Genomic DNA, 115,343 nt, shown 5'->3' on the forward strand with positions numbered 1-115,343 from the left:
ATTGTACTCGTTTGAAGAGCTTCTCCAGTTCATAGGAAGTAAAACGGATAATAATCGGCCGCCCATGAGGACAAGTGAACGGATCTTGTGATGTGCGGAGCTCTTCCAATAGATGAAACATATCGTCATAATTTAGATGATGGTTCGCTTTAATAGATCTCTTGCAAGACATCATGATAGCTGCTTCTTCCCGTAATTTTCGAATGTCCACTTTACTTTCCTGCATCACTTGTTCGACGATTTCCCGTATGATCTCCTCTTCAAAGCCTTTCGGGAACCACTGCGGATGGGAACGTACAATATACGTATGGCCGCCAAACGATTCGAAAAACAATCCGACCGCCTCTAGCTCAGTCTTATGTTGTTCGACAATCAGTGATTCTTGTTGAGTGAAATCAAACGTAAGCGGAATGAGCAGCTCTTGCAGCTCCTTTTCCACTTCTCCGATTTTTTCTCGGTAATACTCATATTTAATCCGTTCCTGAGCAGCATGCTGATCGATGAGAAAAAGACCTTCTTCATTTTCAGCAAGAATATAAGTGCCATGATGCTGACCGATCGGATACATCGCCGGTACCGCATACTCCGGCTCGTTTTCTTTCTCGGTTGATACATACTCAGGCTCTTGGACTATTTCAAAAGATGAATCATTGATTATCTCAGGTTCCATATCCTGTTGCTTCTCCTCAATGATCGGAGGAACGGTTTCTTTCACCTTGTCAAAGAACCATTGCTCCTTTTGTACTTCCGGTTCCTTAACTGGGTTACTTTCAAAGAAAGAGAAGCTTTGCTGTTCACTTTTTTCTTGTATCTTCTTCTGTTTAGGTGCGACAGCTTCTGGAATGAGCCGCTGCTGGCGAAGTGCTTTTGAGACAAGCTGCTCTACAGCATCAAATAATTCCTTTTCTTTGCTGAAACGAACTTCCAGCTTAGCTGGATGCACATTGACGTCCACTAAGACTGGATCCATCTCGATAGTTATGACGGCGAGCGGAAATCTGCCAATAGGCAGGAGTGTATGGTACGCCTGCATGACTGCTTTCGCCAAGACAGGATTTCGAATGTATCTGCCATTGACGATAAACGATACATACTGACGGGACGCACGATTTATTTCTGGTTTGGCCGCAAATACTTCCAGCTTGTAATCCAATGTTTCGTGTGATGCTTTGACCATCTTCTTTGCCACCGAGTTACCGTAAATCTGAGCAGCAATCTGAAGCATATCTCCTCGGCCAGATGACTGGAACATCGGTTTGTCATTATGAGTCAGTTCAAAACGTATTTCCGGGTGAGCAAGTGAAAGCCGGTTAATCACTTCTGATACGTGGCCAAGCTCGGTATGAATTGTTTTCATATACTTCAGCCGGGCCGGCGTATTAAAGAACAAATGCCGTACCGTCATCTCGGTTCCTTTACGAGCATCGCATTTGCCTCTTTCTTTGATTGAACCACCTTCCATCACAAGCTTCACACCAGCATTCTCACCTGTGCTCGTCTTGATTTCCAGCTGGCTTACCGCTGCAATACTGGCTAATGCTTCCCCTCTAAACCCAAGTGTGCGGACATGAAACAAATCATGCTCATTACGGATCTTGCTTGTAGCGTGGCGGAAAAATGCCCGCTCCACATCGTCCGACTCCATACCATCACCATTGTCGACAATTTTGATTTCGGTCAGCCCTGCTTCCTGTACCGCCACCTTAATGACCGTACTACCGGCATCAATACTGTTTTCTACCAGTTCCTTGACGACAGAGGCCGGTCGCTCGACCACTTCACCTGCTGCAATCTTATTCGCTAAATCATCCGGCATCAATTGAATCGCCATATGGGAACCTCCTTACTTTTTCGTTGCCATTTGCTGCAATTTATATAATAGATTCATTGCTTCAAGCGGTGTTTGCTCCATCAGATTAATTGATGCAAGCTCCGCTATCACTTTATCGGCCTTATTGTCTTGCTTCGTTTTTTTCTTTTCCGGTTCAGGCTCTGTGAAGAACGATAGCTGAATGTCATCCTCCACTTGCATTGCCGGTTTGGATACAGATGGCTTTTCTCCCTGCCCCTCCAGCTCGTGGAGAATATGAGAAGCACGCTGAATAAGACTCTCTGGCAACTTAGCCAATTTTGCCACATGAATGCCGTAGCTTTCATCTGCCGCTCCTTCACGGATTTGGTGAAGGAAGACCACATTGCCATCATGTTCTTCTGCTCGGACGTGGATATTCCGGAGTTTGTCCAGGTTCTCGTCAAGACTAGTAAGCTCATGATAATGGGTAGAGAATAAAGTCTTCGCATGGATATTGTTATGAACATATTCAATGATGGCTTGTGCCAGTGCCATTCCATCGTATGTGCTAGTTCCTCTGCCGATCTCATCCAGCAGGATAAGACTTCTGTCAGTGGCATGCTCCAATGCATGTCTCGACTCCAGCATTTCAACCATAAAGGTACTCTGGCCGGAAACAAGATCGTCCGCTGCACCGATGCGGGTGAAAATTTGATCAAACAATGGCAAATCAGCAGCTTCACACGGAACGAAACATCCTATTTGCGCCATGATGCTTGTCAAAGCCACTTGGCGCATATACGTACTTTTACCGCTCATATTCGGACCGGTGATCAGTAAGATATCAGCATCATTGCCCATCTTCACATCATTTGGTACAAACTGCCCTGTTTTCATCACTTTTTCTATGACAGGATGTCGTCCTTCTGTAATTGCGACAGACCTATCTATATTGAATGTCGGACGAGCATACCGCTGCTTTTCACTCACTTCCGCAAAGCTTTGCAGCACATCCAGTTGGCTGATTTGGTCTGCAAGCAACTGAAGAGCGGGGATGTACGTTTTGACATGATCCCGAATTTCCATGAACAAGTTATATTCAAGTTCTACGCTTTTTTCCTGCGCTTCCAAAATAAGTGCTTCTTTTTCCTTCAATTCTGGTGTGATAAAACGCTCTGCATTGCTGAGAGTTTGTTTGCGCTCGTATTTCCCTTCAGGCAGCAGCTGAAGATTCGCCCGTGTCACCTCGATATAGTACCCGAACACTTTATTAAAGCCGACTTTAAGCGATTTGATACCAGTCTCCTCGCGCTCACGCTGTTCCAAAGCCGCGATCCACTGTTTTCCGTTTCTTGAAGCATCTCGATACGTATCAAGCTGTTCATGGAAACCGTCCTTCAAAATGCCACCGTCACGGACACCAATCGGCGCATCTTCATGCAGACTTTTCTCGAGATATTCGCTAAGTTCTGGCAGTGGATTAAGCTCTCTGCCCATCCGCTGTACTTCTTCTTCCTCAAAGCCTGACAAGACCTGCTTCAATTCAGGCAGTTTCTCAAGTGTCCGTTTCAGCTGCAGAAGATCCCTGGCATTGACATTTCCAAAGGCGACTCTTCCGGAAAGACGTTCTATATCATAAACAGATTGTAAATGCTGTCGGATTGTATCACGTTCGAAGAAGTGATCAAGAAAAGCTTGGACTAAATCCTGGCGCTTTGTGATCGCTTCTTTTTGAAGAAGCGGACGCTCCAGCCATTTCTTCAGCATCCGCGCTCCCATTGCCGTTACTGTGTCATCAAGCACCCATAGAAGGCTCCCATGCTTGCCTTTCTTCAGAATCGTCTCTGTCAGCTCTAAATTGCGCTTTGAATACATATCCAGCGTCATGAAATGTTTAAGCTCCATCACTTGAAGCGGCTTTAAATGATCCAAACCTCGCTTTTGAGTTCTTTCTACATAGTTTAACAGCATGCTGAAGCAATCTAGCAATCTTGGATCTGTCACATCACCAGTAAGTTTTTCCAGTGACGCGCTCGTACTGCTGCTATCTTGGTATGATAATGTGACACCAAGGCGAATCTGTAAAGCTTCTTGCAACTGCTGATCCAGCTCTTCACTAATGACGATTTCCCGCACTGGCTGGTTGTATAGCTCGCTTAAAAGACTATCAAATCCACCTTCAAGTAATGCAGCTCGATTTTCACCCGTTGAAAGGTCATGATAAACAAGACTGTATGTACGATCATTGTTTTCATGTACAGCTGCCAGGTAATTATTCTCCTTTTCATCCAGCATACCGTTTTCCATGACGGTCCCCGGTGTGATTAGCTGGACTACTTCCCGTTTTACAACCCCTTTGGCTGTCTTCGGATCCTCTACTTGTTCACAGATAGCTACCTTGTAGCCGCGCGAAACTAGTGTTCTTATATAATTATCAGCCGAATGATACGGAACACCGCACATTGGCACTTTCTCCTCAACACCCGCATTCTTGCTTGTTAAAGTGATTTCCAATTCCTTCGTCGCTTTCAGCGCATCATCAAAGAACATCTCATAGAAATCCCCAAGCCGGAAGAAAAGGAATGCATCCTTATAGTCGGCTTTAATTCTTAAATATTGCTGCATCATCGGTGTGTAACCTGCCATTGTCCTACTCCCCTGTTTCATTGCAATTAGCCCTATTATAACACAGGTATTTTCTATGTTTCTTCTGCAGTGTCATTCTGTATAATACAAAAAACGAGAGCATCAGCTCTCGTTCAGTCTTCATGGTCATCCTTTTTATCCAAAAAGTCAGGATCTACATCTTTAAAATCATCTTCAGTAAGCTCATAATCCCAATCTTCTTCCATTTCTTCCACTACACAGCCATCAGGATCTACTTTCACACAAAGCTTCGTTTCACCGATAACTTCAACAAGGAATTCTTTCTCTACTTCGACGAAAATCTTCTGTCCGTGCTGTACGATCTTGCATTCCAGGCAGTTAGGCTGTTGGATTGCTTTCGCATAAACCTCGAATTCGTCATCAAGGCAGTTCTCGTCTTTGATGCTTAATTTGATTAGTTCCTTATACTCGACTTTCTCCGAAACAACGTGCGTTTTCGTATTGTCATTATACGAATACCAAACGTTGGTTTCATAGGAACCGACTACTTCTACACCTTTATCACCTTTCTTTTTTGCGTGATAGCGGTGGTTGATGATCCAGCAGCCAAGGATGCTGGATGGTTTGTGGTCCGGACGGATATGATCGATATTCTTGCTAAATTTACGTCCACGGCCAATGACCGCTTTCGTGATGATCTCACGGTAACTCTGCTCTAGAAAACCCATCTTGCAAAAACCTCCTCTTTTTACATAGTCATGTTATGCGGTGTGTTCACCTATGGTGTCAGAAAAAATACATTCCCTCACCACAACTGGACGCTCCTTCATTCTATGCATGTGCCTAAGAAGAGGTTATAGAAAACTTGCCGACTGGCGTGCCTCAGAGGAATAATGACAAAAAAAAGAAACGGACCTATTCGTCCGTTTCCTCATCCTGAAAAACCGTCTGCTGGATGTTTTGGGAAATGCTCTGCAGAATATGGTTCGTGATAACCTGAGATTCTTTGAATTCCTGGACCACAGGGATGCTGTCGATCTTTTCTTGCAGTTCATCGATTTCCTTTTCCATTTGCTGCTGAGCTTCGCGTTTGCCATAAGCCTGCAAATTGACAGCCTGCTTTTGCTTCATTTTAATTTGATTGATATATGTTTGCACCTTTTTGTTCTCATTAAGCTTCGCTTCCAGCTGATGAAAATGTTCGATCTCATCCAGATTGCTCATGTCATCAGCCAAAGCTTCCGCTTGCTTGAGAATATCTTCGGTGGAATTATTCATTATAAGTGTACCTCCGCTGTTGTTTCTGCTAATTCACCATCAAGCGACCATGTTTTCGCTTGTTTTATCCGAACCGGGATAATCTTGCCGACCACCGATTTTGGTCCGCGGAAATTGACTAGCTTGTTCTTTTCGGTATAACCGGCCAGCACGTCGGGGTTCCGTTTGCTTTCCCCTTCGACTAGTACATGCACGATCTTGCCTTCATAAGCACGCATAGATGCTGCTGCATGTTCATCTACCACTCTATTCAAACGCTGCAGGCGCTCCCGTTTCACTTCCATAGGGACATTATCCTCCCATTTGGCTGCAGGTGTCCCTTCACGTGGAGAATAGATATACGTATATGCTGCCTCAAACCCGACTTCCTCTACAAGAGTTAATGTCTCCTGAAACTGCTCCTCGGTCTCATTCGGAAAACCGACTATGATATCCGTCGTAAGTGTCACATTTGGTATAGAACGTCTGATTTTCTTTACTAGAGTCAGATATTCTTCCCTCGTATAGCGTCGAGCCATTACCCTGAGTATGTCACTGCTGCCTGATTGTACAGGCAAATGTATATGATCGAGAAGATTTCCGCCTTGGGCAAGTACCTCTATTAGTTTATCATCAAAGTCCCTTGGATGGGAAGTCGTGAAACGCACACGCGGTATTGCTATCTTCCTGATTTCATTCATCAGGTCCCCAAGGCTAAAATCAAGATCTAGCAAATCCTTACCATATGCATTTACATTTTGCCCAAGCAGTGTAATCTCCTGATAGCCTTGAGCCGCCAGTTGACGCACTTCATGGATAATGTCCTCCGGACGCCGGCTCCGTTCCTTACCGCGCGTGTATGGGACGATACAATATGTGCAGAACTTATCACAGCCATACATGATGTTGACCCATGCCTTTATCTTGCCTTTTCGTGCTTTTGGAAGATTTTCTATGACATCGCCTTCCTTGGACCATACCTCCAGAACCATTTCCTTGCTGTATTGCGCTTCTTTCAAGAGCTGTGGAAGTCGGTGGATATTGTGTGTCCCGAAAATCAAATCAATATGATGATGCTTCTTCAATATCCGGTTTACTACTGCTTCTTCCTGTGACATGCAGCCACATACACCGATAATTAAATCCGGCTTCTCCAGCTTCAATGGTTTCAGATGGCCAATCTCTCCGAAAACTTTATTCTCAGCATTTTCTCGAATGGCACAAGTATTGAGAAGAATTACATCTGCCTCGTTTGTCTCTGTTGTCGGAGAATATCCCATCTCCATAAACAATCCAGCCATCACTTCTGTATCATGTTCATTCATTTGGCAGCCGTATGTACGGATAAGGAACTTCTTGCCGCGACCGGCTTCCTGCATTTCTGGCGGAATCGTGAAATCATAATGGAACTGAACATCTTCCCTGCGTCGTTTCTTTGCCTGCTTCAAATTCGGCGGCTGGTACGTCGTCTGAAAATATTTTGCGAAATCAGCTGTGGTTTTCTCATGAAGCGGCTTCTCCACTTCTCTCGTCTGTTCTGCAGCAATCAAACTCACGGATTTACGCTGTTCCTCATTCACTTGTTCCTTCTCCCCCATTCATTGCTCACTATCTTCTACATTATACCAATGCATACTGTAGTGTCCAAGTATTGGAAATAAAAAAGCCCCGCCTTAGGCGGGACTTATCTTGGTTCTATAATCAATTTAATGGCAGTCCGTTCTTCGTTGTCGATCATTATATCCGTAAATGCCGGAATACAAATTAAATCTACACCACTCGGTGCCACAAAGCCACGCGCGATGGCGACAGCTTTCACTGATTGATTGAGTGCTCCTGCTCCGATTGCCTGTATCTCCGCTGAGCCACGTTCCCTTAATACGTTCGCAAGTGCGCCTGCTACTGAGTTTGGATTGGATTTCGCTGAAACTTTTAGTATATCCATCACTGGTACCTCCTTCGTTTACTGGACTACTTTCCTTTTTACTATATTTCTGCAAGATAGTAGATATGCCCATTTCGGGCGATGTCTGAAAAAAGTGGTACAACCTGTCCTGGTTCATATCTGTAAACAAAAGTCCTAGTGAAGGAGCAGCAAGGATCAATCCATATACGGGTGGTCATCATTGATAAGGATGCGTTTGATGGAAGAAGCCTTCCCCGTTTGCGGATCCAGATCGATTACTACTCCATTTAATTGTGCTTTACCCTTTTTTGGTACTTCAAAACGTACTGGGAGACCGGTAAGGAATCTTTTAATGACTGCTTCCCGCTCCATCCCGAGAATCGCTTCATACGGACCGGTCATACCTGCATCCGAAATATATGCTGTACCAGACGCTAATATCCGTTCATCAGCTGTCTGCGTATGTGTGTGGGTGCCAACAACAGCACTGACACGTCCATCGACATACCAGCCAAAAGCCTGCTTCTCGCTAGTCGCCTCTCCGTGAAAATCAATGAAAATCAAATTCGTCCGTTTACGCGCCTCTTCGATGAGACGGTCAGCTTCCCGGAACGGATCGTCTGCAGGCATCATGAATGTACGTGCTAACAGGTTTATGATAGCAACCTCATATTGATTCACTTTCACATAAATGATTCCCTTACCAGGTGTACCTGGAGGAAGATTCGATGGACGGACAAGGTATTTGGCATCATCGATGAATTCAAAGATATCCCGTTTATCCCATGTATGGTTGCCCATCGTAATTGCTTGTGCACCCCATTCGAGGAACTGTTTGTAAATCCGTTCATTAATTCCTTTACCATCAGCGCTATTCTCTCCATTAATGATTGTAAGCTGCGGTTGATAACGCTGCTTCAAACGCGGTAAATATTCCTGTACCATCTGACGTCCGGGCTCGCCGACAACATCTCCGATAAATAATAACTTCATAATCAAATCCCTTTCTCTATCTCAACTTGTAGTAGGTATAGTTTAACATTAAAAAAAGCGGCACAGGGCCGCTTTCTTATTTTGCATATTCAACTGCGCGCGTTTCTCGGATGACCGTGACTTTAATATGTCCCGGATAATCCAACTCGCTTTCAATGCGTTTCCGGATATCTCGTGCGACCTTGATGGATTCCAAGTCGTTGATTTCATCCGGTTTAACCATGATACGGATCTCACGTCCAGCCTGAATTGCGAAGGATTTCTCCACGCCTTGGAAGGATTCTGAAATCTCCTCCAGTTTCTCCAGACGCTTGATGTAGTTTTCCAGTGTCTCACTTCTCGCTCCCGGACGGGCTGCGGAAAGGGCATCTGCTGCAGCGACAAGCACTGCAATAACCGATGTTGCTTCCTCATCCCCGTGGTGGGAAGCGATGCTGTTGATGACGACCGGATGCTCTTTGTATTTCATTGCGAGTTCTTTCCCGATTTCAACGTGGCTGCCTTCGACTTCGTGGTCGATTGCTTTACCGATGTCATGCAGGAGCCCTGCACGTCTTGCCAAGGTAACGTCCTCGCCAAGCTCAGCAGCAAGCAAACCAGCTAGGTAAGCAACTTCTGTCGAGTGCTTCAATACGTTCTGGCCGTAACTTGTGCGATACTTCAATCTTCCCAGTATCTTAACAAGATCCGGATGCAAGCCGTGTACCCCAACTTCGAAAGTCGTCTCCTCACCTATCTCGCGAATATACTCATCCACTTCACGTCTGGATTTCTCCACCATTTCCTCGATACGAGCTGGGTGGATTCGTCCATCTTGTACAAGTTTCTCGAGTGCGATTCGTGCGATCTCACGACGGACAGGATCAAAACCGGACAGGATGACCGCTTCAGGTGTATCATCAATGATCAGATCAATTCCCGTAAGCGTTTCTAACGTACGTATGTTACGGCCTTCCCGTCCGATAATGCGTCCTTTCATCTCGTCATTCGGCAAGTTCACGACTGATACAGTCGTTTCCGCAACGTGATCGGCTGCGCAGCGCTGAAGTGCAAGGGAAAGAATGCTCTTCGCTTTCTTATCGGCCTCATCTTTGGCACGATGTTCCGCATCTTTGATCATGACAGCTGCATCGAAGGCAACTTCCTTCTCGACTTTGTCCAGCACGATTTGACGTGCTTCATCAGACGTATAGCCGGAAATTCGCTCCAATTCGAGCTGCTGTTCTTTCACCAAGACTTCCACTTTGCTTTCTAATTCTTCAATTTGTTGTTGTTTTTCAGCTAATATTTGTTCCTTTTTCTCTAACGTAATTTCACGCTTATCAAGCGTATCGCTTTTACGGTCCAGATTCTCTTCTTTCTGCATCAGACGATTTTCCTGTTTCTGCAGTTCAAGACGACGCTCACGTAATTCCTGCTCCGTCTGCTGACGCAGCTGGAAGTTCTCATCCTTCGCTTCGAGAAGTGCTTCCTTCTTAGACGTTTCCGCATTGCGATGTCCTTCTTCTACTATTTGCTTCGCCAATTCCTCCGCACTGGAGATCTTTTTCTCAGCAATAGATTTGCGAACAAGATAACCAACAACACCACCGACGATCAGAGCAAGCAAAATGGAGATGATTAGGTAAAATAGTTCCATGATTTCACCTCCCCTGCTATAAAATTGTACAAACATGTCTGTCGGCATGCACAATGTTTTTCATAAAAAAACTATGGTAACCTTTGAGAAGTATAATAAAAATAAAATTATACAAATTAATTTTAATCCTGTGTTCGCATGTTGTCAAGAAAACATGGAAAGTACTAGCAGATTAGCCTATATAAAAAGCCTTCGGATGTAACCGAAGGCTTAGTCTTACATATCCAATGATTCCTGTTCTTCTGACTGCGCTTCTTCTGGCAGCTTCTTATCTGCATCGAGGTTATAGTGGTCACGTACAGTTATTTGAATTGTTGTAGCAATTTCCGGATTCTCTTTCAAGAACTGCTTCGCATTTTCACGTCCTTGACCAAGACGCTCCTCATTATAAGAGTACCAAGCACCGCTTTTCTGAACGATATCCAAGTCGCTGGCGATGTCGATGAGTTCCCCTTCTCTGGAGATCCCTTCTCCGTACATAATATCGACTTCCGCTTGTTTGAAAGGCGGAGCTACTTTGTTTTTCACTACTTTGATTCTCGTTTTGTTACCGACCATGTCATTACCTTGTTTAAGTGTCTCTGCACGGCGTACTTCCAAACGTACAGAAGAATAGAACTTAAGTGCGCGTCCACCAGGTGTCGTTTCCGGGTTACCGAACATAACGCCGACTTTCTCACGGATCTGGTTGATGAAGATAGCAGTCGTTTTAGACTTGTTTATTGCTCCAGACAATTTACGAAGTGCCTGAGACATAAGACGAGCCTGCAAACCAACGTGAGCATCTCCCATCTCCCCTTCGATCTCTGCTTTTGGTACAAGGGCAGCTACCGAATCGACAACAACGATGTCAACCGCTCCGCTTCGTACAAGCGCCTCGGCGATTTCCAATGCTTGTTCCCCTGTATCTGGCTGAGAAAGTAAAAGTTCGTCAATATTGACGCCAAGCTTCTGTGCATAAACAGGATCAAGCGCGTGCTCTGCATCAATGAAAGCTGCTTGTCCGCCGTTGCGCTGTGCTTCTGCAATTGCGTGCAAGGCAACAGTTGTCTTACCAGAGGATTCCGGACCATAAATCTCGATAACACGGCCTTTAGGATATCCACCTACACCAAGCGCGATATCAAGGGCAAGAGAGCCGCTGGATACAGTAGAAACCTTCTGTTCTGCTCTTTCACCTAGTTTCATAATGGAACCTTTACCGAATTGTTTCTCTATTTGTCTCAAAGCCATATCAAGGGCTTGTTTACGTTCACTCAAATGTATTTCCTCCTTTGGATTATCTATTTCTATTTTAACTTGTTTTTTGAGATATAACAAGCAAAAAGCGAATAAATGTTCCCTTTTTTTATTTCTCCCGAACACACCAATAAAGACAATTCATCCAGGCAAAAAGAGCATTTATTCGCTTCAAACATTCGTTAAATCATGATTTTAAATAATGGAACAACATATCAAAGCCTTTCTTCACCGCTTGCGCCCGTACACCTTGACGCGAGCTCCGAATGGACAGCTCTGTAGTTCGTGTCTGTTTGCCTTTTTCATGAAGGCTGATAAAGACAGTTCCAGGCTCTTTGCCTTCTGAACTATCCGGGCCGGCAACACCGGTGAAACTGATACCAATATCGGCACCAGTAAGCTGCACCGCATTCTCGGCCATCTCAATGGCACATTGCTCACTGACAGTGCCTTGAATCTGGATCGTTTCTTCCTTCACACCAAGCACGTGCTGTTTCATACTAGGTGCATACGTAACGAAACTTCCAAGAAATACCTCGGAAGCGCCACTCAAGGAAACGAGTGCATCTGCGAACAGTCCGCCTGTCAGGCTTTCTGCACTGGCCAGTGTAAACTGCCGTTGCTTCAGCAGTTCGAACACTTGCTGCTGAACAGATGTTTCATCATAGCCATAAAAGTATTGACCGACGCGCTCCATCACTTCTTTTTCAACAACATCAATCAAACGGTCTGCTTCATCCTTCGTTTCTGCACGGGCAGTAAGCCTTACAGCAACTTCCCCTTCAGAGGCATATGTTGCGATTGTTGGATTTTCCTGTACCTGAATCAAATCCAGCAAGTCCGTTTCCAGCTGTGATTCCCCGATTCCGATGAAATGAAGCAGGCGGGACTGCAAAACAGATTGAAGCTGGTATTTCTCCCGCACGTGAGGCAGAACATGATCAGACATAATCTGCTTCATTTCACGAGGGACACCCGGCATAAACGCCCACACCACACCATCATGCTCTACCAGCATGCCTGGTGCCATACCAACTGTATTCTCCAGCACTTTTGCGCCGTCAAAAACACGTGCTTGCTTATGGTTGTTCGGAGACATTGTGCGGCCTCGTTTAACGAAGAACTCTTTGATCCGATCCATAGAAACCTTGTCTTCATGCATTTCAAGGCCAGATATGAGCTGAAAGGCTTCTCTTGTCAAGTCATCCTCAGTCGGGCCGAGGCCGCCGGTTACAAGTACAAGGTCTGCATCGCGCTGTGCTTTTGCAAAGGACGATTGCACACGAGTAAGATTATCGCCTACTACATGATGATAGAATACGTTAATTCCATGATCAGCAAGCTGTTTGGAAATATATTGTGCGTTCGTATTGTTAATTTGACCGATGAGAATTTCCGTTCCTACAGCTATCACTTCTGCATTGATTTGCTTCATTTTATTTCGACTCCTTCATGACACTCCAGTTTCTTACAAAGTAGTCGACTCCGGAAACGATTGTCAGAATCAGTGCAAGATACAGGCAAATCGTTGCAAACGGGAAACCGAGATACGAAAATGGCCAATTGTGCAGCAGCAATGCGCTGATAGCGACAATCTGAACCGCCGTTTTTTGCTTACCCATTTTACCTGCTGCCATTACCAGACCTGCACCTGCGGCAACAAGACGCAATCCGGTAACAGCAAATTCACGACTGATGATGATGATCGTAATCCAAGCCGGCGCTAAATCTAATTGTACCAGTAAAATAAGCGCAGCTGAAACAAGTAGCTTATCAGCTAGCGGATCAAGGAATTTACCAAGATTCGTTACTAAATTATATTTACGGGCATAGTAACCATCCACCCAGTCGGTACATGATGCAATGATGAATAAAATCGCCCCAGCTAAATGGTTCACGGGGAGTGTTGTGTCACCGATATCGAGAGTTCCCCAATCGAATGGAACTGCCAGCAGGATGATAAAGATCGGGATCAGGAAAATTCGGGATAAAGTAATTTTATTAGGTATATTCATGTCTGCCTCCTATGTATGTACAGATAAACATAAGTTAAACCCTTTCCATAGACGTAAAGGGTTTAACTTGTATCATTATTTCTTAATATTTACTGTAATGGTCTGAACATCATTATCAATCGGGAATGTCAGTTCTTGACCATTGATTTCCAGTTTTGTTGCTCTTGCAAAACCTGTCTTGATGGAGACTGTCTCCAAATCACTTACATCTTGCTCAACAGCTTCACTGCCGTCAGCGATTGTCCCAGTATAGACATTGCCAGCATTATTGCCGTCACCGACTTGCAGCCATGCATCTCCATCTTGTGCAGAAAGTTTCAATGTTACTTCATCACCAGCGTTCTCCAGTGTATATGTTGTAACCGGATTGCTGGCAGTGCCTTCTTCGTCCACAGAAAGTTTAGGTTCTGTTTGCTCCTCTTCCTGCTGTGCTTGCTCTTCTTCAGCTGCTTCATTCGCTTGCTCCTCAGATTCAGCAGACTGATCAGCTGTGTCATTACCGGATTCCTGCTCACTTTCCGGAGAGGTTACTTGATCTTCATTTTGCTGCTGATTGGCGGAATTATTTTCATTGTTATTATTAGTTCCACCTGCGTAAATGAAGACGACTACAATAATGGCAGCCAATACAATTAGTCCAATGATGATGGAAGATAGGTAAGGAATGCCTTTGCGTTCCTTGCGAGGAGGTCTGTCATTTTCCCGAACGCGACTGCGTTCCTGACGGGAAGGTGCCTCACTCTTTTCCTGAACCGGAACAGCTGCCGGTGTTTCCTGCTGCTGTTGTTTCGGTTCAAGTACTTCATCTGGATTTAGTCCTACTGTCTGCGCATATTCTTTGATGAAAGCACGCGTGTAAAATTCACCAGGCATAACACTGTGGTTATTCTCTTCGATTGCTTTCAAATAACGCTTCTGAATTTTGGTGCGCTGTTGTACATCCTCCAACGTCATTCCCTTGGACTCTCTTGCCTCCCGAAGCTTTGCACCAATGTCCATTAATACCACCATCCATCTTTATTATTGCTTAAATCTGTCTGAATTCCGGTTCATAGATAATTTTTTCATCATCATGATTCCGAAGTTCAATAATATAATCGAAATGATCCAATGTAAACTCCGTATCCCGGATAAATATATCTGGATGTTCGATTACCTTTGCTACAGGGAGCCGCATCACTTCACGCACAAGCTCCCAATGACGCTCACTCGCGCGGCTAGTCGACACAATACCGTCGATGATAAAGAGGTTGTCCTCATTGTATTCATCCTGCAGCAGCTGATTCCTGGCAGTTTGCTTCAGAAGGGTGCTGGAGACGAATAGCCAGCGCTTATTTGCACTGACACTGGCAGCGACGATTGATTCTGTTTTCCCGACACGAGGCATCCCACGTATTCCTATTACCTTAGAGCCTTCCTGTTTAAACAATTCTGCCATGAAATCGACCAGAAGTCCGATTTCACTCCGGACAAAACGGAATGTCTTTTTATCATCCACATCCCTATGTATATACCTTCCGTGCCTGACAGCAAGCCGATCTCGAAGTTTCGGCTCCCTGGACTTTGTGATATGCACATGTTCCATCGTCCGCAGAATGGAATGGAGTCGGATGATCTGTAATTCCTTTTCTGCCGAAAGCAGCATACCGCGCCGTTGATTCTCCACTCCATTGATCGTCTTGATGTTGATGGATAACATACCGAGCAAAGAAGAGATGTCCCCTAACAAGCCAGGCCGGTTGTGCTGAATCTCATATTCCAAATACCATTCCAATGTTTCCATAGAAAAGCCCCTTTACAGGAAAATAGCGTCTTATATAACGAAAACCTATTCTTACTATAAAGGAAAACGATAGATTAGAAAAGCCATAACAGGCTTATGAGAAGCTATAAAGAAAACCTGCTTCTTTAAAAGAAGCAGGCTTGAATGAAGTTGGCCGCTTATTTAGCGTGTATGGCCATTGTCTTGGACAAGCTTTACCATAATGTTGGCGATAGCTTGTTTCTCATCCTGAGACGCGACAGTCCAAAGATCACGAAGAATTTTCTCTTCTGTGTTCTTTGCATCGACTTTCGTCGCAAGATAATCACCGATTTCATATGCAATGCCTGAGACGGTTTCATTCTCCATCCCTTTGCCTTGCGCTTGATGTAGGCGATCACCTAGGAAGTCTTTCCAAGAATCGAAATTATCAAGAACTGACATGGTGTATTCCTCCTTCATTAGCTTGCAGTATAGCTTTTGACAGAAGGGGTGTCCTTATTCAAAAAAGAATGACTTAATTTTACCAGCCGCCGTTCACTTGAAGTGCATGTCCGTTCACATAAGCAGATTTGTCGCTTAACAGATAACTGACCGCATCTGCCACTTCGCTTACATGTCCGAATCGATTCATTGGAATATCGTCTGTAAGTTGATTTTTTTCTTCTTGAGTTAAATGGCTGTTCATCCCGGTTTCTATCGCTCCTGGTGTTACTGCATTGACTCGTACACCGCTCGTTCCGATCTCCTTGGCCAAACCATTGATAAATCCGATTTGAGCAGCTTTGACGCTGGAATATGCGACTTCAAAGCTTGCACCTCTTTCTCCCCAAATAGAAGAGACGATGACGATTTCGCCCTTCCTGCGCGCAAGCATTGGCGGCAGAATATGCTGGCATATTCGCCATGGCGCCTTTACATGAACAGCAAGCAGATCATCCATCTCTTTGCTTGTCATATCCTGGAACATGCCATAATGGGCCATACCTCCAGCATAGACAAATTGATCGATCGGGAAAGATAAAAAGCGGAGAAGCTCCGACAAACCCGCTTCGTTCGTCAAATCAGCTTTGATTGTTCCAAGCACACTTTCCGATATATCAAGACAAAGGGATTCTATTGCTTGTTCATTCTGATTGTAATGAAGCAATAGCTGATGCCCTTCACTGGCAAGCTGACGGGCGCAAGCAGAGCCTATAGCTCCGCTTGCGCCCGTAATGAAAATAACTCTGCCCATGTTTATGCCTCCTGCGGCAGGATCTGGCAGACAGCCAAACGATCCTCGTTGAACCATTCTTTTAGAAAGTCATTCGCATCTGCAGCTGTCAGTTTTTCAATTGCTGGTACAATATCGAACAGATCCACTCCAGCAAGATGATACTGTATGAAACGATTGGAGACGAATTCCAAGCTATTCATTGCTCTAAGCATCTGACCGATTGTTTTTTTCTTCATCCGTTCCATTTCCGCCTCGGTAACAGTATGGTCTTTCATTCGCTGCAGCATTCCTTTGACTGTATCCGCAAAGCGATCTGGCTCTTTCGTATTACCGCCGATGATCGAGAAACCGAAGTTTTTCTCCAGACTTGTTTCGAAGCCGAAGCTGTCATCGATAAGATCATTTTTGTATAATTCCTCGTAGTAGACACCGCTCTTAGAGAAATAATAATCCAGTACCATATCTGTAAGCAGTTCTTGTTTCAGATACGCTTCCGGGGATGCATAATCTGTATTCTCTTTAATCCCGACCATGCATTTTGACACACTCACAGGCATACGAACTTGTTTTTTCTTTTCCGCTACAGTTTCAGGCTCTTCTGGGAAAAAGCGCTCGATTTTAGCAGGCGGAGCGAATTTCTTGCTATCCTGATTTGCACGAATAAGTTCAATCATCTTCTCTTCATCAATATTACCTGTTACGAATAAGGTCATGTTCGAAGGATGGTAAAAGGTGTTATAACAAGTGTAAAGATCTTCCTTCGTAATTTCTTGAATGGATTCCACCGTTCCTGCTATATCAATTCTTACAGGGTGTGATTGGAATAGGCTTTGGATAGTTCCAAAGAAGGAGCGCCAATCCGGCTGATCATCATACATACGAATTTCCTGTGCGATAATGCCTTTTTCCTTCTCGACCGATTTATCAGAAAAATACGGATCCTGTACAAAATCAAGTAAGGTAGTAACATTCTCTTCAATATGAGAAGTTGCAGAAAACAGATATGCTGTTTGAGTGAAAGAAGTGAAAGCGTTCGCTGATGCACCTTGTTTGGTGAAATCCTGGAACACATCCCGATCCTCTTTTTCGAAAAGCTTGTGCTCCAGAAAATGCGCAATGCCTTCCGGTACGGTGATTTTCTCTTTGCCATCAAGTGGCACGAAAGTCTGATCGACTGATCCATAATTCGTTGAGAAGATCGCATAGGTTTTCGCCATCTCCGACTTCGGCTGCAGGAAAACCTTTAGACCGTTCGGCAGCGTTTCTGCGTAGACGGATTCCTGTAATTGTTCATAGTGCTTCTTATGCATTCTTCTTGGCCTCCTTATTCGTCAGCAGATACACTGTATCCAATTGAACTTTTTTCGCCACTTGCAGTACATCCTCCGTGGTTACTTGTTGGATGGTATCAAGCATCTGTTCGATAGTTATATTTTTATTTCCCATTACTTGCTGGTATAACGTTTCAATATGACCTGCTGGATTGTCGATTGTCTCTAATATTTGACTGACGATAAGATCCTTCACTTCTTCCACTTCGGATCCTTCAAATTCACCTGCTTGCATGGAAGCAAGCTGGGCGTCGATAATTTCCTTTGCTTTCTGATAATCTTTTGGATCGATACCAGAGAAAACAAATAATAGACCTTTATGGCTCTCAAAACGTGAAGCGGCATAATAAGCAAGGCTGTGTTTTTCTCTGACATTCCGGAAAAGCTTCGAGCTCGGGAAGCCGCCGAATAAGCCATTAAACACTTGTAATGCTGCATAATCTGGATCATCGTAACGGATATTCGTCCGATAACCAAGGTGGAGCTTGGCTTGTTGTACATCCTGCGTCTCAATTACTTCCTGGACATCAGCAGAAGTCGGATGAACAGATGCTGCACGTTCTTCAATTGGAGAAACATCTCTTTCTAGGAATGGCTGAACCGCTTTTTCAGCTAGTTCACTCTCTACATCACCAAGAATATAAATATCCATTTTATCCTGCTTCAGCATTTTCTCATAAAAGCCATACAGCTTAATGCCGTCCATGTCTTTCAGTTCCTCTTCATACCCGTGCACATGAAGACTATACGATTCATCTTTACACATCTCATCGATAAGTCGCATATTTGCATAGCTCATCTTATCATCCTTCAACGCTACCATCTTTTGTTTCAGCGTTTGTGTTTCGCGTGAAACGATTGACTCTGTAAAAGCGCCGTTTTCAACTTTCGGCTCAAATAAGATCTCGCGCAGCAGATTGACTGCTCTTTCAAATAAAGGAGTTCGGTCACTCAGATAATTCTCATTGGCAACATCGAGACGAAGCGTGATGATATGCTTCTCCCCTTTTTTCGTACCTGAAATAGACAAAATAGCACCATACAAGTCATCGAGTTTTAGTCGCAATGCACGCGCATCCGATAAACTGGCTGTACCCTGCTGCAGTACATATGGAAGCAGCGCTCTTGCTGTAATAGTCTCCCGCTCTAGCGGCGCCTGTAATTTTACGGCTATGCTAATTGTCTTATATTTTTTAGTCGGTATAAGATGCAGCGTCGCACCTTTACCTGTGATGATTTTTTCACCTGCGATTTTCATAAGGAACCTCCCTGGCTTCTGTTATGTATAGCTTCTGTAGTTTTGCTTATATATATCCGACAATCCTCGCTATGATTACCATATTAATGAAAAAACGCCTAGAAGTAAAACGAATCGGATTGCATAAAAAGACCCGATGCATAAGAAGCATCGGGTCTTTCGTCTTAGCGACTTCCTTTTACGTACGGAACACCGCTTGCTTTTGGAGCTACCGAACGGCCGATGAATCCTGCCAAAGCAAGAATAGTCAGCACATAAGGTGCAATCAGCAAGTAAACCTGCGGAACATTTTCAAGCAACGGAATCGATGAACCGACCACGCTCAAAGACTGGGCAAAGCCGAAGAACAAAGCTGCTCCCATTGCTCCAAGCGGATTCCACTTACCGAAAATGACAGCTGCAATTGCCATGAATCCTTGACCGGCAATTGTAGATATAGAGAAGTTCTGAGATATTGTCATAGCGAACACTGCACCACCGATTCCAGCAAGTGCTCCAGAAATGATTACGCCGAGATATCTCGTCGTATAAACTTTAATTCCGTTTGTGTCAGCAGCCATTGGATGCTCCCCGACTGCACGGATGCGAAGACCAAATGGAGTCTTATACAGCATATACCATGCAAGGAAGGAGAGGACAATAGCGATATACGACGTTATATACATGTTGTTAAAGAACATATTGCCGATGACCGGAATATCAACCAAGAATGGAACATCCGTTGTATAAATCGGCTGCGATATAAAATCGGTTTGGCCTTTTCCGAAGATTTGCTTGATCATGAACACGCCAAATCCAAGCGCCAGCATGTTGATTGCTACTCCTGTGACCGTCTGGTCTGCACGGAAGGTGATTGTAGCTACAGCATGGATCAAAGAGAACAGTATACCTGCAACCATAGCAACCAATATGGAAATCCATGGTGTGGCAGTTCCTAAAGCATCAGCATATAGCAAATTGAACGTTACCGAGGAAAAAGCCCCGATAACCATGAGACCTTCCAAACCGATATTGATGACACCTGAACGCTCACTATACACACCGCCTAATGCGGTGAAAATAAGAGGAGCGGCAAAGAACAACGTTTGCGGAATAATAGAATAAAGGATATCCAGCATTTTATTTTTTCTCCCCTTTTTTCAATTGCAGCAGCGCCCAGCGGATGATAAAGCCGGAGGCAACAAAAAGAATGATCAATGCAATGACAATTTCGATGATTTCATTCGGTACACCAGCTGTGGACATGTTAAGCGAGCCCACTTTCAGGAATCCGAAAAGACTGGCTGATAACACAACGCCGAACGGGTTGTTCCCGCCTAGAAGCGCTACAGCGATACCATCGAAACCAAGGTTTGAGAATGCTGTATTCGTGAATGCGTTACCGAAGCTTCCAAGACCTTGCATTGCACCAGCAAGACCTGCGAAAAGACCTGAGATCAGCATCGAGATGACAATGTTTCGTTCCACTTTCATCCCTGCATAGTTGGAAGCGTGCTGGTTATAACCTACAGCCTTCAATTCATATCCGAGCTTCGTGCGTTCAAGGATGACCCACATGACAAGTACCATCAATAATGCAACGATGAACCCAAGATGCAAGCGGGATCCTGTTAACCCGATCAAAAAGTCATTTGTCAGTGATGCAGTTTGTTTAACTGGCTCTGTCGTCTCCTGATTATCTGTCAGTACCGAACGGATCAGATAGTTCGTAATATGAAGTGCTATATAGTTCATCATGATACTAACAATAACTTCATGGACACCGAGCTTCGCCTTCAGGATACCAGGTATGAAAGCCCAAAATGCTCCTGCTGCAGCTGCTGCAAGAAGTGCTAGCGGCAAATGAATGAAAGCAGGTGCATCAATAGCAGTACCTACCCAGACAGCTGCGACCCAGCCGACTAGTACCTGGCCTTCTGCACCGATATTGAACAATCCAGTACGGAAAGCAAAAGCAATTGCCAAACCAGTCAGTATATAAGGTGTGATCCGGTTAACTGTTTCGGACATGAAGAACGGACTATCAAATACGCCATTCCACAGTGCCTGATAACCGAGAACCGGATTATAACCGAAAATAAGCATGATGATTGCACCGGCAACCAAACCAAGGATAACCGAGATGATTGGTATGATGAAATTGAACTTTGTGCTGGAAAACATTAGTTTTGCGCCCCTTCTTTCTCAAGCTTCGAACCTGCCATCAGTAATCCAAGCTCCTGTTCATTTGTTTCCTTCGGATTTACTGTTGCAATGATTTTCCCATCAAACATAACAGCAATACGATCACTTACATTTAAAATTTCATCTAGTTCAAACGAAACGAGCAAGACAGCTTTTCCTTGGTCACGCTGTTCTATCAGACGTTTGTGGATGAATTCAATTGCACCCACATCAAGACCACGAGTTGGCTGAGCTGCAATTAATAAATCCGGGTTCCGGTCGATTTCACGGCCAATGATTGCTTTTTGCTGGTTTCCGCCGGATAGTGTACGAGCTTTCGATAAGTGACTAGGAGTACGAACGTCGTATTCCGCTATGAGTGCTTTCGCTTTATCAAAGATTCGTTTGAAGGAAAGAAAGCCTCCAGTCGAATAAGGCTTTTGGTAATATGTTTGCAAGACAATGTTTTCCCCGATAGAGTAATCGAGCACTAGTCCAAGCTTGTGACGATCCTGCGGGATATGACCGACTCCGCTCTCCGTAATGGCGCGAACTGGCATATTCGTAATATCCTGATTTTTCAGTGTAACTTTTCCTGCTGATTTCTTGCGAAGTCCGGTAATTGCTTCAATTAATTCTGTTTGGCCATTTCCGTCAACTCCGGCAATTCCGACAATTTCGCCTGCTCTGATATCCAGATTCAGTTCCTTCACCATGTCTACATGGCGAGAATCCTGTACTGTCAGACCTTGAATGGAAAGAATTGTTTCTTTTGGTTCAGCAGGTATCTTTTCAGTAGAGAAGCGTATCTCACGTCCTACCATAAGAGAAGCCAGTTCGTTCGGGTTCGTTTCGGATACGTCAACTGTTCCGATACCTTGCCCTTTCCTAATTACCGTACAGCGGTCACAAACTTCCATGATTTCTTTCAATTTATGCGTAATCAAAATGATAGATTTGCCTTCTTTGATCAACGTACGCAAAATCACGATAAGTTCTTTGATCTCCTGTGGTGTCAAGACAGCTGTAGGCTCATCAAGGATGACGACATTCGCCCCGCGATACAATGTTTTCAAGATTTCCACGCGCTGCTGCATACCAACGGAAATATCGCTGATTTTCGCTGTGGCGTCAACTTGCAAACCGTAGCGATCTGAAAGTTCCTGCACTTCGCGAACTGCTTTTTTCATATCGATCTTCAGACCTTTTTTCGGTTCACTGCCGAGAACGATATTTTGGGCAACTGTGAAGGTGTCGATAAGCATGAAGTGCTGATGCACCATTCCGATACCTAATCTATTGGCAACATTCGGATCATTGATTTCGACTTTCTTTCCGTCTACGCGGATTTCTCCCTTTTCCGGCTGATAAAGGCCGAACAGGACGTTCATCAGTGTGGATTTTCCTGCGCCATTTTCACCTAGCAGCGCATGGATTTCTCCTTTTTTCACTTGAAGCGTGATGTTGTCATTGGCGACAATTCCGGGAAATTCTTTGCGAATGTTCAGCATTTCGATTACATAATTCTCCATATTTTACACTCCTTCTCGGAATTACGAACTTTCTTTGATTCTGTTCAAAAAAAAATCGTCAAATGAAGCGGGGAATTGTCTAATTAAAAGACGCTTCAGTTGAAGATTTTTTTATAAAGGGCTAGAGTACCTACTCTAGCCCTTCTGGTTTCTTATAGAGAATCTACATATGCTTTCAGTTCGTCATCCGTAGTTGGAGCAGTCACATCACCATCGATGATCTTTTGTTTCCATTCGTCTACAGCTGTTTTGATATCGTCTGTGTATGCTTCTTCATTTGTTTCTGCAATACCGATTCCATCATCTTTCAAACCATAAGATACGATTTCTCCACCAGGGAAGTTGCCATCTTTGGACTTCTGCGCGACATCGGCTACAGCAACGTCAACAGCTTTCAGCATGCTTGTCAATGTTACGTTGTTATCTCCGATTTGGCCTTCATCATACTGGTCACGGTCAACACCGATTACCCAGTAGCTTCCTTCTGGATCATTGTTTTTCAAATCTTTTGCTTGTGCGAATACACCGTTACCTGTACCTCCGGCAGAATGATAGATAACATCTACGCCAGAGTTATACATGTTGGATGCAATCAACTTACCTTTATCAGGAGCACCGAAGGAACCAGCATACTGTACATCCACTTCGATATCTTTATTGACTGATTTCGCACCTGCTACGTATCCTGCTTCAAACTTCTTGATCAATTCACTTTCTTCTCCACCAACGAAGCCGATTTTACCGGATTCAGATTTCGTCGCTGCAGCTACACCTGCTAGGAATGAGCCTTGCTGCTCTTCAAATACGATGCTCGCTACATTATCTTTTTCTACGACGGAGTCAATGATGGCAAAATGCGTTTCTTTGTTCTGATCTGCAACTTTAGTGATATCCTCTGCAAGTTTGAACCCGACTCCGAAAATCAGATCCGTATTGGATTGCACAAGGCGATTCAAGTTTGTTGCATAATCAGATGCACTGTTAGATTGAAGGTAGTCATAGCCTTCTTTCTCTTTTAGGTCGTTGTCTGCACCAAACTGTGTAAGACCTTCCCAAGCAGACTGGTTAAATGATTTATCATCAATACCGCCAGTATCTGTAACCATAGCTGTTTTGAAGCTGTTGCTGTCGCTTCCGCCCTGCTCGGAGCTATCGCCGGACCCACATGCACTAAGCACGACGCCAACGATAAGAAGCAAACCTAAAAGTACTGCATAACGACGCATTTTCAAGATAGAAACCCCCAAATATAGATTGATAACTAAGTTGAAGCCTGATACATAATTAGTAGATTAATAGGACATAATTACTAAATCTGCTTCACTCGAACATAATATAACATGCTTTTTACAGAAAATAAATACTTATTTTACAAAAAACACGAATATTCTCGTTTTTTTTTGAGTGATTCAACTACTTTTTGGTGCTTTTCTTGAAAAATTATGTCCTACAATAGTTTGTCCTCCGCTGACTTAGAAACTAACACTTGTCGCGGTTTGCTCCCCTCATATGGTCCTACTACTCCACGCTCTTCCATAGCATCTATCAGACGTGCTGCTCTCGTATAACCGATGCGAAATCTGCGCTGCAGCATGGAAACACTGGCACTTTGCATATCTGTTACAAGGAATACAGCGTCATGATAAAGTTCATCCTCAACCTCTGACTGTACTTCAGTTTCTTCATCCGGAATCATGTCTGTCTGATATTGTGCTTTCTGCTGTTCGATACAGTGATTAACGACATTCTCCACTTCTTCATCGGAAAGGAACGCACCTTGGATACGAGTTGGCTTGGAAGAACCGACTGGGATGAACAGCATATCTCCTCGACCAAGCAGCTTCTCAGCACCTCCGCCATCCAGAATCGTACGGGAATCTATCTGAGAACTTACGCTAAAGGCGATACGTGACGGAATGTTTGCCTTGATAACACCAGTGATAACGTCAACTGATGGGCGCTGGGTAGCGATAATCAAATGGATCCCTGCTGCACGTGCCATCTGTGCCAATCTGGTAATGGCATCCTCTACTTCACTAGAAGCGACCATCATTAAATCGGCAAGCTCATCAACTAGCACAACAATGAATGGCAGGAAAGGCTGCTCTTCATCATTCAATTCATTCTGCTTTTGAATATAGGCATTATAACCTTCAATGTTTCTAGTACCAGAATCAGAGAACAGATCATATCTGCGCTCCATCTCGGCTACAACTTTCTTCAATGCTCTGGAAGCTTTTTTCGGATCCGTCACGACTGGTGTCAGCAAATGAGGAATACCGTTATAGACATTTAGCTCTACTTTTTTCGGATCAATCATCATCATCTTCACTTCATGTGGCTTAGCACGCATCAGAATGCTTGTTATGATGCCGTTGATACATACACTTTTCCCGCTTCCGGTAGCCCCTGCAACAAGCAAATGTGGCATCTTATTAAGTTCTGCCACAACAGATTCACCTGATATATCACGCCCAAGAGCAAAACTCAGCTTGGAGCCTGTTTTTACCTGACTATTATCCAGCACCTCTCGCAGCGACACGCTCGCCACTTCTTTATTCGGCACTTCAATTCCGACAGCTGATTTGCCTGGTATCGGCGCTTCTATACGGATATCTTTCGCTGCCAAGGCAAGTGCTAAATCATCGTGCAGATTTACAATCTTACTTACCTTCACACCGGTATCGGGATAAACTTCATACTTCGTTACTGCTGGGCCGACATGTACCTTGCTTACCTTTGCCTTTACTCCAAAACTTTGGAACGTCTGCTCGAGTTTACGTGCAACAGCTTGAATCTGGGAGCGTTCTTGTTTCTGGCTGTTCTTCTTCGGCTGTTTCAGCAACGTAATGCTAGGAAGCTGATAGTCCCTGTTTTCCAGTTCTGACGCCGGCAGTGCCTCTTTCTCATCTGAAGAAGGCTCTACAACTGGTTCTTTTGGTTTCTCTTGTTTAGGTTCAATAATTTCTGGTTCAGGATCTGCGTATGCAATATTCGTGAAATCTTGGATAATTGGTTCCTCATGAATAGGCTCCGGTTCTGCCTCTGCTGCTTCTTCCTTCTCAGCTAATACTTGTTGACGTTTCTGCTTCCTCTGTGGTCGTTCCGATTTTTTACGCTCTTTTGTTTCCGAAAGCTTGTCTTTCATTTTATCTGAAGAAGCACTTGCTCCTTTTCTCAGAATGGCGAACAGCTTTTGAACGACGGAACTAAGGGACGTATTGGTCAAAATCAGAATACCAATTACCACTAGAAAGAAAGCGATGATCTTAGCTCCTGTAGCAGACAGCAGATAATAACTTAGTGCGAAAAGGATAGCTCCTACCATCCCACCGCCTAGAGCCGCTGGATCAATCGTATCCTGCACATAAGCTAAATAATAGTTCCAGCTCGTCTTGATGATCGATGGCTGTTCTACCTGACTCAGCTTATCCTCGAACGCTTGAATATGGGTGAACAGTAAAATACCAGCTGTAATTGCATATAATCCGATCAGCTTCTTATGAAGCAGGTTCGGCTTTTTGCATCTTGCCATCAAGTAGATGCCGACCCCACCCATAAAGATAGCAAGCAGGAAATACCAGCTTCCAAAGAAGAAGCGGAATAAATGCTCAAGCGCGTTCGGTATCGCCCCATCACTGATTGCTCCTGCGCCGCTGCCGAATACTGCAAGAAATACTAATAATAGTCCGATTACTTCAAAGCTCATCACTTGCTTGAACTTGGTTTGTCGTTTTTTTGTTTTTCGTTTAGCCATTGTAGGGGATCTCCTTGTTTTGCATTGCTTATGTACTTCTTTAGATGTAAAGAAAACCCCTGCCAACGACAAGGGTTTTCTAATTCATACGTCAATTGCCATCTGAATTCAGTATAACATAGCTAGCAAAAAGACGAACGTACGTATTCATTTATAAGGAGAACAATTTTCCTGGTGCACAGTTTTCATCAAGAAAGTCAGCAGGATCTGTCGACATCAACTGATGTACACGATACATGCCATTACCCACATGTTCGGCTTGAACTGTTTTTCCGTTATATTGCATAATTTGATGAGCTTCAAATTGTGTTGCCTCAACTGGAAAAATATCTTCTGCGGCAAGGGGTGTATACAGAATCATTGTAATTCCCCGTTCAAGGTTGCTTGCCGCTGCTCCATCAATTCATTCAGCTTTTTCATGGCATGCTGTACTCCACCAACTTCATGGATCAGTCCATAGGAAACTGCATCGGTTCCAACTACATTCGTACCGATGTCACGGGTGAGATTTCCTTTCGCAAACATTAGCTCCTTAAATTTATCTTCGGTTATCGAAGAATGAGAGGTGACAAAGCTTATAACTCGATCTTGCATCTTATCCAAGTATTCAAAAGTTTGAGGAACACCGATGACTAAGCCTGTCAGCCTGATTGGATGGATTGTCATCGTTGCTGTTGGCACGATAAAGCTATAATCCGTACTTACGGCTATTGGAGCTCCGATGCTATGTCCTCCTCCAAGTACGATAGATACAGACGGCTTTGAGAGTGATGCAATCATCTCCGAAAGCGCAAGACCCGCTTCGACATCTCCTCCGACCGTATTCATCAGCACAATCAATCCTTCTATTTTTGGATTCTGCTCAATTGCGATCAACTGGGGAATGACATGCTCATATTTTGTTGTCTTATTTTGTGGCGGCAGCTGCATATGTCCTTCTATCTGACCGATGATAGACAGCACATGAACACGGGAATCAGGTGCCTGGGCAACTGATGTCTGTCCGAGTTGCTGGATTTTTTCAATAATGGATTTTCCGCCTGATTCTTCGTTTTCATTCTCTTGATTATCGTTACGTTCCTTAGCCATATTCCTAGCTCCTTTCCATACTTGCTTTTAGTATGGACAGTGAGCCAGGCACCATACATGAACAAAGAAGCAGGAGGAGTCCTCCTGCTTCTTTCGTCATTTATTTCAATAGCTTACTGACATTCTCTTTTTCTTCATCCGTTAGTTCAACTAGCGGAAGACGGACACCGCCTACTGCGATACCTTTTTGATTCAATGCCTCTTTCACTGGTGTCGGGTTCGGCGCCTGGAACAATCCTTGCATTACCGGCAGGATCTGCTGGTGAATACGAGAAGCTTCTCCGATATTTCCAGCTTCATATGCCTGCAGCATAGCTTGAATCTCGTTACCGACAACGTGGGAAGATACAGATACGATTCCATTACCACCGATAGCAGCTACTGGCAGAGTCAAATCATCATCACCGCTGTACAAACTAAAATCATCAGGCGTACCAGCAATGACCTTTGTCATACTGCTCAAGTCGCCAGTGGAATCTTTCACAGAAACGATATTCGAAATCTTCGACAGTTCCATAACAGTTTCCGGTTCAATCTTTACAACAGAGCGACCTGGGATATTATAAAGCATGATTGGCAGCTTCGTGCTATTTGCAACTGCTTCAAAATGTGCATATAATCCGCGCTGGTTTGGTTTATTGTAGTACGGCGCAACAATCAGTGCCGCATCAACACCAATTTCTTCAGCTTCTTTTGTAAGCTCGATACTCGCTTGTGTGTTGTTACTGCCGGTTCCAGCTATAATTGGAATTCGTCCGTCTATCGTTTTCACTACATGTCGGAACAAAGAAAGTTTTTCTTCGTGGGAAAGCGTTGGCGATTCGCCTGTTGTTCCAGCTACGACGACAGCGTTTGTTCCATTCTCGATCAAGTAGTCGAGTAAACGAGTAGTGGCATCAAAATCAATCTGACCTTGATTATCGAATGGGGTTACCATTGCTGTAATAACTTTACCGAATTTCATCGTAAAACTCCTCTGCCTTCAACAATTATCATGACTTATAGACTAAGTTCGAATGTTGCATGCAGCGCATTCACTGCTGCTACAAGATCCTTTTCTTTAATCAATACCCAAATAGTCGTATGGCTATCTGCTGATTGCAGGATATCGATTTCTTTATCGGTCAATGTTTGGACAATTTTCGCCGTCACTCCAGGTATACCTGTCATACCCGCACCGACGAGAGATACTTTCGCACAGTTATTGATTACCTTCGGCTCCAGACCAAGCTCACGAAGGATATCCTGCGCGAGCATCACCTGCTCGGCAGCAATTGTATAGACGACACCATTTGGAGAAATATTGATAAAGTCCACCGAAATATTTGCTTCGGCCATTGCTTTGAAAACACTAGACTGTGTTTTATAAGCATCCGTATCCGTTTCGATCTTGATCTGAGAAATACCAGCAAGATGTGCGATACCAGTAATAAGCCGATCAGGAATATCCTTGCCTGCAAAATTGTCTCTGGATGATGTCACTAGCGTTCCTTCTGATAAAGAACCTGTAGATCTGACACGCATCGGAACCTTTGCCTGCATCGCTATTTCAACTGCACGCGGATGTACCACCTTCGCACCTTGATAAGCCAAGTTGCATATCTCTGTATACGTGACAACATCGAGCATACGTGCTTCTTCTACTACGCGCGGATCAGCAGTCATGATGCCCTCTACATCCGTAAAGATGTCGATGTACTCCGCTTGCAGAGCAGCACCGAGAGCAGCAGCGGATGTATCGCTTCCGCCCCGGCCTATTGTAGTGATCTCTCCATCCTCTGTCATACCTTGGAAGCCAGCTACGACGACGACATCATGCGCCTCTAGCTCCTTCCAAATCCGTTCAACTCGCATTTCTTTGATTTTCGCAGCTGTGAAATCTTCATTAGTAATAAAGCCAGCTTGTGCTCCAGTCAATGCGGCAGACCGGATTCCTTTTGCATTGAGAGCATTTGAAAAGACGACAGAAGAGATGACCTCGCCGCAGGATAGCAGCAAGTCCTTCTCCCTTTTAGATATGTGCGTCTCACCAGGTAAACCAATCAACCCCAGCAAAGAGTCGGTCGCGTATGGATCCGGATGTCTTCCGATTGCCGATACGACGACCACTACTTTATTCCCTGTTTGAAGCGCTGCTTCGATATGCTGGATGGCTTCCGCCTGGTTATCCCTAACAGACGTACCGCCGAATTTCTGGACTAACACTTTCATTTCTACACCTCAGACTGTAAGCAAGTTATATTGGATTAAGCGTTCTGCGATTTGGACGCTATTCCACGCTGCACCTTTCAAAAGGTTATCGGAAACAATCCACAGGTGGAATCCGTTGTCATGATCTGGATCCTTGCGCACTCTTCCTACAAATACTTCTTTTTTGCCAGCTGCAGAAAGCGGTGTTGGGTAAGTCTGCGTACTTGGATCATCCTCAAGCACGATTCCTTCAGCGGCAGCAAGTTTCTCCTGTATTTCTTTTACAGTAAGTCCGCTTTGACCAAGCTCTACATAGACGCTTTCTGCGTGGGAAGTGAAAACTGGAAGACGTACACAAGTTGCCGAAACATGAAGGTCTTCTGCATGCATAATTTTTTTCGTTTCATTTATCATTTTCATTTCTTCATATGTGTAGCCATTCTCCTGGAACACATCAATTTGCGGCAGTGCATTGAATGCTACCGGGAAGTGACGTTTGTCACCTTTGACTGGCAGGACACTTGCATCCATGTCCTCGCCGTTCAAGAATTGCTGTGCCTGATCTTTTAATTCGTCAATTGCAACTGCTCCTGCTCCGGATACAGCTTGGTAAGTAGAGACGATGATGCGAGACAGCCCGTAAGCTTCTTTCAGCGGTTCTAATGCTGCAACCATCTGGATTGTGGAGCAATTCGGGTTTGCAATGATTCCTTTATGGAGCTTCAGATCATCTTCATTAACTTCTGGTACCACTAAAGGTACCTCCGGATCCATTCGGAATGCACTCGTATTATCGACAACTACTGCTCCGCGCTTTGCTGCTTCCGGTGCCAAGGCTTTGGAAACAGAACCGCCTGCAGAGAATAATGCGATATCGACACCTTCAAAGCTTTCCGGTTTGGCTTCCTTCACAGTATAGCTTTTGCCATTGAAATCTATTTGTTGTCCAGCAGATCTGCTGGAAGATAATAAGGATAGCTCGCTGATCGGAAAATTACGTTCTGCGAGAGTTTCCAGCATTTTTTGGCCTACAGCGCCTGTAGCGCCTACTACTGCGATATGATAACCTTGCTGTGTCATGAATGAACCCTCTCCTCTGTCTATCTAAATGGATACGTATACTGGTTGGTACGCTATTTGATTTTAACGCTAGCACTATTCTATCACAATTTTTCTATCATAGGTTATCGTTTGAGGAGTTTAGGAAAAACGTTGGACCAGCACTGGCTGCAGCTGCTTGTATTGCAATGCGGCTTCAATCGTTTCAGGAAGTTTTGTCATATCAGCAACAAGGGAGTTTGGCTTTTTATAAGGATCATCTTGTCCGAATGGGATGAAATACATGTATTTCGCTGCCATCAGCCGCATTAGGTTGACCCCATTCAGTCCTAAGGCATCATTCGTGCTGATTCCTAACACGATAGGTTTCTCATTTCGCAAAGTCGCCTTCGTCGCCATCAGTACCGCGCTATCTGTGAGCGCATTAGCGAGCTTCGACATGCTGTTGCCTGTAAGCGGTGCTATGACCATGCAATCCAAAGGTTCACGAGGGCCTAACGGCTCTGCTTCCGGAATCGTTTTAATTATCTTCGTTTTAGTCAGATCACTGATTTTTTGCAGATGATCCTTAGCATCCCCGAAATACGTGTCAGTGAATTGAACAGTGTTGCTGACAATCGGCACCACTTCTGCTCCAAGTTTCACCAACTGTTCGATTTGCGGAAAAATCTCACTGTACGTACAGTGAGAGCCCGTAATACCGAAACCGATCCTTTTTCCTGCTAAACTCATATGTTACTCCTCCTTCAGCTGTTGGTTAAAATTTGCTTAATGACGACAGACAATATATTTCCAGCAGTTTTCGGGGCGACAATACCAGGCAGGCTTAATGCATGGATCGCTTCAATGCCTCGTTTTTTCGCATAGTCGAAGTCTACTCCGCCCGGCTTGGAAGCAAGATCGATGATCAGCGTCTGGACAGGCAGCTGTTCGATAATTGCTCTCTTCACAACAAGGGCTGGTATTGTATTGATCAGGATATCAGTATCCTTTACCTTTTCCGGAAGACGATCAAGGAAAAAGGCGCGCATTCCCATTTCACTTATCCTGGCAATATCGGCATCATGGATCGATCCGACTTGCACAATAGCACCAAGTGCATTGAATTTGCTTGCCACACTTTTACCGACACGGCCGAATCCAAGTACAACGACATTGGAGCCATGAATGGTGAAATCGGTATGTTTGATTGCAGTCATGATAGCGCCCTCGGCAGTCGGGATCGAATTGTAAATTGCGACATCATCTCTGTCGAACAAGGAAACAAGACGCAAATTCCGTTTCTCGAATAATTCTGTCAGGTAGTCATTTGTAATACCTGTGAAAATGACACAATCCTTAGGAAGTCGATCTATCCAGCTTTCAGTCAGCTGAATATTCTTATCTGAGAATACTGTTTCGATCTGTCCATTTGAGCCAACTCCAGGAATCGGAAGAATAACCGCATCAAGACTCTGTGGATCAATGTCTTCCAATTCCCGCTGGATACCGCCGGTGAAGCTTTGACTGATTTGTTCGAAGCCCACCGCAAATACAGATGCATTCGCACTGCATTGTAAGCTGCGAATCATCTCCAAGTAGCGGGCATCACCGCCAAGAACAGCGATAGTCAATTCAGTGGTCAAACTCTCACCTCGCTTTAAAGCGTATTTTCTTAGATTTTTCATCAATGAGATTAGTTGCTTTCGAGTTATAATATGAGGATTACCGCCAGGAGTGATTGAATTGGGGCATTGGGTAAACACAAAATTGGCTGAGACATAACTAAGTGACTCATGCCTAAATACGATACGAAAAATCACCAGAATGGTATGTTTAATTGCCGCTCCTAAAATACACTGCGCTTTCCGCGAGGAGGCTGAGGCCGTGGAAAGCGAGTATTTTGCCGGAGCGGGATTCTTACTTGCGATTGGAATAAAAAAATCCGCATGATACAAATTCAATGAGAAATTTGCATCATGCGGATTTTTGTTTGGCCAAAAACACTTTTGTCCCAGCCACTTATTTATGTCCGTATTAAAATCATATGTTTTCCGATTGTCTGGATTTCCTCCCAGGCAATTCGATTATCGCTGCCTTCCTTGCGCAACCCGAACCATTTGTAATTCGGAATGAGAAATGCATCGATTTTTCCTGTGACAGGGTTGAACTCTATATCAGTCTGACCAAGCACACCTAAACGTTCGCCATTGTTCACATCAATGATCTCTTTATCACCTATGTCCTTGAAACGCAAAGCAGATCAGCTCCTTTTATTTTGGTGCAACAATCGCTCTTGCTTGTTCCTTACCGAATATCTGCTGGATAACAGCATCAACATCATCCATCGTCACGTTATCGATTTTTTCGATTAACTCATTTAAGGATGGATGCTTGCCGAGCAGCAATTCATTACGGCCATTTCGACTCATTCTGCTGTTCGTACTTTCCAGTCCAAGCATATAATTCCCTTTTAGCTGCTCTTTCGTATTGCGGAACTCTTTGTCAGTGATGCCGTCCGCTTTCAGCTTCTCCAACGTCAGACGAATTGTTTCCTGAAGCTCATCTAACTGTTCTTTGCCAGTTCCGGCATAGATAGTGAGCATACCGCTGTCCAGGTATGTACTATGGTAGGAAAACACAGAATAAGCTAGGCCCTTCTCCTCCCGCACATCCTGGAATAATCTTGAACTCATGCTGCCGCCCAAGACATTGTTCACAACCGTCAGACTGTAGCTTGCCGGATCATCCAGCTCCAGACCTTGATACCCGATTGTTAAATGGGCTTGTTCGGTTTCCTTGGATCGGCTGATCGTATTTGGTGTGAATGGAGGTGCATGAAGCGCTTTATGAGCAGATTCAGCTTGGAAATTACCAAACTGGTCCTCTACAGTCTTGATGAAAGACTCATCTACATTACCAGCAACAGAAATAACCATTTTCTCCGGCACATAATGCGACTCTTTGTAATGTCTTACAGACTCACTTGTAAAACTCATAAGTGTGCTTTCTGTTCCGAGAATAGGCAACCCAAGCGGATGCTTTCCATAAGCTGCTTCTGCCAGCCAGTCATGGATAATATCATCCGGCGTATCTTCTGCCATCTTGATTTCTTCTAGAACGACTTTCTGCTCCTTCTCAATTTCCTCTTGTGAGAATTGAGATTCAAAGAACATGTCAGCTAACACTTCTAGTGCGAATTCCTTATGTGTATCCAGTACTTTAGCGTAATAGCATGTATATTCTTTAGAGGTAAATGCATTGACCATGCCCCCGATAGCATCGAATGCTTCAGCTAATTCCTTGGCGGAACGATTTTTCGTACCTTTGAAGAACATATGCTCTAAAAAGTGCGACAAACCATTATTCTTCTCTTCTTCATTTCTTGAACCAGTCAAAATCCAAATGCCGATCGTTACGGAACGTACCGATGGCATGTTTTCTACTACAACTCGTAGTCCATTTTTGCAAGTGTGCGTTTGCAGCAAATTTAAATCCTCCCAATCAGCAATATAACTCGCTGTACCATTATCTTCCTTCATTCAATATCGTATCCAAAGTCGATACACTGTACCCTTTTTCTTCAATAGCTTTTAGCATATCAGCTAACCCAGCCTCCACAACAGGAGTAGGATGCATCAAAATGAAAGCTCCAGGATGCAGTTTTTCGGTCACGCGTTTCATCATAACAGGAACTGTTGGTTTTTGCCAATCTATGGTATCGACAGACCATAGAATTGTCTCCATTTCCTGGTCATTGGCAGCCAGAATGGTCCCATCATTAAAGCTCCCGCTAGGCGGTGCAAAATAGACTGGTTTATCACCTGTAATCGCATGGATGATTTCATTCGTCTGGCTTATCTGCTCCGCCGAATCGGTCTTGCTCATTCGACTCATATCGGGATGGTTGTATGCGTGGTTACCGATGACATGCCCTTCTTCCTTGATCATTTCGACTAGCTGGTTATGCTCTTTCGCCCATTTACCTTCAATAAAGAAATTGGCCTTGGCATTTGCATCCTTCAATGTCTGCAGGATTGCAGGAATATGATCTTCTCCCCATGAGACATTGATTAATAAGGCAACCTGCTCTTGATCTTCCCTGGCCCGGTATATTGGCGATGCTGGAAGTTCATCCAGTGTTATTTCAGGTTCCACTTCTTTCACTACAAGCAGCTCCCTATCGAATATACCTGCCTTCTTCATCTTTTCCAAAGAAGCGTCGACATCTACCTTGACGCCAGCCTTTCCGGGCACCTTTTTCCATATCTTATCGATTCGCGCATTTTCAGCCGGCTGTTCGACTTCTTTGCGTACCGCTTCTATTTCCTGCCGTAGCTCCTGTTCATCTGCTCGTACTGCTATATCAGAAAAAACTGGATGATGGTTGACAGACGCTGTCTGAAACGGCATATGCCCGCTATCGATAAGCAGAAATAGCAGTGTGATAAATACGACCAGGTGAATGATAATCCGGTGCATTCCCATCCCTCCTCTACTCTAGCTTATGAGGGAATGGGACAAGGAAGAACAAGCATAGCATGTTTAACCGTTTAAAAAAAAGAAACTGGCTAGACCAGTTTCTTCTCTCTTACATATTATTCTGCAGCTTCCTGCTCTTCTTTTTCTTTCTTAGCTTCGACCAATAACTGTTTGTGTGAAAGGTTTACTCGCCCTTGACGGTCGATTTCCTTAACCTTCACTTTCAGTTTATCACCGATCTTAACGACATCCTCCACCTTGCCTACACGTTCTTCAGCAAGCTCGGAGATATGAACCAAGCCGTCTTTTCCTTTGAACAATTCAACGAAGGCACCGAATTTCTCGATTCGCTTCACTGTACCATCGTAAACTTCGCCCACTTCGACTTCGCGTACAATGTCGCTGATAATCTGCTTTGCTAGTTCATTCTTCACAGATTCAGTAGAAGAAATGAATACAGTACCGTCTTGTTCGATATCGATCTTGACGCCAGTTTCTTCGATGATCTTATTGATCTGTTTACCGCTCGGTCCAATTACATCACGGATCTTATCCGGATTAATTGTCATAGTCAGGATCTTAGGAGCATAAGCGGAAAGCTCTTCCTTCGGTTCACTGATTGTTGACATCATATGACCAAGAATCTCCAGGCGGCCTTTACGTGCTTGTGTAAGTGCCTCTTCGAGGATTTCACGGCTTAATCCTTCGATTTTAATATCCATTTGCAGGGCTGTTACACCTTTTTCAGTACCGGCAACTTTAAAGTCCATATCGCCTAATGCATCTTCCATACCTTGGATATCAGTAAGGATTGTATAATCATCACCAGATGCTACAAGACCCATTGCGATTCCTGCAACTGGTGCTTTGATTGGTACGCCCGCAGCCATCATGGCCATTGTGCTTGCGCAAATACTAGCCTGTGAAGTTGAGCCGTTCGATTCTAGGATTTCAGATACAAGTCGAATTGTATAAGGGAAATCCTTCTCATCAGGAATAACTTTTTCCAAAGCACGCTCACCAAGAGCACCATGTCCGATTTCACGACGTCCCGGTCCTCTGATTGGTCCAGTCTCTCCAACACTGAAATGCGGGAAGTTATAGTGATGCATGAAACGTTTTGTTTCTTCTGTATCTAAACCATCAAGAATCTGTACATCACCAAGTGCGCCCAGTGTACAAACACTAAGTGCCTGTGTCTGACCACGTGTGAATAAAGCAGATCCGTGTGTGCGAGGAAGTACACCGATACGGGAAGACAATGGACGGATTTCGTCCACTCCGCGTCCATCAGGACGGATTTTGTCCTTCGTGATAGCACGACGAACTTCTTCCTTCACAAGTTTATCAAGGATGCCCTTCACTTGCTTGATCGTAGCTTCATCGGTTTCTTGTTCTTCATAGAACGTTACTATTTCGTTTTTCACTTCACTGATTGCTGCTTCGCGTGCTTTTTTCTCATGCACCTCGATTGCTGCTTTCAGCTGATCGTAGCAGCGGTTCTTGACATCTTCTGTCAATTCCTTGTCCAAATCGAAGAGTTTAACTTCCATCTTCTCTTTACCGACAGCAGCTGCGATTTCTTCCTGAAAAGCAACAAGTCGCTTGATCTCTTCGTGTCCGAACATGATTGCTTCCAGCATGATGTCCTCCGGCACTTCCTGCGCGCCTGCTTCTACCATGTTGATTGCATCTTTTGTTCCAGCAACAGTCAGGTCGATGTCACTTTTCTCTTGCTGTGCTTTCGTAGGGTTGATGACGAATTCGCCATCGACACGGCCGACTACTACACCAGCGATCGGACCATGGAATGGAATATCGGAAATGCTCAGCGCAATGGAAGAACCGATCATTGCAGCAATTTCAGAAGAATAATCCTGATCCACGCTCATGACCATGCTGATTACTTGTACATCATTACGGAATCCGTCTGGGAATAATGGACGAATCGGACGGTCGATAAGACGGGAAGCAAGTACTGCTTTCTCACTCGGACGTCCTTCGCGTTTAATGAAACCGCCTGGTATTTTACCTACTGCATAAAGTCTTTCTTCGTAGTTTACTGTCAATGGGAAGAACGGTAAGTCCTTCGGTTCCTTCGAACCTGTGACAGTGGATAGTACGGACGTATCGCCGTACTGGATGAGACAAGCGCCGTTCGCTTGCTTGGCAAGTTCTCCAATTTCGACAGTGAAATTCTGTCCGGAAATTTCAGTGGAGAACACTTGTTTTTGATCTGCCATGAATAAAGCCCCTCTCATTTATCTTGCATCATGTCTTGTTTGTATTATGCTCCAGACAAGGCACCGTTTATAACACTATGTAGAATAGGTTTTCTCCTATAGAAAAAGCGGGAAAAATTCCCGCTTCTTAGTCAATCTTATCGGCGTAGGCCAAGTTTTTGGATTAGATCACGGTAACGAGTAACATCTTTATCGCGAAGATAGTTTAGCAAGTTACGGCGGCGACCAACCATTTTCAATAGTCCACGACGTGAATGGTGATCTTTTTTGTGTGTACGAAGGTGTTCGTTAAGTGTAGTGATTTCCTCCGTTAAAACAGCGATCTGCACTTCTGGTGAACCAGTGTCAGTGTCATGTGTTTTGTATTCTGCGATAAGTTGATTCTTACGTTCTTTTGTAATTGCCATTTGTTATTCCTCCTGAAAATTCTATTTGTAAACCCCATTCCCCGAGCAATCGCCGGAGCAGCAAATTGCCAAGCGAAGGTTTTCCATAGTCCAGATTACACCTTTTACAGACAGATTGCAAGTCTCTGGGACATGATTCTATGCAAAATATGTGCTAATTTGCTCTTTATCTCGATCCAGCTGCGCAACAAGCGCATCAATTCCATTAAATTTGACTTCTTCCCGAATGAATTTCCGCCAGGAGACAGTCACATCTTCTCCATAGATTTGCTCATCGAAGTCAAGGATGTGCACTTCCAAATTCGGTACGACAGCATCCTGCTGGAAGGTCGGCTTGAAGCCTAGGTTCGCCATGCCGGCATATGTTTTCCCTTTTACCAGTACCTCTACCGCATAAACACCTACCTTTGGCAGGAAATACTCCTCAGCGATACGGATATTCGCCGTCGGATAGCCGATTGTGCGGCCACGCTGATCACCAGTGATGACTTCTCCAGTCAACGTAAGTGGATGACCAAGCAAATCCACGGCATCTGCGATATCACCGTTTGCTACTAGCTCACGAATTTTTGTCGAACTAATTTTTTCTTCCGCACTTTCCACTTTCGCTACCGCTTCATACGTAAAGGTATGCTGCTCAGCAGCTTTCTGAAGGGTATCCGCATTACCCGCACCTTTTGTTCCGTATGTGAAATCAAATCCCGATACTAAATGACGAACTGCCAATCCATTGATAAAGCGTTCGATAAAGTTCTCCGGACTAAGACCGGCTAATTCTTTCGTGAAACCTATCAAATAAAGATAATCGATGCCCATACTTTCCAGAATTGCTTCCTTTTCATGGAGCGGTGTCAGATAATCCTCTCTAGTGTCCGCTTTTCCCAACACAACGGATGGATGCGGATGAAAGGTAATAACAGCACTTTTCAGCTGATTTTCCTGGGCAGCATTTATTGCATGCTTGATGACCTCTTGATGTCCGCGGTGAATGCCATCGAAAAAGCCAATCGCTGCACTTACAGCCGGCATGTCATCCAGTTTCATTGTTTCTGAATAATTTAATTTAATCGTTTGCATCTGTGCCACCTGCTTTCCCTGATACGAATACTCGTTTTGGCTTCAGTAAATGTGGATAGGCAGGGTGTGTCTCATAAATACCGAGAAGCTGATCAGCTTTTTGCACACGGTAGAGATCTGCTTCCGCCGGCCGCGAGAGTCGCTGGCCGTACCTGACCTTTAGTTCAATTGCTTCATCTGCCTCGATCAGCGGCATAAATTCAATCGCTTTCGTGACCGGCTGCAGCAATTGTTCCATATTTCCTGCTTCCATTGCCTCTTCCATTTTAGCAAAAGTGATCGTATCCTGTGTACGAAATGCTCCAGCCTGAGTCCGTTCCAGACTGCTCATATGAGCCGGGTAGCCAAGAGCCTTGCCTATATCCACACATAAGGTCCGGATATAAGTACCTTTTGAACAGCTGACCGTAAATCGGAACACGCTTCCATCTTCGTTTACAGATGCTTTATCGAGAACAATTTCGTGAATCGTCACATGTCGCACTGGACGCTCCACGTGCTCCCCTTTCCGGGCGTATTCATACAGTTTACGGCCGTTTACCTTAACAGCAGAATACATTGGCGGTATCTGTTCGATTTCTCCGGTGAACGCTTGCAGTACCTTTTCAATAGCTTGCATAGAAATCGGTTCAGTGACCGGCTTTTCTTCGATAACCTCACCACTTTTGTCTTCCGTCTCAGTTGCAGTTCCTAGTGTTATTTCAGCCACATAAGTTTTTGATGTATCTGTCAAATACGGCACGACCTTCGTTGCCTGACCGATACAGAGCGGCAATACACCCTCTACGTCTGGATCCAGCGTACCTGTATGCCCGATTTTTTTCGTTTGTAAAATCTTGCGTGCTTTGAACACACAATCGTGGGAAGTCATCCCCTTCGGTTTCCATAATGCTAGGATCCCATCCAATGCCAGCACCCCTTTTTTTATGTAAAAAAAGAATCCCTTCCTCCCATGAAGGGCGAAGGGATTCTCCGTTGTTCTTATCTATCAGAATCGTTAAGCTCTTTAAGAAGATGCTCGATCCGATTACCTTGTTCAACCGCTTCGTCGAATTCAAATGCAAGCTCCGGCGTTTTACGCAAACGGATGCGTTTGCCGATCTCGGAACGGATGAATCCTTTTGCCTTCGCAAGACCAAGAAGTGTGTTATGCTTCTGCTTCTCTTCGCCAAGAACGGAAATGTAAATTTTCGCCTGCTGCAGGTCTCCAGTCACTTCAACATCCGTCACTGTTACGAAGCCGACTCGCGGATCTTTAATTTTTCTAGAAATAATGTCACCAAGCTCTTTTTTCATTTGCTCTGCAACACGATTTGCACGTAGTTCACTCATATAATCACCTCATCATCATTCGGAGGAGGGATGCTAAAGCCACTGTTTATCAGTAACTGTTCTCTCGATCTCCGGAAAAGAATCAATCAAAGCAAGCGCCTGGTCCATCACACGTTCAGCACGAACACGATCAGGAGAAGTCGTCACCAGCTCAAAGCAAGTGCGCTGCCATAAATCATGGTAGTCAGCTTCGCTGATGCTGATATTGAAAGACCCTCCAATTCGCGTCGTGATCCGCTTGACAACTGAACGCTTATCCTTGAGAGAATGCGCGTCATAGATCATACATTCTACAACGGCAGCCAGAATCATTTTCTTTCGATTTCTTCCATTACATATGCTTCAAAGACGTCGCCCTCTTTAAGATCATGGAAGTTATTCAAAGTGATTCCACACTCATAGTTTGTAGCAACTTCACGTACATCATCCTTAAATCGTTTCAGGGAATCGATTTCGTCCTCCACGATAACCACACCATCACGAATGACACGGATGGAAGCATCACGTGTGATTTTACCTTCCGTCACATAACTTCCGGCAATCGTACCGATACGGGATACTTTGATAATTTGACGAACCTCCGCTTGTCCGATGACTTTCTCTTCGAACTCAGGATCAAGCATCCCTTTCATTGCGGATTCGATTTCTTCGATTACTTTGTAGATGATACGATGCTGACGGATATCGACGTTTTCAGATTCCGCTGCTTTTTTCGCATTAACATCCGGACGAACGTTAAAACCGATGATGATCGCGTTTGAAGCAGATGCCAAGATTACATCAGATTCTGTAATTGCACCTACACCAGTGTGAATGATGCGGACTTTTACGCCTTCAACTTCGATCTTCTCTAAGGACGCTGCCATCGCTTCTACGGAACCATGTACGTCCGCTTTCACGATTAAGTTGATGTCTTTCACTTCACCTTGTTTGATCTGATTAAACAGATCCTCAAGGCTGACACGTGCGCCAGTGGAACGGTTTTGTTCAACTTGCTTCTGCTGTCTTGCTTCACCGACTTGGCGAGCTTGTTTCTCGTCTTCAAACACCATGAATTGTTCACCCGCATTTGGTACGACGTTCAATCCTGTAATCTCAACTGGCGTAGATGGAGGAGCTGTTTTCACACGGCGTCCCATATCATTCACCATTGCACGTACACGGCCAAATGCATTACCGACAACAATACTGTCACCGATATTAAGCGTACCATTCTGAACAAGCAATGTCGCAACAGGACCGCGACCTTTATCCAACTGCGCTTCGATTACAGTACCTTCAGCCAAACGGTTCGGGTTCGCTTTCAGTTCTTCAACCTCAGTTACGAGCAAGATCATTTCAAGCAGATCATCTATACCTTCGCGTTTTTTCGCAGATAGTTGGACGAAAATTGTGTCGCCGCCCCAATCTTCAGGAATTAGACCATGCTCAGTAAGCTCCTGCATTACTCGGTCTGGATTCGCACCTTCCAAGTCGATTTTGTTTACTGCTATGATGATTGGAACCTCAGCAGCTTTCGCATGGTTGATCGCTTCGACTGTTTGAGGCATAACGCCATCATCAGCAGCTACGACAAGGATTGCGATATCTGTAACTTGCGCACCGCGGGAACGCATGCTAGTGAAAGCCGCGTGACCAGGTGTATCAAGGAATGTGATTTTCTTACCGTTTTCTTCGACTTGATACGCGCCAATATGCTGGGTGATTCCGCCAGCTTCGCCTTCCGTCACTTTCGTATCACGAATGGAATCAAGTAGTGTTGTTTTACCATGGTCAACGTGTCCCATGATTGTAACAACAGCAGGACGTTCCTGCATGTCTTCTGTTTTATCTTCGATTTTGTAGTTATCTAGATCCGTTACATCAACATCTACTTCTTCTTCAACTTCGACGTCGTATTCTGCACAAATCATTTCAAGAGCATCTTTATCCAGTTCCTGGTTCTTCGTTGCCATGACACCTTGAAGGAAGAGCTTCTTAATGATTTCAGTGGACTCCCTGTGAAGTTTTGCTGCCAATTCACTGACAGTCAAAGAACCTTTGAAGGTAATTTTATCTGGAGTCGGCATTTCAGGACGCTTCTGCTGCGGTGCTTTATTCCGGTTATTGTTCCGGCCGCCGCGTCTGTTGTTGTTCTGTCCGCCTTTGCCTGGTTTTTTAGCACCATTACGCTGCTGTTGGTTGCGGTTCGGTCCACCGCCGCCACTCTTGCTTTTAGGCTTATTGTTTTGACCGCTATTATTTGCTGAGTTAGTTGTGTTTGCTGAGTTCCCCGTTTTAATCGCTACTTTCTCGCTACCCGCGCTTTTTGCTGTGAAGCTTTTATCCAGTCTGTCCTTTGCCGTTTCATTAATTGTGGACATATGATTGGATACTTCGATATTCATATCTTTTAATTTAGTGATGATTTCCTTACTGGAAACGTTTTTTTCTTTTGCGTATTCATAAACACGAATCTTTGACATACGTTCACCTCCGAGTGGATTCAGTGAGCAAAGATTTCAATTTGTCTGCAAAGCCTTGATCTAAAATGGCAATTGCGACTCTGCCGGATTTACCAATCGCTTGTGATAATTGATCCCGGTCCTCCTCTACCTGCAGGAAGTCGATGTTGTAGAAATCAGTCTTGTTGCGAAGTTTCTTTAAGGTTTGGGGACCGACATCACTGGCAGCTATTACTAGCTTTGCTTTCTGCCGCTGGACATCCCGGACAATGGCATCTTCTCCGAAGGTGCACTGTCCGGCACGTACAGCTAAGCCTAACAAATTCAAATAATTTTTACTCATGATTGCTGACCTTTCGCTAATCGCTCAAGTTCTTCATAAATAGAATCATCGATCTGTGTATTCAAGTGGCGCGCCAGCGTATCTTGTTTCTTCGCTTTTTCTATGATAGCCGTATCCTTGGAGACATACGCACCGCGACCGTTCTTCTTGCCGGTCTCATCCACAAAGACTTCGCCTTCCTTGCTGCGGACAACCCGGATCAATTCCTGTTTTGGCTTCATTTCGTTGGAAACCACACATTTTCGAAGCGGAACTTTCTTTTGTTTCATATACAGCGCCCCTTATCAATATGTGTCTTCGTCGTCAAAATCGTCGAAGTCGTCTGCTTCTGCATCCTGCTTAGTCAATATACCAAGCTCAAGTGCTTCAGTCTCAGATTTAATATCGATTTTCCAGCCTGTTAATTTAGCTGCCAAGCGGGCGTTCTGACCACGTTTCCCGATTGCAAGGCTCAGCTGGTAATCAGGTACGATGACCGTTGTTGCTTTTTCATCCTCATTGACTAGAACAGAGATGACCTTGGAAGGACTAAGCGCATTTGATACGTATTCAACCGGATCTTCCGACCACTCAACGATATCAATTTTTTCACCTTTCAGTTCATTCACGATTGCTTGGACACGCTGACCTCGCTGACCAACGCAGGAACCGACCGGATCGACTTCTGCTTGAGATGCGTATACAGAAATCTTCGAACGATCTCCAGCCTCACGTGCCACAGAACGAATCTCTACAGTACCATCATAAATTTCTGGCACTTCCATTTCAAACAATCGCTTCAAAAGACCTGGGTGAGTCCGAGAAACGAAAATGCTTGGTCCTTTGTTCGTGTTCTCCACTTTCGTTACATATACCTTCAAGCGATCATGTATTTCATATTTCTCAGAAGACATCTGTTCGCTTTCCGGTAATTTCGCTTCGATTTTGCCAAGATCAACGTAGATGAATCTTGGATCATTGCGGGAGACGATACCTGTCATAACATCTTCTTCCCGATCCGCATATTCGCTGAAGATGACACCACGCTCTGCCTCACGTACACGCTGTGTAACGACTTGCTTCGCTGCCTGCGCTGCAATACGGCCAAAGTCCTTCGGTGTCACTTCAATTTCAACAACATCACCGATATCGTACGTACCTGAAACAGCACGAGCTTCATCTAGTGTCATCTGTTGCTGACTGTCCTCGACTTCCTCGACAACATCTTTACGTGCGAAAACTTTCATGGACCCTGTTGTTTCATTCAAATCAACACGCACATTCGTTGCAGACTTGAAGTTCTTTTTATAAGCGGAGATCAAGGCTGCTTCCAGCGCTTCGATCAGGACGTCCTTATTAATCCCTTTCTCTTTCTCCAAATAAGTAATGGCATCAAAAAGCTCGCTGCTCACTCGTATATCCCCCTTTAGTTAAACGTTACAGCCAGACGTGCCTTCGCGATTTTCTCATATGGAAGGGACACTTCCTTTTTCCTCGCTTTGATCATGACTTCCAATGTCAATACATCGTCTTCGAACGCCTTCAATGTACCTTGATACTCTTTCTCGTTATCGATCGGCTCATACAGCTTTATATGTACTGTCTTACCGATGCTTTTTGTAATTGCTTGTTTCGTTTTAAGCGGTCTTTCCGCTCCTGGCGAAGAAACCTCCAGGAAGTATGGAAGATCAACCGGATCATTCTCATCTAGAATTGCACTCAACTTCTCAGAGACGATGGCGCACTCCTCGATATCAATGCCTTCCGTTTTGTCGACATAAACACGTAGGAACCAGTTCTTGCCTTCCTTGACGAATTCTACGTCAACCAACTCAAGCTGCAGCTCTTCCACGATCGGCTGTAGATAGCTTTCCGTAACTTCCGTTATATTGGCTGCCAAAATGCTTCCTCCTTTACTGCACGCTTTCAGGCGAATATTACTTTAAAAATGGGTTGGGGCGTGCCTCTCAATAGAAAACCCTTGCCCGAAATGGAAGCAAGGGAACAATGTTTATCATGTGCTTTTTGCTACAAAAAAACGAAGAGGCGCTCCCCTTACAAACTTGATGCCGAATCCATGGTATGAAAAAGAGTGGGGAATCCCACTCTTGATCTGGTTCGTATCAATACCGCTATTGGATAATATACCACAAGTTTCTTATTTAGGCAAGAATCCTGTTAGAATAGCGAAAGCTGGTTCTGGTCAGCCATTCCTTCCAGACAGCCATGCTGATCCATATACTCCAATACCGTTTTACTGATCCTGCTTCGTTCACGCAAGTCCTCTTTTGAAAGGAACTCGCCATCTTCCCGGACTTTCACGATATTAAGCGCAGCATTGGTACCTAGTCCATCAATTGCATTGAACGGCGGAATCAAGCTGTCTCCATCAACAAGAAAGTCAGTCGCACTGGATTTATACAAATCTACCCGCTGGAAATGGAAGCCTCGCTCACACATTTCAAGGGAAAGCTCCAGTACAGTCACAAGGTTCTTCTCTTTTGGAGAAGCATCATGTCCCTTTTGGTTGATTTCGTTAATACGCTGGCGGATTGCATCCGGCCCTTTGATCATCGTATCAAGCTCGAAATCACTAGCTCGTACACTGAAGTACGCTGCATAGAAGAGAATTGGATGATGCACCTTAAAGTAGGCAATCCGTACAGCCATGAGAACATATGCAGCTGCGTGGGCTTTCGGGAACATGTACTTGATTTTTAGACAGGAATCGATATACCAATCCGGTACATTGTTCTTCTTCATATCTTCTATCCATTCTTCTTGGAGGCCTTTTCCTTTTCGGACAGACTCCATGATCTTGAACGCAAGCGATGAATCAAGACCTCTGTGCATTAAATATACCATGATGTCATCACGACATCCGATTACTTCAGGCAATGTGCAAATACCGCTGTTGATTAATTCCTGAGCATTTCCAAGCCATACATCTGTACCATGGGAAAGACCGGAAATCTGGACAAGCTCGGCAAAAGTCGACGGGTTCGTATCCTCCAGCATCTGGCGGACGAAACGCGTTCCAAACTCTGGTACACCAAGTGTACCTGTTTTACACATTATTTGTTCTGCCGTCACACCTAATGCATCTGGTCCGGAAAAGATCTTCATCACTTCCGGGTCATTCGTCGGTATCGTCTTCGGATCGATACCAGACAAATCCTGAAGCATTCGGATAACGGTCGGATCATCGTGTCCGAGAATATCCAGCTTCAGCAGATTGTCATGAATGGAGTGGAAGTCAAAGTGGGTCGTTTTCCATTCTGAATTGCGGTCATCTGCTGGGAACTGGATAGGTGTGAAGTCATATATATCTTGGTCATCAGGTACAACAATTATACCACCTGGGTGCTGACCGGTCGTTCTCTTAACACCGGTCGTTCCTTGCACAAGACGATCCACTTCCGCATTGCGAATGTGAAGCTGATTATCACTGGCATAGCCTTTTACATAACCGTAGGCTGTTTTTTCTGCTACTGTTCCGATTGTACCCGCACGATATACTTTGTCTTCTCCAAACAGCACTTTTGTGTAGTTATGGGCTTGCGGCTGATAAGCTCCGGAGAAGTTCAAATCGATATCGGGAACTTTATCTCCTTTGAATCCTAGGAAAGTTTCAAACGGGATATCTTGCCCATCCCTCTTCAATGGTTCACCGCATGACGGACAATTTTTCTCAGGCAGGTCGTAGCCACTGGCAACCGATCCATCATTAAAGAACTCGTGATGCTTACAGTCAGGGCAAACATAATGGGGCGGAAGCGGGTTTACCTCAGTAATATCGGTTAGCGTCGCAATCAAGGACGAACCGACCGACCCCCTTGACCCAACCAAATATCCATCTTCCAGAGATTTCTTCACTAGCTTATGCGAAATTAGATAAATAACAGCAAAGCCATGACCGATTATACTTTTCAATTCCTTTTCAATTCGTTTCTCGACTATATCCGGTAATGTATCACCATAAATGCTCCGGGCACGATCATAACTCATCTGGCGCATTTCGTCCTCTGCACCATCAATATTAGGCGTGTACAGATCTTCTTTGACCGGTTTCACATCTTCCATCATGTCAGAAACCTTCTTCGAATTTGTCACAACGATCTCTTTCGCTTTCTCAGGAGGAAGGAAATCAAAGCAAGCAAGCATCTCAGCTGTCGTACGGAAATGGACATCTGGCAAAGTCTGTCTGCTGAGCGGGTTACCGTTCTGAGACTTGATCAAGATATTTCGGTACTGCTTTTCGTGTTCTTCAATATAATGTACATTACCAGTCGCAACTACTGGCTTATCCAAATCTTCGCCAAGTTCGACAAGGTTGCGAAGGATGTCAAACAGATGAGCTTCATTCTGGACAAGCTCTTTCTCGATCAAATGATAATAGTTAGCTGGAGGCTGTACTTCAATCACGTCATAAAATGCTGCGGCTTCTGCTGCATCTTCCTTCGATTTCTGCATCATTGCCTCGAACACTTCCCCTTTGTCACAGCCTGAGCTTATGATCAAACCTTCTCGATGCTGTTCCAGCTTGGAACGAGGAATTCTCGGTACACGATAGAAGTAATCTACATGTGACATGCTGACAAGCTTGTACATATTCTTTAAGCCAGCTTCATTCTGCACATAGATTGTACAGTGGTATGGACGGGAACGTTGATAAGCGTTTCCTTCCCCCATGTAGTTATTTAGCTGGTTATGATTCATGATTTCTTTATTGAAGGCTTCCTTCAATAAACGCCAAAGCAAGTAACTAGTAGCTTCTGTATCGTAGATTGCGCGGTGATGCTGCGTTAATTCGATATCCAGGAATTTACATAGCGTATTCAAACGGTGATTCTTCAGCTGTGGAAACAGGAACCTAGCAAGCTCCAGTGTATCAATTACTGCATTCGGTGCTTTCTCCAAACCAATTCGCTTGAAGCCTTGATTTAAAAAGCCCATGTCGAAGCTTGCGTTATGGGCAACTAAAACATCATCGCCCATCCAGGCTTTAAAATCATTTAAAACATCCTCGATTTCAGGTGCATCTACGAGCATATCGTCGGTGATGCCAGTCAAGTCGATAATCGTTTGACTCAGCTTTTGGTGCGGATTGGCAAACCGTTCGAAGCGGTCGACAATTTCTCCATCATGGAACCTCACTGCAGCCAGTTCGATTATCTTATCATAGGAAGCAGACAGTCCTGTCGTCTCTACGTCAAATACGATATAAGTCGCTTTTTCCAAATTGATATCTTTACTGTTGTATGCAATCGGAACTCCATCGTCAACAAGGTTGGCTTCCAATCCATAGATAACTTTTACATTATTTTTCTTACCAGCAGCAAAGGCTTCCGGATAACTCTGTACGACAGCATGATCTGTAATTGCGATACTTTCATGTCCGAATCTGGCTGCTGTCTCAATTAAACGGCTGGCTGATGTAACAGCATCCATCTGACTCATAAGCGTATGCGCATGCAGTTCTACACGCTTCTCCCCTTCTTCAGCTTCATCCCGGCGAAGGGTGACAGTGATCTGATTGATGTCATTTGCCATCATGGTCAGTTCATTTGTGAAGTTGTCTGTCTGGATGCTTCCACGTGCTTTTATCCACATGCCTTTTTTGAGCTGCTTGAATTTATCGGCATCTTCATTACCTTTAGAGAACATTTTGATTTGGAAACTGTCTGTGTAGTCCGTCACTTTCGCGATGAGCAAGTGGCGACCAGAGCGCAATTCACGAATATCCACATCAAAAACATATCCTTGAACTGCCATACGACGTTCTTCATCCTGAATATCCTGCATGAGTGTAATTTCGTCATTAATAGCATAACCAATCATAACAGGACCTTGAGGAGCCTCATCCTGTTTCTTCGCACGTTCTTCAGAATCCTTGATAGCCTTCTGAACGAGCAAACTATCCTCTAGTGCCTTTTGCTCACGGAATTTAGTCATTTCTTCCATGCTTTGTTCTTGCACGGTAACAGTAAGCATATAAAGACCAGCACCGATTCTCTCGCAATAAGTTTGAAAAGCGGGTTCAAGTCTTTTCTTTAAAGCACTTGCTTCTGCTTCATTTCTGGCAGTTAACATAATCTTATTACCGTTAACTGTTGGTGATTGGGTTTGGACAAGATCCTTATAAGCAGGTGACAGTTTGGGATAAGTTAGGACGAAATCCTTCCAATAATCCTGGATGTGGTCACCTTCCACTGTGTTCGTAACACATCGGATTGACCAATTCACAGCAGCAATATGTGCGAAAGCTTCTGTCAGCTTAGCAGTAAAGATTTTATATATGGTTGGAGGCAGCAGATTGGCCAATTGAAAATGAAAGTGCCAGGACTTTTCTTTCGGGTCAACTTCCAATCTCTCCAGTTGACTCTCTTTGAAATGAGCTTCGATAGTTTCTTCATCTAGCTGGATCTGCTCAAGGAGCATGTCCATTTTCTCATTGCGGCTTAAACTCATTGTGACTTCTCCTCCCCCGCTAGTGGTACTGCGGTCTTGCGAAAGCCCCTGTCAAAGGATTGACAAGGGCTTGTACATTTTTATAAATAAGCAGCTATCTGATCAAGCAAATCATTCTCATGTGAAACTGCTTCTTGTTCTGTATCACGGAACTTCACTTCCACTTCGCCATCAGCGGCAAGTTTACCTACTGTGACGCGAACTGGAATACCAATCAAATCACTATCTGCGAATTTGACACCGGCACGTTCCTTACGATCATCGTACAACACATCGACGCCCGCTTCAAGTAATCTTTCATATAGACGATCAGCCAGTTCGCGCTGTTCGTCTTTTTTCGGGTTAAGGCTGATCAGATGTACTTGGAATGGACTGATGGATTTAGGCCACACAATCGCGCCTTCCTTGCTGTGCTGTTCGACAGCGGCCGCAAGTGTACGCGAAACACCAATTCCATAACATCCCATAATCAGGTTCTGAGCTTTTCCTTGTTCATCAAGGAATTTAGCCTGCATTTTTTCTGCATAGAATTCACCAAGCTTAAATACCTGTCCAACTTCGATACCTTCAGCAAATTGGATTGTACCGTTACCGTCTGGAGATGGATCGCCAGCTTTGATGAATCTTAGGTCAGCATATTGCTTCACTTGGAAGTCGCGTTCTGGGTTCACATTTTTATAATGGAAGCCATCTTCATTCGCTCCGCAAGTTACATTAGCCACATACTTAACAGCATTATCTGCTATAACGTCTATATCTTCATGTACGTTGATTGGACCAAGAGATCCAAAACCAGCACCAAGCAGTTCTTTCACTTCTGCTTCAGCAGCAAGTTCAACTATTTGTGCTTGATAAAGGTTTTTTACCTTAATGTCATTGATTTCATGATCTCCACGTGAGATGACCATAACAAGACGGTCATCTACTTTGAATACGACTGCTTTTAAGCCCTCTTCAAGTGAGTGCCCAAGATAATCAGCTACTTGCTGCATCGTCTTCACGTCAGGAGTCTCGATCTTCTCAAGAGTAAGAGCTTCTCTATCAGACTTTTGACCTTGATCGATTACTTCAGCCATTTCAATATTGGCAGCATAATCTGATACGTCGCTGAATGCAATCGTATCTTCCCCAACAGATGCAAGAGCCATGAATTCGTGGGTATCCTTTCCGCCCATTGCTCCGGAATCGGCTACTACTGCACGGAAATTCAACCCTACTCGTTTAAAGATGCGATGGTAAGCGTCAGAAATAGTCTCATAAGCTTCATCTAAACTCTCGTAATCAGCGTGGAAACTATATGCATCTTTCATGATAAATTCTCGGCCGCGTAATAGTCCAAAACGAGGACGCTGTTCATCACGGTACTTCGTTTGAATTTGGTACACCGTAAGCGGTAATTTCTTATAACTGTTCAATTCATCACGTACTAAACTTGTTGTTACTTCCTCGTGAGTAGGACCAAGTGCGAATTCCCGGTTGTTCCGGTCATGCATACGCATCAGTTCAGGTCCGTATACCTTCCATCGGCCTGTTTCTTTCCATAATTCTGCAGGCTGTAGTGCTGGCATAAGCATCTCGCTCGCACCTGTACGATCCAACTCCTCACGGATGATCGTTTCTACTTTTCGCAGCACTTTCGTACCAAGCGGCAAGTAGCTGTAGATTCCAGATGCTGTCTGGCGGATATATCCGCCTTTGACTAACAGCTGATGGCTGATTGCTTCTGCATCAGCTGGAACTTCTCTTAGTGTTGGTATAAATGTTTTACTTTGTCGCATTCTTCCACCTCTGCATCATAAAAATAGCCGCTGTATATCATTCCAAGTGACCACAATCATCAAAAGCATGAGCAAAGCGAATCCAATGAAATGGACCACTGCTTCTTTTTGTGGTTCAACTGGTCTACCTCTCAATGCTTCCACACCGATAAATAACAATCGTCCACCATCAAGTGCGGGCAGCGGAACGAGGTTAACGATCCCGAGATTGACACTTAGAAGTGCTGTCCATTGGATCAGATTGATAAATCCTGTTTTTACTACTTGATCTGTTGCATCATATATACCTACTGGACCAGAAAGCGCATCGATACTAAGCTGACCAGTAATCAGCTGTCCTAAATTGGTTATGATCATTGTTCCGAATTCCCAAGTTTGCTGGAAAGTGTAAGGAATCGCACCTAAGAAACTTTTCTCCATTGCGAGCGTTACACCGATTTGACCAATTTTCTGATCGCCGTTTTCCACAAGTGCAGGAGTCATCATCAACTGCTGCTCCTGACCGTTTCGAACAATTGTTGCCTCAAGTTCTTTATCGGGGTTCTCACGAACGATAGCCGTGAACTCATCCCAAGTTTGCACAGGCGTTCCATCAATTGCTGTAATTTCATCGCCTGATTGAATTCCAGCTTCTTGTGCAGCAGATCCATCTTGTACAGTTCCTACGGCTGCGTTGTCAGCTGGTACTCCCTGTATAAGAGCAAGGATGAAAAACAGCACAAGCGCAAGCAGGAAATTCATCATCGGACCTGCAAACAATTGCATCGCTCGCTGCCGCTTGTTCTTGGAAGCGAATTGTCGGTTATATGGAGCGATTTGAGTTTCTGTCTCGTCCATCACGTACATAGCTTTCTCATGGACAGGGAAGGAAAGTCGTTCTTCCTCACCTATCTCATAACCATATATCATCAGGCTATGATCCAAATCTGCACTTTCAACTTCAATGACACGTGCATACGGATGCTTGGATTTATTATTGACGATAATCTTCGTTACTTCCTGTTTGTCATTGAATTCGAGACCGATATGATGACCAGGCTTCAATTCCACGATTTCCGGATCTTCACCGGCAACGCGAACATATCCCCCAATTGGGAGTAGTCTGATCGTATAAAGTGTCTCATTTTTCATCCAGGAAAAGATCTTCGGTCCAAAACCGATGGCGAATTCACGCGCTAGCATGCCAGCCCGCTTCGCAAAAATCAAATGTCCGAGTTCGTGCACGAAAACGAGCAGCCCGAACACTAGGATAAACGCAATAATAGTTGTCACAATGGGCACCTGCCTTTATTGGATATAGGACCTCACTTGACTCCGCGTGAGACGATCTGTTTCCATGATTGTTTCCAAAGAAGGGAAAGATTCATAGGCATGTGCATCTAATGCGCGCGCTACATAATCCTCTATTGTCAGGAAAGAGATCTTCCCTGCAAGAAACAACGCTACAGCCTCCTCATTCGCAGCATTCAATACGGTAGTGGCAGTGCCGCCGGCTCTGCCCGCTTCGTATGCCATCCGCAAACAAGGAAATCGTTCCATACTCATTTCCTCAAAGTGGAGTTTGCCTATTTCCACTAAGTTTAACCTTTTTGAAACGGCTAAATCAAGTCTTTCAGGGTAGGTGAGTGCATACTGGATCGGAACCCGCATATCTGGTGTACCAAGCTGGGCAAGGACACTGTAATCCTTATACTCTACCATGCTATGGATGATACTCTCCCTGTGCTGGACAACCTCGATATCATCATAATCAATCCCAAATAACCAATGTGCTTCAATAACTTCCAAGCCCTTGTTCATCATTGTTGCAGAATCGATGGTGATTTTTTTTCCCATACTCCAATTGGGATGGCGAAGGGCATCCTCCAGTGTTACATGTTTAAGCTCATCCCTCGTCTTATCTCGGAAACTTCCGCCAGAAGCGGTAATGATCAGCTTGTTCACGTCCTCAAGCTTTTCCCCGTTCAAACATTGGAATATAGCTGCGTGTTCACTATCTACCGGAAGCAGATTAACACCATGCTTCTTCGCTTCAGCCATGACAAGATGACCGGCTGAAACCAGCGTTTCCTTATTGGCGAATGCTACCTGCTTCTTAGCACGAATTGCTTCCAGCGTCGCTTCCAGTCCGATACTGCCGAGAACAGCATTTACGACAACATCGACCTCACCTGCTGAAGAAATTGCTACCATTCCAGTGGAACCGACCAGGATTTCTGTATGCGGAAGTGCCTGATGAAGTTTCTCTTTTGTCTGTTCATCCTGTACAACTACTACAGCCGGTTCAAACTCCTTGATAAGCGGCAATGCTTTTTCAATGTTTCGTCCGAATGCCATACTGTGAAGTCGAAATGCTTCCGGATGAGTGCGGATGACATCCAATGTCTGCAGACCGATTGAACCGGTTGCACCTAATAATGCGATTGTTTTCATCGGACACGCTCCTCTATATATACTCTATTAAATGAATTGGATTAAATGCAAGATCGGGAAAACAAAAATCATACTGTCGAAACGATCCAAAATTCCGCCATGTCCCGGCAGGATTTTTCCAGAATCTTTTACAAGGTAATGACGTTTAAAAGCAGATTCAACCATATCCCCAAGCTGACCGAAGAGAGCAATCAAGATACATACTCCGGCAACAATTAAAATAGAGCTGCTTACAGGGGAAATAAACTGGAATACAATTCCTGCTATACAACCAAGAACGAGGCCGCCTATGCCTCCTTCGATTGTCTTGTTCGGACTGATTGTTGGCCAAAGCTTACGTTTACCGAATGCTTTTCCAAAGAAATAAGCTCCCGAGTCAGTTGCCCAAATGACAACCAGGACAAAAATGAACTTGGACAATCCTGTTACAATATGATCTCCGATTATCTCATTCGGAGCGTTCCTCGTAATGATGAAATAGAGGAAGCCAAAACCGATGTACACAACTGTGATCAGCAGGAATCCTGCATCTTCGAAAGTGAACCGGTTCTTTGCCAGTACTGTGTAGCTCAAGAGTAGAATAACGGAAAATAAAAGGATATCCGTTTTATTGATATGTAAATCGAACATTGTGTTGATCATGCCCAGGTCCGGGGCCAATAGCCCCCATAGCAACAGGACACTCACGATGGATGGTACTTTATATTTCGCGATTTTGCGCATACGCAGCAGCTCGATGAAGGCAATGGTCGCGATCAAATAAATAAACGCCTCAAACCATGCTCCGCCAAGCAACACAAAAATCATGAAGAATATGCCTGCAATAACCGCTGTGATCAATCGTTGCTTCATTGTTAAATAGTCACCTCAAATACCGCCATAGCGCCGTTTTCTGTTCTGGAAATCACTGACTGCCTGCTCGAAAAGCAGTTCATCGAAATCAGGCCACAATACTTCCGTGAACCAAAGCTCTGAATAAGCACTCTGCCAAAGCAGAAAGTTGCTTAACCGATGCTCGCCGCTTGTACGGATGATTAAATCCGGGTCTGCCAATTTTTCAGTATATAAGTAGCTGGAAATACATGACTCATCGATATCTTCCATTTGCAGTTTCTTATCGGAGATATCCTGCATCATACTTTGCACAGCATGAACGAGCTCGTACCGTCCGCCATAATTCAGTGCGAAGTTGAGAATGAGGCCATCGTTATGTTTCGTCTGCTCCATCGCTTCTTTGATCGCTTCCTTAGTGAAGGAAGGCAACCCTTCAAAATCTCCGATCGTCTGTACCTTAACGTTCTCTTCGATGAGCTCAGGCAAGTAAGTCGTAAGAAACTCCTTTGGCAGCTTCATCAAAAAGTCTACCTCCGCCTGAGGCCGTTTCCAGTTTTCTTTGGAAAAAGCATACAGTGTAAGTACTTTCACATCGATCCGATTTGCAGCTTTTACAATCCGGCGAACAGTTGTCATCCCCTCTTTGTGTCCCGCAATTCGAGGAAGGCCGCGCTTTTTCGCCCAGCGACCATTTCCATCCATGATAATGGCCACGTGTCCTGGAATGTTTTCAAGATTTAGAGTCGATGGCTGTAATTCTATTCTTCTTTTCCTATTGAAAAAAGGAAGTTTAATCATTTTGAATCCTCCATTGGGCTTTTTTCTCTGCTGACTGAAAAGAGCCAGAGGCGCCCTGTGCAGTACTGCTCTTTGCTTCTCTCAAAAAGAGCAAAAACCCCCTTTAGCAAGAGGGTCTTGTACTACTTATTTTACATGGTTAAGGGTCAAACTTCCAATATTTCTTTTTCTTTGTCTTTTGCAAGACCTTCTAGCTGGGTGATGTGCTTGTCAGTTTCCGTTTGCACATCATCCTGGAAGCCTTTTAATTCATCAGTTGTAAGTTCTTTATTCTTCTCAGCTTTCTTCAATTGATCGTTGCTGTCGCGGCGTATATTACGGATTTGCACTTTCGCCTCTTCTAAATATTTAGAAACGACTTTCACTAAATCCTTCCGTCGCTCCTCTGTCAGTGCAGGGATGCTAAGACGAATTAAATTACCGTCACTGGAAGGAGATAGACCAAGGTCAGCCTTTTGGATAGCTTTTTCGATATCAGAGATTGCTGTTTTGTCATAAGGCGTGATTACAAGCATACGCGCTTCTGGAGCTGTAATACTTGCTAATTGGTTTAACGGTGTGGAAGCACCATAATAATCTGCATAAACACTATCCAAAAGTGATGGGTTCGCACGTCCTGCACGTACAGTCGCCAGCTGTCTGGAGAAAGCCTGTACTGCATGTGTCATTTTGCTTTTCGCATCAGAAATGATTGCTGTTGACATTATTTATTCCCCCTAATAATCGTTCCGATACTTTCACCGGAAACTGCTTTTTTGATGTTTCCTTTTTCACTAATAGAGAACACAAGTAGTGGAATATCATTGTCCATACATAAAGTGGAGGCTGTCGCATCCATGACTCCCAGTCCTTCATTCAGGATATCCAAATAAGTTAGAGTGTCATACTTCACAGCATCTGCTACCAATTTAGGATCAGCATTGTACACACCATCGACATTATTCTTTGCCATCAGGATTACTTCAGCTTCGATTTCAGCCGCTCTTAAGGCTGCTGTTGTATCAGTCGAGAAGTACGGGTTTCCTGTACCTGCCGCAAAGATGACGACACGTTTTTTCTCAAGGTGACGAATCGCCTTACGACGGATATACGGCTCAGCTACTTGGCGCATTTCAATGGATGTCTGAACTCTTGTCGGAACATCAAGGTTCTCCAAGCTGTCCTGTAATGCAAGAGAGTTCATCACTGTTGCCAGCATACCCATATAGTCAGCATTTGCACGGTCCATTCCCATCTCGCTGCCGACTTTTCCGCGCCAGATGTTACCGCCGCCTACGACAACTGCAACTTCCACTCCCATTTCAGCTACTTCTTTTACTTGTTCCGCAATCGAACGAATGACGGAAGGTTCAATACCATAGCCGACTTGGCCGCTTAATGCTTCTCCACTTAGTTTTAATACGATTCGTTTATAAGGTGCTGTAGTCATCATTGCCTCCAAAGGTATGTATTTTGTAAAAAAGGGAACACAAAGTGTCCCCTCTTTTGTCGTACTTATTTTTTAACTTGGCTCATTACTTCGTCAACGAAGTTATCTTCACGTTTTTCCATACCTTCGCCCACTTCATAACGAACAAAGTTAACTACAGAAGCACCTTTGTCGGATACGTATTTCTTCACTTTTTGATCTGGATCTTTGATGAAGCTTTGTTCAAGCAAGCAGATCTCTTCGAAGAATTTACCAAGACGGCCTTCTACCATCTTTTCAACGATGTTTTCTGGCTTACCTTCGTTTAGAGCTTGTGTTTTCAATACTTCGCGCTCACGTTCTACTTCGTCAGCAGCAACTGCATCACGGGAAACGTAACGAGGGTTAACCGCAGCGATGTGCATTGCAACATCTTTACCAAGCTCTGCATCAGTTGTACCGTCAAGCAATGCCAATACGCCGATACGTCCGCCGCCATGTGTATAAGCGCCGAATGCTTGGTTGCCTTCTTTGCTTGCAAGTGCGAAGCGGCGAAGAGAAATCTTTTCTCCGATTTTCGCGATAGCAGCATTGATGTATTCCTCAACAGTTTGGTCACCGTTGATTTTTTGTTCCAATGCTTCTTCTACGTTAGCTGGTTTGTTAGTAAGGATATGCTGAGCAAGATCATTCAATAGTGTTTTGAACTGATCGTTCTTTGTAACGAAGTCAGTTTCACAGTTCACTTCAAGCAATACAGCAAGGTCGCCTTCTGTAGCGATGAAAGTTAAACCTTCTGCAGCGATACGATCCGCTTTCTTAGCAGCTTTCGCAATACCGTTCTCGCGAAGGTAATCGATCGCTTTCTCCATGTCACCATCTGTTTGTGTCAAAGCTTTTTTACAATCCATCATACCTGCGCCAGTTTTTTCGCGCAATTCTTTTACCATTTGTGCCGTGATTGCCATCGTAAATGCCTCCTTAGGGTTTGGACAATTTAATTCTTGAAAAAAGGGTGATAAAAGGTCCCCCCTTATCACCCTTCATCCATTACTCGCTTACAGCTTCTGTAGCTTCTTCAGCAGCTGTAGCTTCTTGGTCTTCCAATTCTTCACCTTGCTTGGATTCCAAGATAGCATCAGCCATTTTGGAAGTAAGCAATTTGACAGCGCGGATTGCGTCATCATTTGCAGGGATCACGTAATCGATTTCGTCCGGATCACAGTTAGTATCAACGATACCGATGATTGGAATATTCAATTTATGAGCTTCTGCAATAGCGATTCTTTCTTTGCGTGGGTCGATAACGAATAGAGCGTCAGGGATTCTTTCCATGTCTTTGATACCGCCAAGGAATTTAACAAGACGTTCTTTTTCTTTATTCAAACCTACTACTTCTTTTTTAGGAAGTACTTCGAAAGTACCGTCTTCTTCCATGCGCTCGATGGATTTCAAACGGTTGATACGTTTGCGGATTGTCTGGAAGTTAGTAAGCGTACCACCCAACCAACGTTGGTTAACAAAGTACTGACCAGAACGGATCGCTTCTTCTTTCACAGATTCCTGTGCTTGTTTCTTCGTACCTACGAAAAGAATAGTACCGCCATCAGCAGCAAGTTCTTTCACGTAGTTGTAAGCTTCGTCGACTTTCTTAACTGTTTTCTGAAGGTCGATGATGTAGATGCCGTTACGCTCAGTGAAGATATATTTCTTCATTTTTGGGTTCCAACGGCGAGTCTGGTGACCGAAATGAACACCAGCTTCAAGCAATTGTTTCATTGAAATGACTGACATAGTGTTTCCTCCTAATGGTTTTTTCTCCTCCGACTGCTTCATCTTTTATCGGGAACTGACAAACTGTCAGCACCTCCCGTAAAAATCGGCAGACGTGTGTATTAACACCAAAAATAAATATAGCACAGCTATAACCATCAATCAAGCATCTTAGACATGTTTTTGTACTTTCTCAGCTTTTTCTGTTATTTTCACCATTTTTCTTCATTAAAAGAATCAATTCTACTTCCGTCTTCCCCATTCCGAGCTGCTTCGCTATCTCAACAGAAGCCATTCCTTGATCATGAAGCTGCAGAACTCGACTGAGATTGGACATGGATACTTGATCTTCTTCCTCCACCGGTTGCGGCGGTGTGTAATCAGAAACAGGCTGTGTGTCGTCTTCTGTTGCGGGAGCAGGTTGGCTGTTTTTCTCCTCCACGTTTTTTTGCGAGTAGGCTTTGCCTGGCTGAGGTTCTGCATGTAGAAGTCGATCATTCTCTTCTTTCAATTCAGTGAGTATAGAACTGAGCATCGCTTCGTACGCTTGTTTGTCCTTCTGATGCCGGCTTTCCAGCTGCTGTACGTTTGATTGCAATGCGCGGATAGCGATGAAGGTCAGTACATGAAGGAGCAGACTGGCACAGACTAGTAGTGTGAGCATGGAGAACCTTCTTTCTATATAAAATTGGAAATAGCTTTCAGCTAGTTGCTGAAAGCTTGGCTAGAGATTCCCGTAATTTGAAGATGGCACGTTTGTGAATTTGTGAAATCCGTGATGTTGTCAATTCCAGTATGTGTCCGATTTCGGTAAACGTTAATTCTTCTTTATAGAAAAGACTGATAACAAGCTGTTCATGTTGATTTAGATGCTTGATGCTGTCTGTCAGCTGAAGAACAAGTTCCTTCTGCAGCACTGCATCTTCCGGCTGCGGTGTCTTGAGATCAGGAAGAACATAACTAGTATCCTGTTTGTCTTGCTTTGGGCGGGCAGGCTTGTCATCCATGGAAAGAACATTGGAGAATAGTGCATCTCGTACCGCTTCTTCTACTTCCTCCCGGCTCAAGCCAGTCTGCTTTGCAATCTCTATGCTGGTCGGTTTCCGTTCTAGTGATTGTTCGAGATTGCTCGCAGCTGCTTCTATTTTCTTCACTTTATCACGTACCGTTCGGGGAAGCCAGTCTTCCTTCCGCAGACCGTCCATGATGGCACCTCTGACTCGGAAGGAAGCATAAGTTTCAAATTTAAAATCCCGGCTTGGCTCAAACTTTTGTAAAGCATCATACAATCCTGTGTAACCGAAGCTTCTGACATCATCTCTGCTCACACTGGAGGGAAGGTGCGCAGCGATGCGCTGCGTATGGTAATCTACTACATGCATATACATCCGCATCAATTCATTGGCAGCTTCGCTATCTTTTTTATAAAACCAGCTGTTCCAATACTGCTGTTCTGTTTCTGATCCATAATTGATCATGAAACTCCCTCCTTTGTTTGCTGTTACGTCATAAGAATGAAGCTGCTCCATTATATGATCGCTTCCTCTTTACTTACTGTTTTAATCTTCAAACCACAAGTATCTGTATTGAATTCAATCGTACGTCCATTGCTCCCCCCGACATCCTTGCTCTCGATGGGGATACGATATTCTCGAAGCTTCTGCTCCACTGCTTCAATATTACGCGGTCCAATTCGCATTTTCTCGTCACTGGACATGAAGGAGAACATCTGCGCTCCACCTGCAAGCTTCGCTTTGAAACGACTCCTGCTTGCACCATGACGCAGCAGATTGGCAATCAAGTCATCCATAGCTGTATCTGCATATTTATTTCGGTTCATCTGTGTCTGTTTAGCCAGACTAGAATCGGGCAGCATGACATGTGCCATACCAGCAATTCTCTTTTGCTTATCGTATACGACAACCCCGACACAAGACCCAAGACCGGCTGTCCGAAGATGCTGTGGATAGGCGACGATTTTTGCATCGGCAATCCCGACATGCAAGATTTCAGCTTCAATCATCTTCCTCGACTCCTAAAGCACGAAATAGATGACCGAATGCATCTGGATGAAGCAGCAGCAGAAATTTCCCTTCAACCATATGCTGCTGCTGATTCGGATCGCTCAGTGAGATGACCGTATCGATGACGACGGTAAAATCGCTTTCCTCGGCTATCTCGATTAAACCGTTAGCTAAGATGGCGCCCCCCATATCGACACTGATTTGCGGAACCGATGGCTGCATATTCACTTTGGCGAAGTCGCTTATTGCAGATAAGTAACTTCCTGCCAGGATGTTTCCCATTTCATGCAAAGCAGAAAGATTGATATCATCATTGGACGTGTTGGACCATGAAAAACTCTCATCTCCAGTTATATAATGTACGAATAACTCTGCTTCAGCAGGTTGGAGCAAAAAGAACATATTCCCTGGCGCATCTCCCTGAACCGTAAGATAGATAGCTGCCAGCGGCTGCTCAGCCCCGCCGATAGATTCAATCAATTCATTAAAGTGACAGATTCGAACTGCCGGCACTTTCATATCGATATCTTGGCGGAGCAAAGTGGAAAGCGCCGTAGCTGCATTGCCTGCTCCGATGTTTCCTGCTTCTTTCAATGCATCCAGCTGATCTTCCGTTATATAGCGTAGATCATACATTAGCTTTCGATGGACTTGATTGCTTCGATTTCATGGAATTTCAAGACTTTTCTTAGATCAAGTAAAATCACAAGTCTGTCTTCAAGTTTCACTACTCCATCGATGTAATCGACATTGATTGCCCCAATAACTTGCGGCGCCTCTTCGATCTTATCTACTGGAATATCCAAGACATCATTCGCTGCATCCACAATCAAACCCATTGATGTGTCATCCAAATCCACAATGATGATTCTTGTATTTTCATCGACCGGAGTCTCTTCAAGTCCAAGACGGCTTCGCAAATCAACGATTGGCGTAACAACACCGCGCATATTGATAACACCTTTGATAAAGCTCTCTGTATTTGGAACTCTCGTAATGTGCTCCATCTTCTCGATAGACCCTACTTGTGTTACAGGTACTGCGTATTCTTCGTTTTTTAACTGAAAAACAATTACTTTCACATCTTGTACGATTTCTTCTGCCATGATGAACCCTCCTTATTTAATTAACGCATTGCTGTCGATAATAAGTGCTACTTGGCCATCTCCTAAAATAGTAGCTCCAGAGATAGCGAATATTTCAGTCAAGTAATTTCCAAGTGATTTAAGGACGATTTCTTGCTGTCCAATAAAGCCGTCCACAATTAGTCCAGCTGATTTGTCACCTTTTTTAATAATGACCACAGAGTAATAATCCGTTTCTTCTTTTACTTCAGGTACTTGGAAAACTTCCTTCAAGGAAACAAGCGGAACGACTCTGCCACGGAAATCGATTACGGCTTGATTATGAACATGCATGATATCCGCTTTCGGAATAATTGCTGTCTCAATGATCGAAGATAGCGGAACAGCATATTTCTCATTTTGGATCTCTACAAGTAGGACACTGATGATTGATAATGTCAGCGGCAATTCAATACTGAATATAGATCCCTTTCCTTCTTCGGAATTTATTGTAATTGTTCCACCAAGTGATTCGATTGTATTTCTGACAACATCCAACCCAACTCCACGACCTGAAATATCTGAAATGGTGTCAGCTGTTGAGAATCCGCTTTGCATAATCAAGCTGAATACCTGGTTGTCATTCATTATTGCTGCTTGTTCTTTTGTAATAAGACCATTTTTAATTGCTTTTTCAGTAACTTTCTTCCGGTTGATCCCGGCACCATCGTCGGTAATATCGATAAATACATGATTACCAGAATGGTAGGCTTTCAGTTTGATCGTACCCGTTTCCGGCTTACCTAACTCTCGTCTTACTTCCGGAGTTTCAACACCATGATCCAGACTATTGCGAATCAAATGTACAAGCGGGTCACCAATTTCATCGATGACTGTACGGTCAAGCTCTGTTTCAGCGCCTTCAATTTGCAGATCTATTTTCTTGCCAAGATCTTTTGCAAGCTGTCGCACCATGCGTGGGAAGCGATTGAATACTTGATCAATTGATACCATTCGCATAGTCAGAACAATACTCTGAAGATCTCCGGAAATTCTCGCCATCCGTTCGACTGTCTCATGTAGTTCTGGATGTTTTACATCATCAGCAATCTGCTCAAGTCTGCCGCGATCTATAACTAGCTCCTCAAACAAATTCATCAGAATATCAAGGCGTTCAATATTGACACGAATCGTCTTGTTGCTTTGCTGGGCTTTTTTCTCGATTGTTGTTTCTTCAACCTTTTCTTTATCCACAGAAGCAGTTACTTCTTCTAGCCCTTCATCTTGTACGTGCTTATATGTATCGATGAAGAAGTTTTGGATGGAAACAGCATCAATTTCCGATACTTTCAGGACCTTTTCTTCGATAAGTTCTTTCGGCTCTTGAGTCACAAGTAATACTTCAAATGTCAGATCGAATGCTTCATCCTCAAGCTGGGAAACATCCGGATTACTTTTAACGACCTCACCCAAGGACTCAAGTACTTCGAATACCATGTAAACTCGAGCAGCCTTCAGCATACAATCCTCTCGCAACGTAACTTTGGTGTAGAAGTTTTGGAATCCTTTTTCTTCGCTTTCTCGCAGTACCGCCAGCTCAAATTCATCCAGAATAAGACCTGATGTATCACTGATTGGTTCCTCTGCAACTGCTGCGGCAGACTGAAGCGGCGCTTCACCAGACTCAATTGCAGCAAGCTGACTGACCAATTCACTAACCTCTTTAGTTCCTGCTCCTCCAGATTCTATATCGAGGACCATTTCTTCCAGACTATCCACAGCATCAAAAACAATATCCAGGATGTCTGGGTTAATTTTAATCTGATGGTTACGAATTGCATCAAGTACGTTTTCCATTTGATGTGTCAAATTAGCTAAATCTTGATAACCCATCGTAGCAGACATGCCTTTTAGCGTATGAGCAGAACGGAAAATTTCATTGACTACACCGATATCTTCCGGCTGCTTTTCAAGTACTAGTAAATTCTGGTTCAAAGCTTGAAGATGTTCTTTGCTTTCTTCGATAAATACACCTAAATACTGATCTATTTCCATTTGTTGACCCCCTCTAATAGATTGATTCTCTGCTGGATTGCCGAAGCGATTGTCTGGACCGGACAAACATGGTGCAGCAGTCCGGCTTCTGCAGCAGCCCTAGGCATTCCATAAACAACACATGATTCTGCTGATTCACCGATGCTGTATACAGATGGCAGCTTGGCCTTCATTTTTCTCAGACCCTCGGTTCCATCTGCTCCCATGCCTGTCATGATGACTGTACATACATCCACATTTACCAGACTGCTGATTGATTCGAACATTCTGTCTACAGAAGGCCGATGCCCCTTCACAGGGTCTTCCAATGTCAGTTTGGCGATAAGTCTGCTGTCTGCCTGTACTATCGTCAGATGATATCCTCCTGGCGCGATATAAACCACGCCATTCCTTAAGGTTTCATTTTGTTCTGCTTCCTTGACTTTAATTGCACTTAAACTATCCAGCCTTTCTGCCAGAGACTTCGTGAAACCTACTGGCATATGCTGGACGACAACTACGGGAGCAGCAAGTGCAGAAGGCAGTTTCCCGATAACTTCCTGCAAAGCTCTTGGACCTCCTGTGGAAGTGCCGATAGCTACCAAATTGCGATCAGCAGATTTTTTCGCAGGAGCCTTCGCAAAAACCTTTACCTCTGCTGCTTTTACTTGCTCTCTAGTTGAGAGACGAGAGGATGCTGCTGCCACAACTTTGACGACCAACTCATCCCGCACCTTATCCAAATCCAAGGATATGGAACCAGACGGCTTTGCAATAAAATCAACCGCACCAAGTGACATGGCATGAATGGTCATATCTGCACCTTGCTTCGTTAAGCTGGAGAGCATGACTACTGGGAGCGGATGCTTCTGCATGATTTGCTTCAGCGCATCCAGTCCGTTCATGATCGGCATTTCTACATCCATCGTCACTACATCTGGTTTCAGCTGACTGATTTGCTCCAGACCATCTTTGCCGTTGCGGGCTGTTCCGATAACTTCCAGTCGATCATCACTGTTCAGTAAATCCGAAATAATTTTCCGCATAAAAGCGGAATCATCAACGACTAAAACGCGGATCTTTCCCATTGCGAGTTCCTCCCGTCCAAATATCTCTTAATCTGCCTATAAATGATGTTCTTTCTCTAGCTGTTGTTTCTGCTGCAGGCTTCAGATAGGTGGCTGCGAGCTGCTTTATGCTAGTTCCCGCTTTTGAATCCTTTTGATTTATGAATGGCTCCTGCATTTTCACCGATTTGGGAACCTGCTTGTCCTCAGGCAAGATTCCTAAAAGCATTATCTCAGTATGAAGAAATGTCCGTATTACTTCCTTCATTCGAGCTGCTGTATCCTGTCCCTCACGCTTGTCCATTGCCCGATTTACAAGCAGATACATTGGCAAATCAGCATTCCGCTGCTTGATATGTTTGATCAGGGCATATGCGTCCATCATGCTGGTAGGTTCAGTCGTGGTTACCACAATACTTTCATCTGCTGCTAAGATGAACGATGCACTTTCTTCCGTTAATCCAGCTCCCATATCAAGGAATACAAAGTCATAGACTTGCTGTGCTCTTTCAAACTCTTTTTGGAAATGTGTGAATCCGGGACCGTCCATATGAAAGAGTTCATTCATCGCTGCTCCCGCAGCAATGAAGTCGAGACCATCAGGTCCCGCTTCCACAATCTGTTCAAGTTTTAAACGGTTCTGAATCATTTCCACAAAGGAATGCTTGGCCGAAGTACCTAGCAATATTTCAATGTTTCCCATTCCTAAATCCAAGTCAATAAGCAGGACTGACTTGCCAAGCTTGCTTAAAGCTAACGAAAAGTTCAGAGCGAAATTCGATTTGCCAACTCCGCCTTTCCCACTGGCAACAGCTATGGTGCGTCCAATTGGCATGTGCTGCACACTCGCCCGGAGTTTAGCTGCTTGATCATGCACGCGCAGTCGCCTCCATTACACGTTTTGCCAAGTAAGAAGCAGATGGAGCAATAATATCATCCGGTACATCCTGGCCATGGGTTAGATACGCTACACCGATATGTGCTTGCTGAATCAGATTAAGGATACCTCCATAGCGGCTCGCCTCATCTAATTTCGTGAAAATAAACTGCTTAATCGGCAAATGTGCGAACTGGTCATAAATCTCAGACAGATCACTAGCTCTTGTCGTAATGGACAAAGTTAAATACGTCTCCGCTTCATGTTGCAAGTCAAGCGTGCGTTCTAGCTCTTTTACATAAGTGGAATCTTTGAAGTTTCTTCCGGCTGTATCGATGAATACTAAATCATAATCAGCAAGCTTCTCTCTTGCAGCTTGATAATCTTCAAGCGAATAAGCAACTTCAAGCGGAACTTCCAATATTTTGGCGTATGTGCGCAACTGATCGATTGCCGCAATTCTGTAAGTGTCAGTCGTAATAAAAGCAACTCTTTTTTTATCTACTAACGCACTCTTCGCAGCAAGCTTAGCTATCGTTGTCGTCTTTCCTACCCCAGTTGGACCCACAAGATGTATAAATTTCTTATCAAACTGTGCGGGCTGCTGGACCTTTTCAAAACGTTTCACCAACGTATTAAGCAGCACTTGTTCGACATCTTTACTAGAAGCTTCTTCTAAGAGCCGTTCCATAAGTCCGGAAGCGATCTGGGGATGGACCTCATTGTGCAGAAGTCGATCATATAGACCTTGTACTGGCAATGCATAATGCCGGGTCTGGTTGGAAAGCGCAGAACTTAACTCCTTCTTGAGAGCCGCAATTTCTGCTGAAATATCCGTTTCAGCTTGTTTTGTCTCTTTCTTTTCAAGAGACATTGTGGATGAAATAGCTGGCTTTCGCTCGTTACGATTACTGCTATTAAGATCTTGCTGATCCAATGCCGCAATGACTTCAATACGCTTCTTCTTGAAGAGTCCGAAAAAACCGCCGCTTGTCAGTTCTTTTGTTCGAAGGATGACTGCATCTTGACCTAGTTCACGTCTAATCTGAATCATTGCTTCGGGCATTGTGTCAGCTGTATATTTCTTCATTTTCATGCGACATTCACCATCCCGACACTCCTGATTTCTGTTGTATTATCCAATTCGTTGTAAGATAGAACCACTGCATGCGGTAAACTCCGATCAAGCAGTTGACGAACATACATCCGGATTGTAGGAGAGCATAGAACAATGACTGTTTCTTCTCTCAACGACAGACGTTCTGCTTGTTCCATAACTGACTGTACGATTTTCTGCTGTGATTCCGGATCCAGAGATAAATAATTTCCATGTTCTGTTTGCTGGATATGATCTGCTATGACCTTTTCAACAGCTCCAGAGACAGTTATAACCTGCAGCGGCTGACTATTTTGAACATATTGCTTCGTGATTTGCGGTGCAAGTGCTTGTCGTGCATATTCTGCCAACAGATCTGTATCTGTCGTCATCCTGCCAAAATCAGCCAACGTCTCGAATATAACCGGCAAATTTCTAACTGATACATGCTCACGCAGCAGTTTTGCCAGCACCTTTTGCACATCTCCAACCGACAGCGGTTCCGGTGTCACTTCTTCTGCCAATATTGGGTATGATTCTTTCAGATGATCGATAAGCTGCTTTGTTTCTTGTCTGCCAAGTAATTCATGTGCATGGCGCTTAATTGTTTCCGTGAGGTGGGTCGATACAACAGACGGAGGATCAACGACCGTATAGCCTGATAGCTCGGCATCGTCCTTCGTCTCCTCACTAATCCACTTAGCGGGCAGCCCGAAAGCGGGTTCAAGTGTTTCAATTCCATCCAGTCCATCATCTTCCACACCCGGACTCATCGCTAAGTAGTGGTCCAGCAGCACCTCTCCAGCTGCGACTTCGTTGCCCTTTATCTTCAGACGATATTCATTGGGACCGAGCTGAATATTATCGCGTATCCTTACAACCGGAATCACAATACCAAGTTCGATGGCAAGCTGTTTACGGATCATGACAATCCGATCGAGCAAGTCCCCGCCTTGATTCGTATCAGCAAGCGGTATAAGGGCATAACCGAATTCGAATTCGATAGGATCCATGCTTAACAGATTCACAACATTGTCCGAAGACTTCATAGATGTTTCTTCTTGCACTTCCTCGGTCACTTCTGCGACAGTCTCCTGCTTTTTTTGAACTCTGGACAAGAAATAACCAATTCCAGCAAGTACAGCGGCAATCGTAGTTGTCAGGAAGAAGTTGATTGGTGTCAAACCGAGCATGAAGATTGCCCCTGCAGCTATATATAACAAACTCGGGTATCGGAATAGCTGTTTCGTTACATCACTGCTCAGATTTCCTTCTGAAGCTACTCGTGTCACCACAATACCTGTTGCAGTAGAAATCAAAATAGCCGGAATTTGTGTAACCAGTCCGTCACCGATAGTGAGTCGCATAAATGTATTGATGGCTTCCTGGAAGCTCATGCCCATTTGCATCATCCCGATAATCAATCCAAATACGATATTGATCAATACGATAATGATACCGGCAATGGCATCACCTTTTACGAATTTACTCGCTCCATCCATTGCTCCGTAGAAATCTGCTTCATTTCCCACTTTTTCACGGCGCTCTTTGGCTTCTACATCTGATATCATGCCAGCATTCAAATCGGCATCGATACTCATCTGCTTCCCTGGCATCGCATCAAGTGTGAATCGGGCCGCCACTTCAGATACTCGCTCCGAACCCTTCGTGATAACTAAAAATTGAATAATAACCAAGATGATAAATACGACAAACCCGACAAGCGGATTACCACCGATCACAAAGCTGCCGAAAGTCTCTACTACACCGCCAGCATGACCATCTGAAAGAATTGCTCTTGTCGTCGATATATTCAATGCCAGCCTGAACAGGGTAAGCAAAAGTAAGAGAGTAGGGAAGATTGAGAATTGCAGCGCTTCCTCCGTATTCATCGCCACCAGAATGACGATTAAAGCAAGCGAGATATTCGTCAGGATCAGAATGCTGAGAAGCCAATCCGGCAACGGAATGATCAGCATGACGATCACTAATATTACTGCTATAAGTACTGACATATCCTTAAGTTTCATGTTGTAATTCCTTCCTCTTCTCTTACGTTTTACGCTCCGTGCGGTAAACAAAGGCGAGCACTTCCGCAACCGCTTGGAAGAATTCTTCCTGTATCGGATGGTTCAGCTCCACATTCTTATATAATCCGCGTGCCAGCGGTCTGTTTTCTACCATTGTCACATCGTTCGCTTTAGCTATTTCCTTAATCTTCAGTGCTACGTGATCCATACCTTTCGCTATAACGATGGGTGTATCCGACTTCGTGTCGTCATATTTAATAGCAATTGCGAAGTGTGTTGGGTTCGTAATAACTACATCTGCTTTTGGAACCTCGCTCATCATCCGCATCATGGACATTTGGCGTTGCTTTTCTTTTATTTTGGAACGAATCAAAGGATTACCTTCCATGTTTTTATACTCATCCTTGATGTCTTGCTTGGACATCCGAATGTTCTTTGCAAAATCAAATCGCTGATATGCATAATCCAGAACTGCTATAAACAGCAAGGCAAGCGTTGCTGCAAAACCCATGTATAACGTTATCTTTCCGAAAAACTGCATGGCATTTTCAGGAGACTTCGTGAACATAGTCATAACCGTATCCATGTTCTGCCAAAGAACATAAAATGTTACTGCCCCTACCAGTCCAATCTTGAGCAATGATTTTAATAGTTCGACCAAAGCCCGGACTGAAAATATCCGTTTTGCCCCTTGGATTGGATCGATTTTCTTCAAGTCAAACTTTATTGCTTCCCCGCTGAAAAGCAAACCGAATTGCGCGAAATTAGAGACCAGTCCAGCCAGAATAGCAATTCCCATTACAGGACCGACTATTTTCGCAAGAGATATGCTCATCTCAACAAGCAGTGTCTGCACAGTATTCGCGGTAATATCCTCGGTGAGATAGTTATTGAATACATGCGTGAAAAGCTGTAGGAACTGATCTTTAAAATAACCGCCCATCAACGCCAAGAGTCCTAAAGAGAATAGAAGTAATATAGCAGTATTGACATCCTGACTCTTGGCCACTTGTCCTTTTTTCCTAGTATCCTGCTGTTTCTTCGGAGTTGCTTTCTCTGTCTTTTCACCAGCGAAAAATTGCAGGTCCAAACGGTATTTCATTTAAGCCCCTCCAAACAGCACCATCAGATCGCGCATTGTTACAAGCATATAATCGAACAGCTGCCGAACAACTGTCATATAGATACCCATTGATAGAAACAGCAGCACAAAAGCTATTAATATCTTGATCGGAGGCCCTACTACAAATACGTTTAGCTGCGGTACTGTTCTAGCAACTATCCCAATAGCTACATCGACCAGAAACAAACATCCGACAAGAGGGATGCTCATCTGGAATGCAATAAGGAACATTTGGCTGAAGGAACGGAGCACCAGTTCTACAATCGACTGATCACCGAATGGTACCATCTCATCCAATGGAATAAGCTGATAACTGTAAAAAATACCATCAATCAAGAGTAAATGACCATTGACAGACAGCAGGAACAGCGTAGCAATCGTATAAAGAAATTGCCCTGTCAGAGGACTTTGAGCTCTTGTAACAGGATCAATGACATTGGCGATTGCAAAGCCCATCTGAAAATCGATTAATCCTCCAGCAACATTGATTGCTTGGATGACGATGAAAGCGAGCAGTCCGATTGACAGTCCTACCATTGCTTCCTTAAAAAGTAACAGAAAATACGTCTGGTCAACCGGAACTGTCGGCCGATCGATCGTAAAGAAAATAATCATGGCAAGGAAGAAGCTGAAGCCAATCTTGAATGTTGTTGGTACGTTTCTGTAAGAAAACAGAGGTACCGTAACAAAAAAAGCAATAAGACGAACTAAAATTAATGCAAATGCTGGTACAACGGTGTAATCAATTTGCGACAGCATCTACTCAGCCCACAAACCGATCCAGATTCTCAAGGATACCTGCTGTGAATTCAACCATTCTTGTCAGCATCCAGGGACCAAAGAAAACCAAACCTACTAATACAGCAACTATTTTAGGAATAAACGCTAGCGTCTGTTCCTGTATCTGTGTTGTTGCTTGAAATATACTGACAATCAACCCGACAGCAAGCGCCAGAATAAGCAAAGGTCCGCTGACAATCAGCACTGTATAAATTCCGCGTTCTGCGATGGAAATAACAAATTCACTGCTCATAAACGTTACGCTCCTTCATTTGCTAAAACCCTCGCAGTAACGAGGATGTGACCAGATACCAGCCATCCACCAGGATGAATAACAAAATTTTAAATGGTAATGAAATGATTACTGGCGGCAGCATCATCATACCCATCGACATAAGGATACTTGCTACTGCCATATCAATAACAAGGAATGGGATGAAGATCATGAAACCCATTTGGAAGGCCGTCTTCAACTCACTGATTGCAAAGGCCGGTACAAGCGTTGTTAACGGAATATCTTCGACTGATTCCGGTCTTTCGATACCGGCATAATTCATAAATAAAGATAAATCCTTTTGCCGTGTTTCTTCCGCCATGAACAACTTGATCGGACCGCTCGCTTCTGTATAAGCCTCATCTAGTGATATTTCATCATTCATCAATGGCGTAATAGCTTGATCATTAATCTCATTGAAAGTCGGCGCCATAATAAAGAAAGTCATGAATAATGCAATTCCGATCAATACTTGCGTCGGTGGTGTCTGCTGTGTACCTAAACTCATTCGTACAAACGATAGAACTACCACAATTCGTGTAAAGCAGGTCATCAGAATCAGTATTCCTGGTGCCAGGGAAAAAACAGTCAATAATAACAGCAATTTGACCGAGGTAGATACATTCTCGGGGTCGGTTCCAGAAAATATATTGATAAAATCATTCATCGTCTGTATCCTTCCTTTGCTGCTGTTTCAACCTATTTCTTGACTGCTTCAGCTTCCCTATTTCCTCTTTGAAAAGATCCTGGAAATTGCTTGAAGATTCATTTTGTTTCGGTCTGTCTTCTTGCTGCTTCTCTTCTTGCTGTTTTCTGTTCGGCAGAATGTTCGCCAGCAGGGCAGATGCCTTCATTTCCTGCTGATCCTGTTCTGTCAGTTCCTTAATCGTCTGCTCATCTTTAATTTCCGTAAGCAAATCGACATTGTCGCCCACACCCAGCATAAATACTTTTTCACCGACTCGGACAATCTGGACGGATTTGTTGTTACCTAGTGCAATACCGCCTATGTTCTCCATAGCCCGTACCTGCTGAAACAGCCGATTCCGCTTATTTAAAAATTTCAGTAGGACATAGATCAGTCCGAGCACGACGACTAGTGCCAATGCAAGCTTGACCAGATTCAAGAAGGTCGATGTGCCTCCAGCTGCTGAATCAGCCGAATCTACTGTTGGTGTATTTTCTTGTTGGTTTCCGGCTTCATTCATATCTTTGCAGTCATCTGATTGGGCTGCACCTTCTTTTAAACAATCCTCCACGCTTGCTGCCGCTTCGGCAGAAACAGGAGAAACGATAAGATGCAGTAATACGACGAGCATGCATGCCCAGACTGTTCTTTTCATCATTTCCTACTCACCTTTTTTAGCTTAATGCTTTTTGAATTGCCTCTACAACGCGATCTGCTTGGAATGGTTTGACGATAAAGTCCTTTGCACCTGCTTGAATAGCATCGATAACCATCGCTTGCTGGCCCATAGCAGAACACATGATAACTTTTGCATCAGGATATTGACTTCTGATTTCTTTCATTGCAGCAATTCCATCCATCTCAGGCATTGTGATATCCATCGTCACAAGATCCGGAGTTAGTTCCTTGTATTTTTCTACTGCCTGCTGACCATCTTGTGCTTCTCCTACTACTTCAAAGCCGTTCTTAGTCAAAATATCCTTGATCATCATGCGCATGAATGCAGCGTCGTCTACGATTAAAATTCTGTTCCCCATATTTTCTCTTCCTCTCAATGGTCAAATTAGTTAATTGATTTCAATCTGTCTGTTTGGCTTAAGATGTCTGTAACACGCACACCGAAGTTCTCTTCGATAACGACTACTTCGCCTTTAGCTATCAATTTATCATTTACATGTATATCCACCGGTTCTCCAGCAAGCTTGTCCAATTCCACAACGGAACCGACAGACAGCTCAAGAATTTCCTTGATGGTACGTTTTGTTCTACCGAGTTCAACCGATACTTTTAGCGGTATATCCATCAGCAAGTCAAGGTTGCGCGGATGTTCAGCAGGCGGAGCTGCTGGTGTATCAAAGCTTGTAAATGCTGCTTGCTGCACATTCGGCGCAGGCTGAGCGGGCCGCTGCTGCGGTGCAGTTTGCTGCATCGTTTGCATTGGTGCTTCCTGAATAGTTGGCTCGGGCTGGCTTGGAGCTGGCTGCTGTGGTACAGCTGCTGCTTCTGGTTCTTCGGGAGCTGGCTGAAGCAGCTCGTTCACCATATCCTTGGCAAACTCTGTCGACAAAAGCTGCATGATAGAAGAATCTATCAAGTTACCAATCTTCAGATCAAAGGAGACACTTACTAGTTGTTCATCCTCAGGAAGTTTATCGGCCCCAGTACCAGCAGAAAGATCCATCAGTGCAATTGATGGCGGAGAAATATCAATTTTTTTGCTGAATACAGTACTCATACTCGTTGCAGCTGCGCCCATCATTTGATTCATTGCTTCCTGTACAGCACTCTGATGAATTTCATTGAATTCTTCAGCAGGAGCATTTCCGTCTCCGCCGAGCATCAAGTCTGCAATTATAGCTGCATCTCTCTGTTTAATAACAAAAAGGTTGGCCCCCGCGAATCCTTCTGTATAACTGACCTCAATCGCCACATTTGGCTGCGGGAACTTATCATATAAATCCGATCTATTTATTACAGCAGTTTTTGGCGTCGTGATATCGACTTTTTGATTCAAAAGTGTCGATAGTGTTGTTGCTGAACTGCCAAACGAAATATTACCAATCTCACCTAGTGCATCCACTTCCATAGAATTCAAATCTTCCTCAGGGAGGAGCTGCTCATCATCTATGCTGCTAGAATTGTCGGATGTTCCATTTAATAATGCATCTATTTCTTCTTGAGACAACATATTGTCACTCATTTTCTTCCCCCCCTGTTTCAATCTCTTCCATTACTTGTATCGCCATTCTATTTTTCTGTTTACCTGGCTGTGCTTTGAACTTCACTTGATTATCTACTTTCACGTCAAGAGGACGGTCAATCTGCTGATTTAGCATCAGGACGTCACCTTCCCTGAGGTTCATCAACTCTTCTACTTGAATCGTTGTCTCTCCAAGGATCGCCTTTAAATCGATAGAAGCTTTCTGAATACTCGAGGATAAATCTCGCCATTCTGATTCATTGCCTTGTTTGTCTACGGGAGCCTGCATCCAATAATGAATGGAAAGCTTCGATACAATCGGCTCCAGCACAACATGCGGTATACAGATATTGATCATGCCGGACGTTTCTCCAATGGTTGAATTCAGAGTGACAACGACTACAGTTTCATTTGGAGAAACCATCTGAATAAATTGCGGATTCACCTCAAATTCTTCCATCACTGGATCAACGTCTTCCACTGACTGCCAGGCAGCTTTAAGATTCTCCATACCAGACTCTAAAAACTGAGTCATCAAAGTCGTTTCAATTTCTGTAAGGTTGTTGATCTTATTCACACTGCCGCCGCTTCCGCCAAGTGTCCTATCCAGCATCGCAAAAGCGATAGTCGGATCATACTCAATCAGAATTTTTCCCTCTAGCGGTGCCAAACTGTATGTGTTTAAGATAGTCATCGTCGGAATAGAACGTATGAACTCCTCGTAAGGCACTTGATCTACAGATGCGACCGATATTTGAGCAAAAGTTCGCAGTCTCGCGGAATAGAACGTTGTCAGCAATCTGGCGAAATTCTCATGAATACGTGTAAGACTGCGGATCTGATCCTTCGAAAAACGGAGTGCCCGTTTAAAATCGTACGTTTTTACTTTTTTGGCTTTCTCATCCTGCTTCAGCTCATCTGCATCCATCTCACCGGAAGATATAGCGGATAACAGTGCATCGATCTCATTCTGCGATAAGACCTCTTCTGCCATGCACGTCACCTCCGTTCCTGCTTTTCAGTGGTTTTTTATTGTAGTACTTTGCTGATCGTATACACATCATCGATCTTGCCTTCTTGCATTTCTTCATTCATTTTTTTCTTAAGGTTTTCTTCTAAGTCTGTTAAACCAGCCTGGAAATCCTCTTTATTAATCGTAGTCATTTCCTTGATTACGATATTTTTCAGCTGAAATTGTCTTGCAGTCACTTCTTCTTTCGCTTTCTCGCCATCTGTAATGAGCTGGAATTGGATACGGACGATACTGCCATCCTCCAAATCAGTCGTAATCTCATCTGTTGCTACTGAATACTCCGCAAGCTCAGTTGCCGAAGGTTCTTTAGCCTCTGACGTAGGGCTTGTGAAGAAATTCCATGCTACAAATCCGCCAGCCCCTAAAATGATGACAACTGATAAAATAATAATGATAACTTTAGCGTTCATTTTTCTCTTGTTTCTCCTTCACACCGATCAAACCGATAGATTGATAGAATTCGCGTATCTTTCTTGCCACTTCTATCTCCGAATCCCGAACAATGATCTTCTTATTTGATGTCAGTGTGATCGTTGTGTCAGGAAAGGATTGTATCTGTTCGATGAATAGTGCATTCAATGTAAATGATTCTCCATTCAATCTTGTTAGCTGAATCATGATTTGAAAGGGAGCTTAAAGCTCCCTTCACCCCCTTCTTAACGTTTCAGGTTAACAAGCTCTTCCAGTATCTGATCGGATGTAGTGATGATTCTAGTATTGGCCTGGAATCCACGTTGCGCGATAATCATGTTCGTGAACTCTTCGGAAAGGTCGACGTTGGACATTTCCAGAGCCCCTGAGACGATGTCAGCTGTACCATTTTCACCTGGCGCAGAAATACCTGCTTCTGACAGACCAGCATTCGCAGAGTTACGATACGTGCTGTTTCCATTTTTCACAAGACCATCTGGATTGGAGAATTTTGCTACTCCGATAGTTCCAGCTGTCGTTAATTCCCCATCAGCCGAGTTATATTGAACCTGACCTTGACTGTTGATACTAATATTAGTAGCTTCTTTGTCAATCGTTATAGCTTCACCATCAGTACCTAGAAGGAAAAGTCCGCTGCTGTTAACAACTCTGCCTTCTCCGTCAAGATAGAAGTTACCGGCTCTAGTAAAACTGACAGTATTTGCGTTCAAATCGTTATTTCCTGTAGGTGCTGAAGATAGCACAAACATTCCATCTCCTTCTAAAGCGAGATCCAAAGTTCGGTCAGTAGTTTGACGGTTCCCTTGTGTATGTACGTTATCAATAGAACCGACTTTGGATCCTAATCCGACTTGGCTGGCATTCGTACCTCCAGTTGTTGCTGTAGGATCATTAGATGCTTTGACCTGCTGGTTCATCAAATCCTGGAAAGTAATTCTGCTTTTCTTATATCCAGAAGTATTAACGTTAGCGATATTGTTTCCTACTACGTCTAAGTTTGTTTGAAAACCTTTCATACCAGAAATACCAGAGTAAAGTGAACGTAACATGCTTCATCATCCTTTTCTTTTATTATTCATTGCTTACTTTAGTTACTGCATCTGCGAAAATCGATTTCCCGTTTTCCAATTCCAAGACGGCATATCCACCTTGCTGTGTCACAGCTGTCACCTTACTTGTAATGGTGTCTGTGATCTCCCCTGTATCCAAGTCATATTCGTTATAAGTGACATTTTTATCAATCATATGACTGTACTCGAGAACCGGCGACATGATCGATGAATTTCCGGCCATATATTCAACAGCCTCAGACATATTCATTACCTGTTCCAAGGTCGTGAAGGAGGTCATCTGATCAACAAACTTCGAATCGTCCATTGGACTTGTAGGATCCTGGTTTTGCAGCTGAACCATAAGAATCTGGAGAAAATCATCTTTATCAAGTGTTGCACTGGGCGTTCGTTTGTTTTGTGAGTCCAGATAATAGCTGGAGTCAATTGCTCCTGTAGTCGTCATACCTTAATCTCCTTTTGTTCATGCAAAATGTCCGCAAAGGTGGATTGGTTTTCTTCAAGCATTACATTTTCTTGCTGTCTTTGTTGCCGATCTGACTGTTCCTCATCTTTTTCCTGGAACGTTTGCTGATCGTTACTTTCAGCGGACGTTGTCTGGAATTGATCTGCTCTCTCAGAAATTGTTACCTGATGAGGAGAGAACATATGCTTGAGACTTGAAATGTTGGATTCAAGCAAATCTTTAGCCTGCTTTGATGTAGCAAGAATCTGAACGGTTATATCTCCATTCTCACGGACTAATTTCACTTGTAAATCACCTAAATTACCAGGCTTAAGCTGAATCGACAATTCCTTCAAGCCGTTTCTGTCAGATAAAATACCGCTGAACTTCACTGCCTGTTCAAGTTTTTGGATAAGTTCCTCACTAGCTTGCTCCGGCGTCTGATCAGCTTGTTTCAAATGGAAGACAAGCTGCTCCTGCTTCGGAACCTGAAACAAGCTAACTTGCTTTTGATCCAAAGCTTGAGAATCACGCTGCTGTGCCGCTGCTGTGCTAGTCGGTAATTTTTCTTCTCCACCATTAGCTGCTGCATTCACAAGTTGCCGAACCGCGTTAGCAGTCTCGGTTCGTTTTGTCTCTGACTGCTGCGTAAGAGCTGCTTGATTTCTAACAGCATGCGCTTCCAGCAAGCCGGAGCCTGTTACTGACCGATTTGATAGAACAGATAGCGTGTCGCGCCTATCCAATTTGGCTGCCAAGGTCTCTGAAACTACTTCGTTTTTTGCTGCCTTCTGGGCAGAAGTATTATCTGCAGCAGACTTGGTACCTTCAGCTTCCTTCTTGTTTGGCAAAGACATAATAGAAAAGTTTGAACTTGGCAAAGCTTGCAGAGAAACCATCTCTTTTGCACTACCTGTCACAGGAAGACTTCCAGTCGTCAACTGCTCCTGCAACTGTCCAAGCTGCGCTAAAAGGTCACTCACAGCCGATTCCTTATCCTTCGGTTTAATAGTCTGTAAAACGTTCTCTGCCATTTCCTTAAATTGCTTCGGCAGATAAGCAGCAAGCTGTTCCTCTCCAAGCACTTGTTCCATCAGTTCCCAAGCATCTTCAGGCTGCTCTTCTAGTTCCAAAGAGCCATCGGAAGGGACTTTGTCGAATAATGCTTCCAGGATAACTTGCATATCCTGCTGATTTTGAACATCTGACAGCATAGTTTCACTGCCAGCTTGATCGTTCACAGTCGGTTCACCTGTTTTGGAACTTACTTGCTGGAATAAACTTTGGAACACATCCGAAGGTGCTGATGTGTTACGTTGCACATTGGAATTGGCACTGGTCGGGAGTAGGGACATAATGACATTATTCAACTGCCTCACCCTCCTTTTCTGCATCGTCTACCATTGCACTTGTATAAGAAGCGGCTGCCTCGGGATCCATTGCAGCGAGAATGGTTCCCCGCTTTTTACCGGAAAGCTCTTGAAGAACTCCTAAAGCCTTCTCATTATCCAGCTTACTGATGATGGCTGCTGCTTTAGTATCATCCATTTTGCTGAAAGATGATGCTGCCTCTTTAAATGGAGTCACCGCTTCTTCTCCTGCAGCTGTCTCACCATCAGCAGAAGTTGCTTGCATTGCAGCAGTATTAGTTTCTGGTTCAGTACCATTAATCTGATTTTCCAGTTTGACGATTTGCTGATTTAAATCATCAATCTCTGTATTTTTAGCATCCTCTGTTTCTTTCATCATGTCGATGGTTGCTTGCTGGTCCTTAAGCTGCTGTTTCAGCTTTTCTGCATCGGCTGTACTGCCCGTTGTTGCTGCAGTTTCATCATTAACCATGTTTCCTATGACGGGAATGCCAGAGGCGAGCTTTGCAACAGATACGCCTGAGAACTCTAAAATAGCAATCACGAGCGCTGCTGCCAGTACGACAGGCAATAAGAAGTAGAGGATAAACCCTTTTCCTTTGCCTTTTTTCTTTTGTTGGTCTTTTTTTTGTTTTACCATATACTATCGTGCTCCATTTGCTAAGAATTGGCGGATCGATATGTCATCCATCTGCTTATTTTCTTCCTCCTGCAGCTTGCGCCATGCTTCCTGCCTTTTCTTCTCCAAAAGCTTTTCGATCTTTTTCACTTCGATGTACGCTTCCGATAGCAGTTCCTGTTTTTCCAGCATAGCGTTACGAGCGAACTGTACAGCTATTTGAGCCCGGTCGATGCGCCGGTTGATTGTTTCCAGGAAATCATGGTGCTCGGATAGCCGCTGGATAGGAACAGAAGCCGCTAAGCCATTAGACAGCTGCTCTTCTGCATCTTCTTTCTTCTTGAGCAGTTCATATAAAGTTGTTGCTGCTGCTTCGAACTGTTGCTGTTTTTCTGCAAAAGCTTGCTGTGCGGTTTTACGTTCTCGCTCTTTCATACGTAATATCTTTTCGAAAACCTTTGCTTCAGCCATTAGATCATCCCTTTCCTAGCAGCTGCTTCATGAGCTGAATTGCATCCGGGCGACTGGTAAATTCATGCATTCCTTGCTTAAGGAAATCCAAGATTTGTTTTTGATAGCCGATTGCTTCATCTATTTCATTATTCGTACCTCTTTTGTAAGCACCAATTTGAATCAGTTCACGGTTTTCCTCATATAAAGCCAGCATCGTCCGTAAACGCTGTGCAAGCTGATAAACTTCTTCGTCGGTGATTTGCGGCATCACCCGACTTATTGACTTGAGGACATTCAAAGCAGGAAATTGGCCTTGTTCAGCTAGTTTCCGATCTAAAACGAAGTGTCCGTCCAAAATACCACGCACTGTATCGGCAATCGGTTCATTCATGTCGTCCCCATCTACAAGCACGGTGTAGAATGCTGTAATGGCTCCAAGTTCATTTGTTCCTGTTCGCTCAAGCAGCTTTGGCAAAGCGGCAAAAACAGACGGTGTATATCCTTTCGTCGTAGGCGGCTCGCCTGAGGCAAGACCGATCTCACGCTGTGCCATTGCGACCCGAGTGACCGAATCCATCATCAAGTTCACATGCATTCCTTGATCACGGAAATACTCACAAATAGCAGTCGCAGTGTAAGCACCTTTAATCCGCATGAGAGCCGGCTGATCAGATGTGGCAACGACGATTATTGACCTTTTGATCCCTTCTTCACCCAAGTCCTTTTCGATGAACTCTCGAACTTCACGCCCTCGTTCTCCTATCAGAGCGATAACATTGACATCGGCACTCGATTTTCGGGCTATCATCCCTAGAAGGGTACTCTTACCGACGCCGCTTCCGGCAAAAATTCCAACTCGTTGTCCCTGACCGACTGTCAATAGACTGTCGATTACTCGTACCCCCGTCTCCAGCGGCTCTAAAATTCGAGGCCTAGTCATTGGGTTCGGAGGATTACGATCCGTTGTAAACGACTTCAAGCCTTTAGGGAGCATACTGCCATCTAAGGGCTGTCCTAACGGATCAATAATACTGCCGATCAGCCCATGACCTATCTTGACTGACAATGGCGAACTAGTCGCTTCGACTAAACAGCCAGGTCCAACGTCTTTCAAAGGAGCAAAAGGCATAAGCAGCACTTTTTCATCATCAAATCCGACTACTTCTGCCAGAAACCTTTCTCCTGAACTTGAAGAAGGATGAATATAACAGACTTCGCCGACACTTGTGACTGGACCGTGTGATTCAATCAGCAATCCGACGACCCTATGAATTCTCCCATATCGTTTGTAGGTATCCAAATTATCCAGTTCATCAATATATCTCCCTAACATCAAAGAGTTTCCTCTCGTCTGATCTCAAACAACTTTTCTCGAAGAACAGTTAGCTGTGAATCAAGACTTGCATCAATTCTTCCATGCTTGGTTTCAAGGATACAGCCGCCAGCAGGTAAATCATGCTGCGGCATAATCATAAGATCGAAATCATTTCCAGTCAGCAAAGCTAATTCCTCTTTTTGCTGCAGGACAAGTTCATAACTGTCTGTATGGACGTAAAGTCGCAGATCGGATCGTTCCTTCCAGTCAGCAATAGCACCCTTTACAAGCGATAGATAGCTTTCTGGTTCATCTTTCAGTTTTTCATGAAGAATCTTTTCTGCAAGTCTCAATCCTAGATCAAGCAACGCATCCTCACTGCCTTCTACTGTTGCTTTGTAGTCTTGCTGAGCCAGCTGAATCATATTTTGTGCTTCTTCAATCTTCGCTTGATACGACTGCAGACCTTCCTGCTGTCCCGCTGCAAAACCTTTTTGATATCCTTCCAACTGTGCTTGCTCCATCAATTCCTGCCGCTCTGCTTCCCACTGGACTCTTTGCTCTTTCACTGCCTTGTTGGCAGCTGCCATTATTTGGTCAGCTTCTTTCTTCGCATCCTGGACATATTGCTCTGAACGCTGCTTCTCAGCTTGGAAAGATACTGCTTGTTCAGCACCATCAGCAGTCTCAAGCGACAGCTTGATCGGTTTTATACCAATTACTTTTGACTCTTGCACTGCAACCGATTGCCAGATATTAGACAATGATGTCATCTCCTCCGCCACGGGATATGATTATCTCGCCAACTTCCTCCAATCGTCGAATAACAGAAACAATTCGGCTTTGCGCTTCTTCCACATCCTTCAAGCGAACAGGACCCATGAATTCCATCTCTTCCTTGAATGTCTGCGCCATTCGGTCAGACATATTTTGGAACACAATATCTTTCACTTCGTCGCTTGCCACTTTTAGTGAGAGTTTCAAATCATCATTTTCCACTTCGCGGATGACACGCTGTATCGCGCGATTATCCAAGGTGACAATATCTTCAAAGATAAACATACGCTTTTTGATTTCCTCGGCAAGCTCAGGGTCTTGCACTTCGAGTTCATCAAGGATGGTCCTTTCCGTACTGCGGTCAACTCCATTGAGTACTTCTACAACTGCCTGTATACCGCCAGTCTGCGTATAATCCTGTGTCGCAGTCGCTGATAAGTTCTTCTCAAGTATCTGTTCTACTTGACTTATGATCTCTGGCGATGTACTGCTCATTGTAGCGATACGCTTCGCAACATCTGCCTGCATGTCCTGCGGCAACTCAGACAATATCTGACCGGATTGCTCCGGATCCAGATAAGAAAGAACCAGTGCAATTGTCTGAGGATGCTCGTTTTGAATAAAGTTGAGAATCTGTGTTGGGTCTGCTTTCCTTGCAAAATCAAATGGTCTTACTTGCAAGGTGGATGTCAGCCTGTTCATGATTGCAGCAGCTTCATCCACTCCTAGAGCCTTCTCCAAGATTGACTTTGCATAGGCAATCCCGCCTTGGGATATATAATCCTGAGCAATGGCAATCTGGTGGAATTGATCAATGATGGATTCCTTCTCTGTACTGTCCACTTTCTTGACCGAAGAAATCTCGAGAGACATGCGTTCTATCTCTTCTTCAGTCAAATGCTTGTACACGTTCGCAGCCGTATCAGCTCCAAGAGAGATCATCAAGACCGCCGCTTTCTGTTTTCCTGTCAAACGTCCTTTCACAGCTGCCATTCCTTCATTGCTCCTTTAATCTTCAGCCATCCAGCTTCGCAGTAGTTTAGCGAAGTCTTCTGGTGACTCTTGTGCTAATTTTTCCAATTGCTTTTGTTTCAGTGTTGATTCAGTTTCTGGAGTATCATCTATTTCTTCGACTACCACTGGTACTGCTGTCACTTCTTTTTCCAGCAAATCATCTTCCTCTTCCTCTTGATTCCTTCTGGAACGGATGAGCATGAATATGAGTACTGCTACAGCAGCTAAAAGAACTCCGCCAGCAATATATGCCCATACTGGGATTCCTGAACCAGCGGTGTCATCTGATTGTGCAGCCTGACTTGCAGCGAATGGCTGGAAGACTACTGAGACACTGTTTTCAGGATTTATTGTCTGTGCTACTTCTGCGTCTACAGAAGTCGACACGATCGAATTTAGAATCGAGGTGATGCTTTCTTCTACTTGTGTTTGTTCTTGTTGTGTAAGCTGTTGAGCCTCTCCATTCTGTGCTGCGGTGTTCTTGTTGCTATCAACCGCAACTTGAATGCCGATATCACGGATACTATATGGACTCTCGGTGATTTCTTTCTTTATTTTGTTGAATTCATAGTTCACTGATTCTTTCACATTGTTATAAGCACCGTCACCGGTAGTTTCATCCTCGGCAGCTATATTCGGAACTTCTTCTTCTCCAGTTCCGGCAACGCCGCCTTCTGCCGTTGGTTCGCCCTCATACGTTTCTGTAATTGTCTCAACACTTACAGGCAGACCTTCGTTATTTTCTTCATCAACAGGCTCCACAAGTTCCTCAGTGCGTGTTTCCTGATCAAAATCGATATCCGTTGTTACAGATACACGAACATTCTCAGCACCGACCATGGCAGCTAGCATTTGCTGCACACGCTGCTGAATTCCTTGCTCAACTTCCTGCTTGATGCCCATCTGATTTGTATAAGCATCTCCGCCTGCTTTGGCAGTATCCATGTTGATGTACTCAAAGTCCTGGTTAGTTATAACAATATTTTCTTCAGGAAGATTCGGCACGGTTTTCGATACCAATCGATACATCGCTTCTACTTGATCTGGCTGAAAATCATAGCCTGTTTCTGTATTCAAAACGATTGATGCAGATGCTTCTTCTTGTTCGTCAGTAACAAATACAGGATCAGTAGGTTTATTAATCAATACATTAGCACTCTTGATACCATCAATATTGGTCAAAAGCGTAGACAACTCAGTCTGTAAGGCATCGAGTTTAATAACATCAAACTCGTTATCTGTCATACCCCATGAAGCGTTGTTGCTGAAGAAAGAATAATCAATACTGCCGGTTTCCGGCAAACCTTCTGCCGCTAAATCAACGAGCAGCCCTTCTGCCTGTGTATCTGGCACAAGGATAGTTGATCCGTTACCTTGAAGTTCATACTTGACACCTTGCGCATCCAATTCTTCCTTTATCTTGCCAGTTTCTTGGGCAGAAAGATCTTTATACAACGGAACCATCGTTTCTTTTGTCGCAAAAAAAGAAGTGATACCGATGATTAGAATAAGAACAATCGGGGTACATATTATTAGTGCTTTTTGCCATCCAGGTCTTGTCTGCCAGAAACTCGTTATCTTTTCTTTGTAGCTTGCAATTCGCTGATTCATCTTGTTCCCCCAAAGCATAGGTCAAATTCATAATAAAAGCATATCTACTTTGAATGAGGATACGTTATATATCCTACTTACATAGACATGCGCATCATTTCTGTATAAGCATCGATTGCTTTCTTCTGTACTTGTACAGCTGCATCCAGTGCTACACTTGCTTTTTGAGACGCAATCATAACATCATGCAGGTTATCAACCTTTCCTGCCGCGAGATCTTGTGTCATTTTATCCGATGCCTGCTGTGTTTCGTTTAAGCTTTCGATTGCGGATTTTAAGCTTTCTGTGAAGCTTGATTGTGCCTGAGCTGGCGTTGCCTGCTTTACGGAAGTTAGGCCACTCGTTCCGACCATTCCGCTGATTCCTTCAACTGCCATTTGTTACCCCCCTTTATTTTCCGATTTCCAAAGCTTTTTGAAGCATTCCTTTTGTTGCGTTCATTGCTGTAACGTTAGCTTCATAGGATCGCGTAGCACTCATTAAATCTGTCATTTCCTTTAAAGGATCGACATTAGGCATTGCTACATAACCTTCCTCGTTCGCATCAGGTGAAGATGGGTTATAAACCATCTGAAATTCGGATTCATCTTCAGTGACTTCAGATACTCTCACACCATTTGAACTAGTCGAGCTGCCTTGTGCCCTTTCTAAGAAAGAAGAGAAGCTGTTTGTTTCCTGCGTCTCCAAGGAAACCATTTTACGTCTGTAAGGGACATAGTTCCCATCTTCATCAATAGTTGCCCGTGTCGTTTCTGCATTCGCAATATTGGATGATACAACATCCATCCGCAATCGCTGGGCTGTAAGCGCACTTGCGCTTGTATTCAAGGAAGAAAAAATAGTCACAATCAATTACCTCCTTTGATCACTTTGGACAAGCTGTTGAATTTACCGCTCATCCTGTCTACAAGTGCCTGATAGTATAGCTGGTTATCTGCCAATTCAGACATTTCCTTATCAATATCTACGTTGTTTTCACTATTGGTGTAAGAAGTATTTTCTTGCTTGGTTACTTGGAATTCCGACGCTTCCTCTGAGCTGCCGAATACCAGATGCTTCTGATTCGTACGCTTGGCAGTAAATCCTGCATCCATCGTCTGCTGCAGTGTATCTTTAAATGAAACTGTTTCTGTTTTATACCCAGGTGTATCTGCATTAGCTATATTATTAGCAATGGTCTGATTTTTGAGATTGGCATAATCCAGTGATCGATCCAACGCTTGAATCGTTTTGCCGTATAGGTCCATCGTAGTTCCTCCCAGATCGCTATGCGTAACGTCGAAATAGCTCTAATGTACACGATAATTGTATTGAAAGGAGGAAGATGTGTCTATATATTCTATGATAATTTTCTTATATATGTAAAAATGGTCTAAGCATACTAATCCTTTGTACCTATATATTAACCAACCACTTACAGAAATCAAGGTAATATTAGTATTAACTTTTTACACATTATGATTAAAGTCCAAAAAATCACAATTGCTATTATATACACTTCCCTTTAAATGTTTAATAAATAAACACATTTTCCTACACAAATCCGCCATTTTTTGTAAGGGCTTTCTATTATGGATATAATTTCATATTAAATGTAGTATAAGAGTCACAAATAATACACAAAAAAAGAAGCAGGCTATTTGGCCTGCTTCTTCTGGTTTAGCTTGTGTGCTTTTGTAATTCAACTAGGAATTTGTTATTAAGAACTTTAATGTAAGTACCTTTCATCCCTAAAGAACGGGACTCTATAACTCCTGCGCTTTCGAGCTTACGCAACGCGTTAACGATAACGGAACGTGTAATACCCACACGATCTGCCACTTTACTTGCTACTAGGAGACCTTCGCTGCCGTCCAATTCCTCAAAGATATGCTCGATTGCTTCCAATTCACTATAAGAAAGGGAGCTAATCGCCATTTGCACAACAGCTTTGCTGCGCGCTTCTGTTTCGATTTCTGCTGTTTTCTGATGAAGGATTTCCATCCCTACAACTGTTGCACCATATTCAGCTAGCAGCAAATCATCATCACTGAAGTTTTCTGCAAGACGGCTGAGAATCAATGTACCAAGACGTTCACCACCACCGATGATCGGTACAATTGTAGTTAAACCACCCTGGAAAAGATCTTTGTTCTCGACAGGGAATGCTGTATAAGGGCTATCGATACCGATGTTTGCAGTTGTTTGCTGAACTTGGAAAAGTCCTTCTGTATACTCTTTCGGAAATTGTTTTTCTTCAAGCATTTGCTTCATTCTGTCATTCTCGATTGCCTGGTTAATCGAAACACCAAGCAATTTACCGCGGCGACTTACGATAAAGGTATTACTCTCAATAACCTGTTGCAATGTCTCTGACATATTGTTGAAGTTGACAGCCTTTCCTGCTGTCTTTTGCAGCATAAAGTTTATATCTCTTGCTTTATCTAATAATTTCATGATTTCCTCCTGTAATGTTATAAAATATATTGGCTCAGATCTTTATTTTTTGCGATTGATGCTAGTTTGTCATCTACGTAGCTAGGGGTAATCTGAATTGTCCCCATGTTGATATCAGCTGCTTCGAAGCTTAAGTCTTCCAGCAGCTTCTCCAAGATGGTATGAAGACGACGAGCACCGATATTATCTGTTTCCTGATTCACTTCAAAAGCCACTTCCGCTAATCTGGTAACAGCTTCGTCCGTAAACTCCACATTTATACCTTCTGTCTCCAATAATGCCTTATACTGCTTCAGCAATGCGTTTGATGGCTCGATAAGGATCTTCTTGAAATCCTCGACAGATAGCTTCTCCAATTCAACACGGATCGGAAAACGCCCCTGCAGCTCCGGTATTAAATCAGACGGCTTTGCCATATGAAAGGCCCCTGCTGCTACGAACAAAATATGATCTGTCTTAACAGGTCCGTATTTTGTTGTCACAGTAGAACCTTCTACGATTGGAAGAATATCTCGCTGGACACCTTCTCGGGATACATTAGCACCTTGTTCGCCTTTAGCAGCAACTTTATCTATTTCATCGATGAAGATGATTCCGGCTTGTTCTACCAGTTGTACTGCTTCCTGCGATACTTCGTCCATGTCGATCAGCTTTTGCGCTTCCTGCTGAACAAGTAGCGGTCTTGCTTCAGATACAGGCAAACGACGCTTTTTCTTTTTCTTCGGCATGAATTGCCCCAAAGCATCCTGCATATTCATCCCCATCTGCTCCATACCGGATCCTTGAAGCATATCGTACATGGAGGATTGCTGCTCCTCAATCTCAATTGTTACCATAGTGTCTTCTAACTCGCCCATTTCGAGCATCCGTTCTGTACGAGCTCGTTTGGATTCGATTTCATCAGAAGGTTTTTCCTCTGGCTCTTCACTCTGCTGCTGGTTAAAGAGCATCTCGAATGGATTTTTGAAATTATTCGCCTGCTTTTTCGTCTCAGGAACAAGCAGTTTAACGAGTCGCTTCTTGGCTTGTTCTTCGGCTTTATCCTGTACAGCTTCCATCTTGTTTTCCCGCACAAGCCTTACGGAAGCTTCAGTCAAATCCCTTACCATCGATTCTACATCACGGCCGACATAGCCGACTTCAGTGAATTTCGTTGCTTCCACTTTAATGAATGGCGCCCCAACGAGTTTCGCCAGCCTTCTGGCGATCTCTGTTTTACCAACACCTGTCGGTCCGATCATCAGAATATTTTTCGGCGTTATCTCATCGCGTAAATCACTATCAAGCTGCATGCGGCGATAACGGTTCCTTAATGCCACCGCTACTGATCTCTTGGCATTTTGCTGACCGATAATATATCGATCCAGCTGCGCTACGATTTGTTTCGGGGTTAAGTTAGCCTCCATCATTACGCCTCCAATGTCTCCAACGTGATTTGATCGTTCGTGAATACACAAATTTCTCCAGCAATCTCAAGCGCAGCCTGAGCAATTTCAGCTGCCGACTTCTCTTCGGAGTATCTTTTCAGAGCGCGTCCTGCGCTTAAGGCAAAATTGCCGCCTGAGCCGATAGCCAAAATATCATCATCCGGTTCAATGACTTCCCCAGTTCCTGAAACAAGAAACATTTGCTCTTTGTTCATCACGATCAGCATCGCTTCCAGCTTCCGAAGGACTTGATCACTGCGCCATTCCTTCGCTAATTCCACCGCAGCTCTGGCAAGGTTGCCGTTATATGCTTCCAGCTTACCTTCGAATTTCTCAAAAAGCGTAAACGCGTCAGCTACCGAACCAGCAAAGCCCGCCAGCACCTGACCTTTGAATAATCTTCTGACTTTTTTTGCTTTATGTTTCATGACAACTTGGTTGCCGAGTGTCACCTGTCCATCTCCAGACATTGCGCACTCACCTTTATGACGTACGGCGAAAATAGTGGTGGCATGAAATTCAGAACTCATGGCTATCCATCTCCTTTAATCCCGATTCGCTCTCGGATGGGTATTCATATATATCGTACGCAGCCGATCTTTCGTCACATGCGTATAAATCTGTGTAGAGGACAGATGCTCATGACCAAGCAATTCCTGCACAGCACGCAAATCAGCACCTTCATTCAGCATGTGCGTGGCAAATGTGTGGCGCAGCTTGTGCGGATGCAGGTGCATATGTACAGCGGACTGCTCAACTAGTTTATTCAGGATGAGACGAATCCCACGTTCCGTAATCGGTTTTCCTCTGCTGTTTAAGAACAGTTTGTCGGTATCTTCCTGCGCCTTTTCTAAAAGACGATTGCGGCCATCCTGTAAATATCTCTGAGTTGCTTTTTCCATGAAACTGCCAAACGGAACATACCTCTCCTTACGTCCCTTACCGCGGACAAGGACTGTCCCGATAGAGAAATCTATGTCGCCTGATGTTATTCCTGCACACTCACTGACACGCATACCAGTACCGTACAGACACTCAAGGATAGCTTGATCCCGCTGTCCCAGCGGAGTTTCCAAATCAGAAGCTTCGAACAGTTTCTCAAGCTCTTGTTCGTAAAGGAAGCTGGGTACATAAGCAGGTGCCTTTGGCTGAACAAGCCGCAAAAATGGGTTTGCCGTGACAATATCTTCCCGCTCCAGGTACTTGTAAAAAGAACGAAGACTGGATATCTTCCGAGATACCGTCCGTCTTGATAGCTTCTTCTCATATAATCGTGTAAGAAAAACGCGTACTACTCCCGGATCTACTTGTTCAAACGAAATAGATTCCGAATGAAGGAATTCAAGGAAAAAATTCACATCATTCAGATAATAGTAAACCGTATGCGGGGAAGCATGCTTCTCCACTTGCAAATAAGATTTGAACTCTTGAACGAACTGTTCTGCATTTTTCAATTTAATCGCCTCACTTCAAGCGTATAAAGCTTATCATAACTTCAAGCAGAGAAGCAAACGTTAGAAATTAAATTGTAGAAAAATTCTGAATTGAAGTCAATGTACGGTTAACATAAGCTTAATTACAATTTTGCTTATTTTTTAATCGTCTTATTCAGTTCATGGATCAAACCGAAGTTAGCGTTTATTAGCTAGATCCTACTGATTGCATGCTTTATATAATGTGCAATAACTTCCGATTAAAGTAAATATGGAATTCGACAAGGTTGTAAAGTGTTCCGCGGTGTCATCCTAACGAGACCGAACGCTGCATATGGTTTTCCCCATTTTACGAATCCTTCAATCCTGCCGGCTTCAGCGAACCGAAGAGTACATCATTTCACAGCATTCTGTCATCACTTCAATCAGCATGCATCCTGAGATGTAGATCTCTTTCTCGAATTCTTTCAAAGGTACCGTTTCAGCTTAAACAAGCGCTTGCTAGAAATGATAGATTCTCTTTTCTTTTTCGTCATCGACAGTTCAAATAAGCAGCTTCACCTTTGTCATTGCGTGATTTTAGGTATACTCTGTACATATTGATGCTGTCCTTTTCAATGATCGGAGCAGTTACATCATAGAAATGACGAATCCATTTGTCATACGGTATTTCCCCTCAAGTGTGTCAAGCAAAATTCCTTTCCAATCCGTTATTATAGACCTCGTATAAAACTGTGTCAAATCATTTCCGGTTCCTGCTCTTGTTTTCACAAAGTCTTAACAATTCAAACAAAAGACTCCGGCTATCATTAAGCCGGAGTCTTTTCGTACTACTGCTGAACTTCTTCTTTATAATCACAGCTGGAACATGTAATCTGCGTTCCCTTTTTCGCTTTCTTCTCGACAAGCATGGAGTCACATTTCGGACATGGTCTCGAGATCGGTTTATCCCAGCTGAGAAAATCACAGTCTGGGTACTGATCGCAGCCGTAGAATACGCGGTTTTTCTTCGACTTACGTTCGACAACTTCGCCTTCCTTACATTTCGGACAAGTTACTCCGATCTTTTTCAGAATCGGCTTCGTATTACGGCAATCCGGGAAATTGGAGCAAGCGAGGAACTTACCGTAGCGCCCCATTTTGTATACCATCTCATGCCCGCATTCCTCACAATCGATACCAGCAGGTTCATCCCGTATCTCGATTTTTTCCATTTCCTGCTCCGCTTTTTCCAATCTTGTGTCGAAGCCTTTATAGAATTCATCGATGATAGTGACCCATTGTGTCTTACCTTCCTCAACGTGGTCAAGATCTTCTTCCATCTTCACTGTGAACTCCAAATCAATGATCTCCGGGAAAAATTCCTCCAGAATATCAATTACAATTTCTCCTAGTTCTGTCGGTACGAAACGCTTGTTGTCGAGCGTTACATAGCCGCGGCGCTGAATTGTATCCAGAGTCGGTGCAAAGGTAGATGGACGGCCGATTCCCTGCTCTTCCATCGTACGGACAAGCCGAGCTTCCGTATAGCGCGGAGGTGGCTGTGTGAAGTGCTGGTTCGGTGTGATTTCCTCCGCCTTCACTGTCATGCCTTCTTCCAGATTCGGAAGCAGCCTGTCTTTTTCACTCTTGTTATCATCATTACCTTCCACATAAACCTTCATGAATCCCTTGAATTTAACCTTGGATCCTGTTGCCCGGAACTCTACACCCTCATTTACAAGGTGAACGGTCATTGTATCCAGGACAGCCTGTGCCATCTGACTTGCAGTGAAACGTTCCCAGATGAGTTTGTACAATCTGAACTGATCACGTGACAAGATTGCTTTTACACTATCTGGGTGCCGGTACGCAGACGTTGGGCGAATACCTTCATGGGCATCCTGAGCACCTTCGGTTTGTTTCGTTTTTGCACCTGAACCAAGGAACTCTTCGCCATACGTTTCTTTGATGTAATTGGCTGATTCTTCTTTGGCTGTGTTAGATATACGAGTGGAGTCGGTACGCATATAGGTGATCAGACCAGTGATTCCGCCTTCTTTTTTACCTAAATCAATTCCCTCATAAAGCTGCTGCGCCACCATCATTGTCTTACGAGCTCGGAAATTGAGTTTGCGCGCTGCTTCCTGCTGCAGGGAAGACGTCGTGAATGGAGCTGCTGGGTTTCGTTTACGTTCCCTTTTGTTCACTCTATCGACTTGGAAATCATTTCCGTTCAATTTTTCGAGTATCTCATTGACTTCTTCTTCGGACGCGAGGCCTACTTTCTCACCATCTACTCCGTAAAATGATCCTTCAAAACTGCTTTTTCCGGATTGGAAAGCTGTATCTATTGACCAGTATTCTTCTGGAATGAATTTCTTGATCTCGTTTTCACGATCCATAATCATCTTCACGGCTACAGATTGGACACGTCCGGCACTCAGGCCTTTCTTCACTTTCTTCCATAGCAGCGGGCTAATATTATATCCGACAAGTCGGTCTAGGATACGCCGAGCCTGTTGAGCATCAACCAAATCCATATCGATACTGCGCGGATGCTTGAAGGACTCCTTGATCGCATCCTTCGTTATCTCATTGAAGACCACACGACACTCAGAAGTCTCATCGATGTTTAAGCTATGCGCCAAGTGCCATGCAATCGCTTCACCCTCACGATCGGGATCGGCTGCGAGATATACTTTCTTTACTTTCTTGGCTGCACTTTTCAATTCTTTGAGCACAGGTCCTTTTCCTCGGATAGTGATGTAGCGAGGTTCAAAGTCTTCTTCTACATTGATACCCATCTGACTTTTCGGCAAGTCACGGATATGTCCCATGCTTGCTTTTACTTTATATTTTTTACCTAGATAACGTTCGATTGTTTTCGCTTTAGCTGGAGATTCCACGATTACAAGATAATCTGCCATATTGTTTCCTCCCAAGAGGTTTTCTTTTTCTGTTTATTTTTTATATATTGTCCGATAAATCTTCCCTATTATTAAATACTTATATTCCGTTTGTCAAACATAACTTGCTATATTTTGTAATAAAGCATACAGAAAAAAGCAAGTTTCTACTATATAAAGTGTATCCATTTCGACTTATTACGTTCCCATTCGTCAATCAGCTGACCCGGTTCAAAGATGATTCCGGCTCCTTCTGAAATCATCTGATGACAGCCTGCTGTCCGGTCCTCCAGAGGGTCTCCGGGTATAGCAAATACATCTCTTCCTTGTTCCAATGCATGCATGACGGTATGCATTGTACCGCTATGTTTTTTGGCTTCGACTACTAGGGTACAGAAACCAAGTCCACTGATGATTCGATTCCGTTCCGGAAAATGATGCTGCTGCGGATGCTGATCGGGATAATACTCACTGAGAGCAAGCTGTGTCACTGCTAATTTGTCAAATAACTCCTGATTCGAACGAGGATATATTTGACGTAAACCGCCTCCTAATACAGCTATTGTATTGCCATTATTGCGAATCGCTGCTTGATGCGCCATAGTGTCGATTCCCTTTGCCATACCGCTGATAATTGTCCATCCGGCAGCAGCTAACGGAGCTAAAAAATAAGCCACCTTATCGGCAGCAGCCTTCGTTGGCTGACGAGTGCCGACTACGCTGATTGCAGGCAGCCTGCCAAGGAGCTCGATATTGCCAGCAGCATAAAGTACAAGCGGAGGATCAGGTATGTGTCTTAGAGCAGCTGGAAAAGCTTCATCAAAGCAAGTTAAAGTGCAAAAGGTCTGCATGTCCTGCTCCAAAGAGGTAAGATGTGTTTCGTCCTGCAATTCGTGGAACAATGTAAGTGCAAAAGATTCGGGGAGCTGATAATAACTCATCAGTTCATGGAAGGATGAATGTAGAAGGTTGTCCAATCGAGGATCGAGTGTGAGGATACGCTGCATGACCTTACGCCGTCCCCGCAGCACTCGGTGCAGCAACAATAATCTTTTACGTTTCTCCAATTTACCACTCCTGTCTCTGAAAAAGATAAGAAAGCGGACCGAATAATCGGCCCACTTTCATCTTAATGCGTTTGACAGATTTCGTACAGTCCCTTTTCTTTCAGCACTTCAATCAAAGTTTCTCCCATAACTGCTGGCGTATTCGCTACTTTTACACCACAAGCTTCCAAGACTTTGATTTTTTCGTCAGCTGTGCCTTTTCCACCAGAGATGATGGCACCAGCATGGCCCATACGTTTCCCTGGAGGTGCTGTTGCACCGCCGATGAAACCGACGACAGGTTTGTTCATATTTTGACGGATCCATTCGGCAGCTTCTTCTTCCGCTGTACCACCAATTTCTCCGATCATGATGACCGCTTTCGTCTCTCTGTCTTCATTGAATGCTTTCAAAACATCGATAAAATCCGTTCCGTTAACTGGGTCCCCGCCGATACCAACCGCAGTGGATTGGCCAATGCCAGCTTGTGTGAGCTGATGCACTGCTTCATACGTCAAGGTACCAGACCGTGATACAACGCCGATATGTCCTTTTTTATGAATATATCCAGGCATGATACCAATTTTGCACTCTTCCGGTGTGATGACACCAGGACAGTTCGGACCGATCAATCTTGTCTTTTTGCCTTCCATCGCTCGCTTCACACGAACCATGTCCATAACTGGAATATGCTCTGTAATACAGATGACCAGATCAAGCTCCGCGTCCACAGCTTCTAAAATCGCATCAGCTGCAAAAGCTGCCGGAACATAGATTACTGAAGCAGTAGCGCCAGTTTCGTGTACTGCCTCTTTCACTGTATTATAAACAGGTACGCCTTCCACCTCGGTACCGCCTTTTTTTGGCGTAACACCGGCAACAATCCGGGTACCGTATTCAATCATCTGCTTTGTATGGAAAAGCGCCGTAGATCCAGTAATACCTTGTACGAGTACTCTTGTTTCCTTATTAATAAAAACACTCATGAATTTGTACCTCCCCCGTTAGTTTACAAGTGCGACGATTTTCTCTGCTGCATCTGCCATGGACGCTGCCGATGTGATGTTCAATCCGGATTCCTCGAGCAGCTTCTTGCCCTGCTCCACGTTCGTTCCTTCCAAACGTACGACAAGCGGAATTTCCAATCCGACTTGACGGGATGCACCAATTACACCTTCAGCAATAACGTCACATTTCATAATGCCTCCGAAAATATTGACTAAGATACCTTTGACATTTTGATCAGCCAGAATGATTTTGAAGGCCTCGGTAACTTTTTCAGTCGTAGCACCGCCCCCAACATCGAGGAAGTTAGCGGGATCTCCGCCGTAATGCTTGATAATATCCATCGTAGCCATTGCGAGACCCGCACCGTTTACCATGCAGCCGATATTCCCATCAAGGGAAATATAGCTCAAATCATGCTTAGAAGCTTCGATTTCTTTTTCATCTTCTTCATCCAAGTCGCGAAGCGCGACGATATCTTTATGTCTGTATAGTGCGTTTTCGTCAAAATTCAGTTTGGCATCAAGCGCCAATACTTGACCATCGCCAGTCGTAACAAGCGGATTAATCTCAGCAATGGAGCAATCCTTCTCTACGAAAGCCTGATACAAGCTCATCATGAACCCGACAGCTTTGTTCAGCGATTCTGGCGGAATATTAATAGCAAATGCCAATCTTCTAGCTTGGTAGCCAGTCAAACCGACAACAGGGTCGATCGCTTCCCGGAAGATTTTTTCCGGTGTCTCTGCTGCAACTTCCTCAATCTCTGTACCGCCTTCTTCAGACGCCATCATTACGATTCGGGATGTGCTGCGATCAAGAACAAGACCGATATAATACTCTTTCTGGATATCACAGCCCTCTTCGATCAGAAGTCGTTTCACTTCTTTTCCTTCTGGGCCTGTCTGATGTGTTACAAGCGTCTTGCCTAAGATTTCCTCCGCGTATGTACGAACTTCATCCAAGCTTTTCGCTACTTTCACACCGCCTGCTTTGCCGCGTCCGCCAGCGTGGATCTGCGCTTTGACAACGCATACATTTGTGCCCAGGCTTTCAGCTGCTTCTACAGCTTCCTCGACACTGAATGCCACTTTACCAGCAGGAACAGACACACCAAATTCACGCAAAACCTCTTTGCCTTGATACTCATGAATATTCATTCTGTACCCTCCCCGTCAGATTCCGTGCAAAACTATTGTAAACGATTTCTTCTGCAAAAGTCTACCAAAAACTATGGAAAAGACAGAATCTACATAAAACTTATAAGGGCGAATAAAGAAGAGGATGCCTTTTTGTTGAAAATTTATGAAAATGCTTTCATAAGAGAATTTATGGAAAAAGCATCCCATCAAAGAGACGCTTATTTCCCTGCCTGCTTGTCTGCCTGGTAAATGAATGCAAAGACCTCTGCCACTGCCTCATAGAGATCCGCTGGAATCATCTCGTTTACTTCCAACTCCGCCAATAGACCTACTAATGCAGGGTCTTGCTGGACCGGCACACCATTATCCTGAGCACGTTTTATGATTGCCTCGGCAGTCAGACCTTTCCCGCTTGCTGTAAGGACCGGCGCCTGCTTTTTTGCAGCGTCATATTTCAGGGCCGCTGCTTGCCGAACGTACCTTTTTTCTGTCATATGCGATAGTCGACACCTTTCTGCTCGGTATGTACAGCATGCAAGCTTGTATCAACATAGCTTGCTTCTTTTGCATTGTTGCTGACCGTATATTTTACAGAAGAAAGATGATAGCCGCTTGTATCAAGTGCTGATTTTAGCTTTTGCTGAAGCGGACGCATGACTTGTTCTGCTTTCCCTTCTTCTGTATAAATATGCAGACTGACAGCCTTTTTCTGTACGTACATATCTACTACCATGTCATCGAGAAAAGGTAAATGCAAATAAAACAAAATACGGCAGTGATCAGAAGATAACTGTCCGTCAGCTTCTTTTCTGCCCTCCAGCTCCATCAGAATATCTTTATCGAATCCAAACGGAGCGCCTGAAAGCTGAAGCTGGATGTAAGCCATTTGTTTATCATCCTGAACCTGAAGCAGCTGGCTTCCGGTAATTTGCTGAAGAAGCTGAGAGGAGAGCTCTGCTCTTTCATTACCTTGTGCTGCGTGCTGCAGGAGCAAACCTTTTAAAGGCAGATTCGCAGCATCGGCATCGTTTAAATCGTGTTCATATGAAAATCCAGTCTGCCTTACAATATCTTGGAGCAGATTTTTGAAAAAATCTCCATCTTTGCTTTGCTCATTCGTTTGTGTCACCTGGAGAAGCTGCAATAATTCGGTACTCTTCGCTTGCAGCAGCTGGTTATCTACATTCCCTTTTGCCAGCTGGCTGTATATGTCTTGAGCCATTGGTGCTGACTGAAAGGGGTCCAAAGCTGTGCGCAGACTGGTGATTATTTCATGAGGCAGCGACCGATCCGGAAACATACTAAGGAGCTGACGGACCGTCGACAGCGCAGTCTGGAGGCTCTCTTGGGCAGCCGGAGATTGCTTACCGACAAGTTGCATCTCGGATATGAAACTATCAAGTGCTTGAGAAAACGGTAGTATTCCTGCTGTTCTGTTAGATGAACTCCCAGATTCCTGAATTAACTGCTGCGGAACACTTCTGCCAACATCCATTTGCTTATCATATGCCAGCCATTCTCTTTGCCAAACAGTAAAGGTTGGCACAGCAGCAGGTAAAGACGGGCGGATAGCTTGATACATATCCTGTTTTCCTGCTTGTGCCTCTTGGATAATCTGCTGTACAAGCTGCTGTTCATGCACTGCTGGACCAGCAGGTGCCAATTTTCCGAGCATCTGTTGAAGTGGCGTTGTTTTATCACTCCCGACTGGTACAGTATTGGTGAGTTCACGAAGGGAAGCCGTCATATCTTGTGTCTGTCGAGCCGTGATAGCTTGGAGGACACTTTCTGTTAAGGGCAGCTGCCGCTGAAGCATAAGCTGCAGCGCTTGTTTCCTTACTTCCACGGGCTGCAATTCTTTCTGCTGCAAAAGATTTAGTGCTTGTTTCAGCTGAGGCATCGTAAATGCAGTCTGCTGTTTCATCAAGCCTTCCACTAAGCTTGTATTCATTTTATTCGGTTTCATACCAGCAAGCTCAATTAACTGAGAGACATCTGCTTGGTTCCCAGCGGTTTGGGGCAAAACCTGCAATAAAGGACGCTCTCCTCCTTCTTTTACTTCAAACCAATAAGTACCTCCTGCAGTCAGTGATGCCTGCAATTCTGCAATAACTTGCTTGGCACCGATTTGCAGCAATGCTTTGTTATCAGGAAAAAACTTCGTAATCTTTCCAGTTACGACCTCCCCTGGCCTAAAGTTTCTTTCCTCTTGCGGCTGCTGAGCTTGCTTAATACCTTGAGAGCTTTGGATACTAAGGTGATGCATGATGTCACTTCCTTCTTAAACGCGGGAAAGATCTTTGACAGGGGCAAAGCTCAGTCGATGTAATGGGGTAATCCCTTGCTTACGCAATGCTTCCAGATGCTGCTTGGTTCCATAGCCCATATGATCTTTGAAGCCATAACCTGGATAGGCTGTATCCGCCTCTTTCATCATCCGATCTCTTGTCACTTTCGCAATGATACTTGCTGCTGCAATCGAAACACTGCGCTGATCTCCCTTGATCAAGGATTCATATGTACAAGACAATTCTGAGAGAGGCATAGCATCTACCAGCACATGGTCCGGCTGACATTCCAACTCATCGACAGCCTCCAGCATTGCTTGTTTGGCAGCTTGATAGATATTGATTTCATCAATTCTTTGGCTGGTTACGATACCTACTCCATAGGCAATACAAGTGTCGATAATTTGCTCATATAAAGCTTCCCTTTTCGCCTCGCTCAACTGTTTCGAATCATTCAAGCCTGCTATGTAGGCATCTCTTGGCAAGATTACTGCTGCTGCAACAACCGGACCCGCGAGCGGACCTCTGCCCGCTTCATCTATACCCGCGATATACTGCTTCCCTTTCTCGTAATAGGCGTTTTCAAAGCTGCACATATGATCGTATTGCTCGCGAAGCTCCTGTTCTTTCACTTGTTTCCTTTTATGGGCGTCCATAAGCTTCTGAACACCTGTACGATGATCCTCTTGCCAGGATGAAAGCATCTCCTCCGAATATGTTCCTTCCTGTAAGTGAGCTCGTATCTGCTGGATCGTCAATACATCTTTCATAAACAATCTCCCTTTTCTCTGTTTATCGGTTATGTAGACAAAAAATAAAGACATACATAAAAGAAATATGTATGTCCGTTTCTTACACTGTTGGTTTTTCGAATGTCACATTCGTAATCCGCTTACTGCGGAGATCCCGAATAATGATATCGTACGTTTTTTCATAATTAATTTCACCGCCAGCTTCAAGCGCACCTCGGAATCGTCCGATATGGGTGAACATTTCGACTGTGTCCATGGAAATATCCTCTATCGCATATCTTTGTGCAACTTGCTTCGGATAGTGCTCTTTCAGATAGTTAAGAATAAACGTTGCTACTTCCTCCATTGGCAAAATTTGATCTTTGATCGTACCAATGGCAGCAAGCACTAAACCAACCTGCGGGTCTTCGAATTTCGGCCAAAGGATCCCTGGTGTATCCAGCAACTCGAAATCCTTCTTCACTTTGATCCACTGCTGCTGCGTGGTAACACCTGGACGATCGCCTGTTTTTGCAATTTTTTTACTTGCAAGCCGATTGATGAGTGTTGATTTTCCAACGTTAGGTATACCGATAATCATTGCACGACCAGGCGGTGGATTCTGCACGCCTCTGCGCTTCCATTTTTCCCGCTTCGCAGCATGCATATCATGTGCGCGCTGGACAACACGCTGTATGTCGTTTTTCTCATCAGCATTGACAGAAAGAGCTGGTGTACCTTGTTCCTCATAATATCGGATCCATGCATCAGTAACCGATTTATCAGCCAAGTCTTTCTTCATAAGTACGACCATTTTCGGTTTGTCGCCCAGCACTTTGCGAAGCATCGGATTTTGTGATGCTTCTGGTGCCCTTGCATCCACCAACTCGATGACAAAGTCTACGAGCTTTAGTTTTTCTTCTACTTCTCTTCTAGCTTTGGCCATATGGCCGGGAAACCATTGAATCGTCACGAGAATATGTTCCTCCTATTTTGTCAGACCGATGCGATCAAGCGGCCAGAACGTTAGCTGTACTTTACCGACAATCTGATCTTCCGGTATTAAGCCGATGTATCTGCTATCGGTTGAATTTCTACGATTATCCCCGAGTACGAGCACATAGCCCTCTGGAATCTCCTCGTAATTGCCCGGCAGATCTTCAAGAGTGAAATCATTCGTCAGGTTACCGCCATCTGCAAGTGCCTCTTTCTCACTGTCCAGATAAGGCTCATCCACGATTTCACCATTTATATACAATGTATCATCGATCATTTCGACATGATCTCCCGGCACACCAATCACCCGTTTGATGTAATCCTTCGATTCAGTAGCGTGAAAGACTATAATATCTTTCTGTTCAGGCTCACCGAAACGGTAGCTTATCTTATTCACTATCATAAAATCATTATCATGCAAGGTTGGCTGCATGGAAGGTCCGTCAACTACAATCGGAGCAAACAGGAACATCCGAACTACCACCGCAATAATGACAGCGATGATTAAAGCCTTCAGCCAATCTAGCCATTCATTTTTCTGTTTGGCCATCTATAAGCCTCCAATTGTCTACTAGATCTATTTGGTCTATATAGCAAAAAAAGAGCTTGACGAAGCAAGCTCTCTTTTCTGGTACTTAGCGGATTTCTTTGATACGAGCAGCTTTTCCGCGAAGTTTACGTAGGTAATAAAGTTTCGCACGACGTACTTTACCACGACGGCTAACTTCGATTTTTTCTAAACGTGGGCTGTGTACTGGGAAAGTACGTTCTACACCAACGCCTGAAGAAATCTTACGTACTGTGAAAGTTTCTGAAATTCCGCCGTTTTGACGTTTAATAACGACACCTTCGAATAACTGGATACGCTCACGAGTTCCCTCTACTACTTTAACGTGAACTTTAACCGTATCTCCGGGACGGAATTCAGGATGATCAGCGCGAAGCTGTTCTTTTGTAATGTCATGAATTAATTCCTGCATTCTGTTCAACTCCTTCTCACCAATGCTCATTCTCGTAAAAATACGACAGCGGAACATTGTAATATGGCGCTTACCGTTGTAAGCACAGCATTTAATATACCATACTTGGCTTATGAATTCAAAGTATTATTCAATCTTTTTGCCACTTTTTCACTTGATCACGTTCTTTGTCAGAAAGCTCTGCATCCGAAAGAAGATCAGGCCTTCTTGTAGCTGTTCGGTAAAGCGATTGTTCCCGGCGCCAGGCTTCTATTTTACCATGATCACCAGAGGTAAGAACTTCCGGCACCTGCATGCCTCGGAAGTCGGCAGGTCGCGTATAATGAGGGTGTTCCAGCAGTCCTGTCGAGAATGAATCCTCAGGTGCAGAAGAAGCATTGCCCAAAACATCAGGCAGAAGACGGACAACACTATCCATAACCGCCATCGCACCGATTTCTCCTCCGGTCAGCACATAGTCCCCGATAGAGATCTCATCTGTCACAATGTTTTCACGGATACGTTCATCGTATCCTTCATAATGACCGCAGATAAAAATCAGATGCTCCTCTTTCGCCAATTCTTCCGCTTTCTTCTGGTTATACGGCTCACCCTGCGGACACATGAGAATGACACGAGGCTTGGCAGATCCCTCTGTCACATGTTCAATCGCATCAAAGATTGGCTGCGGCGCCAATACCATACCTGCTCCGCCGCCATACGGATAGTCATCTACTTTCTTATGCTTGTTTGTCGTGAATTCCCGGAAGTTCACCAGATTCGGCTGAAAGGCTCCAAGCTCTTGGGCCCTTTTTAGAATGGAATGCTGCAGCACGCCTTCGAACATTTCCGGAAATAGCGTCAGAATGTCAATTTTCATAGATCCAGCAATCCTTCCATCGGTTCAATAACGATGCGTTTGCTTTCAATATCAATCTGTTTAACGACTTGTTCTATATAAGGCACTAGCAGATCCTTCTGCTTCGTACGTTGTACAACCCAAACATCGTTTGCGCCAGGGGACAGGATCTCTTTCACCTTACCAAGCACCTCTCCTTCAACTGTCTCAACTGTACAGCCGATAATCTCGTGGTAATAGAACTCATCCTCTTCCAAATCGCTGAGCTGATCCTCGCGAACTTTCAGGATACCACCCTTCAATTCTTCCACTTGATTAATCGTTGTATACCCTTGGAAAGTAAGCAAATCGAAAGTCTTATGCTTGCGATGTGTGTTTACAATCAGCTTTTGGGGCTTACTGTTTTCGTCCTCGTACCAATACAATTCTTCTCCCGGCTCAAAGCGTTCATCGAAATCCGTGATTCGTACGACCCGGACTTCTCCAGCTATTCCATGTGTATTGACGACTTTCCCTACATTATACATTTTTATATCCATAGTTTATCACCTTCATTATTCTATCCGGATGACAATGCCATCTTGGATGACGATTTTTTTCGATGCAAGCTCGTCCCATTTCATGCCTACTTCAACTTCAACAAGAGCTTCAACCTCTTGAATCATGATCTCACTGCCAATCGGCAGCACGTCCAGCTGCGAAAGCTGGAATGCGATCGTAGCCGCTTTTTCCTCTCGTTTCCGGATTTCTGCCTGGAAACGTTTGTGCACATCCTGTTTGGATACACCTTGTTTCTTTTCGAGTTTTCGTTTCTCGAACAACAGCTGTTGACACTCTTGGTCAAGTTGACGCGCTGTCTTTTGAAGACGTTCTCTGAGTGCTGTTTTGCTGGATTCAGTGATCACTTCATCGACGCGCAAGCTTCGGATTATCTTCATCGGACACCTGGCTTTCTGCTGGAAAAACTTTTTTTACATTGTAAAAAAGGGAAAGGTTTCCCTCTCCCTTTTACACTATGTCCAGATAAATGCGTTTTTCGTGATCAGCGGATGCAGCACGCAGCACTGCGCGAAAGGCACGAGCATTACGGCCGTCCTTGCCGATCACTTTGCCAATATCAGATTCATGCACCTGAAGCTGATAGATGACCTTATGCTGTTCTTCCCTTTGATGCACGACGATCTGCTCAGGAAAATCAACAAGCGGAGCAACCATCGCTTCAATGAGTGCTTTCAGAATCGATCAGCCCTTTACTTCTGGTTTTTTGAGTCGTGGAACTTTTTCAAGATTCCTTCGTTAGAGAAAAGGTTACGAACTGTGTCGCTTGGCTTAGCGCCTTTAGCCATCCAGTCCATCGCTTTTACTTCATCCAATTTAACCTCAGCTGGGTTAACTGTTGGGTTATATGTTCCGATTTGCTCGATAATACGTCCGTCACGAGGAGAACGAGAATCAGCAACTACGACACGATAGAAAGGGTTTCTTTTAGAACCCATACGTTTTAGACGAATTTTAACTGCCATGTTGTTGCACCTCCAAAATAATGTTTCTCACAAGATATGATTGTAACAGATTAAATAATCACTGTAAAGGGTTTTTACATTACATAAAAGGAAATTTCATTCCGCGCCCTTTTTTACCCTTTTGCATGTTCGTCATTTGCTTCATCATCTTCTTCATATCTTCGAATTGTTTCAGCAAACGATTGACTTCGGATACACTGCGGCCAGAGCCTTTTGCAATCCGTTTCTTGCGGCTGGCATTGATTAAAGACGGCTCCTGCCGTTCCTTGCGTGTCATCGATTGGATAATTGCTTCGACGTACACAAGCTGCTTCTCATCCAGCTGGACGTTCTTCATGTTCTTCATCTTGCCTGCGCCAGGAAGCATATCCAGAAGGTCACCAAGCGGCCCCATTTTCTTTACCTGACTCATCTGCTCGAGGAAATCGTCGAAAGTGAAGCTCATACTGCGCATTTTCTCTTCCAAGTCACGCGCTTGCTTCTCATCGACGTTTTCTTGTGCTTTCTCGATTAGTGAAAGCACATCTCCCATGCCAAGGATACGAGAAGCCATTCGTTCCGGATGGAAGGCTTCCAGCTGGTCTGTGCGCTCTCCCATACCGACGAATTTAATAGGTTTCCCGGTTACAGCACGAATGGATAGTGCAGCCCCGCCTCGTGTATCACCATCAAGCTTCGTTAATACAACACCAGAAATATCAAGCTGGCTATCAAAGCTCTCCGCTACATTTACAGCGTCTTGACCTGTCATTGCATCTACCACAAGGAAGATTTCTGCAGGTTTGACGTTCGTTTTGATTTGTGTCAGCTCATCCATCAGCTTCTCATCTACATGCAAACGGCCAGCCGTATCAATGATGACATAATCATGATGCTCTTCTTTCGCTTTCTTGATCGCCTCATTAGCAATATCGACTGGGTTTGCTTCTGTCCCCATCGAAAATACCGGCAGGCTAAGCTGCTTGCCAAGTGTCTCTAGCTGATCGATAGCAGCCGGTCGATATACGTCAGCTGCTACGAGCAACGGATTACGGTTGTGTTTCTTGCGCAAAAGGTTTGCTAGCTTGCCTGTTGTTGTCGTCTTACCCGCACCTTGCAAACCAACCATCATGATGACAGTCGGCGGTCTGTCTGCGACAGCAATCTTGCTCTGCTCGCCGCCCATAAGCTGTGTCAGTTCTTCCTGAACAACCTTGATAACCTGCTGACCAGGTGTAAGGCTCTCCATTACTTCCTGACCGATAGCTCGCTCTTTGATCTTGTTGATCAGCTGCTTCACAACTTTGAAGTTAACGTCTGCTTCCAAAAGCGCCAGTCGTACTTCACGTGTCATTTCTTTTACGTCTTGTTCTGTAACTTTACCGCGCCCGCGAATTTTCTGTATCGTACTCTGCAGTCGGTCGGCTAATCCTTCAAATGCCATGGAATCGACCTCCTAATCTAATTCTTTTATCTTTTGGATCAAGTCTTTTGCTCCGGACTGGCTGGAGTCCATTATTTCTTCCAGCTCATCCAGCAGCGTGCTCCTCTCCTTGAAGCGATCATAAAGATGCAGCTTTTTCTCATAGCTTTCTATCATCGCTTCTGTACGCCGGATATTATCATAGACTGCCTGACGGGAAACTTCAAATGTTTCCGCAATTTCTCCGAGTGACAAATCTTCCAGATAATACATTTCCATATAACTGCGCTGCTTTGGTGTAAGCAGTGCCTGATAAAAATCGAACAAATAGTTCATCCGAGTTGTTTTCTCTAACATGAGCCGCACCCCTTGTTAAGTGAAATGCCTTTACAAAATTGTAGCCAACCTAGTGCGCAGCTGTCAAGAAACTGCTATTCCGCCTGTTCCTCATCCTGCATTAAATCAGCGAATAGACCATATACAAAGGCATTTGGATCAAATTCCTGCAAATCCTCCATTTGTTCGCCTAGACCGACAAACTTGACCGGGATTTTCATCTCGTTCCGGATCGCCAAGACAATACCACCTTTAGCTGTTCCATCCAGCTTGGATAAAACGATACCAGAGACATTGGCTGTTTCTTGGAATGTCTTCGCCTGTGCAAGAGCATTCTGCCCTGTTGTTGCATCCAGTACGAGTAGCACTTCATGCGGTGCTCCTGGTACTTCACGTTCGATAACACGATGTACTTTGTTCAGTTCATTCATCAGATTCACTTTATTTTGCAAACGGCCGGCTGTATCACAAAGAAGTACATCTGCACCACGAGCCTGTGCCGCTTTAATACCATCATAGATAACAGCTGCAGGATCACTGCCAGCATTGTGGCGAATCACTTCTACACCAGTCCGCTCTCCCCATACTTGCAGTTGTTCGATCGCTCCTGCCCGGAAAGTATCTCCTGCGGCCATGACGACTTTCTTGCCTTCCCGCTTCAGCTTATACGCCAGCTTACCGATACTAGTTGTCTTGCCGACACCGTTGACGCCGACAAACAAATAAATCGTAAGTCCATCATCATTCATTTTTAGCTTCTGCGGCTGTTCATCTTCATCACCTTGGTATATTTCAACCAGTTTCTCAGAGATGACATCCTTCAGCTGAATACTATCCTTGATGTTCTGGCGTTTTGCTTCCATACGAAGCTCATCCACGAGATCCATCACTGTGTTCACACCTACATCGGAAGCGATAAGTACTTCTTCCAATTCCTCAAAGAAGTCCTCATCCACTTTTCGATAACGTGCCATCAAATTATTCATCCGATCAGAGAAGGAAGTACGGGTCTTTTTCAGACCTTCTTTGTACTTTTCAGGTGTTTGCTGATCTGTTTCGTTGCTTGTATTAGAGAATTTGTTTTTCAGTTTCTGAAAAAAGCTCATTTTGTTCTTCCTTTCTTATACCTTCACTAGTGTAGGCGCGTCTTCCAGACGGACAGAAACCAATCTAGAAACTCCGGATTCTTGCATCGTCACGCCATAGAGAACGTCTGCTTCCTCCATTGTACCTTTTCTGTGTGTTATGGCAATGAACTGGGTCTTTTCGCTGAATTGCTTCATGTATTGAGCAAAGCGGCTGACGTTTGCGTCATCCAGAGCTGCTTCCACTTCGTCCAGGATACAGAATGGTACAGGCCTTACACGCAAAATGGCAAACAGCAAGGCAATTGCTGTCAAAGCACGCTCTCCGCCCGAAAGCAAACCTAGATTCTGCAGTTTCTTACCTGGCGGCTGCGCGATAATATCAACTCCAGTATCAAGCAGATTATCAGAATCGGTCAGCTTCAGCTCCGCGTGTCCTCCGCCAAAGAGCGAACGGAACACTTCCGTGAATTCTGTTTTTATTTTATTGAACACATCTTCGAACAGACGTTTCATTTCTTCATCCATTTCGTCAATAACGGCAAGCAAAGTTGATTTCGCCTGATAAAGGTCGTCCTTTTGTTCAGTAAGGAAGCTATATCTTTCATTAATCCGGTCAAATTCCTCTATTGCACCTACATTGACGCTGCCGAGTTCCGAAATAGCACGCTTAATCAGCTTAACTTCAGTTTGGGCAGTTTCGATATCTTCTGCTCTACCAAACGTCGCCAATGCTTTTTCAAAGGTCAGGGAATAGCTTTGCTGCAAATTCATCAGACGGTTTTCCAGCTCTACATCCAAACGGTTCGAGCGGACTTCCTGATCTTGTACTTGCTGCACCAGATTCTGATGAAGACGATTTGCTTCTTTAACAGACAGCTCTTCTTGCTGCACCCAGTCATAGCGCTCCTGCCGTTCTGCTTTACGTTCCTCGATCAGTGTTGTTGTCTGCTGCTTGTGCTGTTGCTTCACTGTGATCAGCTCTGCAATCTCTTCCTCTGTCTGTCCTTTCTCACCAACTTCAGCCATTTGCTGCAGCACCCGCTGCTGTTCTTCATACTTCTGCTTCGTCAGCTCTAGCTGTTCTGTAAACTCACTGAGCCGCTGCTGCTGGTTTTCAAGCTTAGCAAGGCTTTCTGCAGACCGTATCTGGAGGGCCTGCTGTTCTTCCCGTTTAATTTCCTTAGTCTGCTGCCATGCCTGGTGAGCTTCTGTCAGTTCACTAATCTCCCGCTGAATATCCTGGAGCTGCTGGTCCAAACCGGCAAGTTCTGCCTGGAGCTGCTCAATGCGTTTTTCCACTTCTTCTCGTTCTGTGTCATACTGCGCATTATCCTGGTCATACATGGTGAGATTATCATTGGCATGCATAAAGCGGATACTCGTTTCGGTGAATGCTGCCTGGAGCTCCTGTTCCGCTTCCTGCAGCTGCTTCAAGCTATGTCGGGTTTCCTCTGCTGAAGTTTCCAATTGCTGAAGTTCTTCTTTCAGCTGCGCGACTTTACGTTCGAATACCTCCGTACGTGCCTGGAAATCAGACAGTTTCTCCGTGACTTCCTGCATTTCCTTTTCTCTTGTAAACAAAGATTGACTGTTGCGCTTTTGCGCTCCGCCAGTCATAGATCCTCCAGGGTTTACAACATCACCTGTCAGCGTAACAACGCGGTAACGTCTGCCAAGAGCAGCAGCAATGTCATTGGCATGCTGAAGGTCTTCTGCGATGACCACATTACCTAACAGGAAATCAACTGCCCGCTTGTACTGGGGATCAACCTGAATGAGATCTGCTGCAATACCGATGAATCCTTCCCGAGTGGAAGCATTGCCCAGTACATTCACAGGGATCTGTTTTGGCTGAATCGATGAAAGCGGCAAGAATGTCGCACGGCCGTTATGTGTCTGTTTCAGCCAATTGATTGCCTGACGGGCACTTGCTTCCGTATCGACCACGATATGCTGGGCTTGACCTCCAAGAGCTGTCTCCATCGCAGTGACATACGCAGATGGTACATCAATTAATTCGATGACAGCACCCTCAATTCCCTCGAGCTTTTGATCTTGGCGCGCTTTGAGGACTGCTTTTACCCCTTGGAAAAATCCTTGGAACTCCTCTTTCATCTCTTGCAGCATTTCCTGCTTGGAACGAAGCTTCTCAATATGCTGGTACCCGGTGTACAGCTTGTTCTGTGCTTCTTGATACTGCTCCCGTTTTTGAGCTGCTTCCATCCGAAGTGAATCTGCTTTCTCCTCAGCACGCTCGCGGCTTTCGGTAGCATCTTTGAGACTCTCAGACAATTGCTCTCTTTTTTCACTGATTTCATCACGATTCAAAACGACGTCTTTGTATTTTGTACGCTGACGTTCTTTTTTCGCATCAATACCAGTGAGCTGCTGTTTGAGTGAGTTAGTCTCATTCCGCTTAGCAGCTTGTTCATTCAGTAAATCGATATAATCGCTTTTCTTTTCTTCGATTTGTTCACTCAAATCTTCCTGCGTACGGGATAGCTGTTTGTCCAAAGATCGCAAGTCTGATTTAATTGCTTTGTTCTCTGTATCCAACGTAACCAGAGCTGCTTGCTCCTGGTCCAGTTGTTTCAACTGCTGCTCTAATGTGATTCCAAGCTGTTCAGTATCTTTTTCCAGCTTTTCTTTGTTTTCTGCAAGATGCTTGGAACGCTCATTCAAAAGCTGTTTCTTGCCTTCCAAATTCTCAAGCTCTTGTGTCACGATTAACAAGGAGGCTTGCAGTTCGTCAATAGAGGCATCCAGCGCATGTAATTCTGTCTTCTCCGACTCAAGCAGCTGTTCTTTTTCTCCAATTGACTGCTTCTTGACTTCAAGCTCACGTTTATTTACTTCAAGCTCTTGGAGAACCGCTTGCCACTCTTTATGTAATTGCTCAATCTCCGCAACTAGCAATCCGATTTCGACATCTTTCAGCTGGGCTTTTTTCTCCAGAAAATCTTTTGCAATAGCAGCTTGTTCACGTAATGGTTCAAGCTGTCCTTCAATTTCATACGTAATATCTTCTACTCGGTTTAAATTCTCCTGCGTTTCTGCTAACTTATATTCTGCCTTCTTCTTTCGCTGCTTGTATTTCAAAACACCTGCAGCTTCTTCGAAGATAGACCGCCTTTCTTCTGGTTTGGAGCTTAGGATTTCCTCTACCTTTCCTTGACTAATAATGGAGAAGGCTTCTCTTCCTAATCCAGAATCCATGAACAAGTCAATGATATCTTTCAGACGACAGCTTTGGTTATTGATCAAAAATTGGCTTTCTCCAGAACGGAATACCCGTCTGGTCACACTCACTTCCTGATACTCCAGCGGTAACGTCTGATCGGCATTGTCCAATACAAGTGTCACTTCCGCTACATTAAGCGCTTTTCTCGTATCGCTGCCCTGGAAGATAATATCTTCCATTTTGGATCCTCGCAGACTTTTTGCCGACTGCTCGCCTAATACCCAGCGGATGGCATCGGTTATATTACTTTTCCCGCTTCCATTCGGACCTACCACTGCCGTTACACCTGGTACAAAGTCAAGTGTCACTTTTTCGGCAAATGATTTGAATCCGACGGTTTCTAATCGTTTCAGGAACATACTCATTCTCCTATATTGAAAGCTTATCGCTTATTTCTGCATTGTTATTGGTTTCTCTTTTGTTTTTAACTTATTTATTTTATCATAAACTAAAGGTACATAATAGGTATCAATTACGCCAAAGGAGGCTCGCCCATGAAGCTCGAACAGGCATCAGAGGAGAATTTGTCCATCCTCATCAACGGCATCGCTGACCGGCTTGTTGTCGTTAACCGTTCCATCATGCAGCCAGAAGACTACCAAATTGAGAAGTACGATGATATTAAGTTTTTATATGATCATATTGAATCAAAAGGACAGCTCAGTGTATCTGAGACAGAAGCATTTATCCAGGAACTGGCGAACTACCGAAAATAAAAAACGGCGGAGACTAACTTGCTCTCCGCCGTTTTTTCTATTCAGTTAAAGCTTCCAAAGCAATGCGGGCAGCCTGCTGTTCCGCTTCCTTTTTCGTCCGGCCTACTCCTGTACCGACAAGTTCTCCCTGAACCTTCAACTCCGCAACGAATTCACGGCTATGAGCAGGACCTCTTTCATCAACGATCGTATACGTTATCACTTTATCTTTGTCCTGCTGAATAACCTCCTGCAGTCTGCTCTTGTAATCCATCGCATGTGAAAAAGCACCTTGGCTGATTTTTGGAAAGACGATTTTTTCGAAAAATCCGAGTACCACATCGAAATCCTGGTCGAGATACAAAGCACCGACAAATGCCTCGAACACATCAGCTAACAATGCAGGACGTGTTCTGCCCCCAGTGCGCTCTTCTCCTTTTCCGAGCAGCACATATGTACCAAGATCCATTTCTTTAGCGAAGAGTACGAGAGATTCCTCTCTGACTATAGCAGCACGAAGCTTCGTCATATTCCCTTCTGGCATATCAGGATAATGCTTGTACAGAAATTGTGATACACCAAGCTCCAATACAGCATCGCCGAGGAATTCCAATCGTTCGTTATCCGTCTTCTTCAGGTGACGATGTTCATTCACATAAGATGAATGGGTCAAGGCATTCTGCAACAAAGCTTCATCATGGAAATGGATTCCAAGCTTCTCCTGCAGTTTATATAAGCTCATTCTGCTGTCCCCACTTTCCAATAGTTGTGATGATGCGGAGAAAGCCCCGCCTACTAGTGACGGGACTTTCTCCTATGCATCTTATTTAAATCTTACTGTTTGCTGTTTATGTAGTTTACAGCGTCGCCAACAGTAGCGATTTTTTCAGCATCTTCATCAGAAATTTCCATGTCGAATTGATCTTCCAATTCCATAACCAATTCCACAACATCAAGGGAATCTGCATCTAGATCTTCTTTGAAAGAAGCCTCTAGTGTTACTTTGGATTCGTCTACATCAAGACGATCAATAACGATTTGCTTTACTTGCTCGAATACATCTGCCATAGGAAATTCACCTCCCTTCGTTATTATAGGACATTTCGTCCCGGAAAACTACAGTTTTTTCATTGTATTACATTACCATGCCGCCATCGATATGAATCGTTTGACCAGTAATGTAATTGCTATCTTCTGACGCAAGAAAACGAACGACACGCGCAACGTCTTCTGGCTTGCCTGGTTTACCTAGCGGAATCATGCTTTGCATCGCTTGTTTCTGCTCATCTGTCATTTCATCAGTCATATCAGTCGTGATGAATCCTGGAGCAACAGCATTCACAAGAACGTTTCGCGCAGCCAACTCTTTGGCTGCTGTTTTCGTTAAACCAATGACTCCTGCTTTTGCAGCGACATAGTTAGCTTGGCCAGGATTACCGCTGACACCAACAATGCTCGCCACATTGATAATGCGGCCAGCTTTTTGTTTCATCATTTGACGAGTTACTGCTTTTGTGCAAAGGAATACACCTTTCAAATTCGTCTGGATGACTGCATCGAAATCCTCTTCCTTCATACGCATAAGCAGGTTATCTCGCGTAATACCAGCATTATTCACTAGTATGTCTAAACTGCCGAATGCTTCAATAGTCTGCTTGACCATATCTTTTACGCTTTCTTCTTCTGCTACATTCGCCTGGATTACAATTGATTCCTGCCCAAGAGCACGGATTTCCTCTGCAACAGCCTCTGCCTTCTCTTTGCTTCCGGAGTAGTTTACCGCTACGTTCACTCCGTTACTCGCAAGTTCCAGCGCGATCTCTCTGCCAATACCGCGTGATGCACCTGTAACTAGTGCTGCTTTACCTGATAGCATTTATTCTTCCTCCTTGTACCACTTCAAGAATGCTTGCAATGAATCGGGATCTTGTACATTGAACGTTGTCGTACGGCGGTTGATTTTCTTCACTAATCCGCTTAGCACTTTACCAGGTCCCACTTCGACAATAGCATCCAGTTCGTCATTTTGAAGCATATTAACAACAGTCTCTTCAAAACGGACTGGTGAGTACAACTGCTGCACGAGTAACTGCTCGATCTCTTTCTGATCTAGCACTTTTTCTGCTGTTACGTTTGCATAAACTGGAATCGATGCATCAGCTTTTTCCACGTCTGCAAGTGCAGATGCGAATTCTTCCGCAGCTTGTTTCATCAGCCTGGAGTGGAACGGACCGCTGACATTCAGCGGAAGCACACGTTTAGCTCCAGCTTCCTTCAAAAGTGGCTCTGCAAGTTCGATGCCTTTTTTTGTACCGGAAATGACGATCTGTCCAGGGCAGTTGATATTGGCAGCATCGACAATTTCGCCATGCTCCGCATCAACTGTTTGAAGAGCAGTCTTGATGTCTTCCAAACTTAGGCCTAATACCGCAGCCATGGAACCTTGCCCCGACGGATAAGCCTTTTCCATTAGCTGACCGCGCTTGTTAACGAGTACAGCAGCTTCTTCTGCACGGAAAACGCCAGCTGCAACCAGTGCACTGTATTCTCCTAAGCTGTGTCCGGCCGTAACGACTGGTCTAACACCTTCATTCTGCAATACCTGGTAGATAGCAGCACTTGTCAGAAGCAATGCCGGCTGTGCATTTTCTGTCTTTGTCAGCTCTTCTGCCGGTCCCTCGAACATTAAAGGTGTAATTGGCTGCGGCAATAATTCGTCTGCCGCTTGGAAAAGACTTTTCACTTCATCATATTCGTTGTACATTTCCTGACCCATGCCCACTGCTTGTGAGCCTTGTCCAGGAAACACAAAAGCTACTCGTTTCACTTAACGTCCTCCTCGTCTTTCTTCATGCTCTGGATTGTATCTTTGATAATACCTGTTACATTATTTTCTGCCATTTGCTTTGTTTGTAGGATAGCAACTTGTATAGCACGCGCATTGGAGGAACCGTGCGCCTTTACAAAAGGTGCAGCAAGGCCAAACAAAGCAGCACCGCCGTATTCTGCATATTCTGTGCTTGCTTTAATTTCCTTCAGCTGCGGTTTCATCATAGCAGCCGCAAGCTTTGTCTTTGTGTTCTTTAAGAAGGCCTTCTTGATGGTCGAGAAGAACATCGATGCTGCTCCTTCTATTGTTTTCAGAGCGATATTGCCACTAAAGCCGTCCGTCACAACAACATCAAAATCTCCGGAAAGGAAATCTCTGCCTTCTACATTACCAATAAAGTTTATTGGTGCATCACTGAGAAGCTCGAAAGCTTTCTTCGTGAGATCATTGCCCTTACCATCTTCCGTGCCTACATTGAGCAATCCTACACGAGGATTTTTTATACCGCGAACTTTCTCAGCGTAGATGGAGCCCATTACGCCGTATTGTAATAGATGGTTCGCTTTGGCGTCAATATTGGCGCCAACATCAAGCAGGACAAATCCTTTTCCATCCACTGTCGGAAGAGTTGGCGACAATGCTGGCCGTTCGATGCCTTTAATGCGGCCGACTATCATCAGACCTGCTGTCATAATGGCACCTGTATTTCCCGCTGAAACACAAGCATCAGCACGGCCTTCTTTTACTTCCTGAGCAGTCAGTACAAGTGATGACTGCTTCTTGCGCCGGATTGCCCGGACAGGTTCGTCGTCTGCTGTAATGTACTCCTCTGTATGTATAATCCGGATGTTAGCCGGACGGACCTCACCAAGATGAGGTTCAATCTTGCTTTGATCTCCAACCAGTGTCAGCTCCAAGGATGCATCCTCTTTCGCTGCGAGCACGGCACCTTTGACTATCTCTTCCGGTGCGTTGTCGCCACCCATTGCGTCGATTGCTATTCGCATAACTTATTTCCCTTCTTTCACGCTCGAGCGGAACATCTCGAACGTACCTTTAAATACTTCTTCTTGATCAACAGCACTATCCACTTGGATGACCGTCCGCTTCCTGTCCTGACGAATGACTTTCGCTTTGGCTACTACCCGCTCATGGAGTTTCACCTGTCTAGTAAAGGTGATTTCCGAGTGGAAAGTGAGTGCGAACGGATCATCAATCAGCGCGACCGCTAAGGAATTGGCCTGCGCAAACAGATGATGCCCTCTGGCAATCTGGTTCCGCGTGAAAACATGCTCTGGTTTAATATCTAATATACTGATCGCTCGTTCATCGAGCTCTAAGTCAATGATTTCTCCAATCACTTCATCAATGTTAATAGATTTCACGGTTTCATCCCACTGGGAATGAGCAACGTGCTTAATCCGTTCCCGCAGCTCCGGAATTGTCAGTTCCATTCGGTCCAATCGGATTGTCTGAATACTGACAGCAAATTTCTTTGCCAATTCCTCGTCTGTTATGAACGGTGTTTTTTCAATCGTTTCCCGCAGTAAGTCCTGTCTGTCTTTTTTGCTTCTTCTCATTTCTCCACCGCCAAAATTAAGACTAGGTACTAAAAGTAATATATAATAGCAGACCAGAATTTGCAACAGCCGTTTTTAGTCGAGCACATTCCCGTTCAGTGCAAACTCTGTATCCAGCGCTTGCAATAAATTGCGATAAGCGGGGTCATTTTCCAATCTTTCTTCTGAAATGATTTGCTCTGCATCCTTACGCGCTGTTTCAAGCGCCCGGTAATCGTGCACCATATCACCAACCTTGAATTCCGGTATCCCGCTCTGCTTTTTCCCGAAGAAATCACCAGGACCTCGTAGCTGTAAATCTTGCTCAGACAGCTCAAATCCATTCGTTGTTTCTGTCATGATGCGCATGCGTTCTTTCCCAATTTCCCCTTTTGGTTCGGCAATTAATATACAGTAACTTTGTGCATCTCCGCGACCTACACGCCCCCGTAGCTGATGCAGCTGAGATAGCCCGAATCGTTCTGCATCATAGATGATCATCAGCGTGGCATTCGGAACGTTCACGCCAACTTCTACTACTGTGGTAGACACAAGAACTTGGGTTTCATTGTCGGCGAATTCCTTCATAACCGCGTCTTTTTCATCAGATGGCAAGCGTCCATGCATGAGCCCGACTCGAATATCCGGCTCAAAAACAGCAGCAAGCATCTGATGAAGATCGACGGCATTCTGGATGTCCAGCTTGTCCGATTCCTCAATCAGTGGGCTTATGACATACGCCTGATGACCGGCCGCGACTTCTTTCCGGATGAAATCCAGCACCCGATCTATCGTATTTTCCTTAACCCAATACGTTTCTATTTCTTTACGCCCTGCTGGCATCTCATCTATAGCTGATACATCCATATCTCCGAATGCAGTGATGGCCAGGGTCCGCGGAATCGGCGTAGCAGTCATGAACAGAACATCCGGATGAAGGCCTTTATCTCGAAGTGTCCGGCGCTGTGCAACACCGAATCGATGCTGTTCGTCAACAATAGCTAGAGCAAGATCTTTAAAATGTACTTCATCCTGAATCAGTGCGTGTGTCCCGACAACAATGTCTACTTCTCCATTTACAATCTGTTCGAGGACTGCTTTCCGGCGCTTGCCTTTGACACTACCAGTGAGCAGTGCTACTGTGGCAAAACCATCCAGCATACTAGTTAATGACTGGGCGTGCTGTTCTGCTAAAATCTCTGTCGGAACCATAATCGCACCCTGTTTACCTGCTGTAACTGCCGCATAAAGGGCAACAGCTGCGACAGCTGTTTTACCAGATCCAACATCTCCTTGTAAGAGACGGTTCATTCGGTAGGAAGAATGTAAGTCCCGCATAATATCCTTCAGCACACGCTGCTGGGCGTTCGTCAACGTAAAAGGAAGAGTGGCTACAAAAGCTTGTACCTGCTCGTGATCATAAGCTAAGCTTCCTCCAGCAGATGCTTCTCGTTTTTGTTTTCGGATAAATTGC

Annotated in this window: 116 protein-coding genes and 1 pseudogene (1 of these 117 cut by a window edge); 1 reads left to right on the forward strand and 116 read right to left on the reverse strand. The window is 44.3% G+C overall.

The genetic code is table 11. The annotated features are described in order from the left end of the window. From mutL to smc, 109 genes and pseudogenes are all read right to left on the reverse strand, one after another. A partial coding sequence (gene mutL / locus AE2B122_RS03960; protein WP_175073151.1) for a DNA mismatch repair endonuclease MutL occupies window positions 1-1,831 on the reverse strand: 1,831 nt, incomplete at its 3' end. A 12-nt stretch (window positions 1,832-1,843) separates the two neighbouring features. Beyond that, window positions 1,844-4,438, reverse strand: coding sequence for a DNA mismatch repair protein MutS (mutS, locus tag AE2B122_RS03965; protein WP_175073152.1), 2,595 nt, complete (start codon window positions 4,436-4,438; stop codon window positions 1,844-1,846). Between the two features lie 113 nt (window positions 4,439-4,551). Then, entirely contained in the window at window positions 4,552-5,127 is a 576-nt protein-coding gene (cotE, locus tag AE2B122_RS03970) for an outer spore coat protein CotE (RefSeq protein WP_095217724.1), read from the reverse strand. Window positions 5,128-5,314: 187 nt separating this feature from the next. Continuing rightward, complete coding sequence (locus AE2B122_RS03975) at window positions 5,315-5,677, reverse strand: RicAFT regulatory complex protein RicA family protein (RefSeq protein ID WP_095217723.1); 363 nt, start codon at window positions 5,675-5,677, stop codon at window positions 5,315-5,317. After that, window positions 5,677-7,236, reverse strand: coding sequence for a tRNA (N6-isopentenyl adenosine(37)-C2)-methylthiotransferase MiaB (gene miaB / locus AE2B122_RS03980; RefSeq protein ID WP_175073153.1), 1,560 nt, complete (start codon window positions 7,234-7,236; stop codon window positions 5,677-5,679). The genes AE2B122_RS03975 and miaB overlap by 1 nt, the downstream gene beginning before the upstream one ends. Before the next feature lie 104 nt (window positions 7,237-7,340). Beyond that, complete coding sequence (locus AE2B122_RS03985; protein WP_038560399.1) at window positions 7,341-7,601, reverse strand: stage V sporulation protein S; 261 nt, start codon at window positions 7,599-7,601, stop codon at window positions 7,341-7,343. Window positions 7,602-7,757: 156 nt separating this feature from the next. Then, window positions 7,758-8,555: a TIGR00282 family metallophosphoesterase gene (locus tag AE2B122_RS03990; protein ID WP_095217721.1), complete on the reverse strand. Its 798-nt coding sequence runs from the start codon at window positions 8,553-8,555 to the stop codon at window positions 7,758-7,760. Window positions 8,556-8,631: 76 nt separating this feature from the next. Next, entirely contained in the window at window positions 8,632-10,194 is a 1,563-nt protein-coding gene (gene rny / locus AE2B122_RS03995) for a ribonuclease Y (RefSeq protein WP_095217720.1), read from the reverse strand. A 216-nt stretch (window positions 10,195-10,410) separates the two neighbouring features. Beyond that, window positions 10,411-11,454, reverse strand: coding sequence for a recombinase RecA (recA, locus tag AE2B122_RS04000; RefSeq protein WP_095217719.1), 1,044 nt, complete (start codon window positions 11,452-11,454; stop codon window positions 10,411-10,413). 166 nt (window positions 11,455-11,620) lie between these two features. After that, the gene (locus AE2B122_RS04005) at window positions 11,621-12,868 is read right to left on the reverse strand and encodes a competence/damage-inducible protein A (protein WP_175073154.1); all 1,248 of its coding nucleotides are present in this window, start codon (window positions 12,866-12,868) and stop codon (window positions 11,621-11,623) included. Window position 12,869: 1 nt separating this feature from the next. Next, entirely contained in the window at window positions 12,870-13,448 is a 579-nt protein-coding gene (pgsA, locus tag AE2B122_RS04010) for a CDP-diacylglycerol--glycerol-3-phosphate 3-phosphatidyltransferase (protein WP_095217717.1), read from the reverse strand. A gap of 75 nt (window positions 13,449-13,523) precedes the next feature. Then, window positions 13,524-14,447 (reverse strand): RodZ family helix-turn-helix domain-containing protein, encoded by a 924-nt coding sequence (locus AE2B122_RS04015; protein WP_175073155.1) that lies wholly within the window; start codon window positions 14,445-14,447, stop codon window positions 13,524-13,526. 28 nt (window positions 14,448-14,475) lie between these two features. Then, complete coding sequence (locus AE2B122_RS04020) at window positions 14,476-15,231, reverse strand: DUF3388 domain-containing protein (RefSeq protein WP_095217715.1); 756 nt, start codon at window positions 15,229-15,231, stop codon at window positions 14,476-14,478. 162 nt (window positions 15,232-15,393) lie between these two features. After that, window positions 15,394-15,654, reverse strand: a complete 261-nt coding sequence (locus tag AE2B122_RS04025) for a DUF3243 domain-containing protein (protein ID WP_095217714.1) — start codon at window positions 15,652-15,654, stop codon at window positions 15,394-15,396. A gap of 79 nt (window positions 15,655-15,733) precedes the next feature. Continuing rightward, entirely contained in the window at window positions 15,734-16,447 is a 714-nt protein-coding gene (gene ymfI, locus AE2B122_RS04030) for an elongation factor P 5-aminopentanone reductase (RefSeq protein ID WP_175073156.1), read from the reverse strand. A gap of 2 nt (window positions 16,448-16,449) precedes the next feature. Further along, window positions 16,450-17,739: an EF-P 5-aminopentanol modification-associated protein YfmH gene (gene yfmH, locus AE2B122_RS04035; protein ID WP_175073157.1), complete on the reverse strand. Its 1,290-nt coding sequence runs from the start codon at window positions 17,737-17,739 to the stop codon at window positions 16,450-16,452. After that, the gene (gene yfmF / locus AE2B122_RS04040) at window positions 17,732-19,018 is read right to left on the reverse strand and encodes an EF-P 5-aminopentanol modification-associated protein YfmF (protein ID WP_175073158.1); all 1,287 of its coding nucleotides are present in this window, start codon (window positions 19,016-19,018) and stop codon (window positions 17,732-17,734) included. Before yfmF ends, yfmH begins: the two co-directional genes overlap by 8 nt. Window positions 19,019-19,182: 164 nt before the next feature. Next, window positions 19,183-20,136 (reverse strand): ABC transporter permease, encoded by a 954-nt coding sequence (locus AE2B122_RS04045; protein ID WP_095270209.1) that lies wholly within the window; start codon window positions 20,134-20,136, stop codon window positions 19,183-19,185. A 1-nt stretch (window position 20,137) separates the two neighbouring features. Further along, window positions 20,138-21,181: an ABC transporter permease gene (locus AE2B122_RS04050; RefSeq protein WP_175073159.1), complete on the reverse strand. Its 1,044-nt coding sequence runs from the start codon at window positions 21,179-21,181 to the stop codon at window positions 20,138-20,140. Beyond that, window positions 21,181-22,713, reverse strand: coding sequence for an ABC transporter ATP-binding protein (locus AE2B122_RS04055; protein WP_175073160.1), 1,533 nt, complete (start codon window positions 22,711-22,713; stop codon window positions 21,181-21,183). The genes AE2B122_RS04050 and AE2B122_RS04055 overlap by 1 nt, the downstream gene beginning before the upstream one ends. 152 nt (window positions 22,714-22,865) lie before the next feature. Beyond that, the gene (locus AE2B122_RS04060) at window positions 22,866-23,945 is read right to left on the reverse strand and encodes a BMP family protein (RefSeq protein ID WP_095217707.1); all 1,080 of its coding nucleotides are present in this window, start codon (window positions 23,943-23,945) and stop codon (window positions 22,866-22,868) included. A gap of 215 nt (window positions 23,946-24,160) precedes the next feature. Then, entirely contained in the window at window positions 24,161-26,470 is a 2,310-nt protein-coding gene (locus AE2B122_RS04065; RefSeq protein WP_175073161.1) for a DNA translocase FtsK, read from the reverse strand. Between the two features lie 151 nt (window positions 26,471-26,621). Then, window positions 26,622-26,831, reverse strand: a complete 210-nt coding sequence (locus AE2B122_RS04070; RefSeq protein ID WP_095217705.1) for a YlzJ-like family protein — start codon at window positions 26,829-26,831, stop codon at window positions 26,622-26,624. Further along, a complete protein-coding gene (locus AE2B122_RS04075; RefSeq protein WP_095217704.1) occupies window positions 26,828-27,559 on the reverse strand; it encodes a ClpP family protease in 732 nt (243 codons plus the stop codon). The genes AE2B122_RS04070 and AE2B122_RS04075 overlap by 4 nt, the downstream gene beginning before the upstream one ends. Window positions 27,560-27,659: 100 nt before the next feature. Then, window positions 27,660-28,523 carry a 4-hydroxy-tetrahydrodipicolinate synthase gene (dapA, locus tag AE2B122_RS04080; RefSeq protein WP_175073162.1) on the reverse strand — a complete coding sequence of 288 codons (864 nt, stop codon included), beginning with the start codon at window positions 28,521-28,523 and terminating at the stop codon, window positions 27,660-27,662. A gap of 35 nt (window positions 28,524-28,558) precedes the next feature. After that, the gene (gene dapG / locus AE2B122_RS04085) at window positions 28,559-29,770 is read right to left on the reverse strand and encodes an aspartate kinase (protein WP_175073163.1); all 1,212 of its coding nucleotides are present in this window, start codon (window positions 29,768-29,770) and stop codon (window positions 28,559-28,561) included. Window positions 29,771-29,779: 9 nt separating this feature from the next. Then, window positions 29,780-30,829: an aspartate-semialdehyde dehydrogenase gene (locus AE2B122_RS04090; protein WP_175073164.1), complete on the reverse strand. Its 1,050-nt coding sequence runs from the start codon at window positions 30,827-30,829 to the stop codon at window positions 29,780-29,782. 120 nt (window positions 30,830-30,949) lie between these two features. Continuing rightward, window positions 30,950-31,540 (reverse strand): dipicolinate synthase subunit B, encoded by a 591-nt coding sequence (dpaB, locus tag AE2B122_RS04095; protein ID WP_038560334.1) that lies wholly within the window; start codon window positions 31,538-31,540, stop codon window positions 30,950-30,952. Window positions 31,541-31,554: 14 nt separating this feature from the next. Further along, window positions 31,555-32,433 carry a dipicolinic acid synthetase subunit A gene (gene dpaA, locus AE2B122_RS04100; protein ID WP_254593406.1) on the reverse strand — a complete coding sequence of 293 codons (879 nt, stop codon included), beginning with the start codon at window positions 32,431-32,433 and terminating at the stop codon, window positions 31,555-31,557. Window positions 32,434-32,813: 380 nt separating this feature from the next. Further along, window positions 32,814-33,044, reverse strand: a complete 231-nt coding sequence (locus AE2B122_RS04105; RefSeq protein ID WP_038560328.1) for a YlmC/YmxH family sporulation protein — start codon at window positions 33,042-33,044, stop codon at window positions 32,814-32,816. 16 nt (window positions 33,045-33,060) lie between these two features. After that, window positions 33,061-34,275, reverse strand: coding sequence for a pitrilysin family protein (locus AE2B122_RS04110; protein ID WP_175073297.1), 1,215 nt, complete (start codon window positions 34,273-34,275; stop codon window positions 33,061-33,063). A gap of 40 nt (window positions 34,276-34,315) precedes the next feature. Further along, window positions 34,316-35,269 carry a polysaccharide deacetylase family protein gene (locus AE2B122_RS04115; RefSeq protein ID WP_254593407.1) on the reverse strand — a complete coding sequence of 318 codons (954 nt, stop codon included), beginning with the start codon at window positions 35,267-35,269 and terminating at the stop codon, window positions 34,316-34,318. 116 nt (window positions 35,270-35,385) lie between these two features. Further along, window positions 35,386-37,512 (reverse strand): polyribonucleotide nucleotidyltransferase, encoded by a 2,127-nt coding sequence (locus tag AE2B122_RS04120; RefSeq protein WP_175073167.1) that lies wholly within the window; start codon window positions 37,510-37,512, stop codon window positions 35,386-35,388. Window positions 37,513-37,649: 137 nt separating this feature from the next. Next, window positions 37,650-37,919: a 30S ribosomal protein S15 gene (gene rpsO, locus AE2B122_RS04125; protein ID WP_095217697.1), complete on the reverse strand. Its 270-nt coding sequence runs from the start codon at window positions 37,917-37,919 to the stop codon at window positions 37,650-37,652. A 138-nt stretch (window positions 37,920-38,057) separates the two neighbouring features. Continuing rightward, the gene (locus AE2B122_RS04130) at window positions 38,058-38,996 is read right to left on the reverse strand and encodes a bifunctional riboflavin kinase/FAD synthetase (protein WP_095270225.1); all 939 of its coding nucleotides are present in this window, start codon (window positions 38,994-38,996) and stop codon (window positions 38,058-38,060) included. Further along, window positions 38,983-39,912: a tRNA pseudouridine(55) synthase TruB gene (gene truB / locus AE2B122_RS04135; RefSeq protein ID WP_371809495.1), complete on the reverse strand. Its 930-nt coding sequence runs from the start codon at window positions 39,910-39,912 to the stop codon at window positions 38,983-38,985. Before truB ends, AE2B122_RS04130 begins: the two co-directional genes overlap by 14 nt. 65 nt (window positions 39,913-39,977) lie before the next feature. After that, window positions 39,978-40,328, reverse strand: coding sequence for a 30S ribosome-binding factor RbfA (gene rbfA / locus AE2B122_RS04140; protein ID WP_095217694.1), 351 nt, complete (start codon window positions 40,326-40,328; stop codon window positions 39,978-39,980). Between the two features lie 33 nt (window positions 40,329-40,361). Beyond that, entirely contained in the window at window positions 40,362-40,640 is a 279-nt protein-coding gene (locus AE2B122_RS04145) for a DUF503 domain-containing protein (RefSeq protein ID WP_038560303.1), read from the reverse strand. Beyond that, window positions 40,637-42,793, reverse strand: a complete 2,157-nt coding sequence (infB, locus tag AE2B122_RS04150) for a translation initiation factor IF-2 (protein ID WP_095217693.1) — start codon at window positions 42,791-42,793, stop codon at window positions 40,637-40,639. The genes AE2B122_RS04145 and infB overlap by 4 nt, the downstream gene beginning before the upstream one ends. Before the next feature lie 4 nt (window positions 42,794-42,797). Further along, a complete protein-coding gene (locus AE2B122_RS04155; protein ID WP_095217692.1) occupies window positions 42,798-43,115 on the reverse strand; it encodes a ribosomal L7Ae/L30e/S12e/Gadd45 family protein in 318 nt (105 codons plus the stop codon). Continuing rightward, the gene (rnpM, locus tag AE2B122_RS04160) at window positions 43,112-43,384 is read right to left on the reverse strand and encodes an RNase P modulator RnpM (RefSeq protein ID WP_095217691.1); all 273 of its coding nucleotides are present in this window, start codon (window positions 43,382-43,384) and stop codon (window positions 43,112-43,114) included. The genes AE2B122_RS04155 and rnpM overlap by 4 nt, the downstream gene beginning before the upstream one ends. Before the next feature lie 15 nt (window positions 43,385-43,399). After that, on the reverse strand, window positions 43,400-44,506 hold the full coding sequence (gene nusA, locus AE2B122_RS04165) for a transcription termination factor NusA (RefSeq protein ID WP_095217690.1): 1,107 nt from the start codon (window positions 44,504-44,506) through the stop codon (window positions 43,400-43,402). Between the two features lie 14 nt (window positions 44,507-44,520). Then, window positions 44,521-44,994 (reverse strand): ribosome maturation factor RimP, encoded by a 474-nt coding sequence (rimP, locus tag AE2B122_RS04170; protein WP_095217689.1) that lies wholly within the window; start codon window positions 44,992-44,994, stop codon window positions 44,521-44,523. A 278-nt stretch (window positions 44,995-45,272) separates the two neighbouring features. Further along, window positions 45,273-49,565, reverse strand: a complete 4,293-nt coding sequence (locus tag AE2B122_RS04175) for a PolC-type DNA polymerase III (RefSeq protein ID WP_175073169.1) — start codon at window positions 49,563-49,565, stop codon at window positions 45,273-45,275. An 80-nt stretch (window positions 49,566-49,645) separates the two neighbouring features. After that, on the reverse strand, window positions 49,646-51,343 hold the full coding sequence (locus AE2B122_RS04180) for a proline--tRNA ligase (protein ID WP_175073170.1): 1,698 nt from the start codon (window positions 51,341-51,343) through the stop codon (window positions 49,646-49,648). 15 nt (window positions 51,344-51,358) lie between these two features. Then, window positions 51,359-52,615, reverse strand: a complete 1,257-nt coding sequence (gene rseP, locus AE2B122_RS04185) for an RIP metalloprotease RseP (protein ID WP_175073171.1) — start codon at window positions 52,613-52,615, stop codon at window positions 51,359-51,361. 15 nt (window positions 52,616-52,630) lie between these two features. Continuing rightward, window positions 52,631-53,776: a 1-deoxy-D-xylulose-5-phosphate reductoisomerase gene (gene dxr / locus AE2B122_RS04190; protein ID WP_175073172.1), complete on the reverse strand. Its 1,146-nt coding sequence runs from the start codon at window positions 53,774-53,776 to the stop codon at window positions 52,631-52,633. Window positions 53,777-53,803: 27 nt separating this feature from the next. Further along, window positions 53,804-54,628 carry a phosphatidate cytidylyltransferase gene (locus AE2B122_RS04195; RefSeq protein ID WP_095217684.1) on the reverse strand — a complete coding sequence of 275 codons (825 nt, stop codon included), beginning with the start codon at window positions 54,626-54,628 and terminating at the stop codon, window positions 53,804-53,806. Window positions 54,629-54,643: 15 nt separating this feature from the next. Then, window positions 54,644-55,408, reverse strand: a complete 765-nt coding sequence (locus AE2B122_RS04200; protein WP_095270245.1) for an isoprenyl transferase — start codon at window positions 55,406-55,408, stop codon at window positions 54,644-54,646. A gap of 146 nt (window positions 55,409-55,554) precedes the next feature. After that, window positions 55,555-56,112: a ribosome recycling factor gene (frr, locus tag AE2B122_RS04205; protein WP_095217682.1), complete on the reverse strand. Its 558-nt coding sequence runs from the start codon at window positions 56,110-56,112 to the stop codon at window positions 55,555-55,557. Next, window positions 56,112-56,837, reverse strand: coding sequence for a UMP kinase (gene pyrH, locus AE2B122_RS04210; RefSeq protein ID WP_095230160.1), 726 nt, complete (start codon window positions 56,835-56,837; stop codon window positions 56,112-56,114). The genes frr and pyrH overlap by 1 nt, the downstream gene beginning before the upstream one ends. 65 nt (window positions 56,838-56,902) lie before the next feature. Continuing rightward, on the reverse strand, window positions 56,903-57,784 hold the full coding sequence (gene tsf, locus AE2B122_RS04215) for a translation elongation factor Ts (protein ID WP_095217680.1): 882 nt from the start codon (window positions 57,782-57,784) through the stop codon (window positions 56,903-56,905). Window positions 57,785-57,866: 82 nt separating this feature from the next. Continuing rightward, the gene (rpsB, locus tag AE2B122_RS04220) at window positions 57,867-58,610 is read right to left on the reverse strand and encodes a 30S ribosomal protein S2 (protein WP_095217679.1); all 744 of its coding nucleotides are present in this window, start codon (window positions 58,608-58,610) and stop codon (window positions 57,867-57,869) included. Window positions 58,611-58,782: 172 nt separating this feature from the next. Next, window positions 58,783-59,253, reverse strand: coding sequence for a DUF6115 domain-containing protein (locus AE2B122_RS04225; protein ID WP_175073173.1), 471 nt, complete (start codon window positions 59,251-59,253; stop codon window positions 58,783-58,785). 37 nt (window positions 59,254-59,290) lie between these two features. After that, window positions 59,291-60,067 carry a FliA/WhiG family RNA polymerase sigma factor gene (locus AE2B122_RS04230; protein WP_095270367.1) on the reverse strand — a complete coding sequence of 259 codons (777 nt, stop codon included), beginning with the start codon at window positions 60,065-60,067 and terminating at the stop codon, window positions 59,291-59,293. 50 nt (window positions 60,068-60,117) lie between these two features. Next, window positions 60,118-60,612, reverse strand: a complete 495-nt coding sequence (locus tag AE2B122_RS04235; RefSeq protein WP_095217677.1) for a chemotaxis protein CheD — start codon at window positions 60,610-60,612, stop codon at window positions 60,118-60,120. Then, window positions 60,605-61,249, reverse strand: a complete 645-nt coding sequence (locus AE2B122_RS04240) for a chemotaxis protein CheC (protein WP_095217676.1) — start codon at window positions 61,247-61,249, stop codon at window positions 60,605-60,607. Before AE2B122_RS04240 ends, AE2B122_RS04235 begins: the two co-directional genes overlap by 8 nt. After that, complete coding sequence (locus AE2B122_RS04245; RefSeq protein WP_175073174.1) at window positions 61,249-61,719, reverse strand: chemotaxis protein CheW; 471 nt, start codon at window positions 61,717-61,719, stop codon at window positions 61,249-61,251. Before AE2B122_RS04245 ends, AE2B122_RS04240 begins: the two co-directional genes overlap by 1 nt. A 12-nt stretch (window positions 61,720-61,731) precedes the next feature. After that, on the reverse strand, window positions 61,732-63,732 hold the full coding sequence (locus AE2B122_RS04250; protein ID WP_175073175.1) for a chemotaxis protein CheA: 2,001 nt from the start codon (window positions 63,730-63,732) through the stop codon (window positions 61,732-61,734). Next, window positions 63,723-64,799 (reverse strand): chemotaxis response regulator protein-glutamate methylesterase, encoded by a 1,077-nt coding sequence (locus AE2B122_RS04255; RefSeq protein ID WP_175073176.1) that lies wholly within the window; start codon window positions 64,797-64,799, stop codon window positions 63,723-63,725. Before AE2B122_RS04255 ends, AE2B122_RS04250 begins: the two co-directional genes overlap by 10 nt. Next, window positions 64,771-65,655 carry a MinD/ParA family protein gene (locus AE2B122_RS04260; RefSeq protein ID WP_175073177.1) on the reverse strand — a complete coding sequence of 295 codons (885 nt, stop codon included), beginning with the start codon at window positions 65,653-65,655 and terminating at the stop codon, window positions 64,771-64,773. Before AE2B122_RS04260 ends, AE2B122_RS04255 begins: the two co-directional genes overlap by 29 nt. Next, a complete protein-coding gene (gene flhF / locus AE2B122_RS04265; protein WP_175073178.1) occupies window positions 65,648-66,751 on the reverse strand; it encodes a flagellar biosynthesis protein FlhF in 1,104 nt (367 codons plus the stop codon). The genes AE2B122_RS04260 and flhF overlap by 8 nt, the downstream gene beginning before the upstream one ends. After that, a complete protein-coding gene (gene flhA, locus AE2B122_RS04270; RefSeq protein ID WP_175073179.1) occupies window positions 66,748-68,781 on the reverse strand; it encodes a flagellar biosynthesis protein FlhA in 2,034 nt (677 codons plus the stop codon). The genes flhF and flhA overlap by 4 nt, the downstream gene beginning before the upstream one ends. A 22-nt stretch (window positions 68,782-68,803) precedes the next feature. Beyond that, window positions 68,804-69,883: a flagellar biosynthesis protein FlhB gene (gene flhB, locus AE2B122_RS04275; protein ID WP_175073180.1), complete on the reverse strand. Its 1,080-nt coding sequence runs from the start codon at window positions 69,881-69,883 to the stop codon at window positions 68,804-68,806. Continuing rightward, on the reverse strand, window positions 69,884-70,663 hold the full coding sequence (fliR, locus tag AE2B122_RS04280) for a flagellar biosynthetic protein FliR (protein WP_095217669.1): 780 nt from the start codon (window positions 70,661-70,663) through the stop codon (window positions 69,884-69,886). Between the two features lie 4 nt (window positions 70,664-70,667). Next, window positions 70,668-70,937, reverse strand: a complete 270-nt coding sequence (gene fliQ / locus AE2B122_RS04285) for a flagellar biosynthesis protein FliQ (RefSeq protein WP_038560224.1) — start codon at window positions 70,935-70,937, stop codon at window positions 70,668-70,670. 22 nt (window positions 70,938-70,959) lie between these two features. Beyond that, on the reverse strand, window positions 70,960-71,625 hold the full coding sequence (gene fliP, locus AE2B122_RS04290) for a flagellar type III secretion system pore protein FliP (protein ID WP_175073181.1): 666 nt from the start codon (window positions 71,623-71,625) through the stop codon (window positions 70,960-70,962). Beyond that, window positions 71,618-72,304, reverse strand: a complete 687-nt coding sequence (locus tag AE2B122_RS04295; RefSeq protein WP_095217668.1) for a flagellar biosynthetic protein FliO — start codon at window positions 72,302-72,304, stop codon at window positions 71,618-71,620. Before AE2B122_RS04295 ends, fliP begins: the two co-directional genes overlap by 8 nt. A 16-nt stretch (window positions 72,305-72,320) precedes the next feature. Next, window positions 72,321-72,683 carry a response regulator gene (locus tag AE2B122_RS04300; RefSeq protein WP_095217667.1) on the reverse strand — a complete coding sequence of 121 codons (363 nt, stop codon included), beginning with the start codon at window positions 72,681-72,683 and terminating at the stop codon, window positions 72,321-72,323. Between the two features lie 26 nt (window positions 72,684-72,709). Continuing rightward, complete coding sequence (fliY, locus tag AE2B122_RS04305) at window positions 72,710-73,846, reverse strand: flagellar motor switch phosphatase FliY (protein WP_095270269.1); 1,137 nt, start codon at window positions 73,844-73,846, stop codon at window positions 72,710-72,712. Beyond that, window positions 73,839-74,840, reverse strand: a complete 1,002-nt coding sequence (gene fliM / locus AE2B122_RS04310) for a flagellar motor switch protein FliM (protein WP_095270272.1) — start codon at window positions 74,838-74,840, stop codon at window positions 73,839-73,841. Before fliM ends, fliY begins: the two co-directional genes overlap by 8 nt. Before the next feature lie 35 nt (window positions 74,841-74,875). Then, window positions 74,876-75,289, reverse strand: coding sequence for a flagellar basal body-associated FliL family protein (locus AE2B122_RS04315; protein ID WP_038560206.1), 414 nt, complete (start codon window positions 75,287-75,289; stop codon window positions 74,876-74,878). Beyond that, on the reverse strand, window positions 75,279-75,497 hold the full coding sequence (locus AE2B122_RS04320; RefSeq protein ID WP_175073182.1) for a flagellar FlbD family protein: 219 nt from the start codon (window positions 75,495-75,497) through the stop codon (window positions 75,279-75,281). The genes AE2B122_RS04315 and AE2B122_RS04320 overlap by 11 nt, the downstream gene beginning before the upstream one ends. A 38-nt stretch (window positions 75,498-75,535) precedes the next feature. Next, window positions 75,536-76,360: a flagellar basal body rod protein FlgG gene (gene flgG, locus AE2B122_RS04325; protein WP_095217663.1), complete on the reverse strand. Its 825-nt coding sequence runs from the start codon at window positions 76,358-76,360 to the stop codon at window positions 75,536-75,538. Between the two features lie 22 nt (window positions 76,361-76,382). After that, window positions 76,383-76,826 (reverse strand): flagellar hook capping FlgD N-terminal domain-containing protein, encoded by a 444-nt coding sequence (locus AE2B122_RS04330; RefSeq protein WP_095217662.1) that lies wholly within the window; start codon window positions 76,824-76,826, stop codon window positions 76,383-76,385. Beyond that, window positions 76,823-78,196, reverse strand: coding sequence for a flagellar hook-length control protein FliK (locus AE2B122_RS04335; RefSeq protein WP_175073183.1), 1,374 nt, complete (start codon window positions 78,194-78,196; stop codon window positions 76,823-76,825). The genes AE2B122_RS04330 and AE2B122_RS04335 overlap by 4 nt, the downstream gene beginning before the upstream one ends. Then, a complete protein-coding gene (locus tag AE2B122_RS04340) occupies window positions 78,189-78,836 on the reverse strand; it encodes a MotE family protein (RefSeq protein WP_175073184.1) in 648 nt (215 codons plus the stop codon). Before AE2B122_RS04340 ends, AE2B122_RS04335 begins: the two co-directional genes overlap by 8 nt. A 3-nt stretch (window positions 78,837-78,839) precedes the next feature. Next, the gene (fliJ, locus tag AE2B122_RS04345; protein WP_095217659.1) at window positions 78,840-79,286 is read right to left on the reverse strand and encodes a flagellar export protein FliJ; all 447 of its coding nucleotides are present in this window, start codon (window positions 79,284-79,286) and stop codon (window positions 78,840-78,842) included. Window positions 79,287-79,290: 4 nt separating this feature from the next. Then, the gene (gene fliI, locus AE2B122_RS04350) at window positions 79,291-80,601 is read right to left on the reverse strand and encodes a flagellar protein export ATPase FliI (RefSeq protein ID WP_095217658.1); all 1,311 of its coding nucleotides are present in this window, start codon (window positions 80,599-80,601) and stop codon (window positions 79,291-79,293) included. Continuing rightward, entirely contained in the window at window positions 80,601-81,347 is a 747-nt protein-coding gene (fliH, locus tag AE2B122_RS04355) for a flagellar assembly protein FliH (RefSeq protein WP_175073185.1), read from the reverse strand. Before fliH ends, fliI begins: the two co-directional genes overlap by 1 nt. After that, window positions 81,340-82,353 carry a flagellar motor switch protein FliG gene (gene fliG / locus AE2B122_RS04360; protein ID WP_038560182.1) on the reverse strand — a complete coding sequence of 338 codons (1,014 nt, stop codon included), beginning with the start codon at window positions 82,351-82,353 and terminating at the stop codon, window positions 81,340-81,342. Before fliG ends, fliH begins: the two co-directional genes overlap by 8 nt. A gap of 15 nt (window positions 82,354-82,368) precedes the next feature. Continuing rightward, window positions 82,369-83,985 carry a flagellar basal-body MS-ring/collar protein FliF gene (gene fliF, locus AE2B122_RS04365; RefSeq protein ID WP_095217655.1) on the reverse strand — a complete coding sequence of 539 codons (1,617 nt, stop codon included), beginning with the start codon at window positions 83,983-83,985 and terminating at the stop codon, window positions 82,369-82,371. 77 nt (window positions 83,986-84,062) lie between these two features. Next, window positions 84,063-84,338: a flagellar hook-basal body complex protein FliE gene (fliE, locus tag AE2B122_RS04370; RefSeq protein WP_245840285.1), complete on the reverse strand. Its 276-nt coding sequence runs from the start codon at window positions 84,336-84,338 to the stop codon at window positions 84,063-84,065. Between the two features lie 37 nt (window positions 84,339-84,375). Next, window positions 84,376-84,831, reverse strand: coding sequence for a flagellar basal body rod protein FlgC (flgC, locus tag AE2B122_RS04375; protein WP_095270283.1), 456 nt, complete (start codon window positions 84,829-84,831; stop codon window positions 84,376-84,378). A gap of 2 nt (window positions 84,832-84,833) precedes the next feature. Further along, window positions 84,834-85,232, reverse strand: a complete 399-nt coding sequence (gene flgB, locus AE2B122_RS04380) for a flagellar basal body rod protein FlgB (protein WP_095270285.1) — start codon at window positions 85,230-85,232, stop codon at window positions 84,834-84,836. Window positions 85,233-85,644: 412 nt separating this feature from the next. Next, entirely contained in the window at window positions 85,645-86,421 is a 777-nt protein-coding gene (gene codY / locus AE2B122_RS04385) for a GTP-sensing pleiotropic transcriptional regulator CodY (protein ID WP_095217651.1), read from the reverse strand. Window positions 86,422-86,438: 17 nt separating this feature from the next. After that, on the reverse strand, window positions 86,439-87,827 hold the full coding sequence (gene hslU, locus AE2B122_RS04390; RefSeq protein WP_095270287.1) for an HslU--HslV peptidase ATPase subunit: 1,389 nt from the start codon (window positions 87,825-87,827) through the stop codon (window positions 86,439-86,441). A gap of 2 nt (window positions 87,828-87,829) precedes the next feature. Further along, window positions 87,830-88,378 carry an ATP-dependent protease subunit HslV gene (gene hslV, locus AE2B122_RS04395; protein ID WP_093726606.1) on the reverse strand — a complete coding sequence of 183 codons (549 nt, stop codon included), beginning with the start codon at window positions 88,376-88,378 and terminating at the stop codon, window positions 87,830-87,832. 15 nt (window positions 88,379-88,393) lie between these two features. Further along, window positions 88,394-89,302, reverse strand: a complete 909-nt coding sequence (gene xerC, locus AE2B122_RS04400) for a tyrosine recombinase XerC (RefSeq protein WP_095270289.1) — start codon at window positions 89,300-89,302, stop codon at window positions 88,394-88,396. A gap of 244 nt (window positions 89,303-89,546) precedes the next feature. Then, a pseudogene (locus AE2B122_RS04405) lies at window positions 89,547-89,927 on the reverse strand (FAD-dependent oxidoreductase); the annotation flags it as partial. Window positions 89,928-90,111: 184 nt separating this feature from the next. Next, window positions 90,112-92,190 carry a type I DNA topoisomerase gene (topA, locus tag AE2B122_RS04410; RefSeq protein ID WP_095217648.1) on the reverse strand — a complete coding sequence of 693 codons (2,079 nt, stop codon included), beginning with the start codon at window positions 92,188-92,190 and terminating at the stop codon, window positions 90,112-90,114. Window positions 92,191-92,339: 149 nt separating this feature from the next. Then, window positions 92,340-93,236, reverse strand: a complete 897-nt coding sequence (dprA, locus tag AE2B122_RS04415; protein ID WP_175073186.1) for a DNA-processing protein DprA — start codon at window positions 93,234-93,236, stop codon at window positions 92,340-92,342. A gap of 62 nt (window positions 93,237-93,298) precedes the next feature. Further along, the gene (sucD, locus tag AE2B122_RS04420) at window positions 93,299-94,201 is read right to left on the reverse strand and encodes a succinate--CoA ligase subunit alpha (protein WP_095217646.1); all 903 of its coding nucleotides are present in this window, start codon (window positions 94,199-94,201) and stop codon (window positions 93,299-93,301) included. Between the two features lie 18 nt (window positions 94,202-94,219). After that, a complete protein-coding gene (gene sucC / locus AE2B122_RS04425; protein WP_095270293.1) occupies window positions 94,220-95,380 on the reverse strand; it encodes an ADP-forming succinate--CoA ligase subunit beta in 1,161 nt (386 codons plus the stop codon). 200 nt (window positions 95,381-95,580) lie between these two features. Beyond that, complete coding sequence (locus AE2B122_RS04430; RefSeq protein ID WP_175073187.1) at window positions 95,581-95,856, reverse strand: EscU/YscU/HrcU family type III secretion system export apparatus switch protein; 276 nt, start codon at window positions 95,854-95,856, stop codon at window positions 95,581-95,583. Beyond that, a complete protein-coding gene (locus tag AE2B122_RS04435; protein ID WP_175073188.1) occupies window positions 95,853-97,628 on the reverse strand; it encodes a hypothetical protein in 1,776 nt (591 codons plus the stop codon). Before AE2B122_RS04435 ends, AE2B122_RS04430 begins: the two co-directional genes overlap by 4 nt. 15 nt (window positions 97,629-97,643) lie before the next feature. After that, entirely contained in the window at window positions 97,644-98,420 is a 777-nt protein-coding gene (locus AE2B122_RS04440; protein WP_254593408.1) for a ribonuclease HII, read from the reverse strand. An 82-nt stretch (window positions 98,421-98,502) separates the two neighbouring features. Next, window positions 98,503-99,354, reverse strand: coding sequence for a ribosome biogenesis GTPase YlqF (gene ylqF / locus AE2B122_RS04445; RefSeq protein ID WP_175073190.1), 852 nt, complete (start codon window positions 99,352-99,354; stop codon window positions 98,503-98,505). A 15-nt stretch (window positions 99,355-99,369) separates the two neighbouring features. Further along, a complete protein-coding gene (lepB, locus tag AE2B122_RS04450) occupies window positions 99,370-99,927 on the reverse strand; it encodes a signal peptidase I (RefSeq protein WP_095217640.1) in 558 nt (185 codons plus the stop codon). Window positions 99,928-100,012: 85 nt separating this feature from the next. Continuing rightward, window positions 100,013-100,357 (reverse strand): 50S ribosomal protein L19, encoded by a 345-nt coding sequence (rplS, locus tag AE2B122_RS04455; protein WP_038560133.1) that lies wholly within the window; start codon window positions 100,355-100,357, stop codon window positions 100,013-100,015. Between the two features lie 130 nt (window positions 100,358-100,487). Then, entirely contained in the window at window positions 100,488-101,216 is a 729-nt protein-coding gene (gene trmD, locus AE2B122_RS04460; protein ID WP_095230091.1) for a tRNA (guanosine(37)-N1)-methyltransferase TrmD, read from the reverse strand. Continuing rightward, window positions 101,213-101,734, reverse strand: a complete 522-nt coding sequence (gene rimM, locus AE2B122_RS04465; protein ID WP_175073191.1) for a ribosome maturation factor RimM — start codon at window positions 101,732-101,734, stop codon at window positions 101,213-101,215. The genes trmD and rimM overlap by 4 nt, the downstream gene beginning before the upstream one ends. Before the next feature lie 15 nt (window positions 101,735-101,749). Continuing rightward, window positions 101,750-102,133 (reverse strand): YlqD family protein, encoded by a 384-nt coding sequence (locus tag AE2B122_RS04470; RefSeq protein WP_095217637.1) that lies wholly within the window; start codon window positions 102,131-102,133, stop codon window positions 101,750-101,752. Window positions 102,134-102,203: 70 nt separating this feature from the next. Further along, window positions 102,204-102,434 (reverse strand): KH domain-containing protein, encoded by a 231-nt coding sequence (locus AE2B122_RS04475; RefSeq protein ID WP_369679057.1) that lies wholly within the window; start codon window positions 102,432-102,434, stop codon window positions 102,204-102,206. A gap of 11 nt (window positions 102,435-102,445) precedes the next feature. Then, window positions 102,446-102,718 carry a 30S ribosomal protein S16 gene (gene rpsP, locus AE2B122_RS04480; RefSeq protein WP_095217635.1) on the reverse strand — a complete coding sequence of 91 codons (273 nt, stop codon included), beginning with the start codon at window positions 102,716-102,718 and terminating at the stop codon, window positions 102,446-102,448. Between the two features lie 79 nt (window positions 102,719-102,797). Then, on the reverse strand, window positions 102,798-104,141 hold the full coding sequence (ffh, locus tag AE2B122_RS04485) for a signal recognition particle protein (RefSeq protein WP_038560118.1): 1,344 nt from the start codon (window positions 104,139-104,141) through the stop codon (window positions 102,798-102,800). A 12-nt stretch (window positions 104,142-104,153) separates the two neighbouring features. Continuing rightward, entirely contained in the window at window positions 104,154-104,477 is a 324-nt protein-coding gene (locus tag AE2B122_RS04490; RefSeq protein WP_095217634.1) for a putative DNA-binding protein, read from the reverse strand. Between the two features lie 74 nt (window positions 104,478-104,551). Next, the gene (gene ftsY, locus AE2B122_RS04495; RefSeq protein WP_175073192.1) at window positions 104,552-105,562 is read right to left on the reverse strand and encodes a signal recognition particle-docking protein FtsY; all 1,011 of its coding nucleotides are present in this window, start codon (window positions 105,560-105,562) and stop codon (window positions 104,552-104,554) included. Between the two features lie 15 nt (window positions 105,563-105,577). Continuing rightward, complete coding sequence (gene smc / locus AE2B122_RS04500) at window positions 105,578-109,144, reverse strand: chromosome segregation protein SMC (protein ID WP_175073193.1); 3,567 nt, start codon at window positions 109,142-109,144, stop codon at window positions 105,578-105,580. A gap of 135 nt (window positions 109,145-109,279) precedes the next feature. Here smc and AE2B122_RS04505 point away from each other — a divergent pair, with 135 nt between their 5' ends. Continuing rightward, complete coding sequence (locus AE2B122_RS04505) at window positions 109,280-109,501, forward strand: DUF1128 domain-containing protein (protein ID WP_038560108.1); 222 nt, start codon at window positions 109,280-109,282, stop codon at window positions 109,499-109,501. A 37-nt stretch (window positions 109,502-109,538) separates the two neighbouring features. Here AE2B122_RS04505 and rnc read toward each other — a convergent pair whose 3' ends face one another. From rnc to recG, 7 genes are all read right to left on the reverse strand, one after another. After that, on the reverse strand, window positions 109,539-110,222 hold the full coding sequence (gene rnc / locus AE2B122_RS04510; protein WP_095230079.1) for a ribonuclease III: 684 nt from the start codon (window positions 110,220-110,222) through the stop codon (window positions 109,539-109,541). A gap of 92 nt (window positions 110,223-110,314) precedes the next feature. Continuing rightward, window positions 110,315-110,548 (reverse strand): acyl carrier protein, encoded by a 234-nt coding sequence (acpP, locus tag AE2B122_RS04515; protein WP_038560102.1) that lies wholly within the window; start codon window positions 110,546-110,548, stop codon window positions 110,315-110,317. A 67-nt stretch (window positions 110,549-110,615) separates the two neighbouring features. After that, a complete protein-coding gene (gene fabG, locus AE2B122_RS04520; protein WP_095230077.1) occupies window positions 110,616-111,356 on the reverse strand; it encodes a 3-oxoacyl-[acyl-carrier-protein] reductase in 741 nt (246 codons plus the stop codon). After that, entirely contained in the window at window positions 111,357-112,307 is a 951-nt protein-coding gene (fabD, locus tag AE2B122_RS04525; RefSeq protein ID WP_175073194.1) for an ACP S-malonyltransferase, read from the reverse strand. Further along, on the reverse strand, window positions 112,304-113,317 hold the full coding sequence (plsX, locus tag AE2B122_RS04530) for a phosphate acyltransferase PlsX (RefSeq protein ID WP_095230073.1): 1,014 nt from the start codon (window positions 113,315-113,317) through the stop codon (window positions 112,304-112,306). The genes fabD and plsX overlap by 4 nt, the downstream gene beginning before the upstream one ends. Before the next feature lie 3 nt (window positions 113,318-113,320). Beyond that, window positions 113,321-113,890, reverse strand: coding sequence for a transcription factor FapR (fapR, locus tag AE2B122_RS04535; protein WP_095217627.1), 570 nt, complete (start codon window positions 113,888-113,890; stop codon window positions 113,321-113,323). A 75-nt stretch (window positions 113,891-113,965) separates the two neighbouring features. Further along, a protein-coding gene (gene recG, locus AE2B122_RS04540; RefSeq protein ID WP_254593409.1) for an ATP-dependent DNA helicase RecG crosses the window boundary here: on the reverse strand, window positions 113,966-115,343 show its 3' portion. Its footprint extends 659 nt past the window's final position; the window shows 1,378 of its 2,037 coding nt (coding positions 660-2,037); its start codon lies off the right edge, out of view; it ends in the stop codon at window positions 113,966-113,968.

It is taken from the genome of Terribacillus sp. AE2B 122 (assembly GCF_902497585.1).
GTDB lineage: Bacteria > Bacillota > Bacilli > Bacillales > Amphibacillaceae > Terribacillus > Terribacillus saccharophilus_A.

Excerpts from the sequence above, each read along its gene's own strand:
- fliG (WP_038560182.1), bottom strand. The coding sequence starts at position 82,353 with ATGGCAGCTGTGAAAGGACGTTTGACAGGAAAACAGAAAGCGGCGGTC.
- dapG (WP_175073163.1), bottom strand. The coding sequence starts at position 29,770 with ATGAAAGTGTTAGTCCAGAAATTCGGCGGTACGTCTGTTAGGGATAAC.
- AE2B122_RS04195 (WP_095217684.1), bottom strand. The coding sequence starts at position 54,628 with ATGAAGCAACGATTGATCACAGCGGTTATTGCAGGCATATTCTTCATG.
- flhF (WP_175073178.1), bottom strand. The coding sequence starts at position 66,751 with ATGAAAATGAAGAAATATACAGCTGACACAATGCCCGAAGCAATGATT.
- AE2B122_RS04300 (WP_095217667.1), bottom strand. The coding sequence starts at position 72,683 with ATGGGGAACAGAATTTTAATCGTAGACGACGCTGCATTCATGCGCATG.
- flgB (WP_095270285.1), bottom strand. The coding sequence starts at position 85,232 with ATGGACCTATACGGCAAAACGATTCAAGCGTTGGATCGATCACTGGAT.
- hslU (WP_095270287.1), bottom strand. The coding sequence starts at position 87,827 with ATGGAGGCTAACTTAACCCCGAAACAAATCGTAGCGCAGCTGGATCGA.
- AE2B122_RS04120 (WP_175073167.1), bottom strand. The coding sequence starts at position 37,512 with ATGGCAGATCAAAAACAAGTGTTCTCCACTGAAATTTCCGGACAGAAT.
- frr (WP_095217682.1), bottom strand. The coding sequence starts at position 56,112 with ATGTCAACAGCAATCATTTCTGATGCGAAAAGCAAAATGACACATGCA.
- AE2B122_RS04155 (WP_095217692.1), bottom strand. The coding sequence starts at position 43,115 with ATGAGTAAAAATTATTTGAATTTGTTAGGCTTAGCTGTACGTGCCGGA.
- yfmF (WP_175073158.1), bottom strand. The coding sequence starts at position 19,018 with ATGAAAATCGCAGGTGAAAAAATCATCACAGGTAAAGGTGCGACGCTG.
- fliR (WP_095217669.1), bottom strand. The coding sequence starts at position 70,663 with ATGCTGTCGCAAATTGATTACACCGTTGTACCAGCATTTGCATTAATT.
- codY (WP_095217651.1), bottom strand. The coding sequence starts at position 86,421 with ATGAAATTATTAGATAAAGCAAGAGATATAAACTTTATGCTGCAAAAG.
- fliJ (WP_095217659.1), bottom strand. The coding sequence starts at position 79,286 with ATGGCTGAAGCAAAGGTTTTCGAAAAGATATTACGTATGAAAGAGCGA.
- AE2B122_RS04435 (WP_175073188.1), bottom strand. The coding sequence starts at position 97,628 with ATGCATCACCTTAGTATCCAAAGCTCTCAAGGTATTAAGCAAGCTCAG.
- rpsB (WP_095217679.1), bottom strand. The coding sequence starts at position 58,610 with ATGTCAGTCATTTCAATGAAACAATTGCTTGAAGCTGGTGTTCATTTC.
- pyrH (WP_095230160.1), bottom strand. The coding sequence starts at position 56,837 with ATGACTACAGCACCTTATAAACGAATCGTATTAAAACTAAGTGGAGAA.
- AE2B122_RS04015 (WP_175073155.1), bottom strand. The coding sequence starts at position 14,447 with ATGGACATTGGTGCAAAGCTTCGGGAGGCAAGAGAGTCCAAGGGAATG.
- fliQ (WP_038560224.1), bottom strand. The coding sequence starts at position 70,937 with ATGAGCAGTGAATTTGTTATTTCCATCGCAGAACGCGGAATTTATACA.
- AE2B122_RS04490 (WP_095217634.1), bottom strand. The coding sequence starts at position 104,477 with ATGTTAGAGAAAACAACTCGGATGAACTATTTGTTCGATTTTTATCAG.
- AE2B122_RS04055 (WP_175073160.1), bottom strand. The coding sequence starts at position 22,713 with ATGGAGAATTATGTAATCGAAATGCTGAACATTCGCAAAGAATTTCCC.
- AE2B122_RS04225 (WP_175073173.1), bottom strand. The coding sequence starts at position 59,253 with ATGCTCACACTACTAGTCTGTGCCAGTCTGCTCCTTCATGTACTGACC.
- plsX (WP_095230073.1), bottom strand. The coding sequence starts at position 113,317 with ATGCGAATAGCAATCGACGCAATGGGTGGCGACAACGCACCGGAAGAG.
- flhA (WP_175073179.1), bottom strand. The coding sequence starts at position 68,781 with ATGAAACTTAAGGATATGTCAGTACTTATAGCAGTAATATTAGTGATC.
- AE2B122_RS04235 (WP_095217677.1), bottom strand. The coding sequence starts at position 60,612 with ATGATTGAAGCTGAAATCTTGCATGTCGGGATTGCCGATGCAAAAATC.
- dapA (WP_175073162.1), bottom strand. The coding sequence starts at position 28,523 with ATGAAATTCGGTAAAGTTATTACAGCAATGGTAACCCCATTCGATAAT.
- rpsO (WP_095217697.1), bottom strand. The coding sequence starts at position 37,919 with ATGGCAATTACAAAAGAACGTAAGAATCAACTTATCGCAGAATACAAA.
- tsf (WP_095217680.1), bottom strand. The coding sequence starts at position 57,784 with ATGGCAATCACGGCACAAATGGTAAAAGAATTGCGCGAAAAAACTGGC.
- AE2B122_RS04295 (WP_095217668.1), bottom strand. The coding sequence starts at position 72,304 with ATGATGAAAAGAACAGTCTGGGCATGCATGCTCGTCGTATTACTGCAT.
- cotE (WP_095217724.1), bottom strand. The coding sequence starts at position 5,127 with ATGGGTTTTCTAGAGCAGAGTTACCGTGAGATCATCACGAAAGCGGTC.
- rimM (WP_175073191.1), bottom strand. The coding sequence starts at position 101,734 with ATGGATATAAAAATGTATAATGTAGGGAAAGTCGTCAATACACATGGA.
- rnpM (WP_095217691.1), bottom strand. The coding sequence starts at position 43,384 with ATGAAACAAAAGAAAGTTCCGCTTCGAAAATGTGTGGTTTCCAACGAA.
- rbfA (WP_095217694.1), bottom strand. The coding sequence starts at position 40,328 with ATGAGTGAACTACGTGCAAATCGTGTTGCAGAGCAAATGAAAAAAGAG.
- AE2B122_RS04320 (WP_175073182.1), bottom strand. The coding sequence starts at position 75,497 with ATGATTCAGCTAACAAGATTGAATGGAGAATCATTTACATTGAATGCA.
- AE2B122_RS04440 (WP_254593408.1), bottom strand. The coding sequence starts at position 98,420 with ATGAAAGATGTATTGACGATCCAGCAGATACGAGCTCACTTACAGGAA.
- AE2B122_RS04250 (WP_175073175.1), bottom strand. The coding sequence starts at position 63,732 with ATGGAAATAGATCAGTATTTAGGTGTATTTATCGAAGAAAGCAAAGAA.
- rplS (WP_038560133.1), bottom strand. The coding sequence starts at position 100,357 with ATGCAGGAATTAATTCATGACATTACAAAAGAACAGCTTCGCGCTGAT.
- AE2B122_RS04470 (WP_095217637.1), bottom strand. The coding sequence starts at position 102,133 with ATGAAGATAATCCGAAGCTTGCGCGTCGATGAAGTGATCACTGAATCC.
- dpaB (WP_038560334.1), bottom strand. The coding sequence starts at position 31,540 with ATGAGTTTAGCAGGAAAAAGGATCGGTTTCGGTATTACGGGCTCTCAC.
- AE2B122_RS04115 (WP_254593407.1), bottom strand. The coding sequence starts at position 35,269 with ATGCACCGGATTATCATTCACCTGGTCGTATTTATCACACTGCTATTT.
- rnc (WP_095230079.1), bottom strand. The coding sequence starts at position 110,222 with ATGAGCTTATATAAACTGCAGGAGAAGCTTGGAATCCATTTCCATGAT.
- flgG (WP_095217663.1), bottom strand. The coding sequence starts at position 76,360 with ATGTTACGTTCACTTTACTCTGGTATTTCTGGTATGAAAGGTTTTCAA.
- fabG (WP_095230077.1), bottom strand. The coding sequence starts at position 111,356 with ATGCTATCAGGTAAAGCAGCACTAGTTACAGGTGCATCACGCGGTATT.
- lepB (WP_095217640.1), bottom strand. The coding sequence starts at position 99,927 with ATGGCCAAACAGAAAAATGAATGGCTAGATTGGCTGAAGGCTTTAATC.
- AE2B122_RS03975 (WP_095217723.1), bottom strand. The coding sequence starts at position 5,677 with ATGAATAATTCCACCGAAGATATTCTCAAGCAAGCGGAAGCTTTGGCT.
- flhB (WP_175073180.1), bottom strand. The coding sequence starts at position 69,883 with ATGAAATACCGTTTGGACCTGCAATTTTTCGCTGGTGAAAAGACAGAG.
- AE2B122_RS04065 (WP_175073161.1), bottom strand. The coding sequence starts at position 26,470 with ATGGCTAAACGAAAAACAAAAAAACGACAAACCAAGTTCAAGCAAGTG.
- AE2B122_RS04505 (WP_038560108.1), top strand. The coding sequence starts at position 109,280 with ATGAAGCTCGAACAGGCATCAGAGGAGAATTTGTCCATCCTCATCAAC.
- AE2B122_RS04145 (WP_038560303.1), bottom strand. The coding sequence starts at position 40,640 with ATGATTCTGGCTGCCGTTGTAGAATGTATGATCTATGACGCGCATTCT.
- fliY (WP_095270269.1), bottom strand. The coding sequence starts at position 73,846 with ATGAGTGACAATATGTTGTCTCAAGAAGAAATAGATGCATTATTAAAT.
- mutS (WP_175073152.1), bottom strand. The coding sequence starts at position 4,438 with ATGGCAGGTTACACACCGATGATGCAGCAATATTTAAGAATTAAAGCC.
- sucC (WP_095270293.1), bottom strand. The coding sequence starts at position 95,380 with ATGAATATTCATGAGTATCAAGGCAAAGAGGTTTTGCGTGAATTTGGT.
- AE2B122_RS03990 (WP_095217721.1), bottom strand. The coding sequence starts at position 8,555 with ATGAAGTTATTATTTATCGGAGATGTTGTCGGCGAGCCCGGACGTCAG.
- AE2B122_RS03985 (WP_038560399.1), bottom strand. The coding sequence starts at position 7,601 with ATGGATATACTAAAAGTTTCAGCGAAATCCAATCCAAACTCAGTAGCA.
- AE2B122_RS04180 (WP_175073170.1), bottom strand. The coding sequence starts at position 51,343 with ATGCGACAAAGTAAAACATTTATACCAACACTAAGAGAAGTTCCAGCT.
- fapR (WP_095217627.1), bottom strand. The coding sequence starts at position 113,890 with ATGAGAAGAAGCAAAAAAGACAGACAGGACTTACTGCGGGAAACGATT.
- AE2B122_RS04240 (WP_095217676.1), bottom strand. The coding sequence starts at position 61,249 with ATGTATGATCTACGCTATATAACGGAAGATCAGCTGGATGCATTGAAA.
- trmD (WP_095230091.1), bottom strand. The coding sequence starts at position 101,216 with ATGAAAATTGACATTCTGACGCTATTTCCGGAAATGTTCGAAGGCGTG.
- pgsA (WP_095217717.1), bottom strand. The coding sequence starts at position 13,448 with ATGAATATACCTAATAAAATTACTTTATCCCGAATTTTCCTGATCCCG.
- smc (WP_175073193.1), bottom strand. The coding sequence starts at position 109,144 with ATGTTCCTGAAACGATTAGAAACCGTCGGATTCAAATCATTTGCCGAA.
- AE2B122_RS04255 (WP_175073176.1), bottom strand. The coding sequence starts at position 64,799 with ATGGGAAAGATCCGCGTTTTAGTCGTTGATGATTCCGCTTTTATGCGG.
- AE2B122_RS04090 (WP_175073164.1), bottom strand. The coding sequence starts at position 30,829 with ATGACACAGCAAGGTTATCATATCGCAGTAGTAGGCGCTACAGGCGCT.
- AE2B122_RS04175 (WP_175073169.1), bottom strand. The coding sequence starts at position 49,565 with ATGAGTTTAAGCCGCAATGAGAAAATGGACATGCTCCTTGAGCAGATC.
- acpP (WP_038560102.1), bottom strand. The coding sequence starts at position 110,548 with ATGGCAGATGTATTCGAGCAAGTAAAGCAAATCGTTATTGATCGTCTT.
- AE2B122_RS04315 (WP_038560206.1), bottom strand. The coding sequence starts at position 75,289 with ATGAACGCTAAAGTTATCATTATTATTTTATCAGTTGTCATCATTTTA.
- AE2B122_RS04245 (WP_175073174.1), bottom strand. The coding sequence starts at position 61,719 with ATGGCAGAAGAAATCGTACAAGATGTGAAAGTAATTGTTTTTCAGTTA.
- ftsY (WP_175073192.1), bottom strand. The coding sequence starts at position 105,562 with ATGAGCTTTTTTCAGAAACTGAAAAACAAATTCTCTAATACAAGCAAC.
- fliE (WP_245840285.1), bottom strand. The coding sequence starts at position 84,338 with ATGGTCGGAACGAGTGGCCTAACTTCCGTAAAGCAGGCAACGCCAGCT.
- topA (WP_095217648.1), bottom strand. The coding sequence starts at position 92,190 with ATGGCAGATTATCTTGTAATCGTGGAATCTCCAGCTAAAGCGAAAACA.
- AE2B122_RS04075 (WP_095217704.1), bottom strand. The coding sequence starts at position 27,559 with ATGGCTAAGGAACGTAACGATAATCAAGAGAATGAAAACGAAGAATCA.
- AE2B122_RS04340 (WP_175073184.1), bottom strand. The coding sequence starts at position 78,836 with ATGGTAAAACAAAAAAAAGACCAACAAAAGAAAAAAGGCAAAGGAAAA.
- AE2B122_RS04200 (WP_095270245.1), bottom strand. The coding sequence starts at position 55,408 with ATGATTAAACTTCCTTTTTTCAATAGGAAAAGAAGAATAGAATTACAG.
- fliM (WP_095270272.1), bottom strand. The coding sequence starts at position 74,840 with ATGGCAGAAGAGGTCTTATCGCAGAATGAGATCGATGCACTGTTATCC.
- fliP (WP_175073181.1), bottom strand. The coding sequence starts at position 71,625 with ATGAATGATTTTATCAATATATTTTCTGGAACCGACCCCGAGAATGTA.
- rpsP (WP_095217635.1), bottom strand. The coding sequence starts at position 102,718 with ATGGCAGTTAAAATTCGTCTAAAACGTATGGGTTCTAAAAGAAACCCT.
- rny (WP_095217720.1), bottom strand. The coding sequence starts at position 10,194 with ATGGAACTATTTTACCTAATCATCTCCATTTTGCTTGCTCTGATCGTC.
- AE2B122_RS04005 (WP_175073154.1), bottom strand. The coding sequence starts at position 12,868 with ATGAAGCAAATCAATGCAGAAGTGATAGCTGTAGGAACGGAAATTCTC.
- fliI (WP_095217658.1), bottom strand. The coding sequence starts at position 80,601 with ATGTTAGGGAGATATATTGATGAACTGGATAATTTGGATACCTACAAA.
- hslV (WP_093726606.1), bottom strand. The coding sequence starts at position 88,378 with ATGAGTTCTGAATTTCATGCCACCACTATTTTCGCCGTACGTCATAAA.
- sucD (WP_095217646.1), bottom strand. The coding sequence starts at position 94,201 with ATGAGTGTTTTTATTAATAAGGAAACAAGAGTACTCGTACAAGGTATT.
- AE2B122_RS04230 (WP_095270367.1), bottom strand. The coding sequence starts at position 60,067 with ATGATCAATTATGGATCAGAAACAGAACAGCAGTATTGGAACAGCTGG.
- AE2B122_RS04430 (WP_175073187.1), bottom strand. The coding sequence starts at position 95,856 with ATGACAGAAAAAAGGTACGTTCGGCAAGCAGCGGCCCTGAAATATGAC.
- AE2B122_RS04045 (WP_095270209.1), bottom strand. The coding sequence starts at position 20,136 with ATGCTGGATATCCTTTATTCTATTATTCCGCAAACGTTGTTCTTTGCC.
- ymfI (WP_175073156.1), bottom strand. The coding sequence starts at position 16,447 with ATGGGCAGAGTTATTTTCATTACGGGCGCAAGCGGAGCTATAGGCTCT.
- AE2B122_RS04050 (WP_175073159.1), bottom strand. The coding sequence starts at position 21,181 with ATGTTTTCCAGCACAAAGTTCAATTTCATCATACCAATCATCTCGGTT.
- infB (WP_095217693.1), bottom strand. The coding sequence starts at position 42,793 with ATGTCAAAGATTCGTGTTTATGAATACGCAAAAGAAAAAAACGTTTCC.
- fliF (WP_095217655.1), bottom strand. The coding sequence starts at position 83,985 with ATGAATCAGCGAATTGCAAGCTACAAAGAAAAGATAACGAGTTTCTGG.
- dxr (WP_175073172.1), bottom strand. The coding sequence starts at position 53,776 with ATGAAAACAATCGCATTATTAGGTGCAACCGGTTCAATCGGTCTGCAG.
- ffh (WP_038560118.1), bottom strand. The coding sequence starts at position 104,141 with ATGGCATTTGAAGGATTAGCCGACCGACTGCAGAGTACGATACAGAAA.
- AE2B122_RS04025 (WP_095217714.1), bottom strand. The coding sequence starts at position 15,654 with ATGTCAGTTCTTGATAATTTCGATTCTTGGAAAGACTTCCTAGGTGAT.
- AE2B122_RS04070 (WP_095217705.1), bottom strand. The coding sequence starts at position 26,831 with ATGATTCTGTATACACCCCTTGCCGCAGAAGATATTTTTCCAGTTGAG.
- AE2B122_RS04330 (WP_095217662.1), bottom strand. The coding sequence starts at position 76,826 with ATGACGACTACAGGAGCAATTGACTCCAGCTATTATCTGGACTCACAA.
- AE2B122_RS04020 (WP_095217715.1), bottom strand. The coding sequence starts at position 15,231 with ATGGAAACATTGGAATGGTATTTGGAATATGAGATTCAGCACAACCGG.
- yfmH (WP_175073157.1), bottom strand. The coding sequence starts at position 17,739 with ATGCATAAGAAGCACTATGAACAATTACAGGAATCCGTCTACGCAGAA.
- AE2B122_RS04130 (WP_095270225.1), bottom strand. The coding sequence starts at position 38,996 with ATGCAAACGATTAAATTAAATTATTCAGAAACAATGAAACTGGATGAC.